The following is a 112,003-nucleotide window of genomic DNA, read 5'->3' on the forward strand; positions in this document are numbered from 1 at the left end:
TCGATGTGTATCACCAGCCTTATACCATCTAACCCATGTCTGAACCTGTGTCTTATTCTTAATATTCAACTCCTGCAGGATCTCTTTCATAGGTACGCCTGCCAATCTCATTTCTACAGCCTTCTGTTTCACTTCAACCGGATAACTCACTCTTGTCCCCATAGAAAAAACACCTCCAAGTCTAATTTCGGATAACAATCATCCGTATTCAAACTTGAAGGTGTTTTTATTTGTCTCATCTTATGGGGTCAGTCCCAGCGCTTGGCTCCGGGGTTTTTCTTTCACTTATACTTCTTCACAATATTCTTCAAATGCTTCCTGCAGTTTTGTGACGACGGCCATCGGCTCATGGCCTTCAATTTCATGGCGTTCCACCATTTTCATGATTTTCCCGTCTTTTAAAATGGCAAATGACGGAGAGGACGGCGGGTAGCCTTCAAAGTATTCTCTCGCTTTGGCTGTCGCTTCTTTATCCTGTCCGGCAAATACCGTCACAAGCTGATCCGGGCGTTTATCGTAATGTACGGAATGGTACGCGGCAGGCCGTGCAATACCGCCTGCGCATCCGCACACAGAGTTGACCATGACGAGTGTCGTTCCTTTTTTCGAAAGCGCTTCGTCCACTTCCTCAGCGGTTTTCAGCTCTGTATACCCGGCGGCCGTGATTTCCTGGCGGGCTTGACGCACGACATCATTCATAAATAAATTAAAATCCATATTCAACTGGGACCTCTCCTTTTTGATCATCTCTTCTTATGATAGCAAGGAACCTCCCTATCGGCAAATGACACCGCTCATATCCAATTGTTTTTTGTCCCTTTTATGCTCCCGATGTAAGTTTATGACCCTTTAAAAACGGGAAACTTGTTAAGGAGATTGTCTGAAATAAAGGAGCAGTCATATGAGCCAACGGAAAGCAGTTTTAATTTATAACGGAAACGCCGGTCAAAAACAGATTGATAAAACGCTCGGCACGGTCGTCCCCATTTTGGCCCAGTCAGCTGACGAACTTTTGATTAAACCGACCAAACATCAGGATGATGCCCGTCAGTATTGTGAAAATCTCGACAGTTCAGTTGACCATTTATATATTTTAGGCGGAGACGGCACTGTGCATCAATGCATCAACAGCATCAGCAAGCTTGATCACAGACCCGCTGTCGGCATTTTGCCGGGAGGAACGTGCAACGATTTCTCCCGGGCGCTCGGCATCCCGCAAAACCTTCAAAAGGCCGCTGAAGTGCTCGCGGCCGGACATAAACGGATGATTGACGTCTGTAAAACGGATGACGGCTATTTTCTGAACTTCTGGGGCATCGGACTGATCACCGAAGCATCAAGCCATATTAATGAAACTGAAAAAGCATGGCTTGGTAAAATCAGCTACTTCACGAGCGCCTTGCGGACGATGACAAGCGCGAACCCGTTTCCTGTCAAATTGACGATTGACGGCGAGGTGAAAGAAGACGAAGCCGTAATGGTGCTTGTCATGAATGGGCATTATATCGGGACAAACAGAGTTCCCCTGCCTGATGCCAGCCTCCAGGACGGCTTAGCCGATGTGTTAATCTGCCGCAACACAAGCCTTGCCGCGTTGCGGGAGCTGATGACGATGGAGCAGGGTTCGTTTGATGATTTCAAAGGGGAGCTGTCCTATATTCAGGCCTCCAGGATTGAAATCGAAACCGGACGTGAGATGGACGCGGATACAGATGGCGAGGTATACGGAACAACACCTTGTACGCTCGAAGTGAAAAAACATCATCTCACTATGATTGTTCCCGAGGATTCACAATGAAAATAAAAAAACTCCTTTTGCCGCCCGGGCAAAAGGAGTTTTTTTTAATAGACGGAAGTATGTTCATCAATGTTTTCTAAGATCTCTTTGACGCGTCCGAGGAATCGGCCGCACACGAGCCCGTCGAGCACTCTGTGATCTAAAGACAGGCAAAGATTAACCATATCACGAACGGCGATCATCCCGTTATTCATGACAACCGGACGTTTGACGATAGATTCTACCTGAAGAATCGCCGCCTGCGGATGGTTGATAATGCCCATAGATTGAACTGAGCCGAAAGATCCCGTGTTATTGACGGTAAATGTGCCGCCCTGCATATCTTCCGCAGTAAGTTTTCCGTTTCTCACTTTTTTCGCAAGGTCCGTTATTTCTCTGGCTATGCCTTTAATCGTTTTTTCATCAGCATGCTTAATAACCGGAACAAACAGCGAATCTTCCGTGGCAACGGCAATGGAGATGTTGATGTCTTTCTTTTGGACGATTTTGTCTCCCGCCCACATGCTGTTCATCTGCGGGAACTCCTTGAGAGCCTGCGCCGCCGCTTTTACAAAGAAAGCGAAAAACGTTAAATTGAAGCCTTCTTTCTGTTTAAATGAGTCTTTAATGCTGTTTCTGTACGCCGTCATGTTCGTGACGTCGACTTCCATCATCGTCCAGGCATGCGGAATTTCTGTTTTGCTTTTATGCATATTGGCGGCGATGGCTTTTCTGACACCTGTAACCGGAATTTCAATATCACCGGCTGACAGAGCGGGTGCCGGTGCTTGTTTTTGCTGTTGTTTCGGCGCTTGTTGCGTTGTTTGAACGGCTACCGGCGCCGGTGCTTCCGACTTCTGCTGCATTCCCGAATCAATGATTTTTTGAATGTCTTTTCGCGTAATTCTTCCGCCTGCACCCGTTCCTTCAACTTCTTCAAGCTGAATGCCGTGTTCTCCCGCTAATCTGAGCACGGCCGGCGAATAACGCGCTTTATTTGACTGATCTTTACCTTGACGGTTTGCACCGGTGTCTGAAGGGGTATTCTGCTCTTCTTCCCGCTTCGGCGCCTCTTCGGTTTCCGTTTCTTCTGTTTCAATTTTGCAGATGATCTCGCCGACTGCAAGAGTCTGGCCTTCTTCTCCTACAAGTTCTCTAATCGTACCGGTAAAAGAAGACGGCACCTCCGCGTTCACTTTATCTGTCATGACCTCCGCGATGGGGTCATATTTATTCACTTGATCACCGGGGGATACCAGCCATTTGCTGATCGTCCCTTCCGTCACGCTCTCTCCGAGCTGAGGCATAGCCATTTGTTCAATCGCCATGTCAAAAACCTCCTTACGTCTTTAAAACTCCGCTAATTCTCTCATCGCGGCTTCTGCTTTGTCAGGATTCATCATGAAGTATTTTTCCATTGTCGGCGCATAAGGCATTGCCGGAACGTCAGGACCTGCAAGCCGCTTGATCGGCGCGTCTAAATCAAATAAGCAGTTTTCAGAAATAATGGCGGCGACCTCGCTCATAATACCGCCTTCTTTCGTATCTTCTGTGATCAGCAATACTTTTCCCGTTTTAGACGCGGCTTCAATGATGGCTTCTTTATCTAACGGATAAACCGTACGCAAATCTAATACGTGTGCGGAAATTCCGTCTTTTTCAAGGCGCTCGGCAGCCTGCAGAGCAAAATGGACGCATAATCCGTACGTAATAACAGTAATGTCGCTACCTTCGCGTTTTACATCCGCCTTTCCGATCGGAAGGACGTAATCATCCGCAGGGACTTCGCCTTTAATCAGACGGTACGCCCTCTTATGTTCGAAAAACAGCACCGGATCTTCGTCACGGACTGCAGCTTTCAACAGCCCTTTTGCGTCATAAGGAGTTGAAGGCATGACAATTTTAAGGCCCGGCTGGTTGGCAAAAATAGCCTCCACAGATTGGGAATGATACAACGCGCCGTGCACGCCGCCGCCGTAAGGCGCTCTGATGACCATCGGACAGCTCCAATCATTGTTTGAACGGTAGCGTATTTTTGCCGCTTCTGAAATGATTTGGTTGACCGCAGGCAGAATGAAATCGGCAAACTGCATCTCGGCAATCGGGCGCATGCCGTACATCGCGGCGCCGATCCCTACACCGGCAATGGCTGATTCAGCAAGCGGCGTATCCATCACCCGCTCTTCTCCAAACTGTTCATAGAGACCCGCCGTGGCTTTAAACACGCCGCCTTTTCTCCCGACGTCTTCCCCGAGAACAAACACGCGCGGATCTCTTTCCATTTCTTCTTTCATTGCTGCATTAATACTGTCAATATAAGACATTACAGACATAAGTATTCCTCCCTACTTCGCATAAACGTGATCAAGCGTTGATTCAGGAGATGCGTATGGCGCTTTCTCCGCTTCGTCTGTCGCTTCGTTTACGATAGCCATGATGTCATTCAGCATGGTCTTTTCTTCTTCTTCACCTAGAAGCCCGGCTTCTTGCAAGTATGCTTTGTATAAAAGAAGCGGATCTTGTTTCTTTGCTTCTTCTACTTCTTCGCGTTCTCTGTAGCTGCTGTCGTCGTCATCACTGGAATGCGGCGTCAAACGGTAGGAAACCGTTTCTATTAATGTAGGGCCTTCGCCTTTAGACGCCCGTTCGCGCGCTTCTTTTACGGCCCGGTAAACTTCCAGCAGGTCATTTCCGTCAACAGTGACTCCCGGCATGCCGTAGCCTGCCGCCCGGTCGGATATTTTCTCGCACGCCACCTGTCTGTCATACGGGACAGAAATGGCATACTTATTGTTTTCACACATGAAAATGACCGGCAGTTTATACACGGCGGCAAAGTTTGCCCCTTCGTGAAAATCCCCCTGGTTGGAAGATCCTTCTCCAAAGGTAACGAAAGAGACGATATCCTTTTTATCCATGCGTCCCGCAAGCGCGATTCCGACTGCGTGAGGCACCTGCGTCGTAACAGGGGATGAGCCCGTTACGATTCTGTTTTCCTTTTGCCCGAAGTGGCCCGGCATCTGCCTTCCGCCTGAGTTCGGGTCAGCTGCTTTCGCAAAACCCGACATCATCAAATCCTTTGCAGTCATACCGAATGCAAGCACAACCCCTATATCTCTGTAGTACGGAAGCACATAGTCGGTATCACGGTTTAAGGCATAGGCCGCGCCTACTTGCGCCGCTTCCTGTCCTTGACATGAAACAACGAACGGAATTTTGCCCGAGCGGTTTAAGAGCCACATTCTTTCGTCGATTTTTCTGGCTAACAGCATGGTTCTATACATTTCAACGGCTTCTTCGTCAGAGAGCCCTAATGCTTGATGGCGGTTTGTAGTCATTCAAACCCCTCCTTCTTTCCTTTTAAAAATGAATCGCGTTTCCGTCTGCGGCTAACGCAGCTTCTCCAATCGCCTCTGAAAGCGACGGATGCGGATGTATGGACTGGCCGATTTCCCAAGGCGTCGCGTCGAGCACCTTGGCAAGCCCCGCTTCAGAGATCATATCGGTGACGTGCGGGCCGATCATATGAACACCGAGAATATCATCTGTATTCCGATCGGCGACGATTTTGACAAAGCCGTCGCTTTCTCCGTATACAAGAGCCTTTCCGATCGCCATGAACGGAAACTTCCCGATCTTCAGTTCATGCCCTTTTCGAAGAGCTTCCTCTTCTGTCAGACCGACGCTCGCCGCTTCCGGATTTGAATAAATACATTTCGGCACAAGAGCGGCATCAAGCGGAGCCGGATTAAGACCCGCCATATGCTCAACGGCAATGATGCCCTCACGGGAGGCCACATGCGCAAGCTGCAGCCCGCCGACAACATCACCGATCGCATAAATGTGCGATTCCTTCGTCTGCCCGGCTTCGTTCACGATGATAGAACCGTTTTCCGCTTCAATATCCGTGTTTTCAAGCCCGATCCCTTCAATGTTCGGCTGGCGGCCGATGGAAACAAGCATTTGTTCCGCGTGATACGTTTCTTTTTTTCCATTCTTTTCAGCGGCAATTGAAACGCCGTCCGCTTTTTCCAATGTATCCGGAAGCACTTTCGCACCCGTCACGATCTTAATTCCTTTTTTCGTTAACAGTTTTTCCATCTCGCTTGAAATATCACGGTCTTCCGTCGGCAAAATGCGGTCCGCATATTCAATCACAGTGATATTGACGCCGAAATCGTTCAGCATGGAGGCCCATTCAATTCCGATGACACCGCCGCCGACGATCATCATGGATTGGGGCAGACGTTCAAGCTCTAACGCTTCATCTGATGTCAGAATATATGTACCGTCTGCTTCTAAACCCGGCAGCATTTTCGGCCTTGAACCGGTTGCGATAATCAATTGTTTCGGTATCAGCATGTCGTTTTCTTCACCATTTGCGTATTCGACGGAAACCGTACCGGGCAGAGGTGAGAAGATGGAAGGGCCGAGCATACGTCCGTACCCGTTGAATACATCAATCTTCCCCTTTTTCATCAAGTGGGCGACACCACCGGCCAGCCGGTCAACGATTCCCTGCTTTCGTTTTTGCACGCTGTCAAAGCGGAGGGAGACACCTTCCGTTTCAATGCCGAATGCTGCCGCTTCCTTTGCGGTTCGGTACACTTCCGCGCTTCTTAACAGCGCTTTACTCGGGATACATCCTTTATGCAGGCATGTTCCGCCGAGCTTTTCTTTTTCTACAACGGCCGTTTTTAAGCCGAGCTGGGCCGCTCTGATGGCGGCTACATAACCGCCCGTGCCGCCGCCCAGAATGACCACATCATACTCAGTCGCCATTTGTTTTCACTCCTTCGCCGATCTGATATTGCTTTGACTGCTCCTCACCGGCTAAAACCCGAAGCGCGCCTTGCGCGAGAGATTGCAGTTCATTTTCTCCCGGGTACACCAGTACATCCGAAATCCAATCTATGTACGATCTGATGGCGGATACGAAACTTTTCCCGTACGCCAATCCGCCCGTCAGGACGATAATGTCTACTTTTCCTTTTAAAACGGCGCTTGCCGCCCCGATTTCTTTTGCTACTTGATAAGCCATGGCGTCATAAATGAGACGCGCATGCTCATCTCCGGCCTGAATGCGTTTTTCCACCTTCACCGCGTCCGTTGTCCCCAGGTAGCCGGAGAGTCCGCCCGTGCCGACAAGTTTTTTCATCATATCGGCTTTTGAATACTTGCCGGAAAAACACATTTCTACCAAATCACCCGCCGGAACAGTTCCCGCGCGCTCCGGGCTGAAGGGTCCTTCTCCGTGAAGCCCGTTGTTGACATCCGTCACCCGTCCGCAATCATGGACACCGACTGTGGTGCCGCCGCCCATATGAGTGACGATCATCTTCATCTGTTCATACCGTTTGCCGAGGGACGCCGCCGCCTGACGGGCAACAGCTTTTTGGTTCAAAGCATGGAAAATGCTTTTCCGCTTGATCTCAGGCATTCCTGATACTTTAGCGAGCGGAGTCATCTCATCCACCACGACCGGATCGACGATATACGCGGGGATATTTAATCCGTCAGCTATTTCCCTGGCAATAATTCCGCCCAGATTAGAAGCATGCTGGCCGTTGTAGCCGTTTTTCAAATCAGTGATCATGGCGTCATTCACTTCATATGTGCCGCCCTCAATCGGTCTGAGCAGGCCGCCCCTGGCACAAACGGCATCGAACTTTGAAATGTTGATGCCCTGTTCGTGCAAAGACTCAAGAATGCTTATTTTTCGAAATTCGTATTGGTCGATAATGCTGTTAAATGTTTTCAGCTCTTCTTCGGGATGCCGCAGCGTCTTTTCAAAGATACAGCGTTCATTGTGAAAGACACCGATTTTCGTTGATGTTGAGCCTGGATTCAGAATGAGAATGCGTTTTTCCTTTTCGAACATTTTCATACCTCCAGATCAAATTCCTATCGTCTGCTTAATATACTTTGGCCGTTTTGCAGAAACTGGCTTCTTGAACGGCGCATGCGCTCAATTCGTTCCTCAGCCAGACGGTCGGCCGCTAAGTATGTCGGAATGCCGTCACGCGCGGAAATATCGAGCACCCGCTCAATGTTTGCATAGATGCCTTCAACTTTTTTCAAAGCCCGCTCAGCATTGTAGCCGTAAAGCTCATCGGCCACATTGATGACGCCGCCTGCATTGATGACATAATCCGGAGCGTACACGATTCCCATTTCATGAATGGTATCGCCGTGACGTGTTTCTTTCAGCTGGTTATTGGCCGCTCCCGCAATGACTTTCGCCTTCAGCTGTTTAATCGTGTCATCGTTAATGACGGCGCCGAGAGCACATGGGGCATAAATATCGCACGCCTGTGAGTAAATGTCGCCGGGATCAACTGCGCGGGCGCCGAAATCCTCAACGGCACGTTTAACAGATTCTTTATTGATATCCGTTACGATTAAAGAAGCGCCTTCTTCGTGAAGGTGGCGGCATAGATTGTAAGCCACATTTCCCACGCCTTGCACGGCAATTGTTTTACCTTCCAGTGAATCAGTGCCAAACGCCGCTTTCGCTGCGGCTTTCATCCCTTTGTAGACGCCGTACGCCGTAACGGGAGACGGATTTCCTGATGAACCGAATGCCGGAGAAATTCCGGTTACATAGTCTGTTTCATCATGAATGATGTCCATATCTTCAACGGTCGTGCCGACGTCTTCCGCCGTAATATACCTTCCGTTTAAGCCTTGGATGTACCGGCCGAACGCGCGGAACATTTCTTCATTTTTATCTTTGCGCGGGTCTCCGATAATAACGGTTTTCCCGCCGCCTAAGTTTAAACCGGCAGCCGCATTTTTATAAGTCATGCCTTTTGCAAGTCTTAGTGCATCTTCAATCGCCGCTTCTTCACTGTCATATGTCCACATTCTTGTTCCGCCGAGTGCGGGGCCGAGCGTCGTATCATGAATCGCGATGATCGCTTTTAATCCGGATTGTTCATCTTGGCAGAATACCAATTGTTCGTAATCATAAGTCTCCATATATTTAAAAATTTCCATTGGTTCGTTCCTCCTACTGTTCTTGTGATGCGCAAATCGCAAGCGCAATTGAATACAGTTTATTTTCTGCGGTATCCGCTCTGCTCGTTAATGCGATCGGCGCTTTTGCACCGGCGATGACGGCAGCAACACTTGCTTTCGCAAAATAAATCATTGACTTATAAAGCATATTTCCGGCCTCGATTGAAGGAACCAAGAGAATATCCGCCTGGCCCGCTACGCTTCCGGAAATCCCTTTTTGCAGCGCAGCCGCTTGGGATACGGCATTATCCAAAGCAAGCGGTCCGTCCGCAATGCAGCCGGTAATCTGTCCTCTATTGCACATCTGGACGATCGCAGCCGCGTTCAGCGTCGCCTCCATTTTCGGATTAACCGTTTCAATAGCGGCAAGGACTGCGGCTTTCGGCATAGGATTCCCTACTGAATGTGCGACATGAACCGCATTTTGCAGAATATGCCCGAGCTCTTCAAGAGACGGGGCAATGTTCAGCGCTGAATCAGTCACATACATCAGCCGGTCATAGTCCGGCACCTCAAAAACAGCTACATGTGATAACACCCTTTTTGAACGAAGCCCTTCATGGCGGTTTAAAACCGATTTCAGAAGAGTAGAGCTCGGGAGATTCCCTTTCATTAAAACGTCCGCCTCTTGTTCACGCACTGCGCGCACTGCTTTTGCCGCAGATTCTTCGGATGAATCGGCGTGGATGATTTCAGCATTGAACTTCGGCTCATTTGCGAGAAGCTCTTTCAGCTTTCCGCTGTCACCCGTCAGTAAAAATCGTGCCGACAAGTGTTCTGCCGCCATTTTGACGGCCTGGATCACTTCTTTATCTGCTGCGTGGGCCACTGCAATGGTTTTTGCGTTTTTTGCCGCGGCTTTTTCAACTAGGTCTCTCAGCTTCATTTTGTACCACCTTCCTTGTGCGAATCCGCTTTTAACAATGCAAGTTCCGTGCCAAATATGCGGGAGGGTTTATTCCGGCTTTCTTCAAGAAAACATGCAGCTGTTTGCGCTTTCTCTGCAATTTATTGCATGCCGTCATTTGCAAGGCCGTACTTATCCATTTTGTAGTACAGATTCCGAATACTGACACCAAGCGCTTTTGCCGTTTTGGTTCGGTTGAATTTATGCTTTTCAAGCGTTTTTTGAATGACGTGCGCTTCAAATTTTTCAACAGCCTGAGACAGCTTTTCCCCTTCCACATCCGGAAAATCACTTTGGGTGCCGTTTTTTTCATTCAGCTCTGATTCAAAAACAGGCAGATGCTGCTGTTCGATCCGTTCCATGTGCGGCTCTAAAAATATCATTGCCCGTCCGAGAACATTTTCAAGCTCCCGGACGTTTCCCGGCCAGCTGTAGGCTGATAAAGCTCGCAGCGCGTTCGGCGTGAGCCCCTTTACATTGCGGCCGTAATCCTGATTGATTTTTTCAATGAGCCGAATGCTCAGCGCTTCAATATCTTCTTTGCGCTGCCGAAGCGGCGGGATTGAGATCGGATAGCGGTTAATCCGGTAATACAGGTCTTCACGGAACGCGCCTTCCGCCATGGCCTTTTCGATGTTGACGTTTGTCGCTGCGATAATTCTGACATTGACAGAAATCGCTTTAGCGCCGCCGACTCTGATAATTTCTTTTTCCTGCAGAACTCTGAGCAGCTTTGCCTGGGTGCTTTGGGTCAGCTCTCCGATTTCATCTAAGAAAATGCTGCCGTTATTCGCTTCCTCAAAAAGTCCTTTTTTGCCCCCGCGCCTCGCGCCCGTAAACGCGCCTTCCTCATAGCCGAAAAGCTCGGATTCTAGCAGTGATTCAGACAGGGCCGCACAATTGACCCGGATGAACTTATTGTATTTTCGGTCGCTTTCATTATGGATGGCGTGGGCGAAAAGTTCTTTTCCTGTGCCGGATTCTCCCCGCAGCAGAATCGTCGCCGGCGTTTTCGCCCCGAGCTTCGCCTGTTCAAGGGCGACCAGCATTTGTTCACTCGTGCCGATAATGTCGTCAAACGTGTATTTCGCTTCAAGCGTGCGGATGATCTGGCGCGCCCGATTCAGCTCAGCAGTCAGCGTTTTAATTTCTGACACGTCGTGGATGACGCCGACGCTGCCTTTTAAAATACCGTCCACAATAACGGGGGCAACATTTACGATAACATCCTTTTTATTGGGGCCGACCTTCATTCTCACACCCCGCACGGGCCGCCTTGTCCCCAATACTTTCAGGTGCATGCTCTCCCCTTCTGAGATATCGGTGGAAGCGGGTTTTCCGATGACTTCGCTTTCTGACAGCCCGGTCATTTTTGTATACGCTTTGTTGATTAACATTCCGATGCCGTTTTCATCAACGACAGAAATGGCCTCATCTGACGATTGTATAATCGCTTCAAGCATGGTGCGGATTTGTTTTAAGTTCGTGACCTCTTCCGCCAGTTCAACTGCGTCGGTGATATCTTTAAACACGCATAACGCGCCGAGAAGTTTTCCGCCTTCATCAATGATCGGCAGTCTTGTCGTGACAATCTGCAGGTGCTTTCCGAGAAGCTGCTTCTGGTTATATTCCGGCTCTCTCGTTTCCAGAATCCGCGGCAGCTTTGTGTTCGGCACTACATCTTTAATTTGGCGGCCGATGACATCCTCCCGTTTTTGGCCGACCATTTTTTCTGCCATCTGATTAAATAAAATGATCGTTTCGTTGACGTCTATAAAAATCATGCCGTCGTGCGTTGAATTAAAAATCCGGTCATGCTTATACGTCTGCGACTTCAGCATTTGGATAAGCTGCTGTTTTTCCTCCATCAGCTGAAACACCATGTACGCCAATTTTCCCGGCATGACGATGGTTTGTTCTTTTTTCTCATGGAGCAGCTCATCCATGACCGCTTTATCGCCTGTTGTATGGATGATAATATCTATATCTTCAGTTATGTAGGGTTTCCAATCTGATGAGGTTGCAATTCCATATCTCCGGGCTTCTTGCAGCCCTTGCGCCTCCGGATCTTGATCAACCACCGCAATAATCCGGATCAGCTTTGTTTTCATCAAAATCTGTAGGAGCGCCGTGCCTCCTTTACCAGCACCTATAATCAGCACCTTCTGCATCCCGATACCCCTTTATATGAAAAAATTTGCACACCTGTATTTCCCGTTGCAATAATTTGCACAACCCCTATGTTACCACGTTTTGATCTCTTGACAAAATATTTTTTCGATTGGACAATAAAGGAAAACATATCGTAAAGGGGTTTTCTGAATATGAGCCGGCTTGTTGCGCTTTTAATTCTGGTCCTCCCCGGCGCTGTCGCGGCGCTCGGCATTAAGCTGATGAGAGATGCATTATTCGGGCATGCGTTTTCCCCGTTTCCGTCCCTTTTTCTTCAGGGGGCGGCCGGATTGGCGTTTTTTTTGTTCGGCCTTTATGTTCTGGCCGGATTTATTCTGTACAGAGATCGGAAACGCAATCAAGTCAGCCCGCGGTTCAGGAAAAAAAAGCTGTAAAAAAAGCCCTTGCAAAAAAAGGGCTTTTTCAGTCGTCCGGCAGTATTGTTTTGGCAATGGATTGATCCAGTTCTTCATAGTCATCGTAAGCGATCGTTTCATATAATTCTTTTCTCGTCTGCATATCCGAAAGCCCCTCTTTTTGCGAGCCTTCTTCTTTCAGAAGGCGGAAAATACGCTCAAAAGCCTTGGCTGCCGTTCTGAGTGACGTGACCGGGTAAATGACCATCTGACAGCCCATATCGGAAAATTCATCAGCACTGTAATACGGCGTTTTTCCGAATTCAGTCATGTTTGCGAGAATCGGCACACTGATTTGTTTGGAAAACGCTCTGAATTCACTTTCGGATTGGAGCGCTTCCGGAAAAACAGCGTCAGCACCCGCTTTTATATAAGCGGACGCCCTTTTTAATGCCCCCTCCAATCCTTCCTGCTGTCTGGCGTCTGTTCTCGCAACAACAAGAAGAGTCGGCGCGGCCCGCTTGACCGCTTGGATTTTTTGCGCCATTTCTTCAATCGGCACGAGCTGCTTCCCATTCAGATGTCCGCATTTTTTCGGCAGGCGCTGATCCTCCATCTGGACGGCGGCCGCGCGCGCTTCATACATTTCTTTCGCCGTCCGGGCGGCATTCAGCACGCCTCCGAAACCCGTGTCAATATCGACAAGGACGGGCAGATCAGACGAGCGGACCAGATCTTTAACCCGTTCAGCCATTTCCGCCGACGTGATGATCCCTAAATCGGGCAGCCCTCTGCTCGCCGTGTAAGCCGCGCCTGATAAATAAAGAGCCGAAAAACCCGTTTTCTTGGCGATAAGAGCGGCCATGGCATCGTGAGCGCCGGGAATCTGCAATAGATCCGGCGCTGCCATCAGCGTACGGAACCGCTCTGCAAGCTCCTCTTGAGACGACTGCTTGCTGACGATCCACGTCATGTTTGTCACCCTCCTATTTTATACGAGAAATAAGTCCATAAATTCACTGACGCTGAGCTTCTGCATTCGGCCGCTGTGTTCGCAGGCCTCTTCGATTTTCCGCTGCTGCTTCAATGAAAAATGAGTGCTGATGTTTGCTGAAAACTTGGCAAGAATCTTCGGAACGGCTTCTTTTCTGCGGAATCGGTGCCCGAGCGGATATTCACATTCAATCCGTCCCGTAGCCGTGCCGTCTGTAAAATGCACCTGTACGGCATTTGATATGGATCGCTTATTCGGGTCTAAGTAATCTTTTGAGTACGCTTTGTGTTCCGTCACCTCCATTTTACTCCGCAATGTATCAATTCGCGGGTCAGACGCCGTTTCCTCTTCATAATGATCCGCCGTGATATCTCCGAAAAGCAGCCCGATTGCCGTAATGTACTGGAGGCAGTGATCCCGGTCAGCCGGATTGTGAAGCGGCCCTTTTTTATCGATAATCCGGATTGCCGACTCATGGGTCATAATCGTGATCCTATCAATGTCTTCGATGCGGTCTTTCACCTCCGGATGAAGCCGGACCGCGCATTCCGCCGCTGTCTGGGCGTGGAATTCAGCCGGGTAGGATACTTTAAACAAAACATTCTCCATCACATAGGACCCAAGCGGGCGGGCAAGCTTCATTTCCTGCCGGTTAAACAATACGTCTTGAAATCCCCACCCAGATGCGGTCAGAGCCGTCGGGTACCCCATTTCACCTTTTTGCGCCATAAGGGCCAAATATACGCCTCTGCTCGTCGCGTCGCCGGCCGCCCATGATTTGCGTGATCCGGTGTTCGGCGCATGACGATACGTTCTGAGGCTTGAATTATCAATCCAAGCGTGAGATACGGCGTTATTGATTTCCTCTCTTGAGCCGCCCAGCATTTGTGCGCAAACAGCCGCAGTCGCCACTTTCACAAACAGCACATGATCAAGCCCCACTCTGTTTAAGCTGTTTTCCAAAGCGAGAATTCCTTGAATTTCGTGCGCTTTGATCATTGCGCAAAGCACATCGCGCACGGTAAGCGGTTCTTTCCCTTCTGAAATCCGCACTCTGGATATATAATCCGCACAAGCCAATATGCCTCCGAGATTGTCAGACGGATGACCCCATTCCGCCGCAAGCCACGTATCATTATAATCGAGCCACCTGTTGATACAGCCGATATTAAAAGCAGCCGTGACCGGGTCTAAAACAAAAGGCGTGCCCGGGACTCTGCTGCCGTTGGGCACGGAGGTTCCCGGGACAATCGGGCCGAGCAGCTTTGTACATTCGGGATAGCTGAGCGCCAAAATTCCGCAGCCTATCGTATCAAGAAGCACATGTCCTGCCGTAGTAAAAGCTTCTGAACTGTCAATCTCCTGATGGAGCACGTAGTCAGAAATCTCTTCGATTACAGCGTCCATTCGGCGGGGTTCTGTCATGTTTTCATCTTCCTTTCTCATCTGTTTACAGGCGCGCTCCGGTATAGCGGACACGCGGGCGGAAAAGCCGGTTTCGGCTGTGCTGTTCAATGACGTGGGCGCACAGTCCGACCGTCCGTGCGCTGAAGAATATAGGCGTGTACAGCGGTATTGGGATGCCGAGCATGTAATAGACCGGCGCTGCGTAGTAATCTAAATTCGGATAAAGGCCTTTTTTCTCCCGCATGACGGTTTCGCCGGCTTCACACATATGATAAAGACGGAAATCACCTGAAAGATCAGACAGCTTTTTTAACGCTTCTTTCATCATGAGCGCCCTCGGGTCCATTTTTTTCATGTAGACACGGTGGCCGAAGCCCATGATTTTTTCTTTATTTGCGAGTTTTTGAGTTAATAATTGTGTAAACCCGTCTGTATCCTTCGCTTCTTCAAGCATGTACATAACCGCTTCGTTCGCGCCGCCGTGAAGGTTTCCTTTAAGCGAGGCGACGGCTCCGGTCAGCGCGCCGTAAATATCCGATTGCGTCGAAGCGATGACACGGGCCGTAAACGTTGAGTTCGGCAATTCATGCTCACTGTATAAAAGAAGCGACCTGTCGAAGATTTCTTCTTCCAAAGATGACGGCGTTTTTCCGGTAATCATATATAAAAAGTTTGCGCTGTATGATAAGGTTCCGACCGGCGCCAAAGGCTCCAGCCCGTTGATGACTCGATAGCTGTTGACCGTCAGATTCGGCATTTTGCCTATCAGTCCGCGTACGCGGTGCTGATTTACGGAAGATGAACGGTCATCGATGTCCTTGTCAAAGCCTCCAAGCGCGGACAAACCCGTCCTCAGTCCGTCCATCGGGTGAGTATGTTCGGGCAGCAGACGGCATATGTGCAAGATTTCCTCGGGAAGGTGTCCGACGCGCCGAACGTCTTCTTCAAGCGCCGCCTTCTCTTTCGCATCAGGAAGTCTGTCTTCCAATAAGAGATGAACAATGTCCATATAGCCGGCCGTTTTAGAAAGCTCAATCAGATCGTGGCCTTTGATTAAAATACTGCCCTGCTGTGTATCCAGGAAAGAAATCCCCGTTTCCACCGCAATGACGCCATCTAAACCGGGAGAATAAGATTCCATGGTTTCGCTCCTTTGCGCACTTTTTATTGAAGAAGATACTTAGAAATAATCAGCCTTTGAATCTCATTGGTTCCTTCATAGATTTGCGTGACTTTCGCATCCCGAAATAAACGCTCCGCGGGATACTCTTTCATATAGCCGTAGCCGCCGTGAATCTGCACAGCCTCCACCGCCGCTTTCATCGCCGCATCGGACGCGAATTGCTTCGCCATAGATGCTTCTTTTCCGCACGGAAGCCCTCGCTGATACAGTTCAGCGGCATGATAGACCAATAATTTGGCAGCTTCCGCATTCGTCGCCATGTCAGATAATTTAAATGAAACGGCCTGATTCGAAGCGATGGGTCTGCCGAACTGGCTGCGGGTTTTGGCGTACTCCACCGAGCAGCCGAGCGCCGCTTCGATAATCCCGAGCGCCTGAGCCGCTATGCCGATCCGTCCGACGTCAAGGTTTTTCATGGCGATTGAAAAGCCCTCGCCCTCTTCGCCGAGCCGGTTTTCAATCGGAATTTCCGCTTGGTCAAACTGCAATTCGACAGTATTGGAACCTAACAGTCCGAGCTTTTTTTCTTTTTTTCCGACAGAAAAACCGGGTGTGTTTTTCTCAATGATAAACGCGGAAATTCCCTTTCTCCCCTTACCTGGATCGGTTATGGCGAATGTCAGATACAGATCTGCCGCTCCGCCGTTTGTAATAAAGATTTTTGAACCGTTCAGAATATATGAATCGCCTTTTCGCACGGCTCTTGTTTTCAGGCTCCCCGCATCAGATCCGGATTGAGGCTCAGTAAGCGCAAAAGCCCCAATATATTCGCCCGCTGCCAGCTTCGGAATATACGTTTGTTTTTGGGCTTCTGTCCCGAAATGCAAAATCGGGATTGTCCCTACCGATGTGTGGACGGACAAAATGACGCCGACGGCCGCGCTGACTTTTGATATTTCATGAATCGCTAAAATGTAAGATGTTGTATCAGCACCCGCCCCGCCGTAAGTTTCCGGGACGGGAATGCCCATCAATCCCGCTTCGCCCATTTTTTTAATCAGCCGCTCCGGAAATTCATCTGTTGATTCCATGAGCTCAACCACCGGCGCGATTTCCTTGCGGGCAAAATCACGCACCATTTTTCTCATCATGATGTGCTCTTCTGTAAAATGCATGGCTGCCGTCTCCCCTCATGATCTTTACGTCATCTGCCGTACTCATAAAAACCGCGCCCGCTTTTTTTGCCGAGCCAGCCGGCGCTGACATATTTTCTGAGCAGAGGGCATGGGCGGTATTTCGGATCTCCGAGCCCCGCATAGAGAACCTCCATAATGGAAAGGCACGTATCCAGCCCGATGAAGTCAGCTAATGTTAATGGACCCATCGGATGCCGCATGCCGAGCTTCATCACCGCATCAATGGCTTCCTTTGAAGCTGCTCCTTCGTAAAGGCAATAAACGGCTTCGTTAATCATCGGCATTAATATGCGATTAGATATAAAGCCCGGGAAGTCATTGACTTCGACAGGGGTTTTATTCATCCGGACGGCAAGCTTCTTTACTGTTTCCGCCGTTTCTTCCGATGTGGCGAGTCCTCTGATGACTTCGACAAGCTCCATGACAGGAACCGGATTCATAAAATGCATGCCGATTACTTTTTCAGGCCTTTTTGTGGCCGCGGCAAGCTCCGTAATGGGAAGAGAAGACGTATTGCTTGCCAATACGGCATGAGGGGGACAGATTTTATCTAGTGTGTCAAACAATTCTGCTTTTGCTTTTTTGTTTTCGGCAATGGCTTCAATTACAAAATCAGCATCTCCCGCTTCTGTGAGTTCTGCCGGGGAAATACGGCTGAAAACGGCATCTGTCTCCTGCCGTGACTTCCGTCCTTTTGCCTGCTCTTTCTCCAGGTTTGTCTTTATGCGGTGAAGACCTTTTGTTACCGTTTCCGGCTCCCAATCGTATAACATGACGGCAAACCCGGCTTCTGCAGCCGTCTGCGCGATGCCTGCTCCCATCTGACCGGCACCTGCGACCATGATTGTTTTCATTTTCATCCGGCGCTCCCTCCTTTGATCAGTACACCTCAAGCAGGACGGCATCTCCTTGAGCCGCTCCGCTGCATATAGCCGCTATGCCTAAACCTCCTCCGCGACGCTTTAATTCGTATATTAAACTCATGATGATTCTCGCTCCGCTTGCGCCGATCGGGTGGCCGAACGCGATTGCCCCTCCGTTTACATTCACTTTTTCCCGGCTGAACCCGGCTATTTTTTCACTCACGAGCACGACGGACGCAAATGCTTCATTTACTTCAAACAAATCAATATCGTCAACGGACAGTCCGGTTTTTGTCAAGAGCCGGCTGATGGCCTCTCCCGGCGCGCTTGCCAGCTCGCACGCTTCCAGTCCGACTGACGCAAAGCCAAGTATCGCTGCGAGCGGCCTGACATGCTGCTTCGCGGCTTTTTCCTCTGACATCAGCACAAATGCTCCGGCCCCGTCATTTACACCGGGAGCGTTTCCGGCTGTAACCGTTCCGTCGGCTGTAAAAATTGGCTTGAGCGCTGCAAGCTGCTCAAGGCTCGTATCAGGGCGCAGCCCCTCATCCGCTTCAACGGTATGCTGTTTGCCCTTTTTGCCGGTCCAGGTGACGGGGACAATTTCTTCACGCAATTTGCCCGCCTCGGCCGCCTCAGCCGCGCGTTTCTGGCTCAAAAGAGCGTAATGATCCTGTTCATCCCGGGAAATGCCGTACTTTTTGGCCGCAGTGCTTCCGTGGACAGCCATATGCACCTGGTCGAACGCACAGGTCAGCCCGTCATGAACCATTAAATCCTGAAACACCCCGTCCCCCATCCTCACACCCCAGCGGCCGGCCGGAATGGCGTACGGAATGTTGCTCATGCTTTCCATTCCGCCTGCAATCAGCACGTCCGCATCTTTCGCCCGGATCATTTGATCACAGATGGTAACGGCCCTGAGCCCTGATGCACAGACCTTATTAATGGTTTCAGCCGGAACGGACCACGGAAGCCCGGCATATCTTGCAGCCTGCCGTGCCGGAATCTGCCCGGCACCCGCCTGGACGACCATTCCCATCACCGTTCCTTCCGCTTCGCTTTCACTGATAGCGGCGCGCTTGATTGCTTCTTTTATGGCGATGCCGCCAAGCTCGGCCGCCTTTACCTCTTTTAATGCGCCGCCAAATTTTCCGAACGGCGTTCTTGCCGCACTGACGATAACCGTTTTTCCCACAATTTTGCCTCACTTTCAATAAGATAAAAGATAACGCTTACACAAAACGCCCTGTTACAATATATGAACCGGCTGACCGAGTTATGAGTGCACCGCCTCTTTCCCGCCCATAAAAAAAGAAGACTGTCTGAACAGTCTTCTCAGCTGCGGCATTCTTTTTTTATAGAAACAGCCAGCTTTGGATAATCGGTAAAAATTGCGTCTGCTCCCGCTTTCATCAGCTGCTTCATATCCTCAGGACGATTGACGGTGAACGGACGGAGCGCCGCTTGGTGTTTTGCAAGATGTTTGATCACTTCAGCGCTCACCGCCGGCGTACCGAGCTTCGGATGATAACCCGAAGCGGGAATGGCGGCAAGATACCGTTCAGGCCGGTACAGCACATCCATTGTCAGCACCGCCCGTTCAATTTCAGGCGCCAAGGCGTGGCAAACCGCAAGACTCTCATGATTAAATGAAGAAAAAATAACGCGCTTTTCCAGTCCGTAATATCTGACTTTTTTAATCACTTCTTCTTCCATTCCTTCGTAACGGAATACACTGTTTTTCAGCTCAATGTTTATCAGAAAATCAGCACGTTCCGCAAAACGCAGCACATCTGACAAAAGCGGAATTCTGACACCTTTAAAAGCATCTTTCCATTTTCCGGCGGCATCGGCGGTTCTGATTTTGTCATACGCCGTATCTTTCACAAATCCTTTCAAAGACGTCGTGCGGTCGAGGGTTTCATCGTGAATGACCACGATACGGCCGTCTTTTGTCATCTGTACATCAAGTTCGATTCCGTCAGCCCCGTCCTCAATCGCTTTTTTAAACGCGGGCATCGTATTTTCAGGGCAGTCGCCCGACGCCCCCCGGTGGGCAAAAATATTCGTCATATGTGTCACCTCAGGTGTTTGTCATCGGTTTTCTCTATTATAATCGTTATGCACATAAGGAGGGGGCTATTTACACATATTTTATAATTACCGTCCGCTGTAATAGGTTTCGATTCCTTTTACAACGGCGTCCGCGGCGTGCTCTTGTCCGTTATCGCTTTTCAGCTTGTCCGCATCTTGAGGATTTGTGATAAAACCTAATTCAGCCAGCACACTCGGCATCTTTGAATATGTAATGACATAAAAAGGAGCTTCTTTTACGCCTCTGTCCTTCATCCCTAAAGACGTGACAAGCTGCTGCTGGATGTCGGAAGCAAGCCTTTCGCTGTCTGCTCCTTCATATGTCGAATTAAAATACGTTTCCGTGCCCGATGCCGTTGAGACGGCTGAATTCGTATGGAGGCTGACGAATAAATCGGATTGGCTGGCGCTTGCTTTCGCCACCCGCTCGTCCAAACGTAAAAAAGTATCGTCAGTCCTTGAAGCAACAGGTTTTGCGCCTTCTGTCTCCAATTTGGCGATCACCTTGTTTGACACCGCTAAATTGATGTTTTTCTCAAGCAGTCCATTTCCGCCGGCCCCGCTGTCTTCTCCGCCATGTCCGGCATCGATATAAATGGTTTTTCCTTGCAAAGGTTCAGCTGCATAAGCAGACGGCGCAAGCAGAAGAAGAGCGGCACCGAAGGTAGCAGCGCTTTTTGTCAGTAAACCCACGTTTTTTCCTCCCCGTTTTCACATATCTGTTTCTTTTTTCAGTTCCTCAAGCCGTAATTGTCCGTTGCTCTCTTTTTTATAGGTGATTTGCACCGCCGTATGTTCAGGCAGAGACTGACATTCAAACCGCTTAGCGAAAGGCACCTTCACCTCTTGCCTTTCTCCGTCAATTTCGACCGCGATCGTATCGTTTCCGGCCGCTTTTATAAATGTTCCTTCCTGTGTAAATGACGGCGCCGCATCAGCCTCCGCGGTATACTCGCAGCCTGATAACAGCCATGCGGTGAAGATCAGAAGTATGACAGACTTCACACAGATCACCTCACGTTTTCTCATTCGGCTTTATCTTTGAACAGAATGACCGATTTGTAAAGGGAGCCTCCATTCCTCCAGCGCTTTTCCATATTTGGAATGAAGGCTATCTGACCTGCTGTTTACCTGAACTTAGAAAGAAAACAAGCTGATCAGTCTATGAAAAAAGTTCTGTCTGAAGGCCGAATATGCAGAATTTAACGGAAACGGACGACTTTCTGTTCATTTTGAAAAAATATCAGATCGGCAAAAAAAGAGAGCCGCGTCATGCGCTCTCCCGAATAGAAACATTCATATTTATTTTGAGCTTTTCATAAAATGAACGGGACAACTTAAAAGAGCAGCGTATTGGCGGCAATGATGAGAATAATCACTCCGCTCAGCACCGTGCTGAACTGTCCGACGTGAAAAGAACCGATGCGCAATGACGCGGCTTTTTTTCCAAGCGAGCAGCCGATCCATATGGTCAAAAAGCTTCCGACCGCCGCAGTAATGGAAATGGCAGCGGGAGAAAGCCCGATCAACCCCGCGCTTAATCCGTTGGTCAGCGCATTTGCGGATACGGCCACCCCGAGAACCATGGATTCCAATATACCGATTTCTCCCGAACCGTCGGCATCCGCTGCCTCCGGATTTTGCAGCAGACCGGCAAAACGGCCTTTTTTTCCTGACGCGCCAACACGCGCTGTTTTTCTCGGCACAGCCAGCAGAATGATGCGGATACCGATGACAGATAAAATAAACGCCGCCAGCAATACAGGAAGAAAGCCCGGTAAAACGGCTGAAATCCATTTGCCGAAATAAATTCCGATATAACTGAATACAAAACAGATAAAAGCGATCATCATATTTGACGCATGCGATATTTTGATTTTTCTGATGCCGTATGACATCCCCACTCCTAAATTATCAATGCTCGAGGACACTGCCAAACCTAAAATCAATAACCAAGCCATGTTCGTTTCTCTCCATTCTTTGATGTCTTTTCAACATGTTGTGCCGTTGAATCTACACTATCCTATTCAGCAGCACAGAAAAGGTACCTTTTCTGCAAAAATTATTGATTAATGATCATCATTCCGGCGGAAACGAGGTGACACCCTTGACAGAAAATAAAAATACGACACTGGGGCCCCTTTTAAAATCACTGCTTGATAAGCACTCGCTCTCCATGAGAAAACTCGGCGCCTTAACAAACATTGATACGGCCACCATCTCCCGGATTATAAACGGCAAGCAGAAGGCCAATTTAAAGCATCTTCAGGAATTTTCAAAACATCTCCGCACCCCGCTGGAGGAATTGCTTGAGGCGTCAGGCATAGACATCGGCCATGAAAAAGAAGCTGCGCCGCAAGACCCGATGCACGCGATTCAGGATATGCTGAATATGGCCGAGATGTTTGATCAGCCTTTTTCCCGGGAGCAAATTGAGCGCGAACTGACCAGATATGAACAATATGCCAAAACCCAGCAGGGCCATCGCCTGATTTGCGATGAGTTTCAAAAGAAAATGGACAATGAAGAAAGCGTCGGCCCTTTTATTGATCATTTGAAAAACATGCATCATCAGTATATGGATGAATCAACACCGGCTGAAGACCGCGCGATTCTCGGGAGCGCGCTGCTGTATTATATTTTAGCGACCGACGTCATTCCGGATTACATGTTTCCGATCGGCTACCTGGATGACGCCATCGCCGTTCAAATCGCTTTGAACCGGCTGAAAAAAAAGTAAAGGCGCTTAAAAAAGCGCCCTTTTTGTGTTGAAAAATATGAAACACCGCATTACGGTTTTGTCAAAACAGAGACAGCTGTCATATGATACATCAACCTAACAAAAAGGAGGGTGTCTTCTATGGACAGCAACACAGTTGTGGCAGTGTGCGCTCTGTTAAGTGTTGTGATTCAGATCGGAACGATATTCGCCGCAGGAAAGTGGAAAAAAGAATAAACAAATTGACGGTTTTTTCGCACAAGCGTATGCTTATAAATAACCTTGTAAAAGATAAGAAAGAAGATATGCATATGAAAAAAATCATTCTCCTCTTCGCCGCCGCTGTCATATTCAGCTCGATCGGCCATCAAATTTCAGGAGGATATAAAGATCCTGAAAAGGAACGGAGAAAACCGTTTCATTCGTTTAAATGGTTCAGCCGGTCATAACCTCAGGAAGAAGAACAAGCAAAATAATTGCACACAATTAAAACATAAGCTAGAATACGGACGAGTTAAACTCCTAAGGAAGAAGGCGAAATGATGAAGCAAACTTATAAACCGCTGTTTGAACCTTTTACGTTCGAAAGCGGCGTCACCATACCAAACCGTATTTCAGTCGCACCGATGACACACTATTCATCAAATGATGACGGAACGATTTCCGATCGTGAATTAAGCTACATTACTCCCCGTTCAAAAGAAATGGGCATGGTCATTACGGCATGTGCAAACGTAACGCCGGACGGCAAAGCGTTTCCAGGCCAGCCCGGCATCTATGATGATTCTCACATTCCCGGCTTGAAAAAACTCGCTCAGGCGATCCAGTCTCAAGGAGCGAAAGCCGTTGTGCAGATTCACCACGGAGGATTGGAATGCCCTCCTGAACTCGTGCCAAACAACGACGTCGTCAGTCCGAGCGGCTCAGAAGAAGACGGGAGACAAACGTCCCGGGCTCTCACCGAACAAGAAATTGAGCACATCGTGAAAGCATTCGGCGAAGCGACACGCAGAGCGATTGAAGCCGGCTTTGACGGTGTTGAAATTCACGGGGCAAACGGGTACCTGATTCACCAATTTTATTCACCGAAAACAAACCGGCGCACAGACCGCTGGGGCGGAAGCGATGAAAAGCGCCTTGCGTTCCCGCTTGCAGTCGTTGACGCTGTCAAACAGGCAATTGATACACACGCTGAAAATCCATTCGTTCTCGGCTACCGCCTGTCACCGGAAGAGCCGGAAACACCGGGGCTTACAATGAAAGAAACATTCATGCTCGCTGACGCGCTTGCGGAAGAGAACTTGGATTATCTGCATATTTCACTGATGGATGTCAATTCCAAAGCCCGCCGCGGAGCGGATACTTCACGGACGCGGATGGATTTATTAAACGAACGCGTCGGCCATAAAGTGCCGCTGATGGCCGTCGGTTCCATCTATACCGCGGACGAAGCGCTTGCTGTATTAGAAAGCGGAATTCCGCTGGTGGCTCTGGGACGTGTCATTTTGATTAACCCCGAATGGGCGGTGCTGGTCAAAGAAGGCCGCGAACAGGAAATCGAAAAAGCCATTCAAGCATCTGAAATTGAGAAATACCGACTTCCTGAACCGTTATGGGAAATGATTCAGAATACAGGCGGCTGGGTGCCGTTTGAAAAGTAGACTAAAAAAACTGCCGGATGTCCGGCAGTTTTTTTGATTTACAAGTTTTTACCGCTTTGTTTACTCCTATTTCTAACACACAGCGTACATATAGTAAATAGATTAATAGAAAGGAGACCGTATATGATGGCTGGTTTTCCTATTACGATTAACAGTCTTTCCGGAAACGGGGTTGTCAATGTCAGCGGTGCGTTTTCGATAAGTCCTTTAACCGTATCAAAAACCGTCTACGGCTCAGGTGGGGGAAATACAGGGATGGTCCTGCAAATGAATCAATCCAGCACATCTCAATCTTCAAGCTCTCAATACTCTGATCAAAATGTAACGAAAACACTATGACATCCGTATTTCCCTCCCTTTCCGGCTGGCAGCAGCCGGATTCTTTTTGCCGTTTTGTTTAATCTTATTCCATATCACAGCGTACATATAGTTAGTAGACTGTGAGAGAAAGGAGAAAAAATAGAATGAGCGGTTGCCCGATTACGATAAACAACGTATCAGGAAACGGAGTTGTCAATGTTGGCGGCGCCATATCCATCAGTCCGCTGACTGCATCAAAAACCGTTTTCGGTGCCGGAGGGGGAAATATCGGCATTGTCATTCAAAACAATGCTGTAAGCCAGTCCAAAATGTTTGAACATCAATTTTCAGATCAGAATATTGTAAAGTCAATTTAAGGGCTGCCAAGCAGCCCTTTCAGCATAAATAAAGCAGGCGTACTGATTTCCTGAAACCTTGATTTTTAAACATCAGCGATCACCTTCCCTTGTTTTGAATGATTTCAGTTCAAGGTGAATAGAATGCAGATTGAAAGCATGAGTACTGAAACTCATTAAGGAAAGAAGGAATCGTGATGAAAAAACTTTGCCGGGAAGTTTGGATTGAAGTTGACCTTGATGCGATAAAAAAGAATGTACGGGCGATCCGCCGCCATATTCCGAATACGTCTAAAATTATGGCCGTCGTAAAAGCGAACGCTTATGGCCACGGGTCTGTGGAAGTAGCGCGGCAGGCACTGGAAAGCGGGGCGAGCGAGCTCGCTGTCGCAAGTGTCGAAGAGGGAATTGTGTTACGGAGAGCGGGAATTACGGCACCTATTCTTGTGCTCGGCTTCACAGCTCTCAGCTGTGTGAAAAAATCTGCCGTTTGGAACATAACATTATCAGCGTTTCAAGTCAGCTGGATCAAAAAAGCGAATCGGATATTGGAAAAAGAAGCAGATTCGAAACGGCTGTCCATTCATATCAATGTGGATACGGGAATGGGCCGGCTGGGTGTGCGTACGGAAGAAGATCTTTTAGCAGTGGTGAAAGCGCTCAAGTCGAGTACATATCTGTCATGGGATGGCATCTTTACACATTTTTCAACAGCGGATGAACCGGACACTGAGCTGACGATGCTGCAGCACGAAAAGTTTATCAGCTTTCTCCGCTTTTTAAAAAATCAAGACATTACGCTGCCTACCGTGCATATGTGCAATACAGCCGCCGCTATCGCATTCCCGGAATTCAGCGCCGACATGATCCGTTTAGGCATTGGGTTATATGGTTTATATCCGTCCGCCTCGATAAAGGAACTGAACCTCGTGGATCTCACACCCGCACTAAGTTTAAAGGCGCGTATCGCTTATGTGAAAGCCATGGTGACAGATCCCCGGACCGTCAGTTATGGCGCCACATATATCGCCGAACCTGGTGAAATCATCGCGACGATTCCAATCGGCTATGCTGACGGTTACTCCCGCGCCCTGTCCAACCGCGGGTTTATTCTTCACCGCGGCAGACGGGTGCCGGTGGCGGGGAGAGTGACAATGGATATGATCATGGTCAGTTTAGGTGAGAATGAGGGCAAACAAGGAGAAGAAGTCGTCATCTACGGTAAACAACAAGGAGCCGAGATTTCCGTTGATGAAATTGCCGAAATGCTCGGTACGATCAGCTACGAAGTCTTATCTGTGTTAAGCCGCCGCGTCCCCCGCTTTTATTTCAGAGACGGCAAAATCATTAAAATATCAGCTCCGGTATTATACGTGTAGACGGCATAGATCCCGCATTTATGTATAGAACAAGTACCGGCGTGAGTGATTTCCATTGTTTTCGTCAGCAAAATTTCAAAACGCCTTCTCTTCCGCGTTCATGCACGGAATAGAAGGCGCGAAAAAGACATCTAGCCAAAAGCTTGCGTTACGAAGCTTTATGCTCCAATCTCAGCTTGTCAGCAACCATCGCGATGAACTCTGAATTGGTTGGCTTTGCTTTTGTCATGCTTACCGTATATCCGAACAGTGAAGAAATGGAATCAATATTTCCCCTGCTCCATGCGACTTCAATGGCGTGGCGGATGGCCCGTTCTACACGGCTTGCGGTCGTGTTGAATTTTTTGGCGATGTCGGGATAAAGGACTTTTGTGATGCTGCCGAGGAGTTCAATATCGTTATACACCATGGAAATGGCTTCACGCAAATAAAGATAGCCTTTGATATGGGCAGGCACACCGATCTCATGGATAATGCTTGTAATGCTGGCATCGAGATTTTTCCGCTTCGGCTCAGGCTGGCTGCGGATAATGCTGCTTTGCGCAGACGGCGCACGGTGTGTGACACTGCTGACATTTCCGCTTACCTGGCGGATATGGCCGACAAGGTTTTCCATATCAAACGGCTTCAGGATGAAATAGGACGCGCCTAAATCGACGGCTTTTTTCGTAACGTCTTCCTGACCGAATGCCGTCAGCATGATGACGTTCGGCTGCTTCTCGAGCTCTGATTCCCGCAGACGCTCCAAAACCGCAAGTCCGTCCAGATGCGGCATGATAATGTCTAAAACGAGCACATCTGGATTCTTATCTTTAAACAAAGAAAGACATTCCTGTCCGTTATAAGCAACGCCGATCACTTCCATATCATCCTGTCCCTCTATATATTCACTCAACAGGCTTACAAGCTCTCGATTATCATCAGCAACACAAACTTTAATTTTCTCCACGTTTCTTCCTCCCCCAATGTATTAACAGGACGCAACCCATTTGACTGCTACATGTTACATTCGACAAAACCACTACTTCCCCTTTTAAAAAATCCATATTTACCAATAATAGTGGTATATCTTTGTTTTTCTAGCATTTTCTAGGTTTTTCGACTAAAAATTAAGTTTGACAAATCAGGAAACGTGAATTTGTCGAAAAATCTTCATGTCTTATTTTACATGAATCCAGGAAAGAAGTGAAGAACGCATCACATAAAAAAACTGCCGGATCATCCGGCAGTCAGCTTGCTTTGTCTTTCCCGTAAACATCAACACCCGCTTCAGACAGCATCCATTCGATATGAACGCCGTAGCCGCTTGTCGGATCATTGACAAATACGTGGGTTACGGCTCCGACGACCTTTCCGTTCTGGATGATCGGGCTTCCGCTCATCCCCTGAACGATTCCGCCGGTTCTTTTCAGCAGTTTCGGATCTGTCACTTTCAACACCATTCCCTTTGTCGCCGGGAATTTTTGCGGCGTGGTGCTGACGATTTCAATATCAAATTTCTCTACTTTATCGTTTTCGATAACCGTCAGCATTTGCGCAGGTCCTTTTTTCACTTCATTTGACAAAGCAATCGGAAGCGCTTTGTCGGAAATGTTGTTTTTAATCGGCTGATGCAGTGTCCCGAAGATGCCGAACGGGCTGTTGCGGTTAATATCGCCGATCGTTTTCCGTTCTGACGAAAACCTTGCCAGTTTTTCGCCGGGATTGCCGCCTTTTCCTTTTTCAATCGATGTTACAGTTGAACGGACGATTTCTCCGTCTTCTACAACAATCGGTTTTTTTGTATCCATATCAGAGATGACGTGGCCCAATGCGCCGTATTTTTTTGTTTTCGGTTCAAAAAATGTCATGGTGCCGATGCCGGCTGCCGAATCGCGGATATAAAGGCCGATTCGATATTTCCCCTCGGCTTCGTCCTTTGTCGGAATCAGCTTTGTTTTGATTTTTTGCTTATCGCGTTTCACCAATAAATCCAAAGATTCACCGGTTTTGCCCGCTTTTTGAATAAACGGGGCGATATCGCTCATTTTTTCAATTTTATGTCCGTTCATTTTAATAATGATGTCGCCAGATTCAATTCCCGCTTGTTCTCCCGGAGACTTTTTCCCATCCTTTGTCATCACTTGGTGAAAACCGACCACCAAAACACCGACTGAATGCAGTTTTACACCGATGGACTGTCCGCCCGGAATGACCTTCAATTCTGGAAGGACACGCACTTTCGTTTTTTTAATGGGAAATCCGGCAAGATCATATACTACTTCTGACCGGCCTTGTGTTTGCCCTGTTATGTTTGCATGGCCGTGCTCTTCTTTCAGCGTAAAGGCTTCTGATAATTCGCCCTTTTCAGCGCTTATTGATGCATTAACCGGAACGGCCTGTGTCTGGTTTTCAAAGACGCTCATTTCTGACGGTATCAGTAAATATTCTTTAAATGGCTTAAAAAAGCCTACACTTAGTAAAGAAACAAGGAGAATTACACCTATTGCTTTCCTCATGTTATCGTGCATTCATTCCTTCACTCTCCTCGCTCCTATCCCACACCACTTTCTTTTTCTGCTACATCTATACTTTTGCCTTCCTGCGCTTGATTTATAACCGGCATACGAAGAAAAACATTGGATACACTGTTAGAGAAATGGAACAAAAAAATAAGCTGCCTGTATCAGCAGCTTATCCTGTCGTTTTTACCTGTCCGGCCTGTTTTAAAAGCTCTTGTGCATGCCGTTTTGTCAGATCGGTCACTTCGACGCCCGCAATCATGCGGCCGATTTCCGCTACCTTGTCCTGTTTAGAAAGCGGCGTGACATGCGTTGTCGTCCGGCCGTCTTTGAATTCTTTTGCGATCAGAAGGTGCGTATCCGCCATAGCGGCAACCTGCGGCAGGTGTGTAATGCAGAGCACCTGTGAACCGGTCGATACTTTATGGATTTTTTCCGCGATGGCTTGGGCAACCCGCCCGCTTACACCGGTGTCCACTTCGTCAAAGATGATGGAGGTGACATCCTGCTGGGAAGAAAAAATACTCTTCATCGCCAGCATCACCCTTGAAAGCTCGCCTCCGGAAGCGACCTTTGACAGCGGTTTTAAAGGCTCACCGGTGTTTGTTGAAATTAAAAACTTCACAAGGTCAATCCCCTTTTGGGTAAGCTGCACGGGCTGCCCGTTAACAACCGGTGCTTCACTGGCTGACGGATCGGTTTTCACGAGAAATTCCGTATCAAACGTTGATTTGCCCATATACAGACTTTTTAATTCCTGATGAATCGCTTCCGCCAGTTTCTTAGCCCATGCTTTTCTGATTTTTGATAAATTGGCGGCTTCTACGGCCACATCTTTGCCGACCGACTCCAATTCCTTCTTCAGCGCTTCAAGGTGGCTGTCGCGGTTCTCGATTTGATCGATTTCCTCTTCTATTTTGGAGCCGTATTCCAAAATGTCTTCTACCGTCGCTCCGTATTTGCGCTTCAGCTGTTTGATCTCATTTAAACGGGTTTCAATAAAATTCAGCCGTTCCGGGTCATATTCCAGATCATCTAACAGATTGCGCATCTGAAAGGTTGCATCCTCCAGCAGATAATAGGAACTTGACACACTTTCAGACAGCTTTTGCAGCGGTTCATTGATATCCGAAATATCTTCAAGCTGGGCAGAGGCCATTCCGACCCAGTCAAGCCCCCCCTGCTCGCTGCGGAGCGCATTATAGGCGTTTTGCAATGATTCATAAATTTTTTCAAAGTTGGATATCTGCTTCCGCTCTTCCTGAAGAAGTTCGTCTTCATTCAATTCAAGCTTCGCCGACTCGATTTCTTCAAGCTGAAATTGAATCAGGTCTAATCGATGCGCCATTTCCTGCTCGCTTTCTGACAGCTTCTTCACTTTTTTGAGCAGCTTCATATAACGCTCATAGCCTTCATGGTAAGCCTGAAGCGCGGATTCGGCCTCAGCACCCGCAAATTTATCCAAAAGCTCCAAGTGTTTGTCGTCCTCCATTAACAGCTGGTTATCATGCTGTCCGTGAATATCTAATAAAAGTCTGCCGATTTCCCTCAAAGCCGCAATCGTCACTAATTTTCCGTTGACACGGCAGACGCTTTTTCCTCCGGCATTAATGTCCCTTCTCATGACAATCATGTCGTCAGATGCGTCTATTCCCTGCTCACGGCATACTTCAAAAACGGGATGACCGCTGTCCAAAAGAAACAGTCCTTCAAGCTCGGCCTTTGTTTCACCGTAACGGACAAATTCAGACGAGCCGCGGCCGCCGACTAATAGGGAAACGGCGTCTATAATAATTGACTTGCCGGCCCCTGTTTCTCCCGTCAGGACGGTGAGCCCCCGCTCAAACGAAATCGTCAGTTCCTCTATAATGGCAAAGTTTTTTATTGATAGTTCAGCTAACAAACAGCATTCCACCTTTTATCTGATAATTACGCTACAGCAGCTCCAAAAGACGGCTTTGAACGCCCTCAGTATCTTCAGGCGTCCTGCAGATGATTAAGATCGTGTCATCTCCGCAAATCGTGCCCATGATTTCTTCCCATTCGAGATTATCCATCAGAGCGCCGATTGCCTGAGCATTGCCCGGCATCGTTTTTAATACGATCATATGGCTTGCTGAGTCAATTTTTACGAACGCATCCATTAATGAACGCTTCAGTTTTGACAGCGGATTGAACCGCTGATCCGCCGGCAGGCTGTATTTGTAGGAGCCGTTGTTTGTCGGCACCTTTACGAGATGCAGCTCTTTAATGTCTCTGGAGACAGTCGCCTGAGTTACCTTATATCCTTCTTCTCTCAGCATGTCAACTAAGTCATCCTGCGTTTCAATCTCATGGCTTGTAATAAGCTCTCTGATTTTTATATGCCTTTGGCCTTTTGTCATGTAAGCACCTCTGTTTTCAAGCTGTTCTTGTCATTATGTTAACCGCTTCTTGATAAAAAGTACATGATGGCAGAAAAAAGGAATAATAGCCCCCTATTATTCCGGTACATCTGTCTTTTTGGCTTTTAATGTCTCATGTGCTTCGCGGACGGTACGGAGAATGTCTTCTTCCGGCAGTTCAGCGCCGTTTCCGTCTTCTCCGCCCCATTCCAAATGAAGCAGAAACTCAATATTACCGTCTCCCCCTGTAATCGGTGAGAAGGACAGTCCTTTCACTGTATATCCTTCAGAAGCGGCAAATTGATTCATGCGGCGGAGAACGTCAGTATGAACGCCGGGATCTCTGACAATGCCTTTTTTTCCGACGGATTCCCGTCCGGCTTCAAATTGCGGCTTTACCAGTGCGATACAATCGCTCCCCGGTACAAGCAGCGTTTTTAAAACCGGGAGAATGAGGCGGAGTGAGATGAAAGAAACATCGATTGTCGCAAATTCCGGCAAACCCTCTGTGAAATCGGAAGGCTCGGAATAGCGGAAATTCGTCCGTTCCATGACGACGACCCTCTCGTCCTGTCTGAGCTTCCAGGCAAGCTGATTATAGCCGACATCCACTGCGTAGGACCGCTCGGCTCCGTTTTGGAGGGCGCAATCCGTGAATCCCCCTGTAGACGAGCCGATGTCAATCATCGTTTTGCCTTTTACCGAGACGGGAAACACTTCCAGGGCTTTTTCAAGCTTTAATCCGCCTCTGCTGACGTATTTAAGAGGGTTTCCTTTTACCGTTAACGGAAGATCCCGGGCGATTTTTTCACCCGGTTTGTCCAATCGGTTTTCATTTGAGTATACGATGCCCGCCATAATGGCGCGTTTCGCTTTTTCCCGCGTTTCCGCAAGGCCTTTTTCTACAAGAAGTACATCTAATCGTTCTTTTTTTGCTGTCATGATCCAATTCCTTTATGTGTCTTCGGCGGCATCAGCAGTTTGATCCGGTTCATAACCTCAGCCTTCGTGAGACCGATTTCTTCAAGCAGGGCGGTTACGCTGCCGTGCTCAATAAACCGGTCTGGGATGCCCATTCTGTCAATCGGTGTATGATACATGCCGAGGTCATGAGCGTATTCAAGAATCGTGCTGCCGAATCCGCCTTCAAGCACGGCTTCTTCTATCGTTAAAATCGGCAGACCTTCATTAAGAATGGCCTTCATCATTTGTTTATCAATCGGTTTTATAAACCGCGCATTCACGACACGCACGGACAGGCCTTCTTTTTGCAGTTCTTCAGCCGCTTCCAGCGCCATTTCAATGGTCGTACCGAATGTTAAAATGACCGCGTCTTTTCCGGGACGGAGCACTTCCCATGTTCCGATCTGAATGGTTTTCAGCTCTTTATCCATCTTTACGCCGAGCCCGTTTCCGCGCGGGAAGCGCATCGCGATCGGACCCTCCTCATAATTAAGGGCTGTATTGACCATATGGCGGCCTTCATTTTCATCCTTCGGCATCATTAAAACGAGGTTTGGTATATGCCGCAAAAAGGCGATGTCAAAGACGCCTTGATGCGTCTCCCCGTCGGCGCCGACCAAACCGGCGCGGTCAATGCCGATAAATACATTCGCGTTTTGACGGCAGATGTCATGGACGACCTGATCGTACGCCCGCTGCAAAAAGGTCGAATAAATCGCAAGAAACGGCTTCATGCCTTGGAGCGCCATTCCAGCCGCCATCGTCGCCGCATGCTGTTCTGCGATTCCGACATCAAACATGCGTTCAGGGAATTCTTTCGCAAACCCTTCCAGTTTAGAGCCGACCGGCATGGCCGGTGTAATGGCGACAATTCTGTCATCCTCGCGCGCCAGCTCCTGCACGGTGCCGCTGACAAGTCCGCTCCATGAAGGCGCCGCGGCTTTCGGCTTGACGAAATCACCCGTATTGATTTTATAAGGACCCGTTCCGTGCCATGTGCCGATTGTGTCGGTCTCAGCCGGTTTATAGCCTTTGCCCTTTTTCGTAATGACATGTAAAAGGACAGGGCCTTTCGTTTTTTTGGCGTATTGCAGGTTTTCAAACAGTTCGTGGTAGGAATGACCGTCAACCGGGCCTAAATACGTAAAGCCCAGCTCTTCAAAAAACATGCCTGACACAAGCATATATTTCAAACTGTCTTTTATCCGTTCAGCTGTGGCGGCCAATTTTCCGCCGACGGCCGGGATGCGCTTAAATAAATATTCAAGCTCGTCTTTTACCCATTGATATTTGCCGGCCGTGCGAAGCCGTCCCAGCATAGAATGAATCGCCCCGACATTCGGCGCAATGCTCATCTCATTATCATTCAGGATGACGATCATGTCTTTCTTCTCATCACCGATATGGTTCAGCGCTTCAAGCGCCATTCCTCCGGTTAAAGCGCCGTCTCCGATAATCGGGATGATATATTCTTTCGATCCTTTAATATCACGGGCGGCAGCCATTCCCATCGCGCCTGAGAGCGAGGTTGAGCTGTGGCCTGTTTCCCATACGTCATGTTCGCTTTCGCTGCGTTTCGGGAAACCGCAAAGCCCTTTATATTGGCGCAAGGTTTCAAACTCCTTGCCGCGCCCGGTTAACAGTTTATGAACATAGGACTGATGTCCGACATCCCATAAAAATTTATCTTTCGGACTGTCAAATTCTTTGTGAAGCGCAATTGTCAGCTCGACAACCCCGAGGTTCGGCCCGATATGGCCGCCAGAGGCCGACAGCGATGTGATGAGGAAATTGCGGATCTCCTCACTCAGCTCTTCCAGCTGTTCAATTGACATCTTTTTAAGAAATGACGGGTCCTGTATTGATAAAAGATCCAAAGCGGATCAACTCACTTTCAGCATGAATTTCTGCAAATTAAACAGTGTCTTTTTGAAAAAAGAAAAAGACTCCCTTTGTATTTTCATCGAAACTGCTTACATTTTACCATAGGAGCGGCAGCCCCTTCAAATCAGGACCGTTTTTAATGATCTCTCGCCGCGATTAAATCACAGAGGTCATGCAGCAATTCTTTCTGAAGAGAAAGGCCGCTGATGATCTGTTTCGCCTCGCTGATATGATACGCAAGCTTTTCTTTCGCACCTTCAAGCGTTAAAAGCGACGGATACGTTGATTTTTCATTCGACGTATCTGAGCCGACCGGTTTGCCGATCCTCTCCTCATGCCCTTCAATATCAAGGATGTCGTCTCTGATTTGAAATCCGATGCCGATATGGCTGCTGAACAAACGGAGCTTTTCGACTTCATCCTCCGGCGCATCTGCCAAAATGGCGCCCGCCGTCACGGAAAAACCGAGAAGCTTGGCCGTTTTCCGCTCGTGGATGGATTCCAGCTCCTCAAGCGTTATCCGCTTTTGCTCCGCTTCCATGTCGGCAGCCTGTCCGCCGACCATTCCTTCCGTTCCCGCCGCGCTGATCAGCTCATCGACGAGACGGAGCCGTTTTTCTGCTGAAACCGCCTCAGACACATGAGATGTGATCAATTTAAAGCTTTCTGTCAGAAGCCCGTCTCCGGCCAATACGGCTGCCGCTTCTCCGAAGACTTTATGGTTTGTGGGCTTTCCCCGGCGCAGATCATCATCGTCCATGCAAGGCAGATCATCATGGATTAAAGAATACGTATGAATCATTTCGACAGCGCATCCGACCGGAATCCCGTCTTTTTCATCTTTTCCGTAAGCATTCAGAACGGCTAAGACGACGAGAGGGCGCAGCCTCTTTCCGCCCGCTTCCAAAGAATACAGCATAGATTTTTTGAGGGTTTCCGGCATCGCAAGCCGTTCTGTATACAAAGAAAGCTGCTGTTCAATCAGTTGTTTGCGCGATGCTAAAAATGCGTCCAGTTTATTTGTCACCTTCGTCTTCCTCCTGAACGCTGAAAGGTGCAAGTTCGCCGTTATCTTTTAAAATAAAGTCCATTTGCTTTTCGACATGCTGCAGCTTTTCATGGCACATTTTTGAAAGGGCCATCCCTTCCTGAAAATAATTAATCGCCTGCTCCAGCGGCACGTCTCCTTCTTCAAGCTTTGCCACAATGCCTTCAAGGCCTTTCATCGCCTCTTCAAATGTCAGCTCTTCACTTTTTTTGGTTTCTGTCATTATCGTTCGCCTCTCTTTTGCAATACTTCACACGTCAGAACGCCGTCTGTCATCTTTACTTCAAGCGTATCATTTTGTTCCACTTGATCAACGCTTTTGATCAGCTCTTTGTCTTTATAGGCCAGGCTGTATCCTCTCTCCATCACCTGAAGCGGACTTAATGCATTCAGTTTACCAAGAACCGTCTGAAACTGCGAATGAAGCTGCTTCAGCTGGACATTCATGCTTCGGGCGAGCTGATTTGAGCGCTCCTCGTACCGTTTTTTCGCCTGTTTCAGCTGGGTTTCAGGGTGGAGCGCCGTTAATCTGTACGTATTCCGCTCAAGCTGCCTTTGTTTCCTGTCCGTAAGCCCTGTGAGCTGTGATTGGAACTGCTGATACAAAAGGTCAAACTGCTGTTCTTTTTGGGTATACAATCGTTTCGGAAAACGGAACGCGTAGGATGACTGGAGCGATTGAACCCGTTCTTTTTTCTTGCTGATATGCTGCTGTATCGCTCTTGTCAGGCGGACTTCCGCCGTTTTTGTCCGTTCCATTAAGTCCGTCGTGTGGGGGACGGCGATTTCTGCCGCTCCTGTCGGCGTTGCCGCCCGGATATCCGCGACGAAATCACTGATTGTAAAATCTGTTTCATGTCCGACGGCTGATATAATCGGAATGGCGGAAGCAAAAATCGCCCGGGCCACGATTTCTTCGTTAAATGCCCACAATTCTTCGATCGAGCCCCCTCCCCTTCCGACGATCAGAACGTCACACATTTTTTGTGCATTGGCTTCTTCAATGCGCTTCACAATCGATCTGCTGGCATTTTCACCTTGAACGAGCGCGGGAAGCACAATGACTTTCACAAGGGGGTATCTTCTTTTAAGTGTGGTAATGACGTCTCTGACGGCTGCTCCCGTCGGTGACGTGACGACCCCGATCGTGGCCGGAAAAGCGGGGATGGCCTGCTTATGCCGGTCATCAAACAACCCTTCGCCGGCAAGTTTTTTCTTTAATTCTTCATAGGCTAAGTAGAGCGCCCCCACACCGTCCGGCTGCATTTCTTTCGCGTACAGCTGATAGCTTCCGCTCGGTTCATAGACGGAGATGCCGCCTCTTACGATGACCTTCATTCCGTCTTCTGGCTTAAACGCAAGCCTCGAACTTTGCCTCTGAAACATGACGGCCTGCATGCGGGCATGCTCATCTTTTAATGTAAAATAGATGTGGCCTCTCGTATGAATTTTAACATTGGAGAGCTCACCCTTAATCCAAATGTCTTCAAGATGAGGGTCCACATCGAATTTTCGTTTAATGTATTTGGTCAGCGCGGAAACCGTGACATATGCCGCTTCACTCACATCCTGCACTCCTTTCATAAAGGCTTTTTGCCCTAAACTAAGAAAACCCGCTCTGGCTGAAAGGAGCCTTAAGAAGCGGGTATCGTGCTCATTGTCACACTTTTTGTGACTGTCTCCGGTTATCTATGATAACGTACGTCTGGCAGATTTAACAGTATTATGCGCAAGCATTGTGATGGTCATCGGACCTACTCCGCCCGGCACCGGCGTAATGAAAGATGCTTTTTCTTTCGCTTCATCAAACTGAACGTCTCCGCAGAGTTTTCCGCTTTCGAGACGGTTGACGCCGACATCAATGACAATGGCTCCCTCTTTGATTTGATCAGCTTTGATGAAGTTCGCTTTACCGACCGCTACCACAAGAATATCTGCTTTTTTCGTATGCTCAGACATATTTTTCGTGCGGGAATGGCAATATGTGACGGTCGCGTTTTCGTTCAGCAGCAGCTGGCCGACCGGTTTACCGACAATATTGCTTCGTCCGACTACAACAACTTCTTTGCTGGAAAGATCTACGTTCGTCTTTTTCAATAACTCGACAATTCCGTGCGGCGTGCATGGAAGAAATGTATCTTCGCCAAGCAGCATTTTCCCGACGTTGAGAGGGTGGAAACCGTCAACATCCTTATCAGGGCAGATCCGCTCGATTACGGCTTTTTCAGAAATATGATCCGGGAGCGGCAGCTGGACGAGAATGCCGTGGAATTCCGGATTTTGATTATACTGATCAATCACTGTTAAAAGCTCCGCCTCGGTTAAGCTTGAGTCAAAGCGGTCAAGCTTAAATTTCATTCCCATTGTTTCAGCGGCTTTTTTCTTGCCTGTCACATATGAAACAGAAGCGGGATCGTCTCCGATTAAAATGACCGCCAATCCAGGCACTACGCCTTGTGCTTTCAGCTCTTCTACTTCTTTTGCCAATTGTTCGCGTTTTTCTTTAGCCGTTTCTTTTCCGTCGATGATTGTTGCAGTCATTTTCTTTCCTCCTATGATTCGATATCAGTTTTAATGTTAGAAAGAACCCCGTTTACGAATTTTGCAGCTTTATCGTCGCCGAACCGTTTTGCCAGCTCGATTGCTTCGTTTAATGACACGTTAGCAGGAATGTCGTCAGAATAAACCATTTCATACACCGCCAGACGCAGGATCGCGCGGTCTACGTTTGCAATCCGGTCAAGCTTCCAATTGACGAGATGGCCGGAAATCATTTCATCAAGCTGAACCTGATGTTCGATCACTCCGTACACCAGCTGTTCAAAGAAGGCATCTGTTTTTTCACCATCAAGCGCGTGCTCAATGGCATCGTTCGGTGCAATATCGCTGACATCAATCTGAAAAAGTGCCTGCAAAGCTTTTTCTCTAGCTGTTCTTCTTTTCATTTTCTTTCTCCTTCAGATCCGCTTTATCCGCTTGTCGTTAAGCTTAAAGAGATCATAACATATTTTTTTCTCAATCGCATGTCGAAATTTAGGTTTTTTACCCTAATGCCGAATATTTTCACAAAACGCATTAATTTCATTCGGATTTCACAGCATGAAGAAACTCGGCTGCCGTTTGTAAGCCGGCTTTCTTCATGCCTGAAATGACGGGAAACGTATAAAAAACCAAAGGGCTGCCCATCCCCTTGGTTTTTATACGCTCATTACATTTCTTCGTCGATTTCGACTTCTTGGGCTTTCGTGTCAAATTGAATGCCGACGATATGAATATTGATTTCATTAATGGTCAGAGACGTCATGTTTAATAAGGTTTGGCGGATATTCTCCTGAACGCTTGCCGCCACTTTCGGGATCGAGATCCCGAATTGAACGACGCAATAGACGTCGATGGTAATCCCGTCATCGGCTAAATCGACCTTTACGCCTTTGCCGTGATTGATTTTGCCGAAGCGTTCTACGACGCCCGTGGCGAAATTGCCGCGCATTTCAGCAACTCCTTCAACTTCGGAAGCGGCGATGCCGGCAATGACTTCAATGACCTCAGGAGCAATTTCAACCTTGCCTAAATGAGCCTCATCATGATCCATTTTAAGCACACTGTTGTCTTCCATTCAATTCACCTCCCGCAAAAATTATGAGCCCATTACATCATATGTTTCTAAAAACTTTGTATTAAACTCTCCGCTGACAAATGTTTCGTGTTCAAGCAGTTTCAAATGGAACGGAATCGTCGTTTCAATACCTTCAATCACGAATTCGCTCAGCGCGCGTTTCATCCGTGCGACTGCCTCATCACGCGTTGTTCCGTATGTGATGACTTTAGCAATCATACTGTCATAGTACGGCGGGATCGAGTAGCCGGGATATGCGGCTGAATCCACGCGTACACCGAGTCCGCCCGGCGGCAGGTACATGTTAATTTTACCGGGTGAAGGCATGAAGTTTTTCGCAGGGTTTTCAGCGTTGATGCGGCATTCAATCGCCCAGCCGTTAAATTCAACATCTTCCTGTCTGAGCGAAAGCTCCTGTCCGGATGCCACTTTGATCTGTTCTTTGATCAGATCCGTTCCCGTCACCATTTCTGTGACAGGGTGCTCTACTTGAATACGCGTGTTCATCTCCATGAAGTAGTAGCGCTGTTCTCTGTAGTCATAGATGAATTCTACTGTGCCGGCTCCCGTGTAACCGACGGCCTTCGCTGCTTTTACCGCTGCTTCACCCATCTGCTCCCTGATTTCAGAATCAAGCGCAGGTGACGGTGACTCTTCAAGAAGTTTTTGCAGACGTCTTTGGATAGAACAGTCACGCTCTCCGAGATGGATCGTGTTTCCGTAATTATCCGCAAGCACCTGAATTTCAACATGGCGGAAATCTTCTATGTACTTCTCGATGTACACACCCGGATTTCCGAATGCCGTAGCGGCTTCCTGCTGGGTAATCTCAATGCCTTTGATCAATTCTTCTTCTGTGCGTGCGACCCGGATGCCTTTTCCGCCTCCGCCCGCAGTGGCTTTTATAATGACAGGATACCCAATTTCACCTGCAAGCGAAACCGCTTCTTCCGTATTTTTTATGATTCCTTTTGAACCGGGCACAATCGGCACGCCCGCCAGCTGCATCGTGTCGCGGGCGATATCTTTTGTTCCCATTTTTGAAATGGCGTCAGCCGTAGGGCCGACAAACGTTACGTTTAATTCTTCGCACAGCTCGGCAAAGTCGGCGTTTTCAGCTAAAAACCCGTATCCCGGATGAATCGCATCCGTGCCGGTCAGCTTTGCGACGCTGACGATGTTCGTTACATTTAAATAGCTTTCTTTTGATGTTTTCGGCCCGATACAAAAAGCCTCATCGGCCATTTGGACATGCAGGGCGTCTTTATCTGCCTCAGAATAAACGGCTACAGTTTCAATGCCCAGCTCTTTGCAGGCCCGGATGATTCTGACGGCGATTTCTCCTCGGTTGGCGATCAATAGCTTTTTAATCATAATAGCAGGTCTCCTTACTCAGCTTTTACAAGAAATAGAGGTTGTCCGTATTCGACCAGCTGGCCGTTTTCAACTAACACTTCAACGATTTCTCCTTTTACTTCGGCTTCAATCTCGTTAAAGAGTTTCATTGCTTCTACGATACAAACAACTGTATTTTCGCTCACTTTTGAACCTTGGTTTACGTAAGGGCCGGCTTCCGGCGATGAAGAAGCATAAAACGTTCCGACCATCGGAGACGTAATTTTGTGCAGGTTTTCGTCTTGTTTCGGCGCTTCCTGAGCAGGAGCGGCTTCACTCGCTTCCGGTTTTGCAGCCTGCGGAGCAGGTGCGTAAGCGGCGGGAACGGCTTGGGCTTGTCCCGTTACATTCACTGCCGGCGCTTCATTTTTTTTCAGTTTGAGGCTTACGCCTTCAATTTCGTAAACAAATTCGTCGATGGAAGATTCATCGATTCTTTTTATCAGTTCATGAATTTCGTTGATTTTTAACATCAGTTTCCACTCCTATGTATAAAAAATAGAAATTTATGGGTTGCTACTAAAAGTACATACTATGTTTATCTTACAGGAGCGCTTGTGTAAATTCAACACTGATCTAAAATGACATCAGAAAAGCCCGCAGCGGGTGCGGGCGGTTCAGGTCTCTTATTTTGTCGGTTCAAACGTGACGGCGACGTCTTTCATCGTCTTGATTTCTTTTTCCACCAGGTCAATGATAGCGGAAGCTTTTGCGTTTGAATGTTTGTCAGACATGACGGTAATGTTGATTTTGTCTCCTTCAGCATCCACGAGCGCATCTTTGTAGCCTTGTGTTTTAATCAGCGTTTCCAGCTGTTTTTCCGTCCCTTCAGCATTGCTCAGCGCCGTCATTTTATCGTAGGCTTCGCTTTTTTCCTTTGCGGTCGCATCATCGCTTGAAACAATGCTGTTTAACTGTTCCCTTTCTTTGCTTCTCGCGTCTTCAAGCTCCATGCGGTATGCGGTAAATAAGTTTTCATCAGCTGTTTCTGTGGCGACCGATCCGTCTTTGTCCGAAGCTTCGGCTGATGTTTCTTTATCCTCTTTTGTGCCTTTAGAATCTTTCGTTCCTTTTGTACCGTCTTCTTTTTCCGTGCCGCTTCCGCTCTTATCTTTCGTTTCAGGAGCCGGCGTTTTTTCAGTGGCGACTTCTCCGCTGCTTTTTTCGCTTTTCATCTGCACGGCATTTTTGCTTTCCGGCGACATAATATAATAAACACTTAATACCACGACGAGACTGAGCATTGTTAAAAGCCAAACCGTTTGTTTTTTCAGCATGATTTATGAATCCTCCTTGATTTTTTTAGGGGCAACCGCTACACGGTAGCTCGGAACATCAAGCACCCTTGTGACGGCATCAATGATGGTTTTTTTTATTTGAACGTTGTCCACTCCCTGAGCGACAACGAGTACACCGCGGATATCGGGCTTTTTCGTCTGGACGACGACCGGGGTTTCCTGATCCCCGTTTCGAATCATGACAATTTGTTCTTCAGAGGTTTGATCGGTTACGCTTCTTTTGCCGCCTTCTTTATCGGTTTCTTCAGTGGTGGTGTCTTTTTTCGTTTTATTTTTCTCAAACACTTTCAAAGATGTTGCGTCTACGTTTACGACAATTGAGACATCCTCCACGCCGATAATCGTTTCAAGGATTTCTTTCAGCTGGTTTTCATAGTCTCTTTCGTAATCATCGATCGTGGTTTTTGCGCTGCCGTCTTTCGATGCCTTAAAAACGGGTGCGCTTTTTTGCCCGCTTTTGTCTTCCGTTCGGCCGGACATGACGGTCTGCACCGCTTGGTCCTTCCCGGTATTCTCCGGTGAAGAGAACAGCTGGCTCACCAGCATAAAAGATACCCCGAGCACAAACACGAACAGAAAGTAATGATATTTTGTCAGTTTTGGTTTTTCTCCGTCTTTCGCCTGTCCGATCATCAGCTGTTTTTTGAGTATGGTCCATAGTCCGTTTTTATTCATGGCCGTTTTTCTCCCCGCCTTCCATATAAACCGTAATTTTCTCACTGCCGATTTCCCATATATCCGCAAGTTTTTCTTTGATGTCTGCGGCCTCTTTTTTGTCGGCTGCGCCTTCCGGTTCGTATTTGCGGTCTGTGCGGATGTCGATCGGTGCGACGGTTTGCACGGTTTTTTCAGAAGATGGGGCCATATACACGCTGATCGTTTTTACATCTTCTTCTGAACGAACCTGTTCTTCCGCTGTAAGGCGGATGTCGTCTATTTTGTATTCGTCATGACTGAACATCTCCTCCGCTTTCTTTTTTAGTTGGACAGCCATTTCTTCTAAAACATATGCGCGGTTTGATGCTTGTATTTCTTTTTTTTCTGATTTAATTTGATTTTTTATATCAGCGGATTGAGATTGCTCTTGTTTTGTCAAATAATCGAAGATGATTTCCGGGTCTGTTTTGAAAAGTTTGAATATCGGGTTGAGCATGACAATGATTAACAGCAGACTGACAACCATCTTTGCGTATTTTTGCATACTGGAGCTGGGCAGCAGCATGTCGATGACGATGGCGAATAAGATAAATAAAATAATGCTTGTCAGCCATTCTGTTAAAAAGCTCATATCCAATGGGCCTCCTTTATTTCATCATCATGGTGAGGTTGCCTGCTGTAATAATGACTGTGATGCTGAGGAAAAACATGAGAGAGACGATGGCGAGCGCCGCGAAAATATACAGTACGCTTCTGCTGATGACGCCGAGGCACGTAATGACGGGCCCGCCTCCGAGCGGCTGCAGAATAGCGGCCGCGAGCTTATAAATAAAAGCGAGCGAGAGCACTTTGATCGCCGGAAACGCGGAGATGCAGATCAAAATTCCGACTCCGAGGATTCCCACGGTGTTTTTTAATAGGAGCGAGGCGCTGATGACCGTATCCGTCGCATCCGTAAACATCCGGCCGAGCACGGGAATAAAATTGCCTGTTATAAATTTTGCAGTCCTGAGAGTAATCCCGTCCGTCACGGCAGCCGAAGCCCCCTGTACGGAGATGACGCCGAGAAACACGGTGAGAAATACGGCAAGCGCGCCGATCGCGATATTTCTGAGCAGATTGGCAAGCTGCGTGACTTTATATTGATCCGTCATCGTGCTGACGATGCTTAAAATCGCTGACAGGAAGATAAGCGGCATGACGATGTTTTGAATGAGAAGGCCGCTCGTATTCATCAGAAATAAAATAACGGGGTGAAAAAAAGCTGCGGAAACGGCTCCCCCGGAAGACGCCAAAAGCGCAAGTAAAAGCGGGATGAGCGCGAGAATGAAGCTTGTCATCGTCTGGATCGCTTCACTGGCATAATTAACGGCAACATGAAAGCTGTTTAAAGCGAGAATAATCAGCACCATGTAGACGATTGCATAAGCCACTTTGCTGACGGTGCTCTGCTGGAACGCATTTTGCAGGAGCTGCAGAATGACACAAAAAATGGTGAGAAGAATCAAAGTTCCCAGAAGCTTTCCGTTTGCGAGCACTTCATGAAACAAGTATGAAAATAAAGCCTTCAGCCATGCCTCCGGCGAGAACGTTTTTTCTCCGTTAATAAAGTCGACGATGCTTCCCTTTTGGCTTTCAGGCAGAAGACCGCCGTATTCTGTCATGATGTCGTCCCAAAACTTTCCGATGCCTTCTGTTTTCAGCGCTTCGGCCTGCTTTTTCGCCACTTCATCAGCGGATTCTTGGTGAACTGCGGTTTCCTGCGACGCACCGTCTGTTCCGGCAGCTTGTACACATTCAGTCTGAAAAAATAAGAGGATGAACAAAAAAGCTCCCGCCCACCGAAAGCGCTTCATTTTTTGTGCCCCCCCCTTTCCATTTTATTTATAATCAAGAAGGAATAAGTCCGAGAATCGTTTCAATAATGACGGTGAGTATCGGCACGGCCATTACCAGTATCAAAATTTTTCCGGCCAGCTCTATTTTCGAAGCAATCGCTCCCTGGCCCGCATCCTTTGTAAGCTGCGCTCCGAATTCAGCGATGTAGGCGATGCCGATAATTTTTAAAATGGTTTCCACATAGACCATATTGACATTTGCATTGACGGCTATTTTTTCTATCATTCTGATAATGTCGTAAATCTGGTCGATGAGATAAAGAAAGATCACGCAGCCGCTGAAGACGACAATCATAAACGCGAAAGTCGGTTTCTGTTCTTTTACGATCAGGGAGAGAAATGTGGCGATCAGGCCTAAACCTACAATTTGAACAATCTCAATCTGTAAGCCCCCCTATCCTTGGAATAGAAACACAGCTTTGATCTTTTTGAACAGGTCATCGACAATCGTCGCCACCATAAATAAAATATAGATAAAGCCAAGCAGCGTCACCCACTGGGCGTATTCTTTTTTTCCCATTTGATCAAGTATGGTGTGCAGAAACGCAACCACGATACCGACTCCGGCGATTTGAAAAATGACATTTACGTCGACTCCCATTTTATGTTTGCTCCCCTCATGTTTACATCAATAGAAGAATGAGTAACAGTCCGGCTAAAAATCCTAAGCTTTTCACCATTTTTTCATTTTTCGCCTGCGCCCGTCCGGCATCCGCTTCCGCCGCTTCCAAATGTGTAAGCGCAAGCTTGATATGTTTCTGCTGAGAAACACGGTCATGGAGCCCGAGCGTCTCTCCGAATTGCTTCAGCACATCATATTCGCTTTTTTTCATCGCCATGGACGACCAATTATGTTTCAAGCTCTGTTCCCAAGCCGTTTTGGCGGAATCGCTTCCCTGCTCAAGCCTTCTGCTGAAAGCTTGAAACAATAACGATACAGGTTTGGAAAGCTGTGCGGCAATTTGTCCCGAGGCGGTATGCAGCGGTGTATGCCCGAACATGATTTCCGCTTCAAGCGATTGGAGCGCCGCGCGCAGCTGACGGATCTGCCTCGGCCTTTCTATATACATTTTGGCGATCTCAAATCCGGTCCAAGTCGTCGCTGTCAGAATAAACACGGCACCCAAAAGCTTCAGCATGTCATCACGCTTTCAGCATGCGGAACAGGTTCCCCGTCCTTTCCGTACATCCTGCTGATCGTTCCCGGACCGCGGCGCCTTGACAGTTCAACATACCGGTCAAACACGTTTTCCTCCCAAAGCATTTTCAGCGACGGCCTCTTTACCAAGTCTTTCATATTCCACCCGTGCGCAGATACGATAACGGATACGCCCGCATGGAGCGCCTCCAGCAGCGCTTGTGAGTCTTCCATTCTCCCGATTTCATCCACAATTATGACATCAGGACTCATAGAGCGAATCATCATCATCAGCCCTTCCGCCTTCGGACAGGCATCAAGGACATCGATTCTGCGGCCGAAACTGTGCTGGGGAATGCCCCGCAGGCAGCCGGCAATTTCCGAACGTTCATCTACGATACCTGTCTTTTTTGCGGGAATGCGTTTTGATCCGGTGCTGGAAAGCCGGGCCAAATCACGAAGCAAGGTCGTTTTCCCCGTTTGCGGAGGACCGATGATCAGCGTATTCAGCCAGTTTTCTTTCCATAAGAAAGGAATGAGCGGTTCTGCGATTCCCAGCTTCTCCCGGGCGATTCGGATATTAAAAGAAGTAATATCCCGGAGTCCTTTGACGGCTCCGTTTTCGACGATGACTCTTCCGGCCAGCCCCACACGGTGGCCTCCTCTGATTGTGATATATCCTTTTTTCAGCTCTTCTTCCAGCGTGTACATACTGTAATTGCTGAGCCGGCTGAGGATCAGCTGTGCGTCGCCGGCCGTACAGACATATGACAAATACAAAGGTTGTCCTTTTTGGATCAGTTCAACCGGCCTGTCGACGCGGATTCTGATTTCTTCTGTATCCCGTCTCGCTTCTTCGGGCACAGCGGAGATGGCATCTCTCAATAATTCAGGGAGAACCTCTGTAATCTCATTCAATAGAGTCTCCTCCTTTTTTACCGATTGGCTTCTTTAAAATGTATGATCCGGGACAGACTTTATGACACCCCGGCCCTCTATTTATGCACACCGGCCAAAATCAGCACCACTCCCGCAAAAATCAATATTAATTTTGCATATGAGAGCTGTCCGGCAATCTGATAAATGCCGATCGTCATTGTGATGATAAAGATCAGCGGGCCGACGATTGCCAAAATACTATTCACCACAACCGCCTTTCTGATGTCGTTTGTCAAAAGCATGATAATAGCGGCCGATAATTCAATGAGCGAGGACAAAACTCGTAAACCGGCCATCGTTAAAACAGTAGAATTGATTGAACCAAACAAAAATTTCATTGCAATCCCCCAACTTCAAGCATTTTGTTACACTATATGCTCTAGCTGACGGAAGTAGTCTCACTATTTTCATATAGAAGAAAGATTCAGGCAGAACGCAAAAAAAGCCTGCCCCGTAAAAGGAGCAGACTCCGAATGTCTTTGACTACGCTCTTGACACGTAAGAGCCGTCTGATGTATTTACAACCAGCGTATCGCCTTCGTTCACGAAAAACGGTACGTTTACGACAAGGCCTGTTTCCGTTTTGGCAGGTTTTGTGCCGCCTGACGCCGTGTCGCCTTTAATTCCCGGCTCTGTTTCAACAACTTTCAGTTCAACTGTGTTCGGCAGTTCAATACCGAGCGTTTCAGACTGATACATCATGATGTGCACAGACATATTTTCCAGAAGATATTTCAATTCTTCTTCGATTTGGTTTTCGTTCAATTCAAGCTGTTCATATGAGCTTGTATCCATGAACACGTGCTGATCGCCGTTGGCATAAAGATACTGCATCGTTTTTGTTTCGATTTGAGCTTTCGCGACTTTTTCACCTGCACGGAATGTTTTCTCCTGAATAGCGCCCGTGCGGAGGTTACGCAATTTAGAACGGACAAATGCCGCTCCTTTTCCCGGCTTTACGTGCTGGAAGTCAACGACGCGCCAAATGCCGCCGTCTACTTCAATCGTTAGTCCTGTACGAAAATCGTTAACTGAAATCATGTTTGATGTCCTCCTATATTCCGATCACAAAATAATTAATTCTTTAGGGGAATGCGTAATTGTCCGGTTGCCGTCGTCAGTGATGATGATATCATCTTCGATTCTTGCGCCCCCAACTTCCGGTATGTATATGCCCGGCTCAACCGTTACCGCCATGCCCGGCTCAAGAACGGCCGATGACCTGAAAGACAGCCCCGGTGATTCATGGACTTCCATTCCGAACCCGTGTCCTGTCGAATGGCCGAAATACTGTCCGTAGCCTTTTGCAGTGATGTGATCCCTCGTCAGGGCGTCCGCTTCTTTTCCCGTCATGCCGGGTTTAATATGCAGGACACCAAGCGCTTGGGCATCGTATACGACCTGATAAATCTCTTTCAGTTTATCACTTGGCTCTCCGACCGCGACGGTGCGTGTGATATCAGAACAATAGCCTTTATAATAAGCGCCGAAATCGAGCGTGACCAAGTCTCCCTTTTCAATCAATTTGCCGCTTGCCACTCCGTGGGGAAGGCTGGATCTGACTCCCGAGGCGACGATCATATCAAAGGAAGAGCCGTCTGCTCCTTGACGTCTCATATAAAATTCAAGCTCGTTTGCAACTGAAATCTCTGAGATGCCCGGTTTGATAAACGTCAGAATATGTTCAAACGCATCATCCGCAATCTTCGCAGCTTCCTCTAATATCTTAATCTCTTCACTTGACTTAATCAAGCGCAACTTTTCAACGGAATCCGCGACGGGAACCATCTCCGCTTCCTGCAGCACCGCTTGGTAGGATGCATATGTTCCGTACGTCATGCTGTTTTGCTCGAAGCCGAGTTTTTTAATGCCGTACTCAAGAATCGTATCCGCAGCCGTTTGGATTAAGCTTCCGCCGTGCTCGATAATGTCAAAACCCTTCACTTGCGTCTTCGCCTGCTCGGTGTAACGGAAATCCGTGATAAATGCCGCACGTTCTTTCGATATGACCGCAAGGCCTGACGAACCCGTAAATCCCGTCATATACTGCAGATTGGCGGAGCTTGTCACCAACATTCCGTCTATATCCAGCTGACCGAAAAGATTTCGCAATTTCTCAAGTTTCATTCCCTTTCTCCTCCTCGCCGATTCTTGACTGCCGCCTGACAACGCGGGAGCATCCCCGCCCGGTTTTCAGCATAAAAAATGTTCACTTCTCGTGAACATTTTACCATACCGGACAGGGATTATACACTTATTCACTTGTTGCCAAGCGCCCTTGCAAGCTTGTCTGACGTAAGTTCATTGTAGTTGAAGGAAATTGAGTAGCCGACAAACAAACCGTACAGAATGTAAAGGCAAAGCGTCGTCACGATTGTATCTGATTTCAATTCAGTGACGGATTTCACATCTTCGAAAATCGGATTGAATAAGAAAAAAACCGCACACCATAAAATGACGCCGTACACCATCCCCGGCCACATGGTTTTAAAACGTTTCAGGCAGACGAAATAAATAAACGCCCCGGCAATTGAAATGAATCCGATGACAACGATGCTGACCATCGTGCCGAGCCATTGTTTTTTCCATTCTCCGATCATAAACGGCTGAAGAATCATGTTGGGGCTGATCTCTGAAAAATGAAAGACATACCCGAGATAGCCGATCAAACTCCAAAATACACCGCCGGCAAATCCGATACCGCAAATTCTGCCGGTAAATGAAACAGGCTGCTGATCATCATCCTGCTTCTTTTTTTCTTCCTGTTCTGAATGTTTTTCGCTTGTCATCATGGCACCTCCAGTCATAGACTGCCCCAAAATTGAAAAGTCATAAAAAGCTGCGCCATATTTTCATTCAATGAGTAAAATCTAAAGAAACGGGGTATACTGCATGTAGAAAAAGCATTGATTTTCCGGCTGTCTAACTAGAGGTTTACCGCGGTTTCCTGTACAATAGAGTGAAAGGAAATGGTTAGTAAATCCTAAAAAAACAGGCAGGTTGATAAACAATGTCCAAACAAAAAACGCCCCCTGCTTACGGCGGGCAGGCTGTCGTTGAAGGGGTCATGTTCGGCGGCAGAAAAAATTATGTTACCGCCATCCGCAGGAATGACGGAAGCATTGATTTTTTCAAGCTTCCGAGAGTGCCGAACGCCAAGCTTTCGGCTTTAAAAAAGATTCCTTTTTTGCGGGGAATCGTCGCCATCATTGAGGCGAGCGCCAACGGCACAAAGCATTTAAACTTTTCCAGCGAACGTTACGGGCTTGATCCTCAAGATGACGCAAAGCTGGAGCAGGAAGATAAGAAAGGTTCGGGCTTATCGATGTTTTTCAGCCTGGCGGTGATCGGCGTTCTGTCGTTTTTGTTCAGCAAATTCGTTTTTACGCTCGTCCCGGTCTTCTTAGCGGAGCTTGTAAGGCCCGTATTTTCCTCAGACGCCGCGCAGATCGGAATCGAAAGTCTGTTTAAGCTTATTCTGCTTCTCGGCTACATTTATTTTTTATCAATGACGCCGTTAATTAAAAGAGTGTTTCAATATCATGGAGCCGAACATAAGGTCATAAACTGTTATGAACAGAATTTGCCAATTACAATAGAAAATGTTCAGAAACAGTCACGGCTTCATTACCGTTGCGGTTCAAGCTTTATTTTATTTACGATCATTGTCGGCATGTTCATCTATTTACTCGTTCCGACAGATCCGCTTTGGGTGCGGATTTTAGACAGGATTGCGCTTATACCGGTCGTTCTCGGCATCTCCTTTGAAGTACTCCAGCTGACGAACAGAGTGCGGAATATCCCCGTTTTGAAAGTGCTCGGTTATCCCGGCCTGTGGCTGCAGCTTTTAACGACAAAGGAACCGGCGGATGACCAGGTCGAGGTTGCCATAGAAAGCTTTAACGAGCTTCTCAGACTGGAAGACATTTCAGAACAGAGCGAAAAACCGTCTCACAACGTAATCTGAACCGTTACCGTTATTATTTTGGAGGTGGGCAGTTATGAATCATCGTGTACAACCTTTTTTTGCTGTATTGATAGCGCTTGGCGCATTCGGTTTCATTTATGCGGCGGTAACCAACCCCGGGCAGATGATTTCAAGAGCGATCACCGTTATTATCGCAGGCATCATAATTTATTTTATCGTGAGGACGGTCCTGAACCGCCGCACCGGCCGTGACGGAACCGCTTTCAGAAAAGCGGCCAGACAATCGCGGCTCCGAATGAAGGAGCAAAAAGCGAAGCACCGCGCCGGACACAGAGGCCGGGTCAGCCATTTGCGGAGCGTGCCGAGCAGCAGCAGACCGAAGCCGATGATTCTTAAGAAAAAAAGCCAGACCCAGCTTACCGTCATAGAAGGCAAAAAGAATAAAAAGAAAAACAGAGCGCTTTTTTAATAGCTCCATTGCTTCAAAAATTGCTCTGTTCTGCTTTTTCCTAGCTCAATGAGAGCTAGTTTTTTTTGCGGTGTGAGATGAAACTCCGTCGCCATCACATGTTCCACCGGAATAAAAATAATATTCTGTTCGTACTTTGTCGCGATATGCCTGGCATCATGAGCGTCTTTCATCGTTTCAAACAAAGCCCCGAACAGCTCAAAAGCGTTGCGGATTGATTTTTTCGGGCGCTCTTTTTCGTTTGGCGAAAGCGAAATTCCGATGACCGGCCGTTTGCGTTCTTTTGAATACAGCCAAATCGGGAAATTGCTTAACACGCCGCCGTCAACAACCGTTGAGCTTCCTTTTTCTGTCTTCAGTTTTATCGGTTCAAAAAAATAAGGAATGCTGCAGCTCATTCTGACGGCTCTGGCAACCGGGAACATCTCCGGATTTAATCCGTAGCGGGGAAGATCGTCAGGAAGCACGATCATCGTTCCGTTCGTCAGATCTGAAGCGATGAGACGGAGCGAGCCTTTTTTCAAATCGCCGAACGCGATGATGCCCTTCGCTTTTAATTTATCCGCAATCCATTTTTCCAGCATATCGCCTCTGTATAGTCCGAGGCGCCAATATATCGACACCCACCGCAGGATTTTCAGCGGGAGGAATGAGTATCTCTGATCAAGCAATTGCCTTCCGTCCACCTCATCTATGATGGAATGAACCTCTCTGCTCGTATAGCCCGCAGCGATAAATGCGGCAATAATTGCGCCGGCGCTTGTTCCGGCGAGCCTTTCAAAGCGAAAGCCCTTTTCTTCCAGCGCTTCATAAGCGCCGGCAAGCGCCACCCCTTTTATCCCCCCGCCCGAAAATACGCCGTCAATCTGCATAGCGCGCCCTCTCCCTTCCATCTCAAGGTGTATTATTATTTTAAGAAACGGCTGGGCGAAATAGACCAAAGAATGAAGACATTAAAAAAAGGGCGCCCCATTTCGGGCTGCCCTTTATTCACCGGGATTTTCGGTTTTTTTCTGTACGGATTTCAATTCTTTTTTCCGGCTTTCGTCATCTTCAAAATACTGAACGAGGTCGCCGATGCGGTCAATGCTGTTCCAGCTCAGATGATGTTCGATTCCTTCAACATCATTGTAAATCTTCTCTTCATCAACACCAATGATTCTTAAAAACTGCTCAAGCAATTCGTGTCTGTATACGAGCCGTTTGCCGATCTTTTTGCCTTTTGACGTCAATACGAGCCCGCGATATTTTTCATAAATCAAATACTCGTCTTTATCTAGTTTTTGAACCATTTTCGTTACAGAGGAGGGGTGGACTGCCAAAGCTTCCGCGATATCAGAAACCCGTGCATATCCTTTTTCTTCTATCAGCATATAAATCTGTTCAATATAATCTTCCATACTTGGTGTTGTCATAAGTAACCCTCCCAAAAAGCACCTTAACTTTATAAACCATTACAAGTTTACACTAACGGTCATGAAAAAACAAGGATGCTTCCGGTCTGTCAAGCCTTATCAGCGCTTATAATTCCATTCATCAGACGCGTATTTCGTCTCAGCCAGCTCATTGACAAATGCAAGCTCTTCAGACGTGAGTGTGTAAGGCTCAAGATGAATGTTCAGCCCTTCCTCAAAACCGGCTTTAAAAGCGATTCTGGCCTCATCCATCGTTACCCGTTTCGGCGCTAAGGCGTTGATGGCTACCGCCTTGTTTTTGAAATTCCGCTGCATGCGCTCACGGACTCTGTCGCTCGGATATAAAAACAGATCAAACAGCTTATCCTCATCAATGTCAAGCAGGATGGAACCGTGCTGAAGAATGACGCCTTTTTGGCGTGTCTGTGCGCTTCCGGCAACTTTCCGTCCTTCGACGACCAGTTCATACCACGAAGGCGCATCAAAGCAGACGGACGAGCGCGGATTTTTCAAGCTTTCTTTTTCTTTCTCCGTTCGCGGAATCGCAAAGCAGGCATCAAGTCCAAGGTTTCTGAATCCCTGCAGAATACCTTCTGAAATCACCCGGTACGCCTCTGTCACCGTGGCCGGCATTTCCGGGTGATCCTCTGAAACGATTACGCTGTATGTCAATTCTTTATCATGCAGAACACCCCGTCCGCCTGTCGGTCTTCTGACAAACCCGAGGCCGTGTTTATGTACTGCGTCAAAGTTAATTTCCTTCTTAATATTTTGAAAATACCCGACAGACAAAGTTGCCGGATTCCAGCCGTAAAAACGGATCACCGGTGGAATTTTTTTTTGGCTGTGCCAATATAAAAGCGCTTCATCCAGCGCCATGTTAAATGCCGGGCTTTCGTTCCCTGAGTCAATAAACCGCCATGTTTCTTTTTCCATACACTGAACCCTTCTTTATCGTTTTAATAAAATCAGTTTAACAAACTGCCTTGAAAATGAAAAATATTTCGTTTCATTAAGGATGACAATCGCTTCATGCTTTACTATAATAGTATTTGTCCCAAAACGTCCGGTAAGCCTTGTTTTCAGGAAGCAGGGTTTTGATTTTATAAGTTAAAGGAGTAGAATCGCATTGTCTAATATGATTGCTTTAATTATTGTTGCGGCGTTTATCGTTTATATGATCGTGTCGTATTTTTACCAGCAGCGTTTAATGAAAACACTTACGGAAGAGGAATTCCGCGCGGGCTACAGAAAAGCGCAGCTGATTGACGTCCGTGAACCGAATGAATTTGAAGGCGGCCATATTCTCGGCGCGCGCAACATTCCGCTGTCACAGCTGAAACAGCGCAAAAGTGAAATCCGTCCTGATAAACCCGTTTATCTGTACTGCCAAAACAATGTCCGCAGCGGACGCGCGGCACAGACGCTCCGCAAACACGGCTGTAAAGATATTTACAACCTGAAAGGCGGATTTAAAAAATGGGGCGGAAAAATTAAAGCAAAAAACTAATCATAAAAAAGAGCTTCCGTATAAAACGGACAGCTCTTTTTTTTACACCGTGTCAGCGGATGCCGTCAAGTGTACGTTCGTATTTTAAAACGGGCTTTCTTGCCGCCTTGGTTTCATCCATTCTTTTGACAACTGTTGTATGCGGCGCTTCCTGAACGATTTCAGGCGATTCCTCCGCTTCCCGCGCAATTTGAATCATGGCATCTATAAACGCATCTAGCGTTTCCTTTGATTCCGTTTCCGTCGGTTCGACCATGATGCTTTCTTCAACATTGAGAGGAAAATACACAGTCGGCGGATGATAGCCGAAATCCAAAAGCCGTTTGGCAATATCAAGCGTTCGTACGCCGAGCTTTTTCTGCCTTCTTCCCGATAACACAAATTCATGCTTGCAATGACGGTCATACGGGAGATCATAATAAGGCGCGAGTCTTCTCATCATATAATTTGCATTTAAAACCGCGTTTTCGGTCACAGCTTTTAAGCCGTCAGGCCCCATGGAACGGATATACGTGTAGGCTCTGACATTAATGCCGAAGTTGCCGTAATAAGGTTTTACGCGCCCGATCGACTGCGGCCGGTCATAGTCAAAAGTCAAACGGCCCTCTTTTTTCGTGAGTACGGGTTTCGGCAGATACGGAATGAATTCTTTTTTCACTCCGACCGGACCTGAGCCCGGTCCTCCCCCGCCGTGCGGCCCGGTAAATGTTTTATGCAGATTAAGGTGAACGACGTCAAATCCCATATCTCCCGGTCTTGCTTTACTTAAAACGGCATTTAAATTCGCTCCGTCATAATAAAGCTTTCCGCCGGCCTGATGGACGATTTCAGCCATTTCCGTAATGTTTTCCTCAAATAATCCAAGGGTGTTCGGATTCGTCAGCATCAGCGCCGCTGTTTCTTCGTTTACCGCTCTTTTCAAATCTTCAATGTCAACCAGCCCGTGCTCATTTGACTTGACGGTAATCGTTTCAAAACCGGCGACCGTGGCGGATGCCGGATTCGTACCGTGGGCTGAATCAGGGACAATCACCTTCGTCCGTCCGAAGTCTCCCCGCGCTTCGTGATAGGCGCGGATCATCATCAGGCCGGTCCATTCGCCGTGAGCGCCCGCCGCAGGCTGCAGCGTCACCTCGTCCATGCCCGTAATCTCCTCCAAGTGTCCGCTTAAATCGTATAAAAGCTCAAGCGCCCCCTGAACCGTGTCCTCGTCCTGAAGCGGATGAATAGCGGAAAAACCTGCGATCCGGGCAATTTTTTCATTTAATTTCGGATTGTATTTCATCGTACAGGAGCCGAGCGGATAAAAGCCTGAATCAACTCCGTGGTTCCTCTTAGAAAGAGCGGTATAATGCCGCATAATATCGAGCTCTGATACTTCCGGCAGCTTTGCGTCTTCATCGCGGATATAGTCACCGGGAAGAAGGCTTCCAAGCTCTGTTTCCGGCACATCAAGCTCCGGAAGGCTGTAACCGATACGCCCTTCGCGGGACATTTCAAAAATAAGCGCCTGATCTTGATTATTCATGTTGATCCCCCAATCCCGCAATAAGCGAATCGATCTCTTCTTTTGTTCTCAGCTCTGTGACGGCAATGAGCATATGCTGATTCAGTTCCGGATACGCAAGGCCTAAATCATATCCGCCGATGATGCCGTCTTGCAGGAGCCGCCGGTTTGCTTCCTTGACGGGAAGATTCAGCCTGACGGCAAATTCATTAAATATCGGGCCGTCAAATGCTACGTGCAAGCCGGCTTTTTCCGCTTGGCGTCTCGCGTAATCAGCTTTCAATATATTTTGGCGGGCCATGTCTTTGACGCCGTTTTTTCCGAGCGCCGTCATCGCGACTGAAGCCGCTAAAGCATTCAGCGCCTGATTTGAACAAATGTTAGACGTGGCTTTGTCTCTTCTGATATGCTGCTCGCGCGCCTGAAGAGTGAGAACAAAACCTCTTCGCCCGTTTTCATCCTCCGTTTGGCCGACAAGCCGACCCGGCACCTTTCTCATCAGTTTTTTCGTTACTGCAAAATAGCCGCAGTGCGGGCCGCCGAACGCCGCAGGTATGCCGAAAGGCTGCGCGTCCCCGACGACGATATCAGCTCCGTATGCCCCGGGCGGTCTCAAAATACCGAGCGCGAGCGGGTTTGAAGAAACAATCAGCTGGCTGTTTCCTTTATGTGCGAGCGGCTCAATGTCCTTTAACGGCTCGATTTGTCCGAAGAAGTTCGGATACTGGACGATCACGGCGGCCGTTTCATCACAAACGGCATGTTCCAATGCTTCAAGATCTGTGACGCCGTTTTTCGCGGGCACCTCTACAACCTCAATATATTGGCCCTTTGCGTATGTTTTCAAAACATCCCGCGATTCCGGATGAACGGCTGCGGAAATAACGATTTTTTTCTTTTTCGTATGTCCCGACGCAAGCATCGCCGCTTCCGCCAGCGCCGTTCCCCCGTCGTACATAGAGGAGTTTGCGATATCCATTCCCGTTAATTCACAGATCATCGTTTGAAATTCAAAAATCGCCTGCAGCTCTCCTTGTGAGATTTCAGGCTGGTAAGGCGTATATGCCGTGTAAAACTCTGATCGGGATATCACATGATCGACGATAACCGGCTGGTAGTGATCGTACACTCCTGCGCCTAGAAAAGATGCATATGTAACAGCGTCTTTATTTTTCGCCGCAAGCTTCGTCAGCTCTCTCGTCAGCTCAGTTTCTGACTTTGCTTGTTTAATGCGGTAGTCTTTTTGAAACCGTACATTTTCCGGAATATCGGCAAACAGTTCATCAATTGTTTCTGCGCCGATGGCTTTCAGCATTTCTTTTTTATCCTGTTCTGTCGCGGGCAAATATCGATGCTTCATATGACTCTCCTTTTTCAGCTCTGTTTTGGACGTTTATAAAACGGTGTGCGGACAATCTTCGCTTTTACCGTTTTTTTACGGATTTCCACTTCTACTTCCGTTCCGACTTCACTGAATTCCGTTTTGATTAAGGCAAGGCCGATATTTTTCTTTAAAGTCGGAGATTGCGTGCCTGTCGTGATTTCACCGATCGGAACACCGTCTTTTTTCACGGCGTACCCGTGTCTCGGAATCCCTTTTTCAATCATCTCAAGTCCGACCAGCTTTCGCGGGGCTCCTTTTTCTTTCTGTTCGCGCAATACAGACTTCCCGAAAAAATCGGAATCTTTCTTGTGTTTCACGGCAAATCTGATTCCGGCTTCAATCGGTGTAATATCTTTCGTCAATTCCTGACCGTATAAAGCAAGCTTCGCTTCAAATCTCAGCGTATCACGGGCGCCGAGGCCGCACGGAACGAGGCCTTCATGCTCTCCCGCTGCAAGTATCTCCTTAAATAGATGAACCGCATCTTCATTGCGGCAATATAACTCAAATCCGTCTTCACCGGTATAGCCTGTTCTTGAAAGCAGGACTTGTCGTCCGGCAACGTCCGCCTCGTCAATAAATGTAAACGGCTTTAAGGAGGACAAAGCACATTCAGTCAGCTTCGTAAGAACCGACTGAGCATTCGGCCCCTGAACAGCAAGCAGTGAAATCCCGTCAGACTGATTCGTCAGCGTGACATCGCCTTCCGCATGTTCCGTCAGCCAGGCGATGTCCTTTTCAATATTAGACGCGTTAATCACGAGCAGATAGCAGCTCTCGCTTTTCTGATAGATCAGCAAGTCATCCACCGTACCGCCGTCAGGATAACACATGGCGGTATAAAGCGCGTTTCCCGGCTTTAAATCGGCAACGTCATTTGTCATCATTTTTTGGAGAAAAGACAGGGCGTCTTTACCGGATACTTCAACTTCCCCCATATGGGACACATCAAACAGGCCCGCTTTTGTGCGGACGGCTTCATGCTCCTCTTTAATAGAAGAAAATTGAACCGGCAGCTCCCATCCTCCAAAATCAATCGTTTTTCCGCCGTATTCTTTATACACGTCATAAAGCGGTGTTCGTTTCAGCATCATCTTCCCCCTTCAGTCATTGGCGCATTGTAAAAACATATAAAAAAGGACAGAGAAACACCTCATGAAAATGAAGGTTTCTCTGTCCCGGCACCTGAAAGTTTACTTTATGAACATATCATAAAGACGTCCCCTTTGGTGGCCTGCTTCTTCTAAGTGCAGACACTCTCCAGAGTTGCGTCGAGCAAGAGTTCTTTTGCCTGAGAGATTCACTCCGCAGTTTGCTCCTTCGGCGCCCGGACGCCCATCTTTCGTCCGAGTCTCTCCCCTTGCTGTCATTCGCTCATATTTACCAATTTTATGGACATACTAAAGCAATATCTTTTAGTGAAATCATTACTTATATCCTACCACCCTCATTTACGTCCGGCAACAAAAATTATGATAAATCAGTTTTTTAAAAGAAAGGCGGTTTTGTTACATATGACAGCAGAGATCATATTTGATGCAAACTGGCCGGGAGAGTTTTCTGAGCGGCTGAAAACGGACGGTCCCTGGTCAAATTGGGAGATGTACAAACTGTCGGCTGAAGTCCAGCAGACCCTTGCCATTCCTGAATTTGAAGGATTGAGGGCTCCTTTATACCTGCCCGATTTCACTCCGCTTCCCCATCAGCTTGAGGTCGCGCAGAAAGTCGTTGAAAAAATGAACGGCAAGGCGATTTTGGCTGATGAAGTGGGGCTCGGAAAAACGGTGGAAGCGGGCCTGATTTTAAAAGAATATATGATTCGCGGGCTGGCCAAAAAAATCCTGATTCTTGTGCCGGCATCACTCGTTTCCCAGTGGGTGAAAGAGCTTCAGGAGAAGTTTTTAATACCCGCTGTTGAACAGAAGAAAAGCTATGTGTGGGAACAGTGCGATATCGTCGTTTCTTCTATTGATACGGCCAAACGCTCGCCTCACAAAGACATTGTCCTTTCTATTCCGTATGATCTCGTCATTATTGACGAGGCGCACAAGCTCAAAAACAGCAAAACGAAAAATTATGAATTTGCGAGAAGTCTTGTGAAGAAATACTGCCTGCTTTTGACGGCAACGCCGATTCAAAACCGGATCGAAGAAATCTTCAATTTAGTGTCACTGTTAAAGCCCGGCCATTTAGGAAACGAAAGCGGATTTCAAGAAACCTTCAATCAGAAGGACGGGATTGACGCTCATGAGCATTTGAAAGAACTCGTCAATAAGGTGATGATCCGCAACACGCGGAGCGACACCGGCCTTACATGGACGAAGCGCCACGTGGAAACAGTGCCGATCACCTTTTCACCGACGGAACAGGCGCTTTACGATGACATCGTCGCACTGAAAAACGGCACGGAAAAGCCCGCAAGCGCATTTTCCATTATGACGCTGCAAAGAGAATGCTGTTCAAGCAGGGAAGCCGTGTATATGACGCTCAAAAAAATGCTTGACCAAAAAGACAAACAAGCGCCCGCATTCGATGATCAGACGATCGCTAATTTAATGGACCGCATCAATCAAGTCACGCAAAACTCAAAAGCGATTCAAGTTGTTGACTTGATCCAAAAGATTAATGATAAAGTCATTATTTTTACTGAATACAGGGCGACACAGATTTACCTGCAATGGTTCCTTCAGCAGAACGGCATAAGCTCCGTTCCGTTCAGAGGCGGATTTAAACGCGGAAAAAAAGACTGGATGAAGGATCTCTTCCGCGGCAAAGTGCAGGTGCTGATCGCTACAGAAGCCGGAGGCGAAGGGATCAACCTGCAATTCTGCAACCATATTATCAATTATGACCTCCCGTGGAACCCGATGCGGCTTGAACAAAGAATCGGAAGGATTCACAGACTCGGTCAGGAAAGAGATGTTCATATCTACAATATGGCGACAAAACATACGGTGGAAGAGCATATCTTAAAACTTCTGTATGACAAAATTCATTTATTTGAAAATGTCGTCGGAGAATTAGATGACATCTTAACAAAAATCAAAGTGAGCAATTTTGAAGACCATTTGCATGATATTTTATGCCATTCGCTGACAGAGGAAGAAATGAGAATCAAAATGGACAATCTCACCTCTTTTCTGTCGTACGGTACGGAAAAGCCCGCCAGAAAAAAAGGATCTTAATCTAAAAGGAGGAAGCGCGACATGAGACAGCAGGAGGTTCACGAATTTTTACTGCGCTTTTTTGAAGCGAACCACTGTCCGATTACAGAACACGGGCCGGGTTTTATGACGGTTCAGTTGACGGTCGAGATGGACAAACAAATTATGAACCGCCCGTTTTATTGGCATTGGCGTGAAAAAACGGGCGGCGAACCGAACCCGATGAAGATCACGTTCATCACTGATAAAGAAACGACTCCGGAGGATATGGACGGCGAATTTATTTACTTTGGAGCCCCGCGCCTCTTTCAAATCTTTCAAGCAGTTAAACAAAATGGGAGATTTACAAGAATATATGAGAAAATTGTATCAGCCGGAGCCAGAGTGCCGCTTCAGCCCTGGCTTGGATTAAATGTAGTGATTTCATACCAATCCGACATGAAAAAAGACAGACTTTTGTCTTTAGGCCTGCATCTTGTATCTGGAACAATTATAGAAGGGTTTCAGCAGAAGCTTGCACCGCTTCCGCTGACCTCGCAAATATCAGACTATTGCTTTACCATATCGCCGATGATTAAGCCGGAAAGCGGAATTAAAAGAATGGAGCATTACTTAAAAGACGCTGCCGCCAAAGAGCCGTCAGACTGGGCTGACAGCGCGATCGCCAGATGGAAAAAGGACCTCTGTCTGCTCGATCAGTTTTATGAGCAGACAGAGGAAAAACCTGAGGAATACCATTTGGAAAAACAAGCGCTGAAAGCCTTATATCAGCCGAACATTCACATTCAGATTGAAAACGGCGGTTTATTTTTCCTGCAAAGTAATTTTTCTGGATAAGCGTTATCCATTCGACACCTTTCCCGTTTTTTCTGGAAATTCTATATTATAATAAAAGTATATAGAAAAAATTTCTGGCGTTTCGCATGCGATGAATCACTTCCAGACATGTAAAGATAAGGTCATGGGCGGATTGGCTGAAATACATAAACAAGTATTTTAGGAGGAGAAAATGCATGAAAAATGCAAAAATGGAATTTTCGCAATTAGATAAGGAATGGGTTGAGCTGATATTAGAAGCCCAAAAAGCAAATATCAGCCTAGAAGAAATACGCAAATACCTGCTTTCGCATAAAAAGTCTTCTCAACATATCCAGGCAGCCAGAAGTCATACCGTAAATCCTTTCTGAATGTGCTATAATATCACAAGGAAGGTGATGACATTGATTGGCCAGCGTATTAAACAATACCGAAAAGAAAAAGGCTACTCACTATCAGAACTAGCTGAAAAAGCTGGGGTAGCGAAGTCTTATTTAAGCTCAATAGAACGAAATTTACAGACGAACCCCTCCATTCAATTTCTCGAAAAAGTCTCCGCTGTTCTGGACGTCTCGGTTCATACTTTACTTGATGAAAAACATGAAACCGAATACGATGGTCAATTAGATAGTGAATGGGAGAAATTAGTTCGCGATGCGATGACATCCGGGGTATCAAAAAAACAATTTCGTGAATTTTTAGATTATCAAAAATGGAGAAAAGCGCAAAAAGAGGAGTAGTGCCGCCATATGTGCACAACTCCTCTTTTAACTGTCCGACTTTCGGATTAGTTTTTATCCTCACTGTGAGCCTTTTCATTTTCCTTGACGTAACCGTCTTTATCCGTATGATCTTTCGTAATGGTCAAGCCGTTCCATTGCGTTGCTTCAAAAGAGAATTGAAGAGAAATCGCATTGCCTTGGAACTTGTTTTGCACACTTAATCCGTCCGCAGTTTTTGCGGTGTCATTTTTAAATTGGATTTCCATTCTCACCTGGTCATAATCAGCAGGCGTTTTCGGAACTCCGTCGTACTCAGGAGCTGTTTTGCCGTTAATGGTTGCTACATTGACTTTTCCGCTCTCACTCAGGAATTTCGGATCAATGTGCTTGCTGATCGCTTCGGCAGCTGCTTTATCCTGTTTTGTTGACATTAAGTATAAGTCTTTCAGGCTGGCCGCCTTCAAAATGATATTTTTAGGATAGCCGTTGCCCCCTTCTTTACCGACTGTCAGAACCGTAATTTCAAACTGGCTGAGGAAATCCTCCGCAGATTCATTTCCTTTCTTTGCTCCTTTAAAGTCAGTAAAATTCAAAGCCATCAGCACTTCTTTAATGGCAAGTGAACCGTTGTTTCTGAATTCAAAATCTTTCGTCAATTTATCACCTGGTTTTAAGTTTGACAAATTGACATTGGCTGATTGTTCTTTAGCCGATAAATCAAGTGTTCCTGACGCAAATGTAGCGTCTGTCGACTTCACATCATTAAATGCGGCCCATGTGCCTCCTCCTACTAATGCTAAACCGAGTGCGGCTGAGGCAACGCCCAAGCTTAATTTCTTTTTCATACCCATGTCTGTACTCTCCCCTTACTTTTTATTTTTGTTATCAAATCCTGTCGCCAGGTTGCAACCGTATTCATGTAGAGATGGTTCCCTTTTTCGCATGTTCTTCCAGCGCTTTCGTTTTCCGCTCAATATCGCGGAGGGCGCTGACAATGACTGTTATTGAGTAAATCAAAAGCATGACGCCGGGAACGATTAACAGAATCGCCGTTCCGATCGGCTGGCTGGCCAAATGTATGACATATCCGGCATACGGAAGCTGATATCCCGTATACTGGGCCGCCACTTTTTCAGCTTGAACGGGTGCGGCATCCGGGGCGGCATTATGGTCCCCTTTTGTCTCAAACAGCAGGCTCCCGTCCTTTTTTGTGATCCCGATTATTCTGTGTGTGACGGCTGTTCCGTCATCTTGGGTAAAGGTGATCACATCCCCTTTTTTTAAGTCATTCACGTCAGAAATTTTCTTTACCGCTATGAGCGAACCCGTCTTAAATTCCGGGTCCATTGAACCCGACAGCACGGATTTCAGCGTATAGCCGAAGATGGCCGGCTCACCCCCGGAAGCCCGGGTCGAAATCACCGTTAACGTCAGCACAATAATCAAGCTGAAGATGACGGCATACAAAATATTACTGATCAGTTTCAGCGTTTTTTTCATGTTCTTCCCCGCTTTCTTTTACCGGCTCAGCCGGCTCTTTCTCCGTTTTCTTTAGATCGGAAACGGTCGCCTGTTCCCGGCATTTGACGAGTTTCATCGGTTTTGACCACTCAAATTTTTCTTCGTCCGCCGGATACCCTTCAGGCTTGTAAACCTTGAATGCGTATATGCCCGGCTGCAAAGACCGCTTTGACTCAATTTTATAAATCGTTTTGCTTTTTTTATCAGTAATAAGCCCTTTATCCACAACATTGCCGTTTCGTAAAGGCTGCTGCTGAGAAGCAATTTTATGGAGCTCCCATTTCCAGTCAGAAACAGTCCGCTCTTTTCCCTTATTCTCCAGCTCGGCATAGAGCTGAAGCGGCGCACACACGGTGCCTGACGTATCAGTTTGATTTGTTATATGTAAATCACTTTGATCCCAGCGTTCGTCATAACGGCAATCGTCATCCGTATATTGAAAATCTCCGCACGTTTGAACCTGGAGACTGAAGCTTTTCACATCATTGAAGGAGGAACTTGTATCACCTGTGAACTGAGCACATATCGTCACGGACAGGCAAAAAATGAACGAAAGCCGTAAAAATAGCATCATCCGCCATCTCACCTTGCCCTTTTTTTCCATTCGCAACAATCGGAACATGCCTTACCCCCTGTAAAACTGTTAATAAATATGACAACCGTTCTCTTTAAAGAACTGTATGAACAAAGTATAATCAAGGATTATCGTCTTGAAAAATGTCAAAATCGGTCAAATTGTTCGTTTTTGAGAATGGTATCTTTTAAAAACAGCGTTTTGCTTCAAATTACACACCTTTTTGGAATTTTTTCTAATAAAACGTGAGAAAATAACGAGGTGCCTAGAACAAAATGGAAAGTATATACAGCGAAAGGACGAAGAATGATGATCAAACAAAGTCTGATTTGCCTTTCTCTTCTTGTTTTCGGGGTTTCAGGAACAGCTCAGGCGGAAACGGTGCCTTATTATGCTGTTCACCATAAATCAAAATGGGAAAAGTTAGCAGAAAAGGAAGCTAAAAAAAGATATCCGCTCGCCCAAACGTTATTTATTCAAAAGGTGTGGGATCGGAAAAGAACGGACGAAGCAGTCAAGCAATACCACTTGACATTGCGGGATGGCGAAAAAGAATTTGGCGTGTTTGTTACGATTTCTTTTAATCCCTACAGCCAAAAGGTAAATAAAATTGCCGTCATTGAGGAATACCAATAAGGCCCTCCTGTATCAGGAGGACCTTTCGTGTGATTCACTTTATTTTTTCCGCTGCATCCACAGCTTAAAACTATACGGCAATATTCCGAACCAGTGCTGAGAAGCCGGCACTTTCTTTTCTTTCCGCACTTCTTTTCGCTCTCTCCGTTCCTGTTTCGGCGTATCGAAATATTTAACGAATTGCTCAGTCATATATTTTACATAATCATTTGTTTTCACGGCTCTCACCTCATAGTGCTGTCTTTACTATGAAGTGTTGTCCCGCCGCCTCTTTTTTATACTTCCGTCCATTGAATCAGCTGTTTCTTCTTCTGATCGAACAAAAGGTGAGCCTCCCGTCTCGTTCCTGTCGTGGTTTCCGCCTGAATTGTAACCTGAACCGTTTCCCGCCGATCACTCCCCGTGATGTGAAAAGAAACGGTGCCATACGGAAAACGCTGTGTACCAGTTTGGACCCTTTGTCCCTGTGTCATATGGCGGCTTGACAGCAGCGCGCCGTTTTGGAGCAGGTTCTCTCCGGTCCAGTACTCCCCGGCCTCTTTTGCAAATGTTTTTCGGGTGATGAAATCAGATGAAGTATAGCTGATGACAAGTAAAACTGCGGCAGAAACAAACAGAACCGCGGGATATATAAAACCGTCAGATTTGTACATTTAATCACCTTTAAAAAAGCTGTAAACCGGAATGACCGCCTGATTCTTTTTACCTGCAACGCTTGAGATCTCTAATAAGAGCAGGCCGTTTTTCACATCAGCCGTTAATGATGCCGCGTTTTGCAGGATCGGCACGTGGCCTTTTCCGTTTACTCTTTTCCTTATCATCTTATGATAAATTTCAAAACGCACTTCTTCGCCTCCTGTTTTCCGGCATGCTAACGCCCGTCCGCCGTCCGCCGGCTTCACAGTCTCAGCCTGTTTACATTCGTTCATGATCTGCTGAACGGCAATTTGATGCTCCCGGCTGTCTAATCCGCCGTTATCGGTCCGGTTTGATAAAAACAGATGTAAAATCGGGCCCAAGGTGCCTGATAGGAAAAGACAGACTGCCAAGGAGAACAAAACATTAAGAAGCGTAAAGCCAGTCTGTTTTGAGAATGCTGAGGCACATTTCTTTTTCGCTGCGGTCAGCCGTACACACTTTGTAATACTCACCATCCTCCTTCCACTTCACACCGGGAGACGGCGGCTTTTTTCCGGTCATCATATAAGTGCTGATATGTTTCTGAAGAAGCTGGTACGCTTCATGGCGATCTTCTATTTTCAGACCATCAGTCAGCATGCCCGTCCAGACCGGAATGATAGACGTCATAAGGAACAGCCAAATGGCCATTGCTGATAGTGTTTCAATAGTAGAGAACCCCTTATTTCCGTTTAGCATGGACATTTCCGCTCCCTAAGTAAACTGTGATCTCATAGGTGAACCCGGCGCTCTTCAATTGAATCTTTCCTCCCGAATTCGGATGGCCTTTTTCGTTAAATTCAAGGCTCTCCGGTAAAGTCACAAGTGTAATGTGAAGCGAATCAAAGGAACGCTCGACAATCCTTCCGCCTGACTGCAGTTTATATTTATGCTCTTTTGGAAGAAAAGTGATTTTTGTTCTTTTATGTTCTGCGATAGCCGTTTCCTGAGCAAGCTGAATATCTTTTTGGAGCTGTTCTGTTTTTTGCCGCACGGCAAGGTGGGTGTAGGCCGGCGGAACCGTCGTGAACAAAACCGTCAGCAGGACGGACGCCAGGCTTAACACAATCAGGCTTTCAAGAAGGGTAAACCCATTTTCTGTCCGCCTGTTATTGTTCAACTGTAACTTCTCCGCCACTAATTAAGATCTGTTTACCATTCGGGCAGGCTGTATTCTTTTTGATATACCCCTCTGATTGTAAATCGTTCATATCCGGCATTTTACCTTCATGATCGATTTCGTACGCCGTCACTTGGGCTTTCACCATATTCTGCAGTCCTTCACAGCCTTTATGCTGAATGCTTTGATTATGTTTTGTAACGTTAGGAATGGTGATTAAAAGCAGAATGGAAACGATAAATAAAACGATCAGCATTTCAATTAAAGTAAATCCATCTTGATTTTTCAGACGAAGCACTCCCTTACATTTGGTTCATCATCTGGTACATCGGCATCAGCATTGACATGTAGACAATTAAAATCATACCGGCCACAACACCGTAAATGACAGGCTGGAGAATGCCGGTATACTTCGCCGCGTTTTGTTCAAGACGCTCCATCATAAACTGGCTGTACGTATAAAGTTCGCGGTGAAGCAGGCCGTTTGCCTGTCCGTGGCTGACTGCAGCCGCAAGGTCTTTTTCATAACACGGATGCCCGGAAAGAGCGGATTCTATGGTTTCTCCGGCTTTCAGACGTGTAATGAGCATCTCTGCTTCTTCACGATAAAAAGGCAGAAAAGATTGTTCTTTAAAAGCTGTTAAGCTGTCATAGATAGAAAGGCCGGATTTCAGAAGACTGCTGAGCTGTAAAGAGAAAAAGTAGCTGTTAAAAAGAACGGCCGCTTTTCCTAAGAGGGGTATTTTCACAACAATCAGCATTTTATCTTGCGGGGATTTTTTTTTACATAAGAACCAAACGTACAAAAACAAGCAGAAAGCGGCGGACAGCGCCAGTGCGCAGGCTTCATGAAAATGCCGAAAAAACGCAAAGATGAAAGCAGTCGTACCGGATGTATTCATATTCATTGATTGATAAATCCCAGCAAACTGCGGAATAATTAAACTTTGCAGAATATAAAACATGACACAGACGGAAGATATTAAAAACATCGGATACCGGAGCATTTTTTTGATTTGATTCGTCTGCATGAGCTTTCTCTGTAATAATTCGCCGCTTTGTTTCATCGCCCCCGGCAATTCCCCGTGTTTCTCCGCGAAATAGCAGATAGAGACGGCTTCTTTATGAAAAGACAGTGCCTCAAGCACTTGGTAAAACGCATCACCTTCCCTCAGCCGGCGGATTCCGTCCGTCAGCTCTGCAAGCTGACGTTTATGCAGCTGGAGTTGCAGCAGTCTGAGCCCTTCAATCAGACTGTATCCTTTTTCCGTCATTTCACCGAGCCTTTTCAAAAAAGCCGCTTGATCCTTCAACGGCCAGGTTCGTTTAATCCGCTTCATGATACACCCACCGATCGTAATTGTCGGTCGTGACATAGCCGAGCGCGATTCCTTTTCTGATCAGCCTGCGGAGCGTCTGATATTGAAAATTGGCGTGCTCTCCCTTTGCTTCCTGAAAGCATTGGGTGAGGTTTTTCCCGTAGAGCAGTTCATAAATGCCCGCACGGCGTGTCTGCCTGTACATCCGGCAGTACACGGAACAGTTTTCCTCTTTGCAGAACGGACATGTTAAATCAACCAGACGCTGAGCGGCAATGGCAATGACGGTTTGTTCAATTTCTGTCATGTTCACGCCGAACTCCAGCAGCCTGTATATGGCGCCCTTAGCATCTCTTGTATGCAGGCTTGAAAGAACGAGGTGTCCCGTCATGGCCGCGCGGACTGCGATTTCAGCCGTCTCGGCATCCCTGATTTCCCCTAAGATGATCATATCGGGATCATGTCTTAAAATCGCTTTTAAACCGGCGGAATATGTGACTCCGGCTTTTTCATTCACCTGAACTTGCAACACATCCTCATCTCTTGTTTCTACGGGGTCTTCAAGCGTGACAATCCGACGGTTGAAATGCCTTTTTGCATAGTTGACAAGCGAGTAAAGAGTGGTCGTTTTTCCAGATCCGGTGGGGCCGGTAAACAGAAGCAGGCCGTGCGAATGCTTCAGAAAGGACAATAGTGCGGCGCCCGCCCCCCGAAATAAGGACAATTTATCCAGAGGGGGAATCTGCCGCTTAGGCAAAAGCCTGATGACAAGACTTTCATCATTCATTGTCGGCAAGGTTGACATTCTCAAATGAACGGTTTCCGTCGGAAGCGGCAGAGACAATGACCCGTTTTGCGGCTTACGTCTTTCTCCTATATCCATGGCCGATAAAAACTTGAAATGAGAAATAAGCCTTACGCATTCCTCTTTTTTTAAGACTCTTTTTTTCACAAGAGCATGGCCGATGCGAAAATGAATGAAAGCATCCTTTTCTCTCGGCACAATGTGTATATCTGAAGCCCTTGCCGTATAGGCCTCGTTTATGATGTTCCTGCTGTATGTTTCTATATTTTTCACAAGACTTCCCTCCTTCCGCACGTATTGTAAATCAGATACACAAAAGCCGGCAAAGGAGAGATTATGCGTTTTACAGTGTGTAAAACGTAAAAAAATAAAAAATAAGCCACCTGACATTGATTTACCGAATGAAATCCGGAACCATTCGGCCATTTTCAGCCATCAAAAAAAGCAGGCGTATGCCTGCTCTTCTTAGCGTTTCTTTTCTTTCCGCAAATATTTTTTTTGATGCTCCCTCAAAATGTCCCCTGTCCAGCCTTTCTGCCGCAGATAAATATAAATCAGCAGGGTTGATACAATAATGAGCACGATGGAACAAATATACGCATATTTCCAATGAAGCTCCGGCATGTTATCAAAGTTCATCCCCCAGAGAGCTCCAAGCGCCGTCATCGGTGTAAAGAGAGTTGTAAAGATCGTCAAGGCTTTCACAATTTCATTTCCTCTTTGGGAGGTAATGACTTCCTCGGCGTGCAGCAGATTGCTCAGTTCCTGATCAAACTCATTGATATATGTAATTCCTCTTTCCATCTTTTGATGAGCTCTGAGGTAATCTTTCTGCCTGTCATTTTTCGGGAGAAAAGCTTCTTTTAAAGCCATTTCCACTTTTTGAGCCCCCAGTGTAAGGCCTTTCCAAATGAACAGCTCATGGCGCAGTTTATGCACATTTTCCAAGATTCCTTTGCTGTTGTCATCATGAATCTGCCATTTCAGCGTCCGCTGCTTGACTTCAAATTCATCCAGTCCGATCAGATAGGAATTCATCAGCTCTCCCAGCAGAACAAAAAAGCCTTCAATCGGATTTTCACAGGTTTGAATCTGCTGTGTGGCATGCTTTTCTTTTACACCGCGCAGCAGCGAAAAATCAAAATTAATTGTAAAAAAGAAGTCTCTCGTAATATAAAAGTGAAATACGGTATGGTTTTTTTCATCATCTAATCCTTGATGATAGATTAAAGAACCGAAAACCGCTTCATTATTCTGATCATTTGTATCTGAGCGCAGAAAGTTTATATGATTTTCATGTTCAAACCACTTTTCGCATTGCGGCCAGTGATTGTGATGGATCATTTTTTTCGCTTCTCTCTTTTCATGCGGACCGAGCTGGTACCACAGCCAGTCCGCACCCGAATGTACCTTCATCTCTTGTCATCCTCCAGTATCGCTTTCTTGTTTTATTACCGTAAATGAAGCAGGCTAAACCAGGTTCGATGTTTGAGCAGCTTTCTACAGTGGTATTATTCCGAAAAAAGGGAGGTGCAAGCCTTCCTTCGCGGAAGGCGTTACATTGTATATCATCAAACTATCTGCCATCGTACTATTTATTTTATTAACGGCATGTTTTGTCGCCATAGAGTTTTCAATCGTTAAAGCAAGGCGCTCCCGCATTAATCAGCTCATTGAGGAAGATGTAAAAGGAGCAAAAGCAGCCAAGCATGTCATTACACACCTCGATGAATATTTATCGGCATGCCAATTGGGCATCACCGTCACCGCTTTGGGAATCGGCTGGCTGGGTGAACCGACAGTCAAAGCGATGCTTCAGCCGTTATTTTTAAAGACCGGAGTTCACGAAGCGGTTGCCCAAGTCCTGTCATTGATCATCGCCTTTCTGCTGGTTACATATGTGAATGTCGTTATCGGCGAACTCGCCCCGAAAAGTTTTGCTATCCAAAAAGCCGAGCGGATTACACTTTTGTCTGCCAGACCGATGATTTTGTTTTATAAGTTAATGTTTCCGTTCATCTGGCTGCTCAATCATTCCGCCCGCCTGATTACAGCCATGTTCGGCTTGAAGCCTGCTTCCGAACATGAAATGGCTTATACGGAAGAGGAATTGCGGGTGCTCCTTGCCGAAAGCTATCGAAGCGGCATGATTAAAAAAAGCGAGCTGCATTACGTAAATAACATTTTTACATTTGATAAGCGCACTGCCAAAGAAATTATGGTGCCCCGGAATGAAATGGTGAGCCTGCCGTTAGACAGCGGATCGGGACATATGCTCCGGGACATTATCAAAACAAATAAATATACCCGGTATCCCGTAGTAAAAGGAGATAAAGATCATGTAGTCGGCATCATCAATATAAAAGAAGTTTTATTCAGATTCCTGTCAGAAGGAGCGGCGTTTACAAAACATGAACTCAGCCCTTACATCCAGCCGGCGATCCATGTGATTGAGACGATTCCGATTTATCAATTATTCGTTAAAATGCAGCGGGAACACGCCCATATGGCCATTCTCATTGATGAGTACGGCGGAACCGCGGGATTAGTAACGGCGGAAGACATCATTGAAGAGATCGTCGGCGAAATCCGCGACGAATTTGATACGGATGAAACACCTTCCGTTCAAAAGCTTGGGAAGAACCGCTATCTCCTGAACGCCAAATTGCTGATCAGTGACGTCAATGATGTACTCGGAACAGAGATTACGGCTGATCAAGTCGATACACTCGGGGGCTGGTTTCTTACTCAGCATATTGACGCGAAGCCCGGGAGCACCATTGATTTTGAAGGCTACACATTTACGGTAAAAGAAATCGACAGCCATCATATCATTACGATTGAAGCTGAAAAAGCTGAATAGCTGAGGGAGACATCCCTCCCGGCCATTCAGCTTTTTATCATCTTAATGATTCTTTTACGATAAATCCGTTTTTTGCCAGCGCTTTCGCCAGACTCTGCTCCGTTTTCACCTGAGAAAAATCGATGCCGAGCTTCACGACGGTCTGCGCGATTTCCGGCCTGATGCCTGAGATTGTCGTTTCTATGCCAAGAAGTTTTGTGCTGTCAATCACTTTAAAAATCTGATAAGCGACCATCGTATCCACAATCGGCACACCTGATATATCTAAAAATAAATAAGAAAGACGGAGTGAAGAACATTGGTCAAGCACCGATTCCAAAATCATTTTTGCCCGGTAGGTGTCAATTTCGCCGACGAGCGGCAAAATTCCAATACCGTCGGCAATCGGCATAATCGGCGCACTTAGTTCGTTAATCATTTCTTTTTGGGCGTTTAATTGTGTAACCGTCACTTTATAATATTCCTCTGTAAATACTTCAATCATATGGTCAATTGCTTTGTTCAGCTTCTCTCCCCAATGGAATACCGCATTCGCCCCAGGCTTCTCAGACATTGTTTCACAGCACGTCTGTATGCGGTTCCAGACCAATCTTCGGAATTCTTTAAAGCTCGTGACGCTTTCATAGACCGGTACTTCATGGACGGCCCGGTCCCTTGCGAACTGAAGCGCCCATTTCGTCAGCTCCTCTTCCGCGCCGTCTTTTTCCGATAAAATGCCGGCAACGATTTCAATTAACAGACGGTGCTGCATTTCCGCTTTCTGATCATCTGTAGGCCGCCCCGATTTTGGTATGAGCAGCCACTGGCGTGTGATTTCACCTGATTCTTCAATTAAGGTTCGAGATAATGCTTCACTCAAATGTTTCACGGGTCTCCTCCATTCAAATTCCTTTGTATGTATAAATCGGCGCCGGACGCACATACTGTATTTACATCCGATGGGCTATAGCCAAGCGGTAAGGCAATGGACTTTGACTCCGTGATCGTTGGTTCGAATCCAGCTAGCCCAGTCCCGCAACCGCAAAAAACGAAGATTAGCTGATAAATTTTGATCAGCGGATCTTCGTTTTTCTCTTATGATACAGATTGATGTACCGTTTTTTTCTTCGTCAGCTTCATCAGTTCTCCCGGATTGTATCCGATAACGAGTTTATTGCGATCGATCAGAATCGGACGCCGCAGCAGTTTCGGCTTCTCAGTCAAAAGCTTCAGCACTTCATTTACAGTCATTTCTTCAATGTTCAGGTTGAGATTTTTAAATGTTTGACTTCTCGTCGCCAATATTTCATCAATTCCTTCAGTCGTTAATGATAAGATCTGCTTCAATTCATCAATTGTCGGTGTCTCCCTGAATAGATGGCGCTCTTGAAAGTCAACATTGTGGGCTTTTAACCAATGTTTCGTTTTTCGGCATGATGTGCAGCTCGGGTATGAATAAAAAATAAGTTCTTTCATTTTTAAAAATTCCTCCCTCGGATAATCCGTCTCTTTGTTAACATAAGTACCCTGAACTTTTTTTCATTAAACATATTTCAAAAAGATTTTTCGGATCTTTTTCAGAGGGCGGCATAAGATATAAAACACAGGGAAAGACATAAATTCCACAATAAATATAATCATGAAAATGTTTACATTTCGAGTGCCGATCTATTATAATAAACTTCAGATAGACTCTCGGGAGGGGATAAGGAATGAATCGCATGTTCCGGGTGTTAGGATTTTGGACGGGGATATTTGCAGTCATGTTTTTTTTAGGGGGCATGAAAGACGCTTCACTTTTGTTTTTTGGACAGACGATCTTTTTCGTATTTCTTTCTTATTTGAATCTGACTGAGCGGATGTATATTTATATTTTCGGAGCTTACTTAACCGTATTTTTCGCCGGATTTACATATTACTCTATTTTTATTATGACACCGGGCGGCGGAACCCACTGACAGAAAAAGACAGACCGATTATGGTCTGTCTTTTTTCATTTACAGTGAAAAACCATTGATAAACGGGTTTCGCTCCTGCTCTGTCTGAATATCCGTTTCCGGCCCGTGCCCGCTTAACACAAGTGTATATCCGGGAAGCGTGAGCAGTTTTTGATGAATGGAATCAAGCAATACGTCCTGACTTCCGCCGTGTAAATCAGTGCGGCCGATGCCTCCCTGAAAGAGCACATCACCTGAAATCACCAGATCCGCGTCCTTCACATAATAAGAAACGCTTCCCGGTGAATGTCCCGGCGTAAACAATGTCTCCAAATGGAAAGGCCCGATGTCCAATATGCCGTCGCCTTCGATGAGCCGTTCGGCGGGCCGTGCCGTTACGGCGATGCCACGCAATATGCCCGATCCGTTTAAGGAAGAGTCCTCCAGCCACTTTTCTTCATTTTTGTGAAGATATACGGGAACATCCCATCTGTCTCTTACTTCGTCAAGCGCGCCGATATGGTCAAAATGGGCGTGCGTCAGTAAGATGGCCAGCGGCTTCAGATTGTTTTCTTTTATGTAATTGTTGATTTTGTCCGCTTCTCCGCCCGGATCAAAAATAAGACAGGACTGATCCTCACTGACAAGAAAATACGCGTTTGCCTGAATCGGACCGGCCGGCATTCGTCTCCATTTCACTTTCATCACCTCTTTATGTATATGCCCTTATTATGAAGGTTTTCTGCGGAAGATTCAATGAATGCGGCCGGGAAAACGCTATCGACAAACAAAATGAAAACGGTTAAAATGAAATGGAAAGATTTTCAGGTTCCAATGACAAAGGAGGAGCATGATGTTACTTGTTGTAATCTTCGGCCTTGTCGCATTATTAGCTGTATTAGGAGTCCTGCGGGCTGTCAGACAGAGAAATATCCTGGGATTTTTGTTAGCCGCCGCCACGCTGGGCGTGTTTGGCTGGTTTACCGTAATGACCGTTGTAACCAGCGGCTATCCGACTGCACATTAAAAGCCTGTATCCAATGGATACAGGCTTATTTTTTATTGCTGCAAATGTTTGCTGACACTTTTGATTTTGCTCTCCAGTGTCGTTTCTTTATCACGTCTGTCATCAATGCGGATATTTGTCGCCACTCTGTGCAGCCCTTTTTGGAACGGGGCTTCGTGAATGTCCTGAATGACTGCGAATAAGTCGCTCAGCTCACCTTCAATCAAAGTGTTCATCGGCGTGAGCTGAAATTTGATCTTGCCGGCAGCTTTGTAACCCTCCAAAATGTTTTGCACATCCGCTACATACTCACTGACGCTCGGTGTTTTTGTTCCGATCGGAATGATTGTCACATCTGCAATTGCCATTTGGTTCAAACTCCTTTTTCATTTGTTATGATTGGTTCTGTCATGCCTGTTTTCAGTGAAATCAGACGGTCATACGTAAAGCCGTATAAAGCGTATTCCCCGTTCGGAGAGATCTGAATCGGCTCCATTTCCGTGTTTTTGAGCACCGTCCGCTCCCGTTCGTCTCCTAAGTCAAAGCTGATCAGATTGTAAGAGCGGCCTTCAGGCTTGAATATGTAAAACCGCTTGTGTGTCTGATCGTAATCATATTCCATCGGCGCAAAGCTCTGATACTTTTTTTGGAGAGGAAAGCGGTGCGTCACGGATGCCGGCTTTTGGAAAAGGAACTCGCCGTCTCCGTCCGATTGATCCGTTTGTCTGACGGCAATCGTCATGCCCGGGCGGGAATCGGCCCAGATGACGTGATGAAGCACTCTTTTTTCTTTTTTTGTCTGCAAGTCATAAGAATATAAAGGACCCTCTTCCTCCGTTTTTCCTTGCTTGATATATTGGAATTCATCAGTGGAGGTCCAATGGACAAAAGGAGCCTGAACGGGACTCTTTTTTAAAATGCCGTTGTTCATATCGGCCGTATAGGCAGTGAAGTCCCATGTTTCAGTAAAAACGGTAATCATCATTTGATACGGGTCATACGGATTCCAAGCCGTCTCCAGTTCATAAGAGTTAAAGGCTTTGTGATAAAGTCTTTTCCCCTGCTTGTTCATAAGCACAAGCTCAGTCTGACCGCTGCTTGTCACCTGTACGAGAATCAGCTGTTTTTTCCGGCTGATCTTTACATTGACAATATTGCCCTTTGTTTCATAGAGCCGTTCGGATTTTCCGCTGAAAAGATCATATTTCATCAGCTGATGATGTGCTGTATACAGGATCGTTCTGTTATCCAGCCATCCTTCCGTTTTCTCCGCTTCCTTTTTACTGAGCGGAACGATTTTCTGTTCTGCCGATTTTGCCGAAACGCCTGTGTCTTGCTGCTGATGAGATGGTTCACAGGCCGCTAAACACAGAACGAATGCGGACAGCAGAACACAAACCAAGTATCTCACCAGCCTTCCCTCCATTCTTTTCTATTGTCCCATATTTGTTTATGTAAACAAATGAGAAATTTCACAGATGTCTCAAAAAACAAGCGACCTCCACAAAATACCTTCCGTCGCTTGATAAATATCAGCAAACTGATGAAAAGGCAAAGGGTTTTTTCCCTTCCCGAGCTCAATGGTATAGCCCTCTTTTCCATACTGCTGTATAAACCAATCCCTAAAACCCGCATGGCTGTCAATGGTTTTAACGCCTTGATAGCGGTTTCCGCTTATCGCTTCAAACTCCCGAATCATCCGGGATGATTGCTCCGGTTCACATCCTTCGTACCCCCAATAAATCTCTTCTCCCTGCGTATGAAGAGCGATCAGCCGGTCAGGCGGCTGTTCCGTTATCAGCCGGTGCATCGCCTGCGCCTCCGGTTCAGTGAGCGGCGCCGTCCCCGGAAAATCACGGTGTGAAGGGGCTTTCGGTTTGCGCCTCTGTTCAATATCCCAATTGGATGGGAAATGTTTATTTAAATCCACACCGTTTATATTCGCCTTCCATTCGCGGAAATCCGGGCGGTGTTCATTTAATCGATTAAGAAATTCATTTTTTTCTGATAAATCTTCACATCCGTAAAGTACGAGATCAACACCGTCGGGATTTACGAGCGGAACGAATGACAATGATGTCAGGCTGAATATATCAAGCGCAGAGTGCCCGAAAACGGTTTTATTTTCGCATAATCCCGTGCAATATTCTTTACACCATTTAAGCGCGACCGAGGTGGTGATCCATTCATTGGCATGAAATGAGGCGTTTACATGGACTTTTCTTTCGGCCGTATCCGCACCTATTTTCAGCTCATAAAGCGGCTTTCCCAATACGGAACTGCCGATTTTACGGCACGTGACAAACGGAAAGACATCCGTTATTTTCTCAATTTCTTCATAAACCGATTGGGACCCGTACACCTTTTCTTCCTTCACCCATTGATCAGTGGAAAGAGTCCTTTCACAGTGCCGGATGTATCGCGAAAGCCCGCTCAGCGTCTCAAGCGGCGGACCCTCTGACTGCCCGCTCACGGCAAAGCCGGGGCAAAATAATTCATCGTTTTCCGCCGTTTTATCAGCGGCTTTCAACAGTTTTTCATCAATTGAAAGCACCTTTGCAATATCTTTCATATGCTGTTTCAATTCAGGTTTGACACGAATTCCCGCCATGTTCATCCCCCTTTTTTAAAAACTATATGACAGGGGAGATAAAAAAAGAAAGCCGCCCGCGATATGGGCAGGCAGACTTTCTTCAGCAGTTTTGATGTTTGAGCCATTCATTTTTGGCAATCCACGCCCCGCCGATGACTCCGGCGTCATTTCCAAGTGCCGCAATCGAAATATCCGCCGCTTCCGCAGAACGCGGGAATGCGGTGATTTTGAAAGTCTCTTCCACTTTTGACCGCAGGATTTCACCCGCTTTAGACACGCCTCCGCCGAGCACGATTTTCGTCGGATTCATGGCGCTTGCCAGATTTCCGAGCACGAGGCCTAAATGTTTTGCGACATAATCGACGACTTCAAGCGCTGTCTTATCCTGCTGTTTAGCCGCTTCGAACACGTCACGTGCCGTCAGATCATCCACTTGTAAGAGCGAAGAGTCGGAAACCGCCGCAAGCTTTTCTTTCGCGATGCGGACGATGCCGGTTGCGGACGCAATCGTTTCGATGCAGCCGGATTTTCCGCAGTTGCACGGAGCTCCTCCTTCCGGAATACTGCAAATATGACCGATTTCTCCGCCGGCCCCGTTTTTACCGTGAACGATTTCTCCGTTGACGATGATGCCTCCGCCGACTCCGGTTCCGAGCGTCACTAAAATGACATCTTTGGCCCCGTCACCTGCACCCTTCCACATTTCTCCGAGCGCCGCGATATTGGCATCGTTTTCAATGACGGCCGGAATACCCGTTTCCGCCTCGAGATGGTCTTTCAGCGGATAGTTTTTCCACCCCATATTTGTCGTCTCATAGACCACTCCCGTCGCCATTTCCACGGGTCCGGGCGCTCCCATTCCGATCCATTTTACGATCCGTTTCGGCTTGTTCAGTTCTTCCAGCTTCTGATCAAGCGCTTTGGCGATCGTGACCGTAATTGTGTTTCCTGATTTATCGGTCGGAACTTCCCATTTATGCTGAATTTCACCGTACATGTTGATGAAGGCCAGCTTGATGGTTGTCCCGCCAAGATCAATCCCCGCAAACCATGTATCTTCCATAATAATCTCCTTTTCTTATTAAAATCCTGCTTTGTTATCTGCCTTTGATCCGCTCCGATTCTCTCTGAAGAACACCGGCGGCTTTTTGCCATAATTCTCTTTCAATCACGTTTGACAAGTACATTTCCTTTAATTCATCTTTCATAAAGTCTATTTCGGCTTGTCTGTCACCGAAATAAACGATATGTCCGAATGACTTAAACAGCTGCTGCACGTCATAAAATGAATTCATCTGCTTCACCATTTCTATTCTTCTTAGTATAAGCGTATTTCATCACTGATCCGGGCGTCAAGCAAAAAACGATTGGAGAAAATATCCTTGTATTATTTTCATAAATTGTATATTCACAATTGTAAAAAAACACTCATTTAAGCGTTTTTCTGTTACAATACTTTCGTGCCCAAAAGCACAAAAGGATTAAAGTTTGATGGGGTGTTGTTTTGAAACAAGAAAAAAGGCTGACGTTCATCTCAGCCATCAGTTTATTTGTCTTGATGTTAGCAGTCATTATGTCCTGCCTGTTTTTCTTTCATACAGAGCCGCATATGCCGCTGTTCTTTTGCGTCATTATTCTGTCTCTGGCAGGTTTGTGGCTCGGTTTCTCGTGGGAGAGTCTTGAAAAAGGAATTGTCAGCGGATTGAAAAACGGTGTGCAGCCGATTATCGTACTGGCTTTGATCGGTATGCTGATCGGCGCCTGGATGTACAGCGGCGCCATTCCCACCGTCACCGTTTACGCTTTGTCAATTATACAGCCGAGTCAGCTGCTTTTGACCGCATTATTTTCCTGCATGATTATCAGCACGCTTGTCGGCTCAAGTCTGACAACTGTCAGTACAATCGGCGTCGCGCTGTTAGGGGTAGCAAGCGCGGCGGGAGTTCCGCTCGAATGGACGGCGGGAGCAGTCATTTGCGGGGCTTGTTTCGGTGATAAAATGTCACCGATGTCCGACACGACGAATTTTGCCGCCGGAATCGGCGAAATTCCGATTTTTAAGCATATTCGCCATATGATGGGCACTACCGTTCCGGCACTGCTGATCACGATTGTTCTTTTTTATATTCTCGGTTCATCGGTTTCAATAAATGCCGCTTCAACGCAAAATATTGAGGCGGTCATTTCCGGAATGAAAGAGGCCGTGCACATTACGCCTTGGTCGCTTCTTTCACCTCTGTTGGTGATCATTTTAGCTGTGAGACGGATTTCCGTGATTCCGGTGCTTACCGCCGGTATTATTTCCGCAGGGCTTCTGACTGCTGTTTTTATTCCTGACAGCAGCATTCAAGGATTTATATCCGCCCTGCAAAGCGGGACGGCGTTTAAAACCGGCGACCAGGCTGTGGCCAGCATTATCAACAGAGGCGGGCTCCAATCGATGATGGGATCAGTCTCTCTGATCATGATCGCCTTTGCGCTCGGCGGCCTGATGGAAAAAACGGGCCTGATCGCGGCGCTGCTTCAAGGATTGATAAAAGGCGTGCATACGAAAGGACGTCTTGTCATGGCGACCGTCTTCTCAAGTATAGGCGTAAACCTTGCGACAGGTGAGCAGTATTTGTCGATCTTAATTCCGGGTCAATCTTATAAACCTTTATATGACAAGCTCAGCATTAAGCGGATTCACCTTGCGCGGTCGCTTGAGGACGGCGGAACATTGATCAACCCGCTGATTCCCTGGGGAGTAAGCGGCGCTTTTATGGCAAGCGCACTAGGGGTTTCCGTCATCGACTACCTGCCGTTTACCTTTTTCCTGTACATTTCTCCTATGATCTCAATTCTGCTCGGTTTCCTGAAAAAAAGCTGACAATACGAGAAAACCTGCCGTTTTTTACCGGCAGGTTTTCTTATGCAAAAAATCCCGCTGAAAAACGGGATTTGTTTAAAATGCCTGCTGAATGAATTTGTTTCTGATAAACGGTATTTTTAAAAAGAAATGAATGAATGACCGTCTAATCCCCGGCTGGCTGAGCACGCTGTTCATCAGACGGTAGCGGTTTTGGTAAACGGCTAAAACAGATACGGCGCATAATGAGTAGATCAACAATTTTTTCATCTTATCCCTCCTGCCCCTATCGTTTGTCAAACAGCGAGAATTATTCCGGTGCAAGAAGTTTTTATGCGATTAAGCGATGGTTTCAGATTCAGTCACGATCATATCGACCGGAATATCGTGGGGCATGCGGGGAATGCGGTCTGTCAGCTGGCAGTCAAAGAGAAGCGACACGGTACGGCCTTTATAACCGGAGAGGTACCGATCATAATATCCTCCGCCGTATCCGATTCTGAAGCCTTCCCGGTCAAAAGCCACGCCGGGCACAATCACAAGGTCAATGTCATTTGGGGCGGCTTTTTCCGTCTGGCTCTCGATCGGTTCACTGAGGCCCGCATATACGGTTTCCAGCTGATCATACGCAGAAAATGTACGGAACTCCATCGCTCCCGTCTGCGGAAAGCATTTTGGGATACAGACTTGTTTTTTCTCTTTCCAGGCCTGTTCAATAATCGGCCGTGTCGGAATTTCCAGGCGTGTCGAGATGGTAACGGCGATCACGCGGGCCTGTTTCCATTCTTTTAAAGAAAACAGCGTTTCACGCATGCTGCGGCATTTTTTCTCCCATTCACTTTCTGTCATGTCAGAAAGCTTTGCTTTGATAGCGGTTCTGATTTGTGCTTTCACGTTTCTCAAACCTCCCTGAAAGACAAAAAAGCCAGAACTTTATTGAAAGCTCCAGCTTTTTCCGCTGTTTTAAACAGCTTATTTTGTTTCACGGTGTAACGTAGATTTTTTATCACGTGGGCAATATTTTTTAAATTCAACGCGGTCCGGATTGTTGCGTTTGTTCTTTTTAGAAATATAGTTACGCTCACCACATTCAGTGCAAGCCAAAGTAATATTAACGCGCATTATTTTCCCTCCAAACTAAATATCATTTACTTATTCAGACTTATATATAATACCACTATAATGGACGGAATGCTAGAGTGATTTACATGAAATGTTGTTTAAGTGCAGAAAACATCAGTTTATGCTTCTGATCCTCTGAATGAGCTTGCGCCAGGTGAAGGGAAAATATGACGAAACAGGACAAAAAAGGACTTTCTGATGCGAAATCTATAGAGAAATAACCGTTTGCTCCCCGAATAAAAAAGATTTCCCGACAAAATTCCGTTTTTTTCTCTATTTCCTTTAGAATGGCGGCGTTTTATGGTATAAAAAAGAAGGGCAAATTAATAATAGAAGGTGATGAAACGTGGAAATTGCTATTATTGCGTTGTTTATCGTCAGTATAGCGCTTATTGCATTCTCATATTCTCAAAGAGATCCGATGAAAGACGTGGAACAGGAGCTTGAAACGCTTCAGCTTTCCGCCATGCAGGAAATTTACAAGTTGAAAAAGAAAATGACGGTGCTTGAAGAAGAATTGCTGGAAACCAACCTCGTGATCCGCAAAGCCAAAAGCAGCGGCATTAACCAAAAAATCGCCAAACAAATCATTTCAAAATATAACAACGGAATGTCTGCGGAAGCCATCGCAAAAGCGGAGCACGTGTCTGTCGAGGACGTCAATACCATTATTAAAGATAATGAGAAGGTGCTCGTATGACAAAACGGGGCATTCAGGCTTTTGCAGCAGGCATGATTTTAGCGACGGCCGTTCTCGCCGCTGTCTTCTATTTGACTGACCATGACCAGGCAGCCGCCGTTAAAACCGAAAAAACAGCATTGACAGAAAAAGAAGTAAACAGCTACCTCGACGATCAGCAAAAAGTCTCCGTCAACCGGGATGACTATCAAAAACTGCTTGATTCTAAAGAAAAATCGTTAAACAACGACCAAAACACAGACGCCAAAAAGAAAAAAGTAACATACAAACTGACGATTAAAGACGGAATGAGCACTGCTGATGTGTCATCCATTCTTGAAAAAGAAGGGATTATTCCTTCAGCGAAGGACTTTAATGATTACGTCATTGACGCAGGCTACCATAAAGAAATCCGCGCCGGCCATTTCAAAGTCGACTCAGATATGAGCTTTAAAAAAATCGTCAAAACATTAACCCGCTAAAAAAGCTTGCAGGCATCGTCCATTCAGATGGATACGGCCGGCAGGCTTTTTTAATAGGGAGTATAAAACGGACCCGGTCAATGGCCGGGTCCGTTTTTTTCATCCGAATTTTCCGGTGATATAATCATGTGTTTTTTGATGATCCGGCTGAGAAAATATTTTGCCCGTATCGCCCCACTCTACCAGTTCGCCCATATAGAAAAACGCGGTTTGATCAGAGACCCTCGCAGCCTGCTGCATGTTGTGCGTCACAATGACGATTGTATACTTTTCTTTCAATGTCAAAATCAGCTCTTCTATTTTCCGCGTGGACACGGGATCAAGAGCGGACGTCGGTTCATCCATCAGAAGGACGTCCGGTTTTGTGGCGAGCGCCCTTGCGATGCACAGCCGCTGCTGCTGACCGCCTGACAGTGAAAGCGCCTGCTGGTGAAGGCGATCTTTCACTTCATCCCAGAGCGCGGCGGCCTTTAAAGATTCCTCGGCGATTTCAAGCAGTTTCTTTTTATTTTTTTCGCCGTGAATTCTCGGACCGTACACGACATTCTCAAATATCGACTGCGGAAACGGATTGCCTTTTTGAAACACCATACCGATCTGTTTTCTTAATTCTGCCGCATCCGTCTTTTCTTTCAGCAGATTGCGTCCGTTATAGATCATGTCGCCTGTCACTTTGACATTCGGGGCCATTTGCAGCATTAAGTTTAATGTTTTAATAAAAGTGGATTTCCCGCAGCCGGACGGACCGATGATCGCAGTTACCTTCCGCTCCTCAAAACCGATCGTAATGTCTTTTAAAGCCTGGTGGGCTCCGTACCATACGTTCATGCCGTGAATATCAAATAAATTCTGTGTGTGCACCGCTTCCTTCACAAGGCTCACAGTCCTTCCCCCTATCCGAACTTTCCGTTAATGTAGTCATCTGTCTTTTGCGCTTTAGGACTCGTGAAAATTTGTTCTGTCTGCCCGTATTCCACCACTTCCCCGTTTAAAAAGAAAGCCGTTCGGTCAGACACCCTCAGCGCCTGCTGCATGTTATGCGTAACGATAATAATCGAATAATCTTTTTTCAGTTCTGTCAAAAGCGTCTCGATTCTGGCGTTTGAAATAGGGTCCAGAGCTGAGGCCGGTTCATCTAAAAGAAGTACGGCAGGTTTCATCGCAAGCGTACGGGCGATACAAAGACGCTGCTGCTGGCCGCCTGATAACGAAAGAGCCGATGAATGAAGCCGGTCTTTAACTTCATCCCAAAGCGCCGCCTTCGTTAAGCTTTCCTCGACCGCATCATCCAAAACGGCTTTCCTGCGTTCCCCCGCATACTTCAGCGCATGTGTGATGTTATTGTAAATGGATTTCGGGAACGGATTCGGTTTTTGAAACACCATACCGATCTCCCGTCTGAGAGACACGACATTAATCGCTTCCCCCAAAATATTCAGCCCCTCATAAAGGATATCTCCCTCGCTTCTTGCAAAAGGGATGGCATCGTTCATTCTGTTAATCTGTCTCAAAAATGTTGATTTCCCGCAGCCGGAGGGACCGATCAGAGCCGTCACCGCATGTTTTTCAATATCCATGTTTACATCTTTAACCGCTTGTTTGTCACCGTAATAAATTGATAAATGCTTCACTTCCAAAATTGAAGACTCCGGCGAACGCTTTGTCTGTTCCGCTTGTTCCCTGATGATGTGATCAATCATGTTTTCGCCTCTTTCCGATTAATTTGCCGTAAGCTTTTTATAAATGACAGATCCGAGCCATCTTGCACAAAGGTTAAACAAGAGCACCGAAATCACCAGCACCGCCGAGCCGCCGTTTGCAATCGCTTCGGCGTCAGGGATGATTCCCTGCGTATTGACACTCCATATATGAACCGCCAGCGTCTCAGCCGGCCTGAAAATGTTGAAAGGAGATGATTCAGAAAACGGGTTCAAATCCGTAAAATTCAGCCGCGGCGTTGTCAGTCCCGCTGTAAATAACAATGCGGCCGCTTCTCCGAATACTCTTCCTGATGCGAGAATGGCTCCGGTTAAAATCGAAGGAATCGCACTCGGAATCAGCACCGTTTTGACGGTATGCCATCTCGATACGCCTAAAGCGAGAGAAGCTTCTTTCAGCTCCTTAGGAACTGCAGTGAGCGCGCCTTCTGTCACCCGGACCATAACGGGAAGGTTAAAGACCGTTAATGCGAGCGCGCCTCCGATAATCGTGTAGCCCCATCCGGTCAGGTTTACAAACATCAGCATGCCGAACATCCCGATGACAATGGACGGAAGCGAAGACAGCACCTCAATACACGTTCTGATAAAATCAGTGATTTTATTTTGGGGCGCATATTCAGCCATAAAGACGCCGCCCCCCACTCCAAGCGGTATCGTGATCAGCATGGTGATAAACAGAATGTAAAAGGAGTTAAAAAGCTGATCCCGTATTCCGCCGCCTGACGCAATGGCGCTCGATTTTGACGTAAGAAAATGCAAGGAGATTTCAGAGACGCCGTGAATAAGAATGTACAAAAACAATCCTGCCAAAATCGCCGCGATTACAGCGGCGCATAACCCGAATACACCGGTGGCCAATTTATCCGTTATTTTCCGGTTCATTACACTTTCCTCCTAGACGACAAGTAGCGTATGAGCAATATAAACAAAAACGACATGATGAGAAGAACGAGCCCCATAGACCATAACGTATTATTTTCAATACTGCCGTATGTGGTATGGCCCATGTTTAACGTAATAATCGTCGTTAATGTTCCCGCCGTATCAAGCAGGCTTTCCGGCAGAAGCTTTGTATTTCCGATAACCATCTGTACGGCGAGTGCTTCTCCGAACGCTCTTGCCATCCCGAGTACGACAGCGGTCAGCAATGTCGGAAACGCCGCCGGGATAAGCACCTTTCTGATTGTCTGCCACCTCGTCGCACCAAGCGCGTATGAACCGTCGCGAAGGTGTTTCGGAAGTGACGCTAGCGCATCAGCGGAAATCGATGTAACAGTAGGCAGAATCATCACCGAAAGTACGATCGTTCCCGCCAAAAGGCTGTGACCCGTTCCGCTTGATTTAAAAGAGCCGATAAACGGAACCAATACTGTAAGACCTATGAATCCATAAACGACGGACGGAATGCCGACAAGCAGCTCAATTACCGGCTGCAGCACCTTTTTTCCCCAAGTCGGCGCAATTTCCGTCATAAACACGGCACCCGCAATACCGAGGGGCGCTGCGATCAAAGCGGACAGAACGGTGACCGCAAATGATCCGAAAATAAAAGGCAGCGCGCCGAACTCAGGTTTTGCCTGGGTTGGATTCCAATTCAGACTTGTTAAGAACTCAATCGGGCTTACACCATTTACAAAAAAAGATTGCAGCCCCTTTATGCCGAGAAAAATTGTGATCGCCGCTGATGCCGCAATGATAATCGCGGCACACACAGACACAATCACCCTTCCGCGGACTTCATCCATTTGCCTGTTTTGTTTTGAGCTTATTAAGCGTTCGCTTACAGACTCTTTTTCTCTGTGATTTATCATTTGTTTACACTCCTATAAGGAAGAAGAGGCGGGGAGCCCGCCCTCCCCTCAGCTTTGCTTGCCGTTTGCGTCACGTGTGACTTTCATATCAGAGATCGGAATGTAACCTTGATCTTTTACGATACTTTTCTGTACTTCATCGCTGTTCATATAGTCAAGAAACGTTTTTGTAAGGCCTGACGCTTCACCTTTCGTATAAGAGTGCTCGTAAGCCCAAATCGGATACTCGCCTGTGACGACGTTTTTCTCTTCCGGTTTGATGCCTCCGATCGATAAAGGCGTTACTTTGTCATCGTTTATATAAGAGAATGCCAGATAACCGATTGCTCCCGGCGTTTCCGCAATGATTTTTTTGACTGTATTGGAGGAATCCTCTGTAATGCCCTCAGCAGGATCTGCTCCGTCAAGCGCGTATTTGACGAACGTAGCGCGTGTTCCTGATGAATCAGGACGGTTCACGAGTGTAATTTTTTGATCTTTACCGCCAAGCTCTTTCCAGTTTTTAATTTTTCCTGTAAAGACGTCTGTCAGCTGTTTTTTGGTTATATCCTTTACGCCCGCACCGGGGTTGACCGCAGCCGCCATCGCCACTACCGCTACTCGGTGGTCTTTTAGGGCTTTTGCATCAATGCCTTCTTTTTCTTCAGCAAAGACATCTGAGTTGCCGATTTGCACTGCCCCTTCAGACACTTGCGAAAGACCTGTTCCTGAACCTCCCGCTTGCACCTGCACATCAGCATCCGGATGTTTTTCCATAAACTTTTCCGCCGCTGCCAGTACTAACGGCTGCATGGCTGATGAACCAGAAATGGTTAAAGAACCTGATGCTTTTTTATCCTCACTTGCAGATTGACTGTCTGTCTTGCCGCTTTCCTTTGCATTTCCGCATGCTGCAGCAACAATCATAACAGCAGCCATCAGAAGCATAAGCATCCATTTGTTTTTTTTCATTTCCTGAATTCCCCCTGCATTTAATGTGTAATTTGTCCTACAGGTCTAGAGTAAAGGGTTCTTGTAAAATGCGTATAAATCAAGTGTTAAGGTTTTGTAAATCCGGATGTTTTTTTGTATAAAAAAAACGCTCACAGATTGTGAGCGTTTTTCTATTAGTTGTTTGTATTGCCGTTTTCAGCGTCTTCCTGAATTTTATCTTCGTTTTTCTGCTTCGTATTATTATCTTCTTGCTTCTTTTTCAGCTCAAAGTATTTGTCCAGAGCTGCTCTTCCTATATCATCCGTAATCGAATATCGATCGCTGTAATTAATATAGGCCCAAGGAACGACTACAGAAATAGCCACTTCCGGATTATCAGCAGGTGCATACGCGACAAGAGTCGTGTTATATGTTGCTTCACCCGTCTCTGATTTGTCAGGACCGTCATAGAAAGATTGCGCGGTACCCGTTTTACCGGCAGGACTGTAAGTCGCAGTCGCAAAATCAGTTGCGGCTGTCCCTTTTGTCATGACGCGTCTGAAACCTGCCTGCACTTCTTTAATGTCTGCATTATTCATATCAATCTTGTTCAGCACTTGGGGCTGAACAGACTCTACAACGGCTCCGATTCCTTTTTTCGAATCAGGCTGCCTGACCTCTTTTACAAGCTGAGGCTTCAAACGATAGCCTCCATTGGCGATTGTAGATACATACTGCGCCATTTGCAGCGGTGTAAACGTATCATACTGTCCGATGGCAAAGTCTAACAGAAGACCGGAAATTCGCTGTGACCCTTGGTACCCGGTCGCTTCATTCGGAAGATCAATCCCCGTCTTAACTCCGAGTCCGAACTGATTGAAGTAGTATCTGAAAGTATCGAATGCCTTCATATCAAGCGGCAGGGACTGGCCTTTTTTGTACTCCCCTTTACCGACGGCAATCGCCGTTTTGAACATGAACACGTTTGATGATTCCTGAAGCGCTTTTTGGATATCTACGGGACCTAAATTCGTCCATGATTTTTTCGGGTTTTTACTTCCCTTGAAATACATAGGTTCATCCTGGAAAACGGTGTTCAAATTAATCGCGCCCGTCTGCAGTCCGGTCAACACCGTCGCTCCTTTGACCGCCGATCCCATTGCGTAGGAGGAAGTCATTGCGCCGAGGGCATAATCATTAATTTTGTACTTTCCATGGTCATTCGTAATCTGTTTGCCGGCCATCGTCAGCACTTCTCCGTTTTTCGGGTTCATCATGACGACGAAGGCCCGATCAAGAAGCTTCGTGCTCGGTCTCGCTTTTGCCGATTTTAAATTTTTCTCAATGATTTTTTCAACGGATTTCTGCAGGTCCATATCAATGGATAAAACAAGGTCTTTGCCGGCCTGTCCTTTTGAAATCACTTTGCTGCCCGTGACATTTCCGGATGAGTCGGTTAAGTTCTGCACTTTCTCTTTTTGCCCCTGCAGCAGGCTTTCATATTGATATTCTAAATAGCTTTTTCCGACCCTGTCATTCCGGCTGTAGCCAAGTGACAGATAGTGATCCAGCAGGTTGGACGGAAGACCTTCGTTCGAACTGGATACACTGCCGAGCAATGTCCGGATCAGGCTTTTATAAGGATAAGACCGTTCCCAGTCAGACGTCACGTCAACTCCCGGCAGTTCATCCAAATGTTCGCTGACGACGGCCATTTCTTTTGCCGACACCCCTTCATTTTTGATGTATTGAGGCGTCAGTGAGTAGCCTGAATCCATCTGCCTTTTGATCGCAAGGATCTGCATATCTTTTGAAGTGAGCTCATTCAGCTGTTTGTCTGTGATACGTTTCAGCTGAAGCTGATATAAATCATCGTCAGACAGTTTTTTGTCTTCAGCTTTTTGCTTTTCTTCGGCCGTAATCAGTTTTTTCGCTTCATCAGGCCTCGTTAACATCCAATAGTCTTTTTTATCCCGCTCAGTCACCTTTTTGGTGCTTACCTTAATCATACCCGACAGTTTTTTTGCGATTTTCAAACGCTGCGCCTGGGTGGTTGAGGCTGAACGTGTATATGTAATCGCATTTAATGCTTTATTCGTTACGATGGGATTTAGGTTCCGGTCGTAAATTTTCCCTCTCGGAACCGCCGTGCTGACATCAGACTCCTCCTGCTTATTAGCGGCGTTTTTATAATCATCACCCTGAACGATCTGCTTGATGCCAAGCTCGACGATAATCCAAGTGAAAATAAGAAACGCAGCCAAAAACAAAAAATTAAGCCGGATCGGCAGTGATTTTTTCTTTTCTTTGTTTACAGCTATTTTCTTTTTATTTCTCCTCATGACATCACCTTTTCTTATTTACAGAAAGAAATGACACCTTCTGTTCAGGTGCCATTTTTCATTCTAAAGGTTTTTTCGATATTTTTCTACAGATAACCCTTTTATCTTTCTCCTTTTATAAAATTCGGTTCCGCCGCCCGTTTTTGTCGGTCTTCTTCCACTGTTTCATCAGAAGTTTCCGTGTCCAGTTTGATGTCTTTTATAAAGTAATAAATCAGCGGATGCCCGGCTCCGAGCAGCACGAGCGCCGCCGGTATTCCCACTTTTTCCTTGAACAATGTAACGATGACAAGGAAACAAAGGATGGAAACGATCCGGCCCGCATTTAAAAATAACTCCCTGAGCACAATGTATTCAATTCTGGCTTTTCTGGCAAGCCGCGCCCGGCCTATCACATCGTATGTAAGCGAGACATACGGCACGAGAAGAACTGGATAGCCGATCGCAATAAACACTCCGTACAAAAGGAGCGTCGTGAAGCTCATTTTAAAAATGATGAGAAACAGGGCGCCGTACAAGATCAATCCGCCGATAAGAATCGCCTTTTTCCGCGCTCTTTTTTTGATGAGCCTTGATGCAAAATAATAGGCAAAAAAAGAAACCGCGGAATTGACGAGACCGAATGTTCCGAGCGCCAGCTCACTGTTTGTCGCAATGAATACAAATACACTGATTAAAAAAACAAAAATCCCTTCTCTCAAGCCTTGAAAAAAGTGCGCGTTGGTAATCCGGCGCCAATTCAGATTCGTGTGGCGCTCATCAAAAACTTTTTTCAGCATAAACCGGCCTTTCGACTCCCTCCGCTTCAGAAAAAAGCTCATGACCACGGCAAGGGCAAATAAGCCGAGCGACAGGCTGAAAATGATTGTATAACCCGTATTGTTTTCAAGTCTTGAAATGACATATCCGGCCACAATCGGACCGATCATGCCCGCCGATGAAGACAAAATGCCTAAAAACCCGTTAAAAAAATCTCTCGTTTCCGGTTCCGTGATTTCGAAAGTCAGCACATTAAAAGCCAGCCAGTAAAAGCCGTATCCAACTCCGAGCACGGCCCCTATCAAAACGAGACGGGAAGCCGCAGTTTCTCCGGCAAGCAGCACACTTAAATAAAAAGCGGCCAAAAAGATAACGCCGAACCTTAGAATAAACACCCTGTCAATTTTTTTAGCCAGCCGGCCCGCCAGCAGAAAGGTAACCGGCTGCATCGTTACGACCGACAAATTGTATATGGCCAAATCAATAAATTTTCCCGACTGCTTCCACAAATACACGTTGACAAATGTATTTGACAGCGCGATGCCCAATGAGTAAAGGCCGCCAATCGTCAATAACAGCAGCAGCCCTTTATTTATTTCGATGTCGCCGATAATTTTTTTTATTTTGCTCATCATTGACTCCCCTTTACTACACATTAGTTTGTCTCACTCAAACTGAGATATGTAAAAGGAATCAAAGTCAATAAAAAAACAAGGCCTCCCGCGGGAGACCTTGTGATCATTCAACTCAATTATTTTGCTTCGCTGTAAAGACGGGCAACTTCATCCCAGTTCACAACATTCCAGAAAGCTGAAATGTAATCAGGACGGCGGTTTTGGTAGTTCAGGTAGTACGCGTGCTCCCAAACATCAAGACCGAGAACAGGTGTTTTACCTTCTGAAAGCGGTGAATCTTGGTTTGGCGTGCTTGTAATTTCAAGTTTGCCGTTGTTTACAACGAGCCAAGCCCAGCCTGAACCGAAACGGCCTGCAGCTGCTGCGGCGAATTTTTCTTTAAATTGATCGAAGCTTCCGAACGTGCTTTTGATCTCTTCAGCAAGCTCACCAGTCGGTTCGCCTCCGCCGTTCGGAGATAAAAGAGTCCAGAATAAAGAGTGGTTTGCATGTCCGCCGCCATTGTTGCGGACTGCCGTGCGGATGTCCTCCGGCACTGCGTTCAAATCAGCAACAAGCTCATCTACAGATTTCTCTGCAAGCGCAGATCCTTCGATCGCTTTGTTGAGGTTTGTCACGTATGTGTTATGGTGCTTCGTATGGTGAATCGTCATCGTTTCCTTATCGATATGAGGTTCTAAAGCATCATAAGCGTAAGGCAATTCTGGAAGTTTGTAAGCCATAATTTTTTCCTCCTTTAAATATATGTACTGAAATGCCGCTTAACGCGAACTTTTCTAATCTCAATGTAACAAAAGAAAGCGTGGTAATCAATGAAAAAGCTCACAATCCGGCGATTCCAGCAGACATATTACACTTTATCCGTTCACGGCCGAAATTAAACCTTTCTAAAGCACCGTCCATAAGAAATACCCGATCATAAAGAGCTGAATGACGCCTTTTGCCGCCACGCTTGTTAAAAAGCCGATTAACGAGCCGAGCCCCACTTTTGCCGCGGACTTGATATCCTTTTGATGAACAAACACCTCAGCGCAGAGAGCACCGATAAACGGGCCTAATATAATGCCTGCCACGGGAATAACGAAGGGTCCGATCAATAATCCGATCGTGCTTCCCCAGATTGCCGCCCTGCTTCCTCCGTACCTTTTAACGCCAAGTAAATTTGACACATAGTCAGCTGCGAATAAAACGGCCGCAAATACCGCCTCAATGAGCCAAAACAGGTAAGAATAAGGACTGAAGGAAAACAAAAATCCGTAGAGAAGAAAACCGGCCACAATAAAAATAACGCTTGGAATCACCGGATATACAAGCCCGATAAAAGCAATGACGAAGACCGCAATGATAATCAGCCAATACAAAACACTCATGAAAAAAACACCCTCCTTTGTTTTGCGGGCGATCACCGCTTCCCGCTTTATCTTATTATGTATGATTCCTTATCACCGCTTTAAATACTCTCACTTGTGTTCATCCCCTGTGAACGATACAATAAGCAACATATACCAGTTTAGGCTAGGAAGTGAAGATGTTGAACATATTTACGGCTTTATTGAAAAGTACATACTCTCCGGCGGATATTGCAAAAACACGTTTTCAGGGGATAGGAAAAGCGATCCTTTATGTATTTTTGCTGTCTGTCCTTTTTACGCTGCCAAGCGCTTATTACCTTTCCTCAGGCACCGTAAACTCAATGAACGGTTTCAAAACCGTGTTAAAGAAAGATTTCCCTGATTTCAGCATTTCAAACGGAGAATTGCAGACGAAAGCATCCGCCTCTAAGGAAACGGAAGCGAACGGGTTCGTCATCGTGTTTGATCCGACAGATGCTTACGGCGCGAAACAAATAGCGGCGAAACAAAATGCGATCGGCATTTTGAAAAATAAAATGGTGCTTGCTGTAGACGGACAGGCGACAGAAATGAATTATTCGCTGATGCCAGCTGATATCACAAAAAAAGAAATCATATCAGCATTAAACCAAAATAAAACAATGATCGTCACTGTCCTGTCCGTTTTGCTGTTCATCATGACAGCGGCCGGAAAATTCATTGAAGTATCATTTCTCGCCGTCATCGGACTGATATTGAAAAATGCGCAAAGAAAGACATTGAATTACCAGCAGCTCTGGAAGCTTTCGGCTTATTCCATTACACTTTCGACCATATTCTTTACAATCATGCGCGCGCTTGTTATTACGGTGCCGAGTGAATTTTTAGTGAATTGGTTTGTAAACTTTATCATCCTTTTCCTCGTCTTAAAAGAGATACCGCCAAGAAAAACAGCTGTGTAACAAAGACTGCCCCCGGCGGTCTTCTTTTTTGTCATGAACAAAATGGGACAAGCATACAATGAAGTAAAAATGTATGCGGGAGGCGGTTGGAATGAAGCGGCTTACTTTTGTATTCGGCAGTTTATTTGTGATATTCATTATCTTTTACGATCTTAAAATCGGCACGATCCCTTCTCAAGACCTTCCAGCATACGCAGCGGCAGCACAGCCAGCCCGACAGGAATCTTCATACAGAACGGTTACGGTCAAAAAAGGCGATACGGTGATGTCGATAGTCGGCGCACATAAAGCGCCAGATGATATTGCGCAAGATTTTGAAGCGCTGAATCCGAATGTAAAAGCAAACGCAATTCAGGCAGGCACCGCTTATAAATTCCCCGTCTACCGCAATTAAACGTTAATTTCTTGTCAGTTCGGCAAATACACTGTTACAATATAACATGTAAATAGAAGTTGCCTGACATGTAAAAGGCTCAGCCTGCAAAAGCGGTAACTACAATTAAGGAGCGATTGACAAGTGAGTGAAATCACACATCGTACAAAAACGCGTCCCGTCAAAGTGGGACCTTTAACAATAGGCGGAAATAACGAAGTCGTCATTCAGAGTATGACGACGACCAAAACACACGACGTAGAAGCAACAGTTGCGGAAATCAACCGTTTAGCCGAAGCCGGCTGCCAAATTGTCCGGGTGGCATGTCCGGACGAACGCGCCGCTAACGCGATTGCCGACATCAAAAAACAAATTTCCATCCCTCTCGTTGTCGATATTCATTTTGACTACAAGCTTGCATTAAAAGCAATTGAGGGCGGGGCCGACAAAATCAGAATCAACCCGGGAAACATCGGCCGCCGCGAAAAAGTGGAAGCCGTCGTAAAAGCAGCGAAAGAAAAAGGAATTCCAATCCGGATCGGCGTAAACGCGGGTTCTTTGGAAAAACGCATTTTAGAAAAATACGGCTATCCGACTGCTGACGGAATGGTTGAGAGTGCGCTTCATCATATCAAAATCCTGGAAGACCTTGACTTTCACGACATCATCGTCAGCATGAAAGCGTCTGACGTCAATCTAGCCATAGAAGCATACGAAAAAGCTTCAAAAGCATTTGATTATCCGCTCCACCTCGGAATTACAGAATCGGGCACGCTGTTTGCCGGAACGGTAAAAAGCGCGGCCGGACTCGGAGCGATTTTAAGCAAAGGAATCGGAAACACGCTCCGGATCTCTCTGAGCGCCGACCCGGTTGAAGAAGTAAAAGTAGCCAGAGAACTGCTGAAATCATTCGGTCTTGCTTCAAACGCGGCTACGCTTATTTCATGCCCGACATGCGGACGGATCGAAATTGATCTCATCAGCATCGCAAATGAAGTGGAAGAATACATTTCTAAAGTCAAAGCGCCGATTAAAGTAGCCGTTCTCGGATGTGCCGTTAACGGACCGGGCGAAGCAAGAGAAGCTGATATCGGGATTGCCGGCGCGCGCGGCGAAGGACTTCTTTTCCGCAAAGGCCAAATCGTCCGCAAAGTCCCTGAAGAAACCATGGTCGAAGAGCTGAAAAAAGAAATCGACAAGCTGGCAGAAGAACACTACGCAAAGCTTGAAGCGGAAAAAGCAAAAGCAGAACAAGAAACACAAAAAGCTTGACGGATATTCCGCCAAGCTTTTTTTGCGTTGTGTTAAAAAAACGGTGTAATGAAGATGCCGAGCACAAGGGAAACAATACCGATTCCCATCGCCCATCCGCCTAAAGCGCCTGCTCCTCTTCTTCTGGCGATATAGCCGACGATAATGCCGCATGCCCCTAATAAAACAGGGAGCACAAACAGGGAAATGATAGAAATAGCCAATGCTGCATACCCTATCCCCCGGCCTTCACTTACTCCGTCCCGATTATCATCACGGTCTGCTGCCCGGTCAGAAGCACGATATGGCTCTGAAATTTCGGCCGCTGTTTCTTCTGAATAAACATCACGCGTGATATCGGTTCCTTCCGATCCATGATCCACGTAGTAGTCGTTGCCTTTTCGATTTTCGTAATCGTATGCCACCTTCAATTCCCCCTTTTTCTTTTATGAAAGGAGCTTTTTTAGTTTCCGCGTTTTTTACGAATTCATGTTTGCTAAACTTTTCTGGTATTGTTAATTGTTTATGTTACACTTGAAGGGATGAATTTATAGGAGTGTGGACATGTTACGGTTAGGTATAGATATTGACGGCACAGTTACGGCACAGGATACATTTGTCCCTTATTTAAACCGCTCATTTCATCTTTCCATTACCTTGGATGATATGACTGATTATGATCTGACGAAGCTTTTGAACATTACAGACGAGGAATTTTGGGAATGGATGAACGTTCATGAAGCAGCCATATATAAAGAAGCGAAGCTCGCGGAATTTGCCAAGCAGGCACTGGACGGACTGAAAGAAGAGCACCGTCTGATCTACATTACGGCAAGACGCGGCCACTTAGAAGATGTTACACTGGACTGGTTTGCAAACCGGGACATTCATTACGATCACATTGAGCTTGTCGGAGGCCATCACAAAGTGGAAGCCGTCAAAAAACACGGCATTGATTTATTTTTCGAAGATCACCACGGCAATGCGACAATGATCGCAAAAGAAGCAGGCATTCCGGTTATCCTTTTTAACTCCCCATATAATCAGCTCCCCATCGATTCCAATATTATCAGGGTGCAGAATTGGCTTGAAGCCGTCGCCTGGATTAATAAAAACAAACACAGCTTTCAGCATGTTAAAAGCTGAAAAAAACCTCCTGTATAAGCAGGAGGTTTTTTATCGGCACGCCGGACAGGTGCCGTAAATTTCAAACTTATGGCCGCTGATTTCATACCCTTCCAAATCATCGTGCAGCTTATCCATCGGACAGGACTCAATTTCCTTCGTTTTCCCGCAGGTTAAACAGATAAAATGGTGATGATGATGGGTATAAGAGCATGTAAAACGGAACAGTTTTTCTCCGGAAAGCTCCGTCGTTTCCAAAATGCCGAGTTCTTCATATAACGAAAGATTTCTGTATATGGTATCAAAGCTCAGACCCGGATAGTCGTCATTTAATGCGGCAAGCACGTTTTTGGCGGTCAGATATTTATCAGAATCAGCAAAAAGCTGCAGCATGTCTTCTCGCTTACTCGTATATTTATACCCTTTTTCTTTCAGCAGGTTCAACGCTTCTTGTACGTTCATGAGGACCTCCCCTTTACAACACGGTATCGCTCCAAAAAGAAAATGGCAGCTGTCTGAACAGCAGGCCATTTTCTTATGATGTATCAAATTATACCTATAAAATGATGAAAAGTAAATGAAAGCCTAGTGAATCGCGGTTTTGAACTTACCGCCCCTCGTTTCATGGGTATTCATGATTGTAATAAAGGCGTTTTTATCAATTTCAAACACAATGGATTTCAATTTAGTCACTTCAAGCCTTGTCACGACCGCGTAAATGACTTCTTTGGTTTCATCCGTATATCCGCCTTTTCCCTGAAGCTTAGTGGTTCCCCGTCCAAGCCGGTGCAATATTGCATCTGAGATCTCAGCATATTGCTCTGCAACAATAATGACCGCTTTTGTTTCATCAAGCCCCTGGATGACCGCGTCAATCGTTTTCATGGCAATATAATAAGTCATGAAAGAATACATTGCCTGCTCCGGACCGAACACAAAACCGGCCCAAATGAAAATAAACACATTGATGAGCATAACGAATTCCCCGACTGAAAAGGGCAGCTTTTTCGTGAGAAGGATACCGAGGATTTCAGTACCGTCCATCGAGCCTCCGTTTCGGATGACAAGGCCTACCCCGAAACCGAGCAAAAGCCCCCCGAATACCGTCGCCAAAATAGGCTGGGTCGTAATGGCCTCCACATGGTGCAATGAGGATTCAATCAGCGCTAAACCGACGATTCCGATAACAGTAGAGATGAGAAATGTTTTTCCGATATATTTATATCCGAAAATCATAAATGGAATGTTGAGTAACACAACGAATAAGGCAAAATTGAGGAGGGGATTGGACATAAAGAGGTGGTCTAAAATTAATGAAACACCGATAATGCCTCCGTCGATAAAATTATTAGGGACCAGAAACAATTCAATACTTACGGCGGCTGAACCCGCCCCGATCAGAATCATAATGACCCTGAAGATAAAGTGTAAAAATGATTCTCTTTTATGCTGTTTATTTGGGGTCATAAAATCTCCTTTCCTATAATAACTATTTTAAACAGTAAGCAACTTTATTTTACCATTAAAAGCTGTAACATTTTAATGATCTGCTCAATACATTATGTCTAAAGAGGTGAAAGTATCGATGATTTTAATACAAAGAATTATTTTGCAGCGGCTCAATCAAGTCACTGCGGACGATCTGCTGAAATATTCCAAGCAATACGGGATCAGCATTACAAGAAGTCAAGCGGCTGAGGTAGCGGCTCTGATGCACGGAAAAAACATCAATATTTTTGATGAACAGGAGCGGCTGCGCCTGCTGAAAAAAGTGGAAACGATAACTTCAAAAGAAACGGCGCGGAAAGTTGACGAACTTTTCAATCAATTCTCAGGGTAAAAAAGGAGGGACACCCGCCCCTCCTTTCTTTCTTATTGAGCTGATATTTTTTCAAGAAGCTCCTTATCAAACTGCTTTTCTTTCAGCATTTCGATTTCAAAACGGTACGGCGGCTTCTTATTTTTCTTGTCTTCGCCTACATACGGTGTTTCGAGGATTTTCGGGATATCGGCAAGCTGCTCGTGATGAACGATGTACTGCAGAGCGTCAAAACCGATCTCTCCGAACCCGATATTTTCATGGCGGTCTTTCCGGGCGCCTTTGACATTTTTACTGTCGTTAACATGAAGGACTTTTATCCGATCGATGCCGACGATTTTATCAAACTCGTTAAGAACACCGTCAAAATCATTAGCGACATCATACCCGGCGTCATGGGTGTGGCAAGTGTCAAAGCAGACGGATAGATGTTCATTATGCGTGACTCCCGCAATGATCTCGGCCAGCTCTTCAAAGCTTCTCCCGCATTCTGATCCTTTGCCCGCCATTGTCTCCAGCGCAATCTGCACGTTTTGCCCGGGAACAATCACTTCGTTTAAACCTTCAATGATTTTTTTGATGCCCGTCTCAGCCCCGGCTCCGACATGCGCCCCTGGATGAAGCACGATCTGTCTCGCGCCGATCGCTGCCGTTCTTTCAATTTCAGAACGCAGAAAATCAACGCCCAGCTCAAATGTTGCCGGATTTGTCGTATTTCCGATGTTAATGATGTACGGCGCATGCACGACAATCTCATCGATGCCGTTTTCCTTCATATGGGCGCGGCCCGCTTCAATATTCAAGTCCTCAATTTTTTTGCGGCGCGTGTTTTGGGGAGCGCCCGTATAGATCATAAATGTGTTCGCCCCGTACGAAACAGCTTCCTTGCTTGCGGCAAGGAGCATATGTTTTCCGCTCATTGAGACGTGTGAACCTATTTTCAGCAACCCGATTCCCCTACTTTCCTTTGTTAGATTTGTTTCTTCTCTGCTTTCTTTTTATCTTTTCCATTTCGTAGCTCATTTTCTTTTTATAGCCCGGCTTCACTTTTTTCGGTTTTTTCACGAGGCGCTTCGCCATTTGGTCAGCCTCATTCTCCGATTTTTTGCGTTTTTTGCGGCGGTGGCGGTCATCGCCTTTCTTCCATTCGCCGTTTACAAGCTCCGCATAGTCAAACACAATACCCATCTTTTCGAGTCTTACGAGCGCATCTTCGTCAGAAAGCTCATAAATGGTCAGTGCTTGGCCTGATGAACCCGCGCGTGCGGTTCTCCCGACGCGGTGAACATAAAAATCCAGATCGTCCGGAAGCTCATAGTTGATGACGTGGCTTACGCCTTTAATGTCAATTCCTCTTGCCGCAAGGTCTGTCGCAATGACATAAGTGAATTCCAGATCATTAATCTGCTTCATTACCTTCTTACGCTCACGCGGCGTTAATCCCCCGTGCAGAAGACCAATCCTCATGCCCTTTTCAGTCAGGTATTTCGCAATATGGTCAGCCGTGTTTTTCGTATTTGCAAACACAATGCCCAGATAAGGGTTCAGATGAGACATCATATCAAAAAGCAGTTTGTCTTTATCACGCTGTTTAGAAGGAACCAAAACATGTTCAATCTTTTCGGCTGTGATTCTTTTCGGCTCAACATGCGCGTACTTCGGATTTTCCATATACTTTTTCAAAAACGGCTTCAGCTTTTCCGGAATCGTAGCTGAGAACACAAGCATCTGAAGTTCTTCCGGCATACGGGATCCGATGTAATCAACGTCTTCTAAAAAGCCCATGTCAAGCATCAGATCAGCTTCGTCAATGACGAGAGACTGCGCTTTATAGACGTTCAATGCCTGCGCCTTAATCAGATCCGCGATCCGGCCCGGCGTTCCGACGACGAGATGAGGCTGTGTTTTCAGCTTATCAATTGATTTTTGCTTGTCCGTCCCGCCGATGAAGCATTTTGTCCGGATCGGCTCATCTTCCGCACCCTGTGTGATTTTGAGCGCTTCCTGATGAATCTGATTGGCAAGCTCTCTCGTCGGCGCCGTAATAACAGCCTGTACCGTATCAGAACCCGGATCAATCCGATTCAAAATTGGCAATAAATAGGCGTGGGTTTTCCCCGTCCCCGTCTGGGACTGCCCGATCACGCTTTCGTTTTTCAGTACAGCAGGTATCAGACGCTTTTGAATATCTGTCGGTTCATAAAAACCAAGGCGGTGAACTGCATCTATAATAAACGGTTTTAAGTTGTATCCATCAAATTTAGTTTCTTTCATTTTTCCCAGCTCCTTAAAGCGGCACATTCTGTGTCCATCATCACATTATAACCGATTTTACTTAAAAACACCATGTCTTGGGGGAATCCTGTTTTCGAGACAGAAAAGCAAATGCCCCCTCCGATGCATATTGTAATAGCAGAGAGACAGAAAGGAGGTACAAGTATGTTTCCACAGCAGCCGATGAGAAATATGGCGCAGCAGGGCCGGCCGTTTATGAATCCGCGTATGATGATGGGAGGAAGACCGTCATTGCCGGGACGGCAGCTGATGCAGCAGGGACGGCAGCTTTTCCCTCAGCAGCAGATTGCCGGAGCGGGCCTGAGAAACGCAGGCACGGGCGGCGGAGGGGGCTTAAAAGGTATGCTTTCCCGTTTTTTACCCGGTTCAGGAGGAGGAAGCGCTGCCGCGTCGGCACCGGCGGCGGCCAGCGGAGGAGCAGGTGCAGGACTGCAGGGAATACAGAACCTGGCAAGTCCGGCATCCCTGTCGAGCATGCTCGGCAACGTTCAGAAGGTGCTCGGCGTGGCGCAGCAGGTTACGCCGATGATCCAGCAGTACGGTCCTTTAGTACGGAGTCTGCCCGCCATGATGAAGCTTTACAGCCAATTAAGCAGCAGTGATGACGAGAATGAATCTGACGAGACGAAAGAAACAGACGAACAGGACAAAAAGGATGAAGCTGAAAAAACAGATGAAACAGAAGATGAAAACAAATCAGACGCCTCATCCAAAACATCAAAGAAGACGTCTGAAAAAGCATCCGCTTCAAAAGAAAAAGACGCCGCACAGGCAGACTCAGCGGAACAGCCGCGTCCAAAAAGAACATCGGGCAGATCAAAGCCGAAATTATATATTTAACATTCTTTGATATCTCACGAAAGATTAGCTATAATGAGATCAGAAGAATGCAAGATTTGAGCCGTTTAACTACGGCTTTTTATATTGCCTCTACACTCACTTTTGATAGGAGGACATCTACATTGGACGTTATCAAAATATCGCCGCGCGGCTACTGTTACGGCGTTGTTGATGCCATGGTCATAGCCAAAAACGCGTCACTCGATAAAACACTGCCAAGACCTATATATATACTCGGAATGATTGTTCATAATAAGCATGTCACAGATGCGTTTGAGGAAGACGGCATTTACACGCTTGACGGCACAAACCGTCTGGAGATTTTAAAGCAGGTGGAAAAAGGAACCGTTATTTTCACGGCTCACGGGGTATCTCCGGAAGTAAGAAAAGCCGCTGAGGAAAAAGGGCTTGTTACGATTGACGCCACATGCCCGGACGTCACGAAAACACATGACTTAATCCGAAAAGTAAAAGCTGAAGGTTATCACGTCATATACATCGGTAAAAAAGGCCACCCCGAGCCTGAAGGAGCCGTCGGCGTCGCTCCTGAAATCGTTCATCTCGTTGAAACAGAGGAAGACGTGAGAAATCTCGATATTCAGGCTGAGAAATTAATCGTTACAAACCAAACGACAATGTCCCAGTGGGACGTCCACGATATTATGGAATCAGTCAAAGAAAAGTACCCGTACGTGGAATACCATCAGGAAATCTGCCTGGCCACACAGGTTCGTCAAGAAGCTGTATCAGAGCAGGCAAAAAAAGCGGACTTAACCATTGTTGTCGGTGATCCGAAAAGCAATAACTCCAACAGACTGGCGCAAGTGTCAGAAGAAATCGCCGGAACAAAAGCCTACCGAATCGGAGACATCAGTGAACTGAAGCTCGAATGGCTGAAAGACGTCAATACCGTCGCCGTTACCGCAGGCGCATCAACACCGACACCGATTACAAAGGAAGTCATCCGCTTTTTAGAGCAGTTTGACCACAACGATGAATCGACATGGCAGCTTGAACACAGTGTGCCGCTTAAAAAAATCCTTCCGAAAGTAAAAATAAAAAACTGAGGCCCGGGGCCTCAGTTTTTTATAAGAAGGTAAATGGGTTTGTATCTGTTTCAGAAGCGAAAATGCGCACATCATAGTTTTTCTCCCCGGCCATTGCCGTAAGCTTCTCAGCCGTGCCTTTTCTCATGATCTTTTCAGCATAATGCCCCGGATCCACAACGTTTAATCCCATCATCATCGCATCATGCGCTACATGGAAATAAAGATCGCCCGTCACGTAAACATCTGCACCCTTCCGCTTTGCCTGATAAATATATTTATTTCCGTCACCACCAAGAACCGCGACTTTTTTCACCTTGCTGTTTCGCTCTCCGACCATCCGGACTCCGTTAACGTCAAACTTTTCTTTCACAAACAGCGCAAACTCTTCAAGCGTCATGTCTTGCTGAAGTTTTCCGATGCGGCCGAGCCCTTTTTCAAGCGGAGACTGCTCCACTGGATAAATATCATATGCCACCTCTTCATACGGATGGCTTTTTTTCAGCGCTTTTACGACGGTTTTCTCCATACTTGCCGGAAAAACGGTCTCAAGTCTCACTTCATGGACGAGCTCCAGCTCTCCCGTCTGTCCGATAAACGGTTCTGCCCCGTCCAGCGGCTTAAAGCTGCCGATTCCCTCAGAGGAGAACGCGCAATGGCTGTAATTGCCGATATGTCCCGCTCCGGCGTTGCCAAGTGCGGTTCTTACAGCTTCTTCATAGTCTTTCGGAACATATACGGCAAGCTTTTTCAGCGGGTCCGAATATGTCGGGACGAGCACTTCTGTGTCTGTCAGGCCGAGAGCTTCGGCAAGCAGGTCATTCACACCGCCGTCCGCTACATCAAGATTCGTATGAGCCGCATATACGGCAATATCATGCTTTATACATTTCTCAATCAGTCTTCCGCCAGGCTGATCAGTGGTGATCTGTTTAAGCGGCCGAAAAATCGGCGGATGGTGGGCGATAATTAAGTCAACTTTTTTCTCAATGGCTTCATCTACCGTTTGTTCCAGAACATCCAGTGTCACCATGACATTTTTCACCGGCTTATTCAATGTACCGATCTGCAGGCCGATTTTATCTCCTTCCACCGCAAAAGCCTTCGGTGAAAATTGTTCAAACAGCTGGATGATTTCCTGTCCGTTTACATGTTTAGGCATGTCCGATTACCTCCTTCAGCAGAGAAATCCGCTCTTTCAATTCAGCTAATTTTTCATGACTTTCATGCTTTGCGCTGCGGCTGATCTGTTCATAAATTTGTTCAGTATGCTTAAGTTCCTGGCTCCATTTCCGAAGAAACACTTCATTCCTCTCTTTTAATAAAAACGGACCCGCAAGCATTCCGGCAGCCATCGGCACGTCCCGATACGGCGCATCACGGTCGCCAGTTTCCGCAACGAGGATCTCATAACACTTTCCGTCTTCTTCGAGAATCACTTCATCAATCAATTCATAGCCTTCCTGATACAGCCACTCTCTTATATGAACGGCATGAATATTCGGCTGCAGAATCAGCCGTTCACGCCCCGTCAATTTCGTTTTTCCGGACTCCAAAATATGAGCGATCAGCGCTCCGCCCATGCCAGCGATTGTAATGGCGCCGGCTTCTCCTTTTTCAAGGACGCTCAGCCCGTCACCTTTCCTTACGGAGATAAGAGTGCTTAAGTCCAGTTTTTCCACCTGCTGTTTGGCGGATAGAAACGGTCCGTCTGTAATTTCACCGGCGATTGCCCGGCTTGCCAAATGATTCAAAACGGCATAGCAAGGAAGATACGCGTGGTCCGACCCGATATCAGCAACCAGGGCACCCGGAGGGATATATTCCGCCACAGACTGCAATCTTTTAGATAACTTCATTTCATTCACAATATCACAACTTTTCTCAGGTTCTTTTTCCTTTACTATCATATAAAAAAACCGCCCGGAATCCAAGCGGCGGATAGAGTTTTTCATATGTCTTTTATATAGGGACCGGTAAAGCTTTATTTAATGTCAGAAACCCATTTTGCCATGTCATCCAGCTTTTCGGCCGGCACAAGGCCTGCGGGCATCCCGTTGCCGCCTTTTTCAATTTTTGTTTTAATCTCAGCGACATCTTTTCTTTTGCCGACGCCTTTTAAGTTCGGCCCTGATACACCTTCATAGTTTTCCCCGTGACAGGTGATGCAGTTCGCTTTATAAATCTCTTCAGGTGAAGCGTTTGCAGTTTCCTTCTCGGCATTTTTGCTTTCACCGCCGCTTGCGATCTGATGCGCATCTCCATTGCCTTTTACAGCTAAAAAGAAAGTCAGCCCTATTCCCAGCACTGCAATGAGCAAAAAAGGAATCAGCGGATTCCACTTCATATCTCCATCCCCCTTTTTCATTCTCCCCCTATGTAAACACTTCTAATTCTAACTTATTTTTACAAAAAGTAAATGGTCTTACTCAGCAATTTCATTGATTTCACAATTTATACAAAAAGCAAAAATAACTGTTTTGTTTATCACAAAATTATCTTTATTCTATTGTATAATGAATTGTATACGCTTACAATAAAGAATATAAATAAACTTATCTCATTTTCCCCCTTTCAGACATGCCGCATTTTTTCCAAACTCATTTGCAAAACATATGCTTATCCAGTAAAATAAAGGTATATTATCCATATATCTTATACATAAAAAAGAACGGATCAAAAAGACCCGTTCCATTCTATTCGAGAAAATCCTTCAGACGTTTGCTTCTGCTCGGATGTCTCAATTTGCGAAGCGCTTTTGCTTCAATTTGGCGAATACGCTCTCTCGTTACTCCAAACACTTTGCCTACTTCTTCCAAAGTTCTTGTGCGTCCGTCATCCAGACCGAAACGGAGACGCAGCACGTTTTCTTCACGATCTGTCAACGTATCCAGCACATCTTCCAGCTGTTCTTTTAAAAGCTCATATGCCGCATGATCCGACGGAGATGTCGCTTCCTGGTCTTCGATGAAATCACCGAGATGTGAGTCGTCTTCTTCACCGATCGGCGTTTCTAAAGAAACAGGCTCTTGAGCAATTTTTAATATTTCACGGACTTTTTCAGGTGTAAGATCCATGTCTTCAGCAATCTCTTCCGGTGTCGGCTCTCTGCCAAGATCCTGAAGAAGCTGACGCTGCACCCGGATTAATTTGTTGATGGTTTCCACCATGTGAACCGGGATACGGATTGTTCTCGCCTGGTCAGCGATGGCGCGTGTAATCGCCTGTCTGATCCACCAAGTCGCATACGTACTGAATTTATATCCTTTACGGTAGTCAAACTTCTCGACGGCTTTCATGAGACCCATGTTTCCTTCTTGGATCAAGTCTAAGAAAAGCATGCCGCGGCCGACATACCGTTTAGCAATGCTGACAACTAAACGAAGGTTTGCTTCAGCCAGTCTGCGTTTAGATTCCTCGTCACCCTCTTCAATTTTTTGAGCGTAGGTGATTTCTTCTTTAGCAGAAAGAAGATTTACCCGTCCGATTTCCTTAAGGTACATGCGGACTGGATCATTGATCTTTACGCCAGGCGGTACGCTGAGGTCATTAAGGTCAAATTCTTCTTCGGCTTTGGCAAGCTGTTGAATATTAGGATCTTCCGTTTCTTCATTTTCACTAATTAATTCAACACCTTGTTCTCCTAAAAATTCATAATACTCATCCATTTGGTCTGATTCAATTTCAAAGCTGGACATGCGTTCAGCAATTTCTTCATATGTTAAAACGCCACGTTTTTTTCCAGTTTCAGTAAGCTGTTCTTTTACCTGGTCTAATGTAAGTTCTGTTTCTGTTTCGTGGGTTTGTTTATCAGCCATTATGGATCCCTCCTTCCAAAGCTTGCAACGAATTCTAAAAGCGGTATGTTTCTTATCCGACCCGGAAGCCTTCTCTCTTTTTCAGCATGCAGGGCTGCGGATAATAAATGACAATTCATGATGAGGTTAAGCGATCTATTTGCTCCTCCGCAAGGAATCATTGCCAATCAGAACGCAAGCCTCTTTGTGGTGTTACTTTAATGATCGGTTCAATGCAACAATTTCTTGAGCCAGAGACGCAGCTTTCACGAAGTCTTTCTGCCTCTCCGCATCCGCTCTTTCTGCTTCTTTTTCCTTTATCATTGACCATTTTCGGTGATCCAACACTTTTTTTACGTAATCGGATAACTCGGCCTCTGAGAGCTCCTCGTTTACTTGGAGCATCCCTATATCTGAAAGCAGCTGGCTGATTTCCTCATCCTGCATTCTCGCCATAAGATGCTGCGGCGTCATGTCAGCGCCCTCTTCATAAACAGCGTACAGGTATGCTGCCAGCGCACGATGTCCGTCAATGTTAAATTCAAAGCCGACACGCTCAATCACTTTCTTTATGACGTTTCGGTCTCTCAGCATATGAGCGAGCAGAAGTCTTTCCGCGTTCTCATAGGCGGGACGGAGACGGCGCCGTTTTGCTTTTGTCGTCACCCGGGCCCGTCTTGTCTGCGGTTCGGCGTTTTTGTCGCCGGGGGCGTTTTGTCTGGCGTAGATGGAAAGCTGTTCCGTCAAAGATTCTACCGAAAGAGAAAATTCTGAGGCGAGCTGCTTCACATACATTTCCTGCTCAAGCGACCCGGAAAGAGCGCTGATTTCTTTCAGCACTTCTTTCATGTAAGCGAGCCGGTCTCCTTCGTCAGATAAGTTTTTCCCTTTGCGGAAATATTGCATTTTAAAAGCCATGACCGTAACGCTTGCATCAATGATATCGGTCCGGAATTTTTCTCCGCCCCGGGTTCTGATATAATCATCAGGATCAAGCCCGTCAGGCAGCATGCTTACTCTTACCTTACAATCGGCTTTCTGAAGCAGGCCGGCCGCTTTCAGCGTAGCTTCGTACCCGGCTTTATCCGAATCGTAGCAGAGAATGACCTCCTGAACATTTCTCCTGAGAATTTTCACATGTTCTTCGGTGAGCGACGTCCCCATTGTGGCGATACTTTCTTTTACGCCTGAGCTGACGGCGGATATGACGTCAGCGAAGCCTTCAAACAGAACGGCTCTCTCCTCTTTCCTGATCGGCAGGCGCGCCTTATGAAAGTTATACAGCAGCTTAGATTTATGAAACAGCGGCGTTTCCGGGCTGTTCATATATTTCGGCTGCTGGCTTCCGAGCGCCCTTCCTGAAAAAGCCGCCACGGCTCCGTGGTGATCATGAATGGGAAACATAATTCTGTTTCTGAAACGGTCAAAATACCCGCTGCCGTCTTCCCTTCTGATCAGCAGACCCGCTTTTTCCATCAGTTCTTCCTCAAAACCGCGCTTTTTCAAGAATTTCGTCATGAAATCCCAGGAATCCAGCGCGTAGCCGATTTCAAACTCATCTATGAGCTCTTTCGTAAAACCCCTTGATAAAAGGTAATCTAACGCTTCCTGGCCTTCCTTTGTATTTATTAGCAAATGATGGTAAAATTTCTTCAAAAGCTCGTGGGCTTCCGCCATCTTCTGCTCTCCGGAAGATTCCGGCCTGGATGCAGAGTGAATCGTTATATCATCAGGGAAATCAATCTGATATTTATCCGCAAGGTGAGAAACAGCTTCCGTAAATGAATAGCCTTCCATCTGCCGTAAGAAAGAGAAAACGTTCCCGCCCGCCCCGCATCCGAAGCAATGAAAGATCTGCTTATCGCTGGAGACGGAAAACGAGGGCGTGTTTTCCCCGTGAAACGGACAGAGCCCAAAGTAGTTGCGGCCTTGCTTTTTCAATTGGACATAATCACCTATGACTTCAACAATGTCTGCTGACTGCTGCACCTGATTAACTACTTCATCTGGTATGCGGTTTCCCATCTTATAACACTCCGTCGTACATTATTCGATGCTTTGATTTGAAATCCCTTCATCATTCGACAGGATTTTTTTAAGCAGGGTAACAAATCGATTCCGATCTTCTTTATTTAATTTTTTAGGTCCTTTGGAATGAATGCCGCTTCTTCTCATTTTGCCTGACATATGACGGCTCATCAGAGCGAAGTCAATCGTTTCTTCAGTATAAGAACGGCCCCTTTCCGATAAGACGGCAATATTTCTGTTCAGCAAAAGAGAGGCTAAACCGATATCCTGCGTGACTACGACGTCTCCCGATCTCACATGGTTTGCGATATATAAATCTGCCGCTTCTTTATGAGGATCAACGTATACCCAGTTCTCGTCTTTGCTTCTGGAAAGCTGGTAGTGTTCAAATGATGCGACGAAAATAACCCGAACGCTGTATTGCGATGCAATGAGCATTATTTCCTCTTTTACGGGGCATGCGTCTGCATCGACAAAAATCGTCTTTTCTTTTTCATTTAGAAGACTAATTCTCCATCCCTCCATCAATCTCCTGCATAAAAACAAGCGAAATCGCATATGCTCCATGACTGCGGATCTATTTTGAGCTTTGTCGAAAAATTTCCGGGAGTTATTCTTGACATCTTACCCATAATAGTTTATTCGTATCACACGAAGCTTAAACCTAAAAATAAACATTTTATCACAATTTTTTATTATAATACAAACTTCGCGAAGATGCCATCCTTTTTGTTTATTCCCTATTTGCATACCCAAAAACCCAGGATAAAGCGTCCTGAGTTATCGGCCCTTTGTTTTGAGGTGATGAATGATGTTCGCTGTTTCCTCGACCGCTTTATTCGAAACGTCAACGACTTGGCAGCCGATCCGGTCCACGATTTTCTCAAAATACTCCAGCTCTTCTTTAATTCTGTTGATATTGGCGTAAATGGCTTTGTCATTTAAGCCGAGAGATTTTAACCGTTCTTTTCGTATATGGTTCAGTTTATCAGGGCTGATTTTTAAGCCGATGCATTTTTTCGGATCAACGCTGAACAGTTCTTCCGGCGGATCGACCTCAGGAACGATCGGCACATTGGCCACTTTCAGACGCTTATGGGCAAGATATTGTGATAATGGGGTTTTAGACGTTCTGGATACTCCGAGCAGGATGATATCGGCTTTTAAAATGCCTCTTGGATCTCTGCCATCGTCATATTTGACGGCAAACTCGATCGCCTCGACCTTTTTGAAATAATCTTCATCAAGCTGGCGGACGCGGCCCGGTTCATATTTAGCGGTCAGACCGTAAGCCGATTCCATTTTATCGATGAGCGGACCGATAATATCGTAATACAGCACATTCGCTTTTTCCGCTTGTTCAACCAGGTATTTGCGCATTTCAGGAACAACGAGCGTAAAACAAATAATGCCGCCGTCCGCTTTGGCGAGAGACACGACTTCATTAATGGTGCCGATATCTTCCACATAAGGTATTCTTCTGATATGCGTATCATCTGCTGAGCCGTTAAACTGGCTGAGCGAGGCTTTTACAACGAGTTCGGCGGTTTCTCCGACTGAGTCTGATACTACATAAATGATGCGATTGTCCATGTTATCCCCCCGTTAGTTTTCAAGCTTATATGATTTCATTTTCTGATAAACTGACAAGTATCCTAGTCATATTCGTTTTGGTAAACCGGCCGATGACCTCAAAGCCTTTATCCGTATCTTTAATAACGGGCAGGGCATCGATCTGTTTTTCAATTAAATACTTGGCGATGTCCATCACATAATCGTCACGCCGGCAGACGGCGATATTCGGCATTCTTGTCATGATAATATGAACCGGTATTGAGGCAAGTTCCTGCTGGCCGATGCTCGCCCGCAGCAAATCTTTGCGTGACAGCACACCGACTAAGACAGCATCACGATCTACGACAAATAACGTGCCGACATCTTCTAAAAACATTGTGCAGATGGCATCGTATACCGAGACATTCTCATTGATGACAACAGGGATCGATTGAAAATCTTTCACTTGCAGCTTTTTCAGTTTATCCGCAAGCAGCTGATTTCCCGTTTTCCCCGTATAAAAATAACCGACCCGCGGACGGGCCTCTAAGAAGCCTGACATGGTGAGTATGGCCAAGTCCGGCCGCAGCGTGGCCCTCGTTAAATTGAGCTGTTCTGCGATATGCTCTCCGGTAATCGGGCCGTTTTCCTTTACAATCTGTAAAATTTGTTCTTGCCGTTTATTTAATTCGATCGTACTCACCACCTTTATGGAAGGGTTTCTTTATCTATGTTTTCATTCTGTGATGTTTATGTAAAAGGGGAAAAGACGATTGCCGATCACACAGCAACCGTCTTTTTCTTTATTTTACAATAAGATGATTCATATTAGCAAAAGACTTGATTACATCTGCAAGAGCGGTCATTTGCGCTAAACGGTTGGTTTTTAATGCTTCATCGTCCGCATTTACCATCGTGTGATTAAAGTAGTCTTCAATCGGCTCCTTTAATCCGCTGAGCACGGCAAGCGCCTGTTCATAGTTTTTGGAGGCAAAGCTTTCCGCGACACTGTCTTTTGTTTTTTGATAAGCGTCAAACAGCTTTTTCTCCTGTTCATTTTCAAACAGATCCGGATTGATATCGCGGCTCTCGCCTTTTTTGCTGATGGAGATGACCCGGCCGAGTGATTCAGCCGTTTCTTTAAATCCGGGTGTGCCGAGGTGCTTCTCAAGCACTCTTGCTTTATGAACGGCTGCATACGGCTCAAGCTCTGTGCTGTCCAGAACGGCTTCGATAACGTCATGACGGATGTCTTCAGCGTTTAAGACGTATTTCAGACGCTGTGTAAAGAAATCGAGGAGCTCATTTTCTTTTTCCGTTTCTGTCAATGACAGCAGCTCTTTAAAAGAAATGCCCCAGTTGCGGTCGATCAGAATGGAAACGATGCCGCTTGCCTGACGACGCAATCCGTACGGGTCCTGAGAACCTGTCGGAATCACGTCAATGCTGAAGAAGGAAGCAATCGTGTCCAGTTTATCAGCTAACGCTACAACCGCGCCGGTGAAGGTTGAAGGCACTTCTCCCCCGGCCGCTCTCGGCATATAGTGCTCATTGACAGCGGCAGCGACGGCTTCATCTTCACCGAGCATGCGCGCATATTTTTCTCCCATCACGCCCTGAAGCTCAGGGAACTCATAGATCATATGTGTAACCAGGTCAAATTTAGAAATCTCTGCGGCGCGCTTCACAAGGTTTTGCGTCTGTTCATCCGCTTTCAGGCGGACGGCAAGTTTGCCCGCAATGGCGGCCACTCTTCTTACTTTATCTCCAAGGGAGCCGAGCTCTTCATGGAAAACGATATTTTCCAGTTTCTTCACGTTTTCATCAATGTTGAGCTTTTGGTCTTCTTTGTAGAAGAACGCAGCATCTGAAAGCCTTGCTCTCAGCACTTTCTCGTTTCCGCGGGCAACATTTTCAATTGCATGGCTGTTCCCGTTTCTTACCGTAATAAAATGAGGCAGCAGATTCCCGTTTTCATCTTTTACCGGGAAGTAGCGCTGATGCTCTTTCATTGTTGTTACAAGTACTTCTTCAGGGATAGAAAGAAACTCGGATTCAAAAGATCCGTAAAGCGCCGTCGGGTATTCCACCAGATGGTTGACTTCGTTCAGCAGGTCCTCATCGATCGGAATGTTCCATTTCTTCTCGGCCGCAAGCGCGTCCAGCTGGCTTTGGATCATTTGTTTGCGTTCTTTCGGGTCAGCAATGACGCTTTGTTCTTTCAGCAGCTTTTCGTATGATGACGGTGCATCAACAGATACTTCTTGGCCGAGAAAGCGGTGTCCCTGCGTGTTCCGGCCCGTCTCGACATTTGTGATTTCAAACGGAATGACGTCTTTCCCAAAGAGAGCGATAATCCATTTGATCGGACGGATATAGCGCAGATCCTGCGTGCCCCAGCGCATGTTTTTCGGAAAATGCATTCCGGCAATCAAATTTTCCAGCTGCGGTAAAAGTGTCTTCGTCTCTTGTCCCGCCTGGAATTTTTGAACGAAGACATATTCCGTGCCGTTTACATCTTTTATATACAGATCATCCACTCCGGCGCCTTGGCCTTTTGAAAATCCGATAGCGGCTTTTGTCCAGTTTCCGTCAGCATCCAGAGCGATTTTTTTCGCAGGGCCTTTTGCTTCTTCCTGAATATCAGCCTGTTTTTCTGCTACGTCTTTTATATATACTGCCAGACGTCTCGGCGTATTAAAAAGTTTCACTTCGCCATGGGCGATATTTTTTTCAGCCAGCCAGTCGGTCAGCTTTTCACCGAGCTGCACCATGCTGTCATGTAAAAACCGCGCCGGCATTTCCTCGAGTCCGATCTCTAAAAGCAAGTCTTGTTTACTCATGGGAAGAGCCCTCCTCTTTAAGCATTGGGAACCCTAATTTTTCCCGTTCTTCATAATACGTTTTTGCCACTTTTCTCGCTAAGTTGCGGACACGGCCGATATAACCCGTCCGCTCCGTCACCGAGATCGCGCCTTTTGCATCGAGCAGATTAAATGTGTGAGAGCATTTCAGCACATAATCATAGGCCGGATGCACGAGCCCGTTATCCATTTGTCTGATCGCTTCTTTTTCATAGGTGCTGAACAAATGGAAAAGCATATCCACGTCAGATGTTTCAAAAGTATAAACGGAATGCTCATATTCAGCCATCATAAATAAATCTTTCACAGTAAATCCTGACGTCCATTCAAGATCAAAGACGTTTTCTTTATCCTGAATATATGACGCGAGACGTTCAATACCATACGTGATCTCAACGGATACCGGTTTACATTCAATTCCGCCCACCTGCTGGAAGTATGTAAACTGAGTAATTTCCATCCCGTCAAGCCATACTTCCCAGCCGAGACCTGCACAGCCTAAAGACGGGTTTTCCCAGTTGTCTTCTACGAAACGGATATCATGTTCAAGCGGGTCAATGCCGAGCGCACGCAATGAATCAAGGTAAAGCTCTTGAATGTTATCAGGCGACGGCTTGATAATGACTTGGAATTGATGATGCTGATAGAGCCTGTTCGGGTTTTCACCGTACCGTCCGTCCGCAGGCCGTCTGGACGGCTCAACGTAAGCCACTCTCCACGGTTCCGGCCCGATGCTTCGTAAAAATGTATACGGGCTCATTGTGCCTGCGCCTTTCTCCACATCATACGACTGCATGAGCACACAGCCTTCATTCGACCAGTGCTTCTGCAAGGTTAAAATCATATCTTGAATGTTCATTTCAAGCACCTCCACTTTCTCCATTCTTTTACAAGTGCGGCGGCAACCAAAAAACTCCCGTCTCTATGCTTGCCGGCCGCAAACATAGGGACGAGAGTTCTCCCGCGGTTCCACCCTAGTTGCTGAGGATGTGAATCACTCAGCCTCTTTTTAAAGGGTTGCTCGAGAATGCCTTTCGTTGCGCGCTCATCCTTAGCTTACACTGCCCTAAGGTCGCTTGTATGAGTTGGACGCAAGTACTTCTTTCTGTCACTGCAACATATTTTATAATAAATGATCATATAAAAAGATGGGCAGAATGTCAACTTTTGTTTTCATCCAAAAGGTTCTTCATGCTTTCCATCTGATCTAAAAACCGTTTTGACTTTAAATAAAGTCCTGAATATTCCTCGTAATACAGATCAATGACCCGTTTAATTTCGTTTTTGGTTTCCTGTTTTAACGAGACGCTGCCGAGCCTTCCGATATCAAAGTAATAAAAAAGCCTTAGCAGCCTTGCCGTTTGCGGCGAAATCGGAACTCTGTACGGATCCTTTTCAAAGCAGCGGTGGCAG

General features: G+C 46.5%; 129 protein-coding genes, 1 tRNA gene and 1 riboswitch (1 of these 131 cut by a window edge). Of the genes, 30 read left to right on the forward strand and 100 right to left on the reverse strand.

The annotated features are described in order from the left end of the window. Together AC1RRX_RS06810 and brxB are read right to left on the reverse strand one after the other, a co-directional pair. The coding region (locus AC1RRX_RS06810; RefSeq protein WP_144490541.1) for a helix-turn-helix domain-containing protein at positions 1-162 on the reverse strand (162 nt) is incomplete at its 3' end. A gap of 123 nt (positions 163-285) precedes the next feature. Then, positions 286-723 carry a bacilliredoxin BrxB gene (brxB, locus tag AC1RRX_RS06815; protein WP_003153223.1) on the reverse strand — a complete coding sequence of 146 codons (438 nt, stop codon included), beginning with the start codon at positions 721-723 and terminating at the stop codon, positions 286-288. A gap of 178 nt (positions 724-901) precedes the next feature. Here brxB and AC1RRX_RS06820 point away from each other — a divergent pair, with 178 nt between their 5' ends. Further along, the gene (locus tag AC1RRX_RS06820; RefSeq protein ID WP_042635342.1) at positions 902-1,798 is read left to right on the forward strand and encodes a YegS/Rv2252/BmrU family lipid kinase; all 897 of its coding nucleotides are present in this window, start codon (positions 902-904) and stop codon (positions 1,796-1,798) included. 44 nt (positions 1,799-1,842) lie between these two features. Here AC1RRX_RS06820 and AC1RRX_RS06825 read toward each other — a convergent pair whose 3' ends face one another. The 8 genes from AC1RRX_RS06825 to AC1RRX_RS06860 form a co-directional block, all read right to left on the reverse strand. Next, positions 1,843-3,105, reverse strand: coding sequence for a dihydrolipoamide acetyltransferase family protein (locus AC1RRX_RS06825; protein ID WP_042635343.1), 1,263 nt, complete (start codon positions 3,103-3,105; stop codon positions 1,843-1,845). Positions 3,106-3,126: 21 nt separating this feature from the next. After that, positions 3,127-4,110, reverse strand: a complete 984-nt coding sequence (bfmBAB, locus tag AC1RRX_RS06830; RefSeq protein ID WP_003153216.1) for a 3-methyl-2-oxobutanoate dehydrogenase subunit beta — start codon at positions 4,108-4,110, stop codon at positions 3,127-3,129. Positions 4,111-4,122: 12 nt separating this feature from the next. Beyond that, entirely contained in the window at positions 4,123-5,115 is a 993-nt protein-coding gene (locus AC1RRX_RS06835; RefSeq protein WP_020956065.1) for a thiamine pyrophosphate-dependent dehydrogenase E1 component subunit alpha, read from the reverse strand. Positions 5,116-5,137: 22 nt separating this feature from the next. After that, on the reverse strand, positions 5,138-6,559 hold the full coding sequence (gene lpdA / locus AC1RRX_RS06840; RefSeq protein ID WP_014418337.1) for a dihydrolipoyl dehydrogenase: 1,422 nt from the start codon (positions 6,557-6,559) through the stop codon (positions 5,138-5,140). Further along, a complete protein-coding gene (buk, locus tag AC1RRX_RS06845) occupies positions 6,549-7,664 on the reverse strand; it encodes a butyrate kinase (protein ID WP_094032254.1) in 1,116 nt (371 codons plus the stop codon). Before buk ends, lpdA begins: the two co-directional genes overlap by 11 nt. Before the next feature lie 17 nt (positions 7,665-7,681). Next, positions 7,682-8,776 carry a branched-chain amino acid dehydrogenase gene (gene bcd / locus AC1RRX_RS06850; protein WP_003153209.1) on the reverse strand — a complete coding sequence of 365 codons (1,095 nt, stop codon included), beginning with the start codon at positions 8,774-8,776 and terminating at the stop codon, positions 7,682-7,684. A gap of 13 nt (positions 8,777-8,789) precedes the next feature. After that, positions 8,790-9,683: a phosphate butyryltransferase gene (gene yqiS / locus AC1RRX_RS06855; RefSeq protein ID WP_007408380.1), complete on the reverse strand. Its 894-nt coding sequence runs from the start codon at positions 9,681-9,683 to the stop codon at positions 8,790-8,792. 122 nt (positions 9,684-9,805) lie between these two features. Further along, the gene (locus tag AC1RRX_RS06860; protein WP_007408379.1) at positions 9,806-11,875 is read right to left on the reverse strand and encodes a sigma-54 interaction domain-containing protein; all 2,070 of its coding nucleotides are present in this window, start codon (positions 11,873-11,875) and stop codon (positions 9,806-9,808) included. A 153-nt stretch (positions 11,876-12,028) separates the two neighbouring features. Here AC1RRX_RS06860 and AC1RRX_RS06865 point away from each other — a divergent pair, with 153 nt between their 5' ends. Next, on the forward strand, positions 12,029-12,271 hold the full coding sequence (locus AC1RRX_RS06865) for a DUF2627 domain-containing protein (protein ID WP_007408378.1): 243 nt from the start codon (positions 12,029-12,031) through the stop codon (positions 12,269-12,271). Between the two features lie 28 nt (positions 12,272-12,299). Here the strand turns inward: AC1RRX_RS06865 and prpB are convergent, their stop codons facing one another. From prpB to ytaF, 10 genes are all read right to left on the reverse strand, one after another. Then, the gene (gene prpB, locus AC1RRX_RS06870) at positions 12,300-13,205 is read right to left on the reverse strand and encodes a methylisocitrate lyase (RefSeq protein ID WP_015417790.1); all 906 of its coding nucleotides are present in this window, start codon (positions 13,203-13,205) and stop codon (positions 12,300-12,302) included. Between the two features lie 18 nt (positions 13,206-13,223). Continuing rightward, positions 13,224-14,651, reverse strand: coding sequence for a bifunctional 2-methylcitrate dehydratase/aconitate hydratase (locus AC1RRX_RS06875; RefSeq protein ID WP_162495990.1), 1,428 nt, complete (start codon positions 14,649-14,651; stop codon positions 13,224-13,226). A gap of 25 nt (positions 14,652-14,676) precedes the next feature. After that, the gene (mmgD, locus tag AC1RRX_RS06880; protein WP_042635347.1) at positions 14,677-15,774 is read right to left on the reverse strand and encodes a citrate synthase; all 1,098 of its coding nucleotides are present in this window, start codon (positions 15,772-15,774) and stop codon (positions 14,677-14,679) included. Positions 15,775-15,797: 23 nt separating this feature from the next. Then, positions 15,798-16,931: an acyl-CoA dehydrogenase gene (locus AC1RRX_RS06885; protein WP_119026864.1), complete on the reverse strand. Its 1,134-nt coding sequence runs from the start codon at positions 16,929-16,931 to the stop codon at positions 15,798-15,800. A 29-nt stretch (positions 16,932-16,960) separates the two neighbouring features. Next, positions 16,961-17,812, reverse strand: coding sequence for a 3-hydroxybutyryl-CoA dehydrogenase (locus tag AC1RRX_RS06890; RefSeq protein ID WP_020956070.1), 852 nt, complete (start codon positions 17,810-17,812; stop codon positions 16,961-16,963). A gap of 19 nt (positions 17,813-17,831) precedes the next feature. After that, positions 17,832-19,013, reverse strand: a complete 1,182-nt coding sequence (locus AC1RRX_RS06895) for an acetyl-CoA C-acetyltransferase (RefSeq protein ID WP_039063306.1) — start codon at positions 19,011-19,013, stop codon at positions 17,832-17,834. A 140-nt stretch (positions 19,014-19,153) separates the two neighbouring features. Beyond that, on the reverse strand, positions 19,154-19,891 hold the full coding sequence (locus AC1RRX_RS06900; protein WP_053573207.1) for a glycerophosphodiester phosphodiesterase: 738 nt from the start codon (positions 19,889-19,891) through the stop codon (positions 19,154-19,156). Positions 19,892-19,978: 87 nt separating this feature from the next. After that, complete coding sequence (locus tag AC1RRX_RS06905; protein WP_061046624.1) at positions 19,979-20,605, reverse strand: N-acetylmuramoyl-L-alanine amidase family protein; 627 nt, start codon at positions 20,603-20,605, stop codon at positions 19,979-19,981. A gap of 18 nt (positions 20,606-20,623) precedes the next feature. Continuing rightward, positions 20,624-20,917, reverse strand: a complete 294-nt coding sequence (gene yqiH / locus AC1RRX_RS06910) for a lipoprotein YqiH (protein WP_007408368.1) — start codon at positions 20,915-20,917, stop codon at positions 20,624-20,626. A 332-nt stretch (positions 20,918-21,249) separates the two neighbouring features. After that, on the reverse strand, positions 21,250-21,873 hold the full coding sequence (gene ytaF / locus AC1RRX_RS06915) for a sporulation membrane protein YtaF (protein ID WP_007408366.1): 624 nt from the start codon (positions 21,871-21,873) through the stop codon (positions 21,250-21,252). A gap of 146 nt (positions 21,874-22,019) precedes the next feature. Here ytaF and AC1RRX_RS06920 point away from each other — a divergent pair, with 146 nt between their 5' ends. The 6 genes from AC1RRX_RS06920 to alr all read left to right on the forward strand — a co-directional run bounded on the left by AC1RRX_RS06920 (position 22,020) and on the right by alr (position 26,327). Beyond that, positions 22,020-22,652, forward strand: a complete 633-nt coding sequence (locus AC1RRX_RS06920; protein ID WP_007408365.1) for a helix-turn-helix domain-containing protein — start codon at positions 22,020-22,022, stop codon at positions 22,650-22,652. Positions 22,653-22,942: 290 nt separating this feature from the next. Then, the gene (locus AC1RRX_RS06925) at positions 22,943-23,080 is read left to right on the forward strand and encodes a hypothetical protein (protein ID WP_014470646.1); all 138 of its coding nucleotides are present in this window, start codon (positions 22,943-22,945) and stop codon (positions 23,078-23,080) included. 93 nt (positions 23,081-23,173) lie between these two features. Continuing rightward, positions 23,174-24,292 (forward strand): NADH-dependent flavin oxidoreductase, encoded by a 1,119-nt coding sequence (locus AC1RRX_RS06930; RefSeq protein WP_032863662.1) that lies wholly within the window; start codon positions 23,174-23,176, stop codon positions 24,290-24,292. Between the two features lie 126 nt (positions 24,293-24,418). Continuing rightward, the gene (locus tag AC1RRX_RS06935) at positions 24,419-24,631 is read left to right on the forward strand and encodes a spore germination protein (RefSeq protein WP_033574249.1); all 213 of its coding nucleotides are present in this window, start codon (positions 24,419-24,421) and stop codon (positions 24,629-24,631) included. A 125-nt stretch (positions 24,632-24,756) separates the two neighbouring features. After that, on the forward strand, positions 24,757-24,969 hold the full coding sequence (locus AC1RRX_RS06940; protein ID WP_003153181.1) for a spore germination protein: 213 nt from the start codon (positions 24,757-24,759) through the stop codon (positions 24,967-24,969). Positions 24,970-25,145: 176 nt separating this feature from the next. Then, positions 25,146-26,327, forward strand: coding sequence for an alanine racemase (alr, locus tag AC1RRX_RS06945; protein WP_007408361.1), 1,182 nt, complete (start codon positions 25,146-25,148; stop codon positions 26,325-26,327). A gap of 148 nt (positions 26,328-26,475) precedes the next feature. Here the strand turns inward: alr and spo0A are convergent, their stop codons facing one another. The 26 genes from spo0A to AC1RRX_RS07075 all read right to left on the reverse strand — a co-directional run bounded on the left by spo0A (position 26,476) and on the right by AC1RRX_RS07075 (position 48,837). Beyond that, the gene (spo0A, locus tag AC1RRX_RS06950; RefSeq protein ID WP_003153177.1) at positions 26,476-27,276 is read right to left on the reverse strand and encodes a sporulation transcription factor Spo0A; all 801 of its coding nucleotides are present in this window, start codon (positions 27,274-27,276) and stop codon (positions 26,476-26,478) included. Between the two features lie 280 nt (positions 27,277-27,556). Further along, the gene (gene spoIVB / locus AC1RRX_RS06955; protein ID WP_007408360.1) at positions 27,557-28,837 is read right to left on the reverse strand and encodes a SpoIVB peptidase; all 1,281 of its coding nucleotides are present in this window, start codon (positions 28,835-28,837) and stop codon (positions 27,557-27,559) included. Positions 28,838-29,000: 163 nt separating this feature from the next. After that, on the reverse strand, positions 29,001-30,731 hold the full coding sequence (recN, locus tag AC1RRX_RS06960) for a DNA repair protein RecN (protein ID WP_053103983.1): 1,731 nt from the start codon (positions 30,729-30,731) through the stop codon (positions 29,001-29,003). A gap of 31 nt (positions 30,732-30,762) precedes the next feature. Beyond that, a complete protein-coding gene (gene ahrC / locus AC1RRX_RS06965; protein WP_003153173.1) occupies positions 30,763-31,212 on the reverse strand; it encodes a transcriptional regulator AhrC/ArgR in 450 nt (149 codons plus the stop codon). A 96-nt stretch (positions 31,213-31,308) separates the two neighbouring features. Next, positions 31,309-32,154 carry a TlyA family RNA methyltransferase gene (locus AC1RRX_RS06970; RefSeq protein WP_007612503.1) on the reverse strand — a complete coding sequence of 282 codons (846 nt, stop codon included), beginning with the start codon at positions 32,152-32,154 and terminating at the stop codon, positions 31,309-31,311. Beyond that, the gene (gene dxs, locus AC1RRX_RS06975) at positions 32,151-34,052 is read right to left on the reverse strand and encodes a 1-deoxy-D-xylulose-5-phosphate synthase (RefSeq protein WP_144464123.1); all 1,902 of its coding nucleotides are present in this window, start codon (positions 34,050-34,052) and stop codon (positions 32,151-32,153) included. Before dxs ends, AC1RRX_RS06970 begins: the two co-directional genes overlap by 4 nt. Before the next feature lie 143 nt (positions 34,053-34,195). Further along, positions 34,196-35,086, reverse strand: a complete 891-nt coding sequence (locus AC1RRX_RS06980) for a polyprenyl synthetase family protein (protein WP_007408353.1) — start codon at positions 35,084-35,086, stop codon at positions 34,196-34,198. After that, positions 35,076-35,330, reverse strand: a complete 255-nt coding sequence (locus AC1RRX_RS06985; RefSeq protein ID WP_007408352.1) for an exodeoxyribonuclease VII small subunit — start codon at positions 35,328-35,330, stop codon at positions 35,076-35,078. The genes AC1RRX_RS06980 and AC1RRX_RS06985 overlap by 11 nt, the downstream gene beginning before the upstream one ends. Then, positions 35,330-36,673: an exodeoxyribonuclease VII large subunit gene (gene xseA / locus AC1RRX_RS06990; protein ID WP_144464125.1), complete on the reverse strand. Its 1,344-nt coding sequence runs from the start codon at positions 36,671-36,673 to the stop codon at positions 35,330-35,332. The genes AC1RRX_RS06985 and xseA overlap by 1 nt, the downstream gene beginning before the upstream one ends. Before the next feature lie 123 nt (positions 36,674-36,796). Beyond that, positions 36,797-37,648, reverse strand: coding sequence for a bifunctional methylenetetrahydrofolate dehydrogenase/methenyltetrahydrofolate cyclohydrolase FolD (folD, locus tag AC1RRX_RS06995; RefSeq protein ID WP_144464127.1), 852 nt, complete (start codon positions 37,646-37,648; stop codon positions 36,797-36,799). Between the two features lie 11 nt (positions 37,649-37,659). Beyond that, positions 37,660-38,052 carry a transcription antitermination factor NusB gene (nusB, locus tag AC1RRX_RS07000; RefSeq protein ID WP_007408349.1) on the reverse strand — a complete coding sequence of 131 codons (393 nt, stop codon included), beginning with the start codon at positions 38,050-38,052 and terminating at the stop codon, positions 37,660-37,662. 263 nt (positions 38,053-38,315) lie between these two features. Beyond that, on the reverse strand, positions 38,316-38,723 hold the full coding sequence (locus AC1RRX_RS07005; RefSeq protein WP_003153156.1) for an Asp23/Gls24 family envelope stress response protein: 408 nt from the start codon (positions 38,721-38,723) through the stop codon (positions 38,316-38,318). Between the two features lie 21 nt (positions 38,724-38,744). After that, positions 38,745-40,097, reverse strand: a complete 1,353-nt coding sequence (accC, locus tag AC1RRX_RS07010; protein ID WP_007408348.1) for an acetyl-CoA carboxylase biotin carboxylase subunit — start codon at positions 40,095-40,097, stop codon at positions 38,745-38,747. 14 nt (positions 40,098-40,111) lie between these two features. Then, positions 40,112-40,591, reverse strand: a complete 480-nt coding sequence (gene accB / locus AC1RRX_RS07015; RefSeq protein WP_007408347.1) for an acetyl-CoA carboxylase biotin carboxyl carrier protein — start codon at positions 40,589-40,591, stop codon at positions 40,112-40,114. 153 nt (positions 40,592-40,744) lie between these two features. Further along, complete coding sequence (locus AC1RRX_RS07020; RefSeq protein ID WP_007408346.1) at positions 40,745-41,395, reverse strand: SpoIIIAH-like family protein; 651 nt, start codon at positions 41,393-41,395, stop codon at positions 40,745-40,747. Positions 41,396-41,398: 3 nt separating this feature from the next. Next, complete coding sequence (gene spoIIIAG / locus AC1RRX_RS07025) at positions 41,399-42,091, reverse strand: stage III sporulation protein AG (protein ID WP_007408345.1); 693 nt, start codon at positions 42,089-42,091, stop codon at positions 41,399-41,401. After that, entirely contained in the window at positions 42,084-42,704 is a 621-nt protein-coding gene (gene spoIIIAF, locus AC1RRX_RS07030) for a stage III sporulation protein AF (protein WP_003153146.1), read from the reverse strand. Before spoIIIAF ends, spoIIIAG begins: the two co-directional genes overlap by 8 nt. A gap of 16 nt (positions 42,705-42,720) precedes the next feature. After that, positions 42,721-43,929: a stage III sporulation protein AE gene (gene spoIIIAE / locus AC1RRX_RS07035; RefSeq protein ID WP_015240197.1), complete on the reverse strand. Its 1,209-nt coding sequence runs from the start codon at positions 43,927-43,929 to the stop codon at positions 42,721-42,723. Between the two features lie 34 nt (positions 43,930-43,963). Then, positions 43,964-44,353: a stage III sporulation protein AD gene (spoIIIAD, locus tag AC1RRX_RS07040; protein WP_071392571.1), complete on the reverse strand. Its 390-nt coding sequence runs from the start codon at positions 44,351-44,353 to the stop codon at positions 43,964-43,966. A 12-nt stretch (positions 44,354-44,365) separates the two neighbouring features. After that, positions 44,366-44,572: a stage III sporulation protein AC gene (gene spoIIIAC, locus AC1RRX_RS07045; protein ID WP_003153142.1), complete on the reverse strand. Its 207-nt coding sequence runs from the start codon at positions 44,570-44,572 to the stop codon at positions 44,366-44,368. Between the two features lie 22 nt (positions 44,573-44,594). After that, the gene (spoIIIAB, locus tag AC1RRX_RS07050) at positions 44,595-45,110 is read right to left on the reverse strand and encodes a stage III sporulation protein SpoIIIAB (protein ID WP_007408343.1); all 516 of its coding nucleotides are present in this window, start codon (positions 45,108-45,110) and stop codon (positions 44,595-44,597) included. After that, positions 45,104-46,027 (reverse strand): stage III sporulation protein AA, encoded by a 924-nt coding sequence (gene spoIIIAA / locus AC1RRX_RS07055; protein ID WP_007408342.1) that lies wholly within the window; start codon positions 46,025-46,027, stop codon positions 45,104-45,106. Before spoIIIAA ends, spoIIIAB begins: the two co-directional genes overlap by 7 nt. A gap of 77 nt (positions 46,028-46,104) precedes the next feature. After that, positions 46,105-46,386: a YqhV family protein gene (locus AC1RRX_RS07060; RefSeq protein ID WP_003153124.1), complete on the reverse strand. Its 282-nt coding sequence runs from the start codon at positions 46,384-46,386 to the stop codon at positions 46,105-46,107. A 145-nt stretch (positions 46,387-46,531) separates the two neighbouring features. Further along, a complete protein-coding gene (gene efp / locus AC1RRX_RS07065; RefSeq protein ID WP_003153123.1) occupies positions 46,532-47,089 on the reverse strand; it encodes an elongation factor P in 558 nt (185 codons plus the stop codon). 24 nt (positions 47,090-47,113) lie between these two features. Further along, positions 47,114-48,175, reverse strand: coding sequence for a M24 family metallopeptidase (locus tag AC1RRX_RS07070; protein WP_032870608.1), 1,062 nt, complete (start codon positions 48,173-48,175; stop codon positions 47,114-47,116). A gap of 131 nt (positions 48,176-48,306) precedes the next feature. Beyond that, on the reverse strand, positions 48,307-48,837 hold the full coding sequence (locus tag AC1RRX_RS07075) for a YqhR family membrane protein (RefSeq protein ID WP_003153121.1): 531 nt from the start codon (positions 48,835-48,837) through the stop codon (positions 48,307-48,309). Between the two features lie 221 nt (positions 48,838-49,058). On the opposite strand from AC1RRX_RS07075, the gene AC1RRX_RS07080 reads away from it, so the two are divergent. Both AC1RRX_RS07080 and AC1RRX_RS07085 read left to right on the forward strand, forming a co-directional pair. Continuing rightward, positions 49,059-50,015, forward strand: coding sequence for a DUF1385 domain-containing protein (locus AC1RRX_RS07080; RefSeq protein ID WP_007408341.1), 957 nt, complete (start codon positions 49,059-49,061; stop codon positions 50,013-50,015). Between the two features lie 34 nt (positions 50,016-50,049). Then, the gene (locus AC1RRX_RS07085; protein ID WP_007408340.1) at positions 50,050-50,445 is read left to right on the forward strand and encodes an SA1362 family protein; all 396 of its coding nucleotides are present in this window, start codon (positions 50,050-50,052) and stop codon (positions 50,443-50,445) included. On the opposite strand, the gene AC1RRX_RS07090 is transcribed toward AC1RRX_RS07085, so the two are convergent. From AC1RRX_RS07090 to AC1RRX_RS07100, 3 genes are all read right to left on the reverse strand, one after another. Next, positions 50,442-51,317 (reverse strand): patatin-like phospholipase family protein, encoded by an 876-nt coding sequence (locus AC1RRX_RS07090; protein WP_032870606.1) that lies wholly within the window; start codon positions 51,315-51,317, stop codon positions 50,442-50,444. The two genes, AC1RRX_RS07085 and AC1RRX_RS07090, sit on opposite strands and share 4 nt — an antisense overlap. Before the next feature lie 114 nt (positions 51,318-51,431). Continuing rightward, positions 51,432-51,860 (reverse strand): transcriptional regulator MntR, encoded by a 429-nt coding sequence (gene mntR / locus AC1RRX_RS07095; RefSeq protein ID WP_007408338.1) that lies wholly within the window; start codon positions 51,858-51,860, stop codon positions 51,432-51,434. A gap of 99 nt (positions 51,861-51,959) precedes the next feature. Continuing rightward, positions 51,960-52,796: a lipoate--protein ligase family protein gene (locus AC1RRX_RS07100; protein WP_003153114.1), complete on the reverse strand. Its 837-nt coding sequence runs from the start codon at positions 52,794-52,796 to the stop codon at positions 51,960-51,962. Between the two features lie 193 nt (positions 52,797-52,989). Between AC1RRX_RS07100 and AC1RRX_RS07105 the strand changes: the two genes are divergently transcribed. Further along, positions 52,990-53,370 (forward strand): rhodanese-like domain-containing protein, encoded by a 381-nt coding sequence (locus AC1RRX_RS07105; protein WP_007408335.1) that lies wholly within the window; start codon positions 52,990-52,992, stop codon positions 53,368-53,370. A 52-nt stretch (positions 53,371-53,422) separates the two neighbouring features. Here AC1RRX_RS07105 and gcvPB read toward each other — a convergent pair whose 3' ends face one another. The 3 genes from gcvPB to gcvT are packed head-to-tail and all read right to left on the reverse strand — an operon-like array spanning position 53,423 to position 57,352. Then, positions 53,423-54,898: an aminomethyl-transferring glycine dehydrogenase subunit GcvPB gene (gene gcvPB, locus AC1RRX_RS07110; RefSeq protein ID WP_144464129.1), complete on the reverse strand. Its 1,476-nt coding sequence runs from the start codon at positions 54,896-54,898 to the stop codon at positions 53,423-53,425. Next, positions 54,891-56,237 carry an aminomethyl-transferring glycine dehydrogenase subunit GcvPA gene (gcvPA, locus tag AC1RRX_RS07115; RefSeq protein WP_105937525.1) on the reverse strand — a complete coding sequence of 449 codons (1,347 nt, stop codon included), beginning with the start codon at positions 56,235-56,237 and terminating at the stop codon, positions 54,891-54,893. The genes gcvPB and gcvPA overlap by 8 nt, the downstream gene beginning before the upstream one ends. A 14-nt stretch (positions 56,238-56,251) precedes the next feature. Beyond that, positions 56,252-57,352, reverse strand: a complete 1,101-nt coding sequence (gene gcvT / locus AC1RRX_RS07120) for a glycine cleavage system aminomethyltransferase GcvT (RefSeq protein WP_144464131.1) — start codon at positions 57,350-57,352, stop codon at positions 56,252-56,254. Between the two features lie 178 nt (positions 57,353-57,530). Then, a riboswitch (glycine riboswitch) is annotated at positions 57,531-57,631 on the reverse strand. A 144-nt stretch (positions 57,632-57,775) separates the two neighbouring features. Between gcvT and AC1RRX_RS07125 the strand changes: the two genes are divergently transcribed. The 4 genes from AC1RRX_RS07125 (at position 57,776) to sinR (ending at position 60,981) form a co-directional block, all read left to right on the forward strand. Further along, a complete protein-coding gene (locus AC1RRX_RS07125; RefSeq protein ID WP_007408331.1) occupies positions 57,776-59,446 on the forward strand; it encodes a DEAD/DEAH box helicase in 1,671 nt (556 codons plus the stop codon). A 21-nt stretch (positions 59,447-59,467) separates the two neighbouring features. Then, positions 59,468-60,262, forward strand: coding sequence for a YqhG family protein (locus AC1RRX_RS07130; protein ID WP_144464133.1), 795 nt, complete (start codon positions 59,468-59,470; stop codon positions 60,260-60,262). Between the two features lie 176 nt (positions 60,263-60,438). Next, positions 60,439-60,612 carry an anti-repressor SinI gene (gene sinI / locus AC1RRX_RS07135; RefSeq protein ID WP_003153105.1) on the forward strand — a complete coding sequence of 58 codons (174 nt, stop codon included), beginning with the start codon at positions 60,439-60,441 and terminating at the stop codon, positions 60,610-60,612. Positions 60,613-60,645: 33 nt separating this feature from the next. Then, the gene (sinR, locus tag AC1RRX_RS07140) at positions 60,646-60,981 is read left to right on the forward strand and encodes a transcriptional regulator SinR (protein ID WP_003153104.1); all 336 of its coding nucleotides are present in this window, start codon (positions 60,646-60,648) and stop codon (positions 60,979-60,981) included. Between the two features lie 47 nt (positions 60,982-61,028). Here sinR and tasA read toward each other — a convergent pair whose 3' ends face one another. From tasA to tapA, 3 genes are all read right to left on the reverse strand, one after another. Further along, entirely contained in the window at positions 61,029-61,814 is a 786-nt protein-coding gene (gene tasA / locus AC1RRX_RS07145) for a biofilm matrix protein TasA (protein WP_007408329.1), read from the reverse strand. 64 nt (positions 61,815-61,878) lie between these two features. Further along, on the reverse strand, positions 61,879-62,463 hold the full coding sequence (sipW, locus tag AC1RRX_RS07150; RefSeq protein WP_007408328.1) for a signal peptidase I SipW: 585 nt from the start codon (positions 62,461-62,463) through the stop codon (positions 61,879-61,881). Then, positions 62,435-63,106 carry an amyloid fiber anchoring/assembly protein TapA gene (gene tapA, locus AC1RRX_RS07155; RefSeq protein ID WP_020954230.1) on the reverse strand — a complete coding sequence of 224 codons (672 nt, stop codon included), beginning with the start codon at positions 63,104-63,106 and terminating at the stop codon, positions 62,435-62,437. Before tapA ends, sipW begins: the two co-directional genes overlap by 29 nt. Before the next feature lie 258 nt (positions 63,107-63,364). Here tapA and AC1RRX_RS07160 point away from each other — a divergent pair, with 258 nt between their 5' ends. Continuing rightward, positions 63,365-63,694 carry a DUF3889 domain-containing protein gene (locus AC1RRX_RS07160; protein WP_020954231.1) on the forward strand — a complete coding sequence of 110 codons (330 nt, stop codon included), beginning with the start codon at positions 63,365-63,367 and terminating at the stop codon, positions 63,692-63,694. A 39-nt stretch (positions 63,695-63,733) separates the two neighbouring features. Here the strand turns inward: AC1RRX_RS07160 and AC1RRX_RS07165 are convergent, their stop codons facing one another. The 9 genes from AC1RRX_RS07165 to AC1RRX_RS07205 form a co-directional block, all read right to left on the reverse strand. Beyond that, positions 63,734-63,913 (reverse strand): YqzE family protein, encoded by a 180-nt coding sequence (locus AC1RRX_RS07165; RefSeq protein ID WP_003153093.1) that lies wholly within the window; start codon positions 63,911-63,913, stop codon positions 63,734-63,736. Positions 63,914-63,969: 56 nt separating this feature from the next. Then, a complete protein-coding gene (gene comGG, locus AC1RRX_RS07170; protein WP_007408325.1) occupies positions 63,970-64,347 on the reverse strand; it encodes a competence type IV pilus minor pilin ComGG in 378 nt (125 codons plus the stop codon). Continuing rightward, on the reverse strand, positions 64,348-64,848 hold the full coding sequence (comGF, locus tag AC1RRX_RS07175) for a competence type IV pilus minor pilin ComGF (protein WP_258566475.1): 501 nt from the start codon (positions 64,846-64,848) through the stop codon (positions 64,348-64,350). Beyond that, positions 64,757-65,071 (reverse strand): competence type IV pilus minor pilin ComGE, encoded by a 315-nt coding sequence (gene comGE, locus AC1RRX_RS07180; RefSeq protein WP_007408323.1) that lies wholly within the window; start codon positions 65,069-65,071, stop codon positions 64,757-64,759. The genes comGF and comGE overlap by 92 nt, the downstream gene beginning before the upstream one ends. Then, positions 65,055-65,492: a competence type IV pilus minor pilin ComGD gene (gene comGD, locus AC1RRX_RS07185; protein ID WP_012117983.1), complete on the reverse strand. Its 438-nt coding sequence runs from the start codon at positions 65,490-65,492 to the stop codon at positions 65,055-65,057. Before comGD ends, comGE begins: the two co-directional genes overlap by 17 nt. Continuing rightward, on the reverse strand, positions 65,482-65,790 hold the full coding sequence (gene comGC, locus AC1RRX_RS07190) for a competence type IV pilus major pilin ComGC (RefSeq protein ID WP_003153087.1): 309 nt from the start codon (positions 65,788-65,790) through the stop codon (positions 65,482-65,484). Before comGC ends, comGD begins: the two co-directional genes overlap by 11 nt. Positions 65,791-65,794: 4 nt before the next feature. After that, entirely contained in the window at positions 65,795-66,832 is a 1,038-nt protein-coding gene (gene comGB / locus AC1RRX_RS07195) for a competence type IV pilus assembly protein ComGB (protein WP_032866436.1), read from the reverse strand. Continuing rightward, complete coding sequence (comGA, locus tag AC1RRX_RS07200; RefSeq protein ID WP_003153083.1) at positions 66,819-67,889, reverse strand: competence type IV pilus ATPase ComGA; 1,071 nt, start codon at positions 67,887-67,889, stop codon at positions 66,819-66,821. The genes comGB and comGA overlap by 14 nt, the downstream gene beginning before the upstream one ends. A 192-nt stretch (positions 67,890-68,081) precedes the next feature. Further along, entirely contained in the window at positions 68,082-69,032 is a 951-nt protein-coding gene (locus AC1RRX_RS07205) for a magnesium transporter CorA family protein (RefSeq protein WP_144464135.1), read from the reverse strand. A 145-nt stretch (positions 69,033-69,177) separates the two neighbouring features. Here AC1RRX_RS07205 and AC1RRX_RS07210 point away from each other — a divergent pair, with 145 nt between their 5' ends. Then, on the forward strand, positions 69,178-70,479 hold the full coding sequence (locus AC1RRX_RS07210) for a hemolysin family protein (protein ID WP_012117986.1): 1,302 nt from the start codon (positions 69,178-69,180) through the stop codon (positions 70,477-70,479). Positions 70,480-70,516: 37 nt separating this feature from the next. On the opposite strand, the gene AC1RRX_RS07215 is transcribed toward AC1RRX_RS07210, so the two are convergent. Then, the gene (locus AC1RRX_RS07215; protein ID WP_064115383.1) at positions 70,517-71,347 is read right to left on the reverse strand and encodes an STAS domain-containing protein; all 831 of its coding nucleotides are present in this window, start codon (positions 71,345-71,347) and stop codon (positions 70,517-70,519) included. Between the two features lie 71 nt (positions 71,348-71,418). Between AC1RRX_RS07215 and AC1RRX_RS07220 the strand changes: the two genes are divergently transcribed. Continuing rightward, a tRNA-Gln gene (locus AC1RRX_RS07220) sits at positions 71,419-71,489 on the forward strand. Positions 71,490-71,553: 64 nt separating this feature from the next. On the opposite strand, the gene AC1RRX_RS07225 is transcribed toward AC1RRX_RS07220, so the two are convergent. Continuing rightward, positions 71,554-71,934, reverse strand: coding sequence for a Spx/MgsR family RNA polymerase-binding regulatory protein (locus AC1RRX_RS07225; RefSeq protein ID WP_003153079.1), 381 nt, complete (start codon positions 71,932-71,934; stop codon positions 71,554-71,556). A 236-nt stretch (positions 71,935-72,170) separates the two neighbouring features. Here AC1RRX_RS07225 and AC1RRX_RS07230 point away from each other — a divergent pair, with 236 nt between their 5' ends. Then, a complete protein-coding gene (locus AC1RRX_RS07230) occupies positions 72,171-72,416 on the forward strand; it encodes a DUF2626 domain-containing protein (RefSeq protein ID WP_003153078.1) in 246 nt (81 codons plus the stop codon). A gap of 39 nt (positions 72,417-72,455) precedes the next feature. Here the strand turns inward: AC1RRX_RS07230 and AC1RRX_RS07235 are convergent, their stop codons facing one another. Next, positions 72,456-73,094: an MBL fold metallo-hydrolase gene (locus AC1RRX_RS07235; RefSeq protein ID WP_012117988.1), complete on the reverse strand. Its 639-nt coding sequence runs from the start codon at positions 73,092-73,094 to the stop codon at positions 72,456-72,458. A 154-nt stretch (positions 73,095-73,248) separates the two neighbouring features. Between AC1RRX_RS07235 and AC1RRX_RS07240 the strand changes: the two genes are divergently transcribed. Continuing rightward, complete coding sequence (locus AC1RRX_RS07240) at positions 73,249-73,422, forward strand: DUF2759 domain-containing protein (protein WP_003153076.1); 174 nt, start codon at positions 73,249-73,251, stop codon at positions 73,420-73,422. 32 nt (positions 73,423-73,454) lie between these two features. On the opposite strand, the gene AC1RRX_RS07245 is transcribed toward AC1RRX_RS07240, so the two are convergent. The 5 genes from AC1RRX_RS07245 to AC1RRX_RS07265 all read right to left on the reverse strand — a co-directional run bounded on the left by AC1RRX_RS07245 (position 73,455) and on the right by AC1RRX_RS07265 (position 77,301). Continuing rightward, a complete protein-coding gene (locus AC1RRX_RS07245; protein WP_003153073.1) occupies positions 73,455-73,769 on the reverse strand; it encodes an MTH1187 family thiamine-binding protein in 315 nt (104 codons plus the stop codon). Between the two features lie 5 nt (positions 73,770-73,774). Further along, on the reverse strand, positions 73,775-74,812 hold the full coding sequence (locus AC1RRX_RS07250) for a YqgU-like beta propeller domain-containing protein (protein ID WP_020956082.1): 1,038 nt from the start codon (positions 74,810-74,812) through the stop codon (positions 73,775-73,777). 72 nt (positions 74,813-74,884) lie between these two features. Continuing rightward, positions 74,885-76,012 carry a M14 family metallopeptidase gene (locus AC1RRX_RS07255; protein ID WP_144464137.1) on the reverse strand — a complete coding sequence of 376 codons (1,128 nt, stop codon included), beginning with the start codon at positions 76,010-76,012 and terminating at the stop codon, positions 74,885-74,887. An 82-nt stretch (positions 76,013-76,094) separates the two neighbouring features. Continuing rightward, the gene (gene glcK / locus AC1RRX_RS07260) at positions 76,095-77,057 is read right to left on the reverse strand and encodes a glucose kinase GlcK (protein ID WP_045208253.1); all 963 of its coding nucleotides are present in this window, start codon (positions 77,055-77,057) and stop codon (positions 76,095-76,097) included. Positions 77,058-77,091: 34 nt separating this feature from the next. Further along, positions 77,092-77,301 (reverse strand): YqgQ family protein, encoded by a 210-nt coding sequence (locus AC1RRX_RS07265; RefSeq protein ID WP_007612586.1) that lies wholly within the window; start codon positions 77,299-77,301, stop codon positions 77,092-77,094. Between the two features lie 197 nt (positions 77,302-77,498). On the opposite strand from AC1RRX_RS07265, the gene nhaC reads away from it, so the two are divergent. Further along, positions 77,499-78,863: a Na+/H+ antiporter NhaC gene (nhaC, locus tag AC1RRX_RS07270; protein ID WP_076983531.1), complete on the forward strand. Its 1,365-nt coding sequence runs from the start codon at positions 77,499-77,501 to the stop codon at positions 78,861-78,863. 75 nt (positions 78,864-78,938) lie between these two features. On the opposite strand, the gene yqgO is transcribed toward nhaC, so the two are convergent. From yqgO to rpmG, 3 genes are all read right to left on the reverse strand, one after another. Beyond that, the gene (gene yqgO / locus AC1RRX_RS07275) at positions 78,939-79,112 is read right to left on the reverse strand and encodes a protein YqgO (protein WP_007408311.1); all 174 of its coding nucleotides are present in this window, start codon (positions 79,110-79,112) and stop codon (positions 78,939-78,941) included. Between the two features lie 69 nt (positions 79,113-79,181). Continuing rightward, the gene (locus AC1RRX_RS07280; RefSeq protein ID WP_007408310.1) at positions 79,182-79,736 is read right to left on the reverse strand and encodes a 5-formyltetrahydrofolate cyclo-ligase; all 555 of its coding nucleotides are present in this window, start codon (positions 79,734-79,736) and stop codon (positions 79,182-79,184) included. A gap of 78 nt (positions 79,737-79,814) precedes the next feature. Continuing rightward, positions 79,815-79,964, reverse strand: coding sequence for a 50S ribosomal protein L33 (gene rpmG / locus AC1RRX_RS07285; protein ID WP_003153056.1), 150 nt, complete (start codon positions 79,962-79,964; stop codon positions 79,815-79,817). A 346-nt stretch (positions 79,965-80,310) separates the two neighbouring features. Here rpmG and AC1RRX_RS07290 point away from each other — a divergent pair, with 346 nt between their 5' ends. Further along, positions 80,311-80,664 carry a hypothetical protein gene (locus AC1RRX_RS07290; RefSeq protein ID WP_003153047.1) on the forward strand — a complete coding sequence of 118 codons (354 nt, stop codon included), beginning with the start codon at positions 80,311-80,313 and terminating at the stop codon, positions 80,662-80,664. Continuing rightward, positions 80,661-81,125, forward strand: coding sequence for an endolytic transglycosylase MltG (locus tag AC1RRX_RS07295; protein ID WP_007408308.1), 465 nt, complete (start codon positions 80,661-80,663; stop codon positions 81,123-81,125). The genes AC1RRX_RS07290 and AC1RRX_RS07295 overlap by 4 nt, the downstream gene beginning before the upstream one ends. 99 nt (positions 81,126-81,224) lie before the next feature. Here the strand turns inward: AC1RRX_RS07295 and pstB (AC1RRX_RS07300) are convergent, their stop codons facing one another. From pstB (AC1RRX_RS07300) to AC1RRX_RS07340, 9 genes are all read right to left on the reverse strand, one after another. Further along, a complete protein-coding gene (gene pstB, locus AC1RRX_RS07300; RefSeq protein ID WP_003153040.1) occupies positions 81,225-82,007 on the reverse strand; it encodes a phosphate ABC transporter ATP-binding protein PstB in 783 nt (260 codons plus the stop codon). 11 nt (positions 82,008-82,018) lie between these two features. Then, positions 82,019-82,825 carry a phosphate ABC transporter ATP-binding protein PstB gene (pstB, locus tag AC1RRX_RS07305; RefSeq protein ID WP_144464140.1) on the reverse strand — a complete coding sequence of 269 codons (807 nt, stop codon included), beginning with the start codon at positions 82,823-82,825 and terminating at the stop codon, positions 82,019-82,021. 18 nt (positions 82,826-82,843) lie between these two features. Next, the gene (pstA, locus tag AC1RRX_RS07310; RefSeq protein WP_007408306.1) at positions 82,844-83,728 is read right to left on the reverse strand and encodes a phosphate ABC transporter permease PstA; all 885 of its coding nucleotides are present in this window, start codon (positions 83,726-83,728) and stop codon (positions 82,844-82,846) included. Next, a complete protein-coding gene (pstC, locus tag AC1RRX_RS07315) occupies positions 83,728-84,657 on the reverse strand; it encodes a phosphate ABC transporter permease subunit PstC (protein ID WP_012117997.1) in 930 nt (309 codons plus the stop codon). The genes pstA and pstC overlap by 1 nt, the downstream gene beginning before the upstream one ends. A gap of 48 nt (positions 84,658-84,705) precedes the next feature. Beyond that, a complete protein-coding gene (locus tag AC1RRX_RS07320) occupies positions 84,706-85,608 on the reverse strand; it encodes a phosphate ABC transporter substrate-binding protein (protein WP_007408304.1) in 903 nt (300 codons plus the stop codon). Positions 85,609-85,763: 155 nt separating this feature from the next. Further along, positions 85,764-87,911, reverse strand: coding sequence for a penicillin-binding protein 2A (gene pbpA, locus AC1RRX_RS07325; protein ID WP_020956086.1), 2,148 nt, complete (start codon positions 87,909-87,911; stop codon positions 85,764-85,766). A 101-nt stretch (positions 87,912-88,012) separates the two neighbouring features. Beyond that, entirely contained in the window at positions 88,013-89,302 is a 1,290-nt protein-coding gene (locus AC1RRX_RS07330) for an MFS transporter (RefSeq protein ID WP_007408302.1), read from the reverse strand. Between the two features lie 119 nt (positions 89,303-89,421). After that, positions 89,422-90,027 (reverse strand): superoxide dismutase SodA, encoded by a 606-nt coding sequence (gene sodA / locus AC1RRX_RS07335; protein WP_003153025.1) that lies wholly within the window; start codon positions 90,025-90,027, stop codon positions 89,422-89,424. A gap of 165 nt (positions 90,028-90,192) precedes the next feature. Next, positions 90,193-90,675, reverse strand: coding sequence for a DUF456 domain-containing protein (locus AC1RRX_RS07340; protein ID WP_015240226.1), 483 nt, complete (start codon positions 90,673-90,675; stop codon positions 90,193-90,195). Positions 90,676-90,833: 158 nt separating this feature from the next. On the opposite strand from AC1RRX_RS07340, the gene AC1RRX_RS07345 reads away from it, so the two are divergent. From AC1RRX_RS07345 to ispG, 3 genes are all read left to right on the forward strand, one after another. Continuing rightward, on the forward strand, positions 90,834-91,598 hold the full coding sequence (locus AC1RRX_RS07345; protein ID WP_106080148.1) for a DUF1189 domain-containing protein: 765 nt from the start codon (positions 90,834-90,836) through the stop codon (positions 91,596-91,598). 91 nt (positions 91,599-91,689) lie between these two features. After that, positions 91,690-91,992: a LysM peptidoglycan-binding domain-containing protein gene (locus tag AC1RRX_RS07350; protein WP_007408299.1), complete on the forward strand. Its 303-nt coding sequence runs from the start codon at positions 91,690-91,692 to the stop codon at positions 91,990-91,992. Between the two features lie 132 nt (positions 91,993-92,124). Continuing rightward, entirely contained in the window at positions 92,125-93,243 is a 1,119-nt protein-coding gene (gene ispG / locus AC1RRX_RS07355) for a flavodoxin-dependent (E)-4-hydroxy-3-methylbut-2-enyl-diphosphate synthase (RefSeq protein WP_169510269.1), read from the forward strand. 32 nt (positions 93,244-93,275) lie between these two features. Here the strand turns inward: ispG and AC1RRX_RS07360 are convergent, their stop codons facing one another. Then, positions 93,276-93,653: a DUF308 domain-containing protein gene (locus tag AC1RRX_RS07360; protein WP_087920773.1), complete on the reverse strand. Its 378-nt coding sequence runs from the start codon at positions 93,651-93,653 to the stop codon at positions 93,276-93,278. Positions 93,654-93,786: 133 nt separating this feature from the next. Between AC1RRX_RS07360 and AC1RRX_RS07365 the strand changes: the two genes are divergently transcribed. Further along, positions 93,787-94,368: a nucleotidase gene (locus AC1RRX_RS07365; RefSeq protein ID WP_007408297.1), complete on the forward strand. Its 582-nt coding sequence runs from the start codon at positions 93,787-93,789 to the stop codon at positions 94,366-94,368. Positions 94,369-94,398: 30 nt separating this feature from the next. Here AC1RRX_RS07365 and zur read toward each other — a convergent pair whose 3' ends face one another. Both zur and AC1RRX_RS07375 read right to left on the reverse strand, forming a co-directional pair. After that, a complete protein-coding gene (gene zur, locus AC1RRX_RS07370) occupies positions 94,399-94,809 on the reverse strand; it encodes a zinc uptake transcriptional repressor Zur (RefSeq protein WP_003153018.1) in 411 nt (136 codons plus the stop codon). Between the two features lie 123 nt (positions 94,810-94,932). Beyond that, on the reverse strand, positions 94,933-95,814 hold the full coding sequence (locus AC1RRX_RS07375) for a YitT family protein (protein WP_007408296.1): 882 nt from the start codon (positions 95,812-95,814) through the stop codon (positions 94,933-94,935). A gap of 118 nt (positions 95,815-95,932) precedes the next feature. On the opposite strand from AC1RRX_RS07375, the gene AC1RRX_RS07380 reads away from it, so the two are divergent. After that, positions 95,933-96,187 carry a DUF2624 domain-containing protein gene (locus tag AC1RRX_RS07380; protein ID WP_003153013.1) on the forward strand — a complete coding sequence of 85 codons (255 nt, stop codon included), beginning with the start codon at positions 95,933-95,935 and terminating at the stop codon, positions 96,185-96,187. A 32-nt stretch (positions 96,188-96,219) separates the two neighbouring features. On the opposite strand, the gene AC1RRX_RS07385 is transcribed toward AC1RRX_RS07380, so the two are convergent. Together AC1RRX_RS07385 and AC1RRX_RS07390 are read right to left on the reverse strand one after the other, a co-directional pair. Beyond that, positions 96,220-97,113 carry a deoxyribonuclease IV gene (locus AC1RRX_RS07385; protein WP_039063323.1) on the reverse strand — a complete coding sequence of 298 codons (894 nt, stop codon included), beginning with the start codon at positions 97,111-97,113 and terminating at the stop codon, positions 96,220-96,222. Between the two features lie 10 nt (positions 97,114-97,123). After that, a complete protein-coding gene (locus AC1RRX_RS07390) occupies positions 97,124-98,440 on the reverse strand; it encodes a DEAD/DEAH box helicase (protein ID WP_003153010.1) in 1,317 nt (438 codons plus the stop codon). Positions 98,441-98,605: 165 nt separating this feature from the next. Here AC1RRX_RS07390 and vrrA point away from each other — a divergent pair, with 165 nt between their 5' ends. Then, complete coding sequence (gene vrrA / locus AC1RRX_RS07395) at positions 98,606-99,301, forward strand: VrrA/YqfQ family protein (protein ID WP_012118006.1); 696 nt, start codon at positions 98,606-98,608, stop codon at positions 99,299-99,301. Positions 99,302-99,423: 122 nt separating this feature from the next. Further along, a complete protein-coding gene (locus AC1RRX_RS07400; RefSeq protein WP_012118007.1) occupies positions 99,424-100,368 on the forward strand; it encodes a 4-hydroxy-3-methylbut-2-enyl diphosphate reductase in 945 nt (314 codons plus the stop codon). 19 nt (positions 100,369-100,387) lie between these two features. Here the strand turns inward: AC1RRX_RS07400 and AC1RRX_RS07405 are convergent, their stop codons facing one another. The 11 genes from AC1RRX_RS07405 to recO all read right to left on the reverse strand — a co-directional run. Continuing rightward, positions 100,388-101,509: a Nif3-like dinuclear metal center hexameric protein gene (locus tag AC1RRX_RS07405; RefSeq protein WP_015240228.1), complete on the reverse strand. Its 1,122-nt coding sequence runs from the start codon at positions 101,507-101,509 to the stop codon at positions 100,388-100,390. After that, on the reverse strand, positions 101,502-102,206 hold the full coding sequence (locus AC1RRX_RS07410; protein ID WP_032866478.1) for a tRNA (adenine(22)-N(1))-methyltransferase: 705 nt from the start codon (positions 102,204-102,206) through the stop codon (positions 101,502-101,504). The genes AC1RRX_RS07405 and AC1RRX_RS07410 overlap by 8 nt, the downstream gene beginning before the upstream one ends. A gap of 125 nt (positions 102,207-102,331) precedes the next feature. After that, entirely contained in the window at positions 102,332-102,694 is a 363-nt protein-coding gene (gene cccA, locus AC1RRX_RS07415; RefSeq protein ID WP_003152999.1) for a cytochrome c550, read from the reverse strand. Between the two features lie 349 nt (positions 102,695-103,043). After that, positions 103,044-104,165 (reverse strand): RNA polymerase sigma factor RpoD, encoded by a 1,122-nt coding sequence (gene rpoD / locus AC1RRX_RS07420; protein WP_003152998.1) that lies wholly within the window; start codon positions 104,163-104,165, stop codon positions 103,044-103,046. Positions 104,166-104,357: 192 nt separating this feature from the next. After that, the gene (gene dnaG / locus AC1RRX_RS07425; RefSeq protein WP_007408290.1) at positions 104,358-106,169 is read right to left on the reverse strand and encodes a DNA primase; all 1,812 of its coding nucleotides are present in this window, start codon (positions 106,167-106,169) and stop codon (positions 104,358-104,360) included. Positions 106,170-106,190: 21 nt separating this feature from the next. Continuing rightward, on the reverse strand, positions 106,191-106,697 hold the full coding sequence (locus tag AC1RRX_RS07430; RefSeq protein ID WP_144464142.1) for a YaiI/YqxD family protein: 507 nt from the start codon (positions 106,695-106,697) through the stop codon (positions 106,191-106,193). Positions 106,698-106,952: 255 nt separating this feature from the next. Continuing rightward, positions 106,953-107,765 (reverse strand): pyruvate, water dikinase regulatory protein, encoded by an 813-nt coding sequence (locus AC1RRX_RS07435; RefSeq protein WP_003152991.1) that lies wholly within the window; start codon positions 107,763-107,765, stop codon positions 106,953-106,955. 25 nt (positions 107,766-107,790) lie between these two features. Beyond that, entirely contained in the window at positions 107,791-108,429 is a 639-nt protein-coding gene (gene ccpN / locus AC1RRX_RS07440) for a transcriptional regulator CcpN (RefSeq protein WP_144464144.1), read from the reverse strand. A 100-nt stretch (positions 108,430-108,529) separates the two neighbouring features. Continuing rightward, complete coding sequence (gene glyS / locus AC1RRX_RS07445) at positions 108,530-110,569, reverse strand: glycine--tRNA ligase subunit beta (RefSeq protein ID WP_047935962.1); 2,040 nt, start codon at positions 110,567-110,569, stop codon at positions 108,530-108,532. Further along, the gene (glyQ, locus tag AC1RRX_RS07450) at positions 110,562-111,449 is read right to left on the reverse strand and encodes a glycine--tRNA ligase subunit alpha (protein ID WP_003152984.1); all 888 of its coding nucleotides are present in this window, start codon (positions 111,447-111,449) and stop codon (positions 110,562-110,564) included. The genes glyS and glyQ overlap by 8 nt, the downstream gene beginning before the upstream one ends. 301 nt (positions 111,450-111,750) lie before the next feature. Next, positions 111,751-112,003, reverse strand: partial view of a DNA repair protein RecO gene (gene recO, locus AC1RRX_RS07455; protein ID WP_007408287.1) — the final stretch only. It continues 515 nt past the right edge of the window; the window shows 253 of its 768 coding nt (coding positions 516-768); its start codon lies off the right edge, out of view; it ends in the stop codon at positions 111,751-111,753.

The sequence above is a fragment of the Bacillus sp. GW821-FHT11D08 genome, from assembly GCF_058808515.1.

Excerpts from the sequence above, each read along its gene's own strand:
- dnaG (WP_007408290.1), bottom strand. The coding sequence starts at position 106,169 with ATGGGAAACCGCATACCAGATGAAGTAGTTAATCAGGTGCAGCAGTCA.
- AC1RRX_RS07080 (WP_007408341.1), top strand. The coding sequence starts at position 49,059 with ATGTCCAAACAAAAAACGCCCCCTGCTTACGGCGGGCAGGCTGTCGTT.
- alr (WP_007408361.1), top strand. The coding sequence starts at position 25,146 with ATGAAAAAACTTTGCCGGGAAGTTTGGATTGAAGTTGACCTTGATGCG.
- gcvT (WP_144464131.1), bottom strand. The coding sequence starts at position 57,352 with ATGCTGAAACGAACACCGCTTTATGACGTGTATAAAGAATACGGCGGA.
- AC1RRX_RS07090 (WP_032870606.1), bottom strand. The coding sequence starts at position 51,317 with ATGCAGATTGACGGCGTATTTTCGGGCGGGGGGATAAAAGGGGTGGCG.
- AC1RRX_RS07225 (WP_003153079.1), bottom strand. The coding sequence starts at position 71,934 with ATGAAAGAACTTATTTTTTATTCATACCCGAGCTGCACATCATGCCGA.
- glyS (WP_047935962.1), bottom strand. The coding sequence starts at position 110,569 with ATGAGTAAACAAGACTTGCTTTTAGAGATCGGACTCGAGGAAATGCCG.
- AC1RRX_RS06860 (WP_007408379.1), bottom strand. The coding sequence starts at position 11,875 with ATGCAGAAGGTGCTGATTATAGGTGCTGGTAAAGGAGGCACGGCGCTC.
- AC1RRX_RS07245 (WP_003153073.1), bottom strand. The coding sequence starts at position 73,769 with ATGGCAATTGCAGATGTGACAATCATTCCGATCGGAACAAAAACACCG.
- sinI (WP_003153105.1), top strand. The coding sequence starts at position 60,439 with ATGAAAAATGCAAAAATGGAATTTTCGCAATTAGATAAGGAATGGGTT.
- folD (WP_144464127.1), bottom strand. The coding sequence starts at position 37,648 with ATGACTGCAACAATCATCGACGGAAAAGAAACGGCTAAAGAAAAACGC.
- mntR (WP_007408338.1), bottom strand. The coding sequence starts at position 51,860 with ATGACAACACCAAGTATGGAAGATTATATTGAACAGATTTATATGCTG.
- AC1RRX_RS07005 (WP_003153156.1), bottom strand. The coding sequence starts at position 38,723 with ATGGAAGACAACAGTGTGCTTAAAATGGATCATGATGAGGCTCATTTA.
- AC1RRX_RS06865 (WP_007408378.1), top strand. The coding sequence starts at position 12,029 with ATGAGCCGGCTTGTTGCGCTTTTAATTCTGGTCCTCCCCGGCGCTGTC.
- AC1RRX_RS07070 (WP_032870608.1), bottom strand. The coding sequence starts at position 48,175 with ATGAAACTTGAGAAATTGCGAAATCTTTTCGGTCAGCTGGATATAGAC.
- spoIIIAC (WP_003153142.1), bottom strand. The coding sequence starts at position 44,572 with ATGGGAGTCGACGTAAATGTCATTTTTCAAATCGCCGGAGTCGGTATC.
- AC1RRX_RS06935 (WP_033574249.1), top strand. The coding sequence starts at position 24,419 with ATGGCTGGTTTTCCTATTACGATTAACAGTCTTTCCGGAAACGGGGTT.
- pstB (WP_144464140.1), bottom strand. The coding sequence starts at position 82,825 with ATGATTGATCACATCATCAGGGAACAAGCGGAACAGACAAAGCGTTCG.
- tapA (WP_020954230.1), bottom strand. The coding sequence starts at position 63,106 with ATGTTCCGATTGTTGCGAATGGAAAAAAAGGGCAAGGTGAGATGGCGG.
- AC1RRX_RS07205 (WP_144464135.1), bottom strand. The coding sequence starts at position 69,032 with ATGAAGGTACATTCGGGTGCGGACTGGCTGTGGTACCAGCTCGGTCCG.
- ahrC (WP_003153173.1), bottom strand. The coding sequence starts at position 31,212 with ATGACAAAAGGCCAAAGGCATATAAAAATCAGAGAGCTTATTACAAGC.
- AC1RRX_RS06925 (WP_014470646.1), top strand. The coding sequence starts at position 22,943 with ATGAAAAAAATCATTCTCCTCTTCGCCGCCGCTGTCATATTCAGCTCG.
- comGF (WP_258566475.1), bottom strand. The coding sequence starts at position 64,848 with ATGGTGAGTATTACAAAGTGTGTACGGCTGACCGCAGCGAAAAAGAAA.
- vrrA (WP_012118006.1), top strand. The coding sequence starts at position 98,606 with ATGTTTCCACAGCAGCCGATGAGAAATATGGCGCAGCAGGGCCGGCCG.
- spoIIIAE (WP_015240197.1), bottom strand. The coding sequence starts at position 43,929 with ATGAAGCGCTTTCGGTGGGCGGGAGCTTTTTTGTTCATCCTCTTATTT.
- AC1RRX_RS07020 (WP_007408346.1), bottom strand. The coding sequence starts at position 41,395 with ATGCTGAAAAAACAAACGGTTTGGCTTTTAACAATGCTCAGTCTCGTC.
- AC1RRX_RS07350 (WP_007408299.1), top strand. The coding sequence starts at position 91,690 with ATGAAGCGGCTTACTTTTGTATTCGGCAGTTTATTTGTGATATTCATT.
- AC1RRX_RS07255 (WP_144464137.1), bottom strand. The coding sequence starts at position 76,012 with ATGGCGGGAATTCGTGTCAAACCTGAATTGAAACAGCATATGAAAGAT.
- AC1RRX_RS07435 (WP_003152991.1), bottom strand. The coding sequence starts at position 107,765 with ATGGACAATCGCATCATTTATGTAGTATCAGACTCAGTCGGAGAAACC.
- AC1RRX_RS06900 (WP_053573207.1), bottom strand. The coding sequence starts at position 19,891 with ATGACGAATATTTTTGCCCACCGGGGGGCGTCGGGCGACTGCCCTGAA.
- glyQ (WP_003152984.1), bottom strand. The coding sequence starts at position 111,449 with ATGAACATTCAAGATATGATTTTAACCTTGCAGAAGCACTGGTCGAAT.
- AC1RRX_RS07330 (WP_007408302.1), bottom strand. The coding sequence starts at position 89,302 with ATGAGCAAAATAAAAAAAATTATCGGCGACATCGAAATAAATAAAGGG.
- spoIIIAF (WP_003153146.1), bottom strand. The coding sequence starts at position 42,704 with ATGAGCTTTTTAACAGAATGGCTGACAAGCATTATTTTATTTATCTTA.
- AC1RRX_RS06985 (WP_007408352.1), bottom strand. The coding sequence starts at position 35,330 with ATGACAGAAACCAAAAAAAGTGAAGAGCTGACATTTGAAGAGGCGATG.
- AC1RRX_RS06875 (WP_162495990.1), bottom strand. The coding sequence starts at position 14,651 with ATGACAGAACCCCGCCGAATGGACGCTGTAATCGAAGAGATTTCTGAC.
- sodA (WP_003153025.1), bottom strand. The coding sequence starts at position 90,027 with ATGGCTTACAAACTTCCAGAATTGCCTTACGCTTATGATGCTTTAGAA.
- mmgD (WP_042635347.1), bottom strand. The coding sequence starts at position 15,774 with ATGGAATCTTATTCTCCCGGTTTAGATGGCGTCATTGCGGTGGAAACG.
- gcvPB (WP_144464129.1), bottom strand. The coding sequence starts at position 54,898 with ATGAATAATCAAGATCAGGCGCTTATTTTTGAAATGTCCCGCGAAGGG.
- accC (WP_007408348.1), bottom strand. The coding sequence starts at position 40,097 with ATGATTAAAAAGCTATTGATCGCCAACCGAGGAGAAATCGCCGTCAGA.
- AC1RRX_RS07410 (WP_032866478.1), bottom strand. The coding sequence starts at position 102,206 with ATGAAGTTATCTAAAAGATTGCAGTCTGTGGCGGAATATATCCCTCCG.
- AC1RRX_RS07265 (WP_007612586.1), bottom strand. The coding sequence starts at position 77,301 with ATGGTGAAGCAGATGAATTCATTTTATGACGTGCAGCAGCTGTTTAAG.
- AC1RRX_RS07405 (WP_015240228.1), bottom strand. The coding sequence starts at position 101,509 with ATGCCTAAACATGTAAACGGACAGGAAATCATCCAGCTGTTTGAACAA.
- comGB (WP_032866436.1), bottom strand. The coding sequence starts at position 66,832 with ATGAAGCGGATTAAACGAACCTGGCCGTTGAAGGATCAAGCGGCTTTT.
- yqiS (WP_007408380.1), bottom strand. The coding sequence starts at position 9,683 with ATGAAGCTGAGAGACCTAGTTGAAAAAGCCGCGGCAAAAAACGCAAAA.
- AC1RRX_RS06835 (WP_020956065.1), bottom strand. The coding sequence starts at position 5,115 with ATGACTACAAACCGCCATCAAGCATTAGGGCTCTCTGACGAAGAAGCC.
- comGE (WP_007408323.1), bottom strand. The coding sequence starts at position 65,071 with ATGCTAAACGGAAATAAGGGGTTCTCTACTATTGAAACACTATCAGCA.
- AC1RRX_RS07085 (WP_007408340.1), top strand. The coding sequence starts at position 50,050 with ATGAATCATCGTGTACAACCTTTTTTTGCTGTATTGATAGCGCTTGGC.
- AC1RRX_RS06890 (WP_020956070.1), bottom strand. The coding sequence starts at position 17,812 with ATGAAAATGAAAACAATCATGGTCGCAGGTGCCGGTCAGATGGGAGCA.
- AC1RRX_RS07240 (WP_003153076.1), top strand. The coding sequence starts at position 73,249 with ATGTTACTTGTTGTAATCTTCGGCCTTGTCGCATTATTAGCTGTATTA.
- gcvPA (WP_105937525.1), bottom strand. The coding sequence starts at position 56,237 with ATGAAGCATCGATATTTGCCCGCGACAGAACAGGATAAAAAAGAAATG.
- AC1RRX_RS06940 (WP_003153181.1), top strand. The coding sequence starts at position 24,757 with ATGAGCGGTTGCCCGATTACGATAAACAACGTATCAGGAAACGGAGTT.
- tasA (WP_007408329.1), bottom strand. The coding sequence starts at position 61,814 with ATGGGTATGAAAAAGAAATTAAGCTTGGGCGTTGCCTCAGCCGCACTC.
- AC1RRX_RS07380 (WP_003153013.1), top strand. The coding sequence starts at position 95,933 with ATGATTTTAATACAAAGAATTATTTTGCAGCGGCTCAATCAAGTCACT.
- AC1RRX_RS07060 (WP_003153124.1), bottom strand. The coding sequence starts at position 46,386 with ATGAAATTTTTGTTTGGTTCAATCAATTCTACTGTTTTAACGATGGCC.
- pstA (WP_007408306.1), bottom strand. The coding sequence starts at position 83,728 with ATGAACCGGAAAATAACGGATAAATTGGCCACCGGTGTATTCGGGTTA.
- nusB (WP_007408349.1), bottom strand. The coding sequence starts at position 38,052 with ATGAAAAGAAGAACAGCTAGAGAAAAAGCTTTGCAGGCACTTTTTCAG.
- pstC (WP_012117997.1), bottom strand. The coding sequence starts at position 84,657 with ATGATAAATCACAGAGAAAAAGAGTCTGTAAGCGAACGCTTAATAAGC.
- AC1RRX_RS07375 (WP_007408296.1), bottom strand. The coding sequence starts at position 95,814 with ATGACCCCAAATAAACAGCATAAAAGAGAATCATTTTTACACTTTATC.
- pbpA (WP_020956086.1), bottom strand. The coding sequence starts at position 87,911 with ATGAGGAGAAATAAAAAGAAAATAGCTGTAAACAAAGAAAAGAAAAAA.
- AC1RRX_RS07295 (WP_007408308.1), top strand. The coding sequence starts at position 80,661 with ATGACAAAACGGGGCATTCAGGCTTTTGCAGCAGGCATGATTTTAGCG.
- AC1RRX_RS07365 (WP_007408297.1), top strand. The coding sequence starts at position 93,787 with ATGTTACGGTTAGGTATAGATATTGACGGCACAGTTACGGCACAGGAT.
- AC1RRX_RS07390 (WP_003153010.1), bottom strand. The coding sequence starts at position 98,440 with ATGAAAGAAACTAAATTTGATGGATACAACTTAAAACCGTTTATTATA.
- sipW (WP_007408328.1), bottom strand. The coding sequence starts at position 62,463 with ATGAAAAAAACGCTGAAACTGATCAGTAATATTTTGTATGCCGTCATC.
- AC1RRX_RS07100 (WP_003153114.1), bottom strand. The coding sequence starts at position 52,796 with ATGGAAAAAGAAACATGGCGGTTTATTGACTCAGGGAACGAAAGCCCG.
- AC1RRX_RS07430 (WP_144464142.1), bottom strand. The coding sequence starts at position 106,697 with ATGGAGGGATGGAGAATTAGTCTTCTAAATGAAAAAGAAAAGACGATT.
- lpdA (WP_014418337.1), bottom strand. The coding sequence starts at position 6,559 with ATGGCGACTGAGTATGATGTGGTCATTCTGGGCGGCGGCACGGGCGGT.
- AC1RRX_RS06825 (WP_042635343.1), bottom strand. The coding sequence starts at position 3,105 with ATGGCGATTGAACAAATGGCTATGCCTCAGCTCGGAGAGAGCGTGACG.
- ytaF (WP_007408366.1), bottom strand. The coding sequence starts at position 21,873 with ATGGCTTGGTTATTGATTTTAGGTTTGGCAGTGTCCTCGAGCATTGAT.
- prpB (WP_015417790.1), bottom strand. The coding sequence starts at position 13,205 with ATGACGTGGATCGTCAGCAAGCAGTCGTCTCAAGAGGAGCTTGCAGAG.
- buk (WP_094032254.1), bottom strand. The coding sequence starts at position 7,664 with ATGAAAATGTTCGAAAAGGAAAAACGCATTCTCATTCTGAATCCAGGC.
- AC1RRX_RS06930 (WP_032863662.1), top strand. The coding sequence starts at position 23,174 with ATGAAGCAAACTTATAAACCGCTGTTTGAACCTTTTACGTTCGAAAGC.
- bfmBAB (WP_003153216.1), bottom strand. The coding sequence starts at position 4,110 with ATGTCTGTAATGTCTTATATTGACAGTATTAATGCAGCAATGAAAGAA.
- accB (WP_007408347.1), bottom strand. The coding sequence starts at position 40,591 with ATGTTAAAAATCAACGAAATTCATGAACTGATAAAAAGAATCGATGAA.
- AC1RRX_RS06820 (WP_042635342.1), top strand. The coding sequence starts at position 902 with ATGAGCCAACGGAAAGCAGTTTTAATTTATAACGGAAACGCCGGTCAA.
- glcK (WP_045208253.1), bottom strand. The coding sequence starts at position 77,057 with ATGGAAGATACATGGTTTGCGGGGATTGATCTTGGCGGGACAACCATC.
- zur (WP_003153018.1), bottom strand. The coding sequence starts at position 94,809 with ATGAACGTACAAGAAGCGTTGAACCTGCTGAAAGAAAAAGGGTATAAA.
- yqgO (WP_007408311.1), bottom strand. The coding sequence starts at position 79,112 with ATGAAAAAATTGTTGATCTACTCATTATGCGCCGTATCTGTTTTAGCC.
- cccA (WP_003152999.1), bottom strand. The coding sequence starts at position 102,694 with ATGAAGTGGAATCCGCTGATTCCTTTTTTGCTCATTGCAGTGCTGGGA.
- spoIIIAB (WP_007408343.1), bottom strand. The coding sequence starts at position 45,110 with ATGCTGAAGCTTTTGGGTGCCGTGTTTATTCTGACAGCGACGACTTGG.
- bcd (WP_003153209.1), bottom strand. The coding sequence starts at position 8,776 with ATGGAAATTTTTAAATATATGGAGACTTATGATTACGAACAATTGGTA.
- spoIVB (WP_007408360.1), bottom strand. The coding sequence starts at position 28,837 with ATGCACGATAACATGAGGAAAGCAATAGGTGTAATTCTCCTTGTTTCT.
- AC1RRX_RS07340 (WP_015240226.1), bottom strand. The coding sequence starts at position 90,675 with ATGAGTGTTTTGTATTGGCTGATTATCATTGCGGTCTTCGTCATTGCT.
- rpmG (WP_003153056.1), bottom strand. The coding sequence starts at position 79,964 with ATGCGCGTTAATATTACTTTGGCTTGCACTGAATGTGGTGAGCGTAAC.
- AC1RRX_RS07125 (WP_007408331.1), top strand. The coding sequence starts at position 57,776 with ATGACAGCAGAGATCATATTTGATGCAAACTGGCCGGGAGAGTTTTCT.
- AC1RRX_RS07230 (WP_003153078.1), top strand. The coding sequence starts at position 72,171 with ATGAATCGCATGTTCCGGGTGTTAGGATTTTGGACGGGGATATTTGCA.
- comGG (WP_007408325.1), bottom strand. The coding sequence starts at position 64,347 with ATGTACAAATCTGACGGTTTTATATATCCCGCGGTTCTGTTTGTTTCT.
- AC1RRX_RS07320 (WP_007408304.1), bottom strand. The coding sequence starts at position 85,608 with ATGAAAAAAAACAAATGGATGCTTATGCTTCTGATGGCTGCTGTTATG.
- AC1RRX_RS07160 (WP_020954231.1), top strand. The coding sequence starts at position 63,365 with ATGATGATCAAACAAAGTCTGATTTGCCTTTCTCTTCTTGTTTTCGGG.
- AC1RRX_RS06885 (WP_119026864.1), bottom strand. The coding sequence starts at position 16,931 with ATGCATTTTACAGAAGAGCACATCATGATGAGAAAAATGGTGCGTGAT.
- spoIIIAG (WP_007408345.1), bottom strand. The coding sequence starts at position 42,091 with ATGAATAAAAACGGACTATGGACCATACTCAAAAAACAGCTGATGATC.
- AC1RRX_RS07345 (WP_106080148.1), top strand. The coding sequence starts at position 90,834 with ATGTTGAACATATTTACGGCTTTATTGAAAAGTACATACTCTCCGGCG.
- AC1RRX_RS06970 (WP_007612503.1), bottom strand. The coding sequence starts at position 32,154 with ATGACAGCAAAAAAAGAACGATTAGATGTACTTCTTGTAGAAAAAGGC.
- efp (WP_003153123.1), bottom strand. The coding sequence starts at position 47,089 with ATGATTTCAGTTAACGATTTTCGTACAGGACTAACGATTGAAGTAGAC.
- rpoD (WP_003152998.1), bottom strand. The coding sequence starts at position 104,165 with ATGGCTGATAAACAAACCCACGAAACAGAAACAGAACTTACATTAGAC.
- AC1RRX_RS07075 (WP_003153121.1), bottom strand. The coding sequence starts at position 48,837 with ATGACAAGCGAAAAACATTCAGAACAGGAAGAAAAAAAGAAGCAGGAT.
- AC1RRX_RS07130 (WP_144464133.1), top strand. The coding sequence starts at position 59,468 with ATGAGACAGCAGGAGGTTCACGAATTTTTACTGCGCTTTTTTGAAGCG.